Annotated in this window: 124 protein-coding genes and 1 pseudogene; 34 read left to right on the forward strand and 91 right to left on the reverse strand. The window is 53.3% G+C overall.

Going from position 1 to position 111,017, the window contains the following annotated elements:
• The first annotated feature begins 236 nt into the window (after window positions 1-236).
• The gene (locus tag AC1MDE_RS21465) at window positions 237-791 is read left to right on the forward strand and encodes a gamma carbonic anhydrase family protein (protein WP_480345069.1); all 555 of its coding nucleotides are present in this window, start codon (window positions 237-239) and stop codon (window positions 789-791) included.
• On the opposite strand, the gene AC1MDE_RS21470 is transcribed toward AC1MDE_RS21465, so the two are convergent.
• From AC1MDE_RS21470 to dprA, 6 genes are read right to left on the reverse strand one after another with little or no spacing between them, the layout of a single operon-like run.
• Window positions 767-1,015: a DUF1488 family protein gene (locus AC1MDE_RS21470; protein ID WP_480345070.1), complete on the reverse strand. Its 249-nt coding sequence runs from the start codon at window positions 1,013-1,015 to the stop codon at window positions 767-769. The two genes, AC1MDE_RS21465 and AC1MDE_RS21470, sit on opposite strands and share 25 nt — an antisense overlap.
• Window positions 1,012-1,830 (reverse strand): shikimate dehydrogenase, encoded by an 819-nt coding sequence (gene aroE / locus AC1MDE_RS21475; protein WP_097119783.1) that lies wholly within the window; start codon window positions 1,828-1,830, stop codon window positions 1,012-1,014. Before aroE ends, AC1MDE_RS21470 begins: the two co-directional genes overlap by 4 nt.
• A 3-nt stretch (window positions 1,831-1,833) precedes the next feature.
• Window positions 1,834-2,409, reverse strand: a complete 576-nt coding sequence (tsaC, locus tag AC1MDE_RS21480) for an L-threonylcarbamoyladenylate synthase type 1 TsaC (RefSeq protein WP_045833801.1) — start codon at window positions 2,407-2,409, stop codon at window positions 1,834-1,836.
• Entirely contained in the window at window positions 2,406-2,960 is a 555-nt protein-coding gene (locus AC1MDE_RS21485) for a DNA topoisomerase family protein (RefSeq protein ID WP_072226551.1), read from the reverse strand. The genes tsaC and AC1MDE_RS21485 overlap by 4 nt, the downstream gene beginning before the upstream one ends.
• Window positions 2,961-2,984: 24 nt before the next feature.
• Window positions 2,985-3,458, reverse strand: coding sequence for a DUF494 family protein Smg (gene smg, locus AC1MDE_RS21490; protein ID WP_034830723.1), 474 nt, complete (start codon window positions 3,456-3,458; stop codon window positions 2,985-2,987).
• On the reverse strand, window positions 3,430-4,554 hold the full coding sequence (dprA, locus tag AC1MDE_RS21495) for a DNA-protecting protein DprA (RefSeq protein ID WP_479399742.1): 1,125 nt from the start codon (window positions 4,552-4,554) through the stop codon (window positions 3,430-3,432). Before dprA ends, smg begins: the two co-directional genes overlap by 29 nt.
• A gap of 112 nt (window positions 4,555-4,666) precedes the next feature.
• Between dprA and def the strand changes: the two genes are divergently transcribed.
• The 5 genes from def to mscL all read left to right on the forward strand — a co-directional run bounded on the left by def (window position 4,667) and on the right by mscL (window position 9,408).
• Window positions 4,667-5,179 carry a peptide deformylase gene (gene def, locus AC1MDE_RS21500; RefSeq protein WP_034830726.1) on the forward strand — a complete coding sequence of 171 codons (513 nt, stop codon included), beginning with the start codon at window positions 4,667-4,669 and terminating at the stop codon, window positions 5,177-5,179.
• A gap of 21 nt (window positions 5,180-5,200) precedes the next feature.
• Window positions 5,201-6,145 (forward strand): methionyl-tRNA formyltransferase, encoded by a 945-nt coding sequence (gene fmt / locus AC1MDE_RS21505; protein ID WP_166936294.1) that lies wholly within the window; start codon window positions 5,201-5,203, stop codon window positions 6,143-6,145.
• Window positions 6,146-6,188: 43 nt separating this feature from the next.
• On the forward strand, window positions 6,189-7,475 hold the full coding sequence (gene rsmB, locus AC1MDE_RS21510) for a 16S rRNA (cytosine(967)-C(5))-methyltransferase RsmB (protein WP_058960613.1): 1,287 nt from the start codon (window positions 6,189-6,191) through the stop codon (window positions 7,473-7,475).
• Between the two features lie 31 nt (window positions 7,476-7,506).
• Window positions 7,507-8,883, forward strand: a complete 1,377-nt coding sequence (gene trkA / locus AC1MDE_RS21515; RefSeq protein ID WP_034830730.1) for a Trk system potassium transporter TrkA — start codon at window positions 7,507-7,509, stop codon at window positions 8,881-8,883.
• A 111-nt stretch (window positions 8,884-8,994) separates the two neighbouring features.
• On the forward strand, window positions 8,995-9,408 hold the full coding sequence (gene mscL / locus AC1MDE_RS21520; protein ID WP_034830732.1) for a large-conductance mechanosensitive channel protein MscL: 414 nt from the start codon (window positions 8,995-8,997) through the stop codon (window positions 9,406-9,408).
• Between the two features lie 38 nt (window positions 9,409-9,446).
• Here mscL and AC1MDE_RS21525 read toward each other — a convergent pair.
• The 42 genes and pseudogenes from AC1MDE_RS21525 to fkpA form a co-directional block, all read right to left on the reverse strand.
• Window positions 9,447-9,644 (reverse strand): annotated as a pseudogene (locus AC1MDE_RS21525) (alternative ribosome-rescue factor A); the annotation flags it as partial.
• 50 nt (window positions 9,645-9,694) lie between these two features.
• Window positions 9,695-10,132: a Zn(2+)-responsive transcriptional regulator gene (gene zntR, locus AC1MDE_RS21530; RefSeq protein ID WP_058960612.1), complete on the reverse strand. Its 438-nt coding sequence runs from the start codon at window positions 10,130-10,132 to the stop codon at window positions 9,695-9,697.
• A 1-nt stretch (window position 10,133) separates the two neighbouring features.
• Window positions 10,134-10,505 carry a DnaJ family domain-containing protein gene (locus AC1MDE_RS21535; protein WP_479399743.1) on the reverse strand — a complete coding sequence of 124 codons (372 nt, stop codon included), beginning with the start codon at window positions 10,503-10,505 and terminating at the stop codon, window positions 10,134-10,136.
• Window positions 10,506-10,615: 110 nt separating this feature from the next.
• Window positions 10,616-11,002, reverse strand: a complete 387-nt coding sequence (gene rplQ, locus AC1MDE_RS21540) for a 50S ribosomal protein L17 (RefSeq protein ID WP_003850180.1) — start codon at window positions 11,000-11,002, stop codon at window positions 10,616-10,618.
• A gap of 40 nt (window positions 11,003-11,042) precedes the next feature.
• A complete protein-coding gene (locus tag AC1MDE_RS21545) occupies window positions 11,043-12,032 on the reverse strand; it encodes a DNA-directed RNA polymerase subunit alpha (RefSeq protein WP_007891688.1) in 990 nt (329 codons plus the stop codon).
• Between the two features lie 25 nt (window positions 12,033-12,057).
• A complete protein-coding gene (gene rpsD / locus AC1MDE_RS21550) occupies window positions 12,058-12,678 on the reverse strand; it encodes a 30S ribosomal protein S4 (RefSeq protein WP_007891687.1) in 621 nt (206 codons plus the stop codon).
• Window positions 12,679-12,709: 31 nt separating this feature from the next.
• Complete coding sequence (gene rpsK / locus AC1MDE_RS21555; protein WP_004160563.1) at window positions 12,710-13,099, reverse strand: 30S ribosomal protein S11; 390 nt, start codon at window positions 13,097-13,099, stop codon at window positions 12,710-12,712.
• A 16-nt stretch (window positions 13,100-13,115) separates the two neighbouring features.
• Window positions 13,116-13,472 carry a 30S ribosomal protein S13 gene (gene rpsM, locus AC1MDE_RS21560; RefSeq protein ID WP_034830736.1) on the reverse strand — a complete coding sequence of 119 codons (357 nt, stop codon included), beginning with the start codon at window positions 13,470-13,472 and terminating at the stop codon, window positions 13,116-13,118.
• 146 nt (window positions 13,473-13,618) lie between these two features.
• On the reverse strand, window positions 13,619-13,735 hold the full coding sequence (gene rpmJ / locus AC1MDE_RS21565) for a 50S ribosomal protein L36 (RefSeq protein ID WP_004160566.1): 117 nt from the start codon (window positions 13,733-13,735) through the stop codon (window positions 13,619-13,621).
• Window positions 13,736-13,767: 32 nt separating this feature from the next.
• Window positions 13,768-15,099 carry a preprotein translocase subunit SecY gene (gene secY, locus AC1MDE_RS21570; protein ID WP_007891686.1) on the reverse strand — a complete coding sequence of 444 codons (1,332 nt, stop codon included), beginning with the start codon at window positions 15,097-15,099 and terminating at the stop codon, window positions 13,768-13,770.
• A 7-nt stretch (window positions 15,100-15,106) separates the two neighbouring features.
• Window positions 15,107-15,541, reverse strand: a complete 435-nt coding sequence (rplO, locus tag AC1MDE_RS21575) for a 50S ribosomal protein L15 (protein ID WP_034830738.1) — start codon at window positions 15,539-15,541, stop codon at window positions 15,107-15,109.
• Window positions 15,542-15,544: 3 nt separating this feature from the next.
• Window positions 15,545-15,724, reverse strand: a complete 180-nt coding sequence (gene rpmD / locus AC1MDE_RS21580) for a 50S ribosomal protein L30 (protein ID WP_021186404.1) — start codon at window positions 15,722-15,724, stop codon at window positions 15,545-15,547.
• 5 nt (window positions 15,725-15,729) lie between these two features.
• Entirely contained in the window at window positions 15,730-16,230 is a 501-nt protein-coding gene (gene rpsE, locus AC1MDE_RS21585; protein ID WP_007891679.1) for a 30S ribosomal protein S5, read from the reverse strand.
• 14 nt (window positions 16,231-16,244) lie between these two features.
• Complete coding sequence (gene rplR / locus AC1MDE_RS21590; RefSeq protein ID WP_008104733.1) at window positions 16,245-16,598, reverse strand: 50S ribosomal protein L18; 354 nt, start codon at window positions 16,596-16,598, stop codon at window positions 16,245-16,247.
• Between the two features lie 9 nt (window positions 16,599-16,607).
• Complete coding sequence (rplF, locus tag AC1MDE_RS21595; RefSeq protein WP_038644335.1) at window positions 16,608-17,141, reverse strand: 50S ribosomal protein L6; 534 nt, start codon at window positions 17,139-17,141, stop codon at window positions 16,608-16,610.
• Window positions 17,142-17,153: 12 nt separating this feature from the next.
• The gene (rpsH, locus tag AC1MDE_RS21600) at window positions 17,154-17,546 is read right to left on the reverse strand and encodes a 30S ribosomal protein S8 (RefSeq protein ID WP_007891668.1); all 393 of its coding nucleotides are present in this window, start codon (window positions 17,544-17,546) and stop codon (window positions 17,154-17,156) included.
• Between the two features lie 32 nt (window positions 17,547-17,578).
• On the reverse strand, window positions 17,579-17,884 hold the full coding sequence (rpsN, locus tag AC1MDE_RS21605) for a 30S ribosomal protein S14 (protein ID WP_006120592.1): 306 nt from the start codon (window positions 17,882-17,884) through the stop codon (window positions 17,579-17,581).
• 14 nt (window positions 17,885-17,898) lie between these two features.
• Window positions 17,899-18,438 carry a 50S ribosomal protein L5 gene (gene rplE, locus AC1MDE_RS21610; protein WP_013510763.1) on the reverse strand — a complete coding sequence of 180 codons (540 nt, stop codon included), beginning with the start codon at window positions 18,436-18,438 and terminating at the stop codon, window positions 17,899-17,901.
• Between the two features lie 14 nt (window positions 18,439-18,452).
• Window positions 18,453-18,767, reverse strand: a complete 315-nt coding sequence (gene rplX, locus AC1MDE_RS21615; RefSeq protein WP_034830741.1) for a 50S ribosomal protein L24 — start codon at window positions 18,765-18,767, stop codon at window positions 18,453-18,455.
• Window positions 18,768-18,777: 10 nt separating this feature from the next.
• Window positions 18,778-19,149: a 50S ribosomal protein L14 gene (gene rplN, locus AC1MDE_RS21620; RefSeq protein ID WP_006120590.1), complete on the reverse strand. Its 372-nt coding sequence runs from the start codon at window positions 19,147-19,149 to the stop codon at window positions 18,778-18,780.
• Window positions 19,150-19,318: 169 nt separating this feature from the next.
• Window positions 19,319-19,573, reverse strand: coding sequence for a 30S ribosomal protein S17 (rpsQ, locus tag AC1MDE_RS21625; protein ID WP_008104738.1), 255 nt, complete (start codon window positions 19,571-19,573; stop codon window positions 19,319-19,321).
• Window positions 19,573-19,761: a 50S ribosomal protein L29 gene (gene rpmC, locus AC1MDE_RS21630; RefSeq protein ID WP_034830743.1), complete on the reverse strand. Its 189-nt coding sequence runs from the start codon at window positions 19,759-19,761 to the stop codon at window positions 19,573-19,575. The genes rpsQ and rpmC overlap by 1 nt, the downstream gene beginning before the upstream one ends.
• Window positions 19,761-20,171: a 50S ribosomal protein L16 gene (gene rplP, locus AC1MDE_RS21635; RefSeq protein ID WP_002438716.1), complete on the reverse strand. Its 411-nt coding sequence runs from the start codon at window positions 20,169-20,171 to the stop codon at window positions 19,761-19,763. Before rplP ends, rpmC begins: the two co-directional genes overlap by 1 nt.
• Window positions 20,172-20,183: 12 nt before the next feature.
• Window positions 20,184-20,882, reverse strand: a complete 699-nt coding sequence (gene rpsC / locus AC1MDE_RS21640; RefSeq protein WP_034830744.1) for a 30S ribosomal protein S3 — start codon at window positions 20,880-20,882, stop codon at window positions 20,184-20,186.
• A gap of 17 nt (window positions 20,883-20,899) precedes the next feature.
• The gene (gene rplV / locus AC1MDE_RS21645; RefSeq protein ID WP_007891659.1) at window positions 20,900-21,232 is read right to left on the reverse strand and encodes a 50S ribosomal protein L22; all 333 of its coding nucleotides are present in this window, start codon (window positions 21,230-21,232) and stop codon (window positions 20,900-20,902) included.
• Window positions 21,233-21,245: 13 nt separating this feature from the next.
• Window positions 21,246-21,524: a 30S ribosomal protein S19 gene (gene rpsS / locus AC1MDE_RS21650; protein WP_001138115.1), complete on the reverse strand. Its 279-nt coding sequence runs from the start codon at window positions 21,522-21,524 to the stop codon at window positions 21,246-21,248.
• Between the two features lie 16 nt (window positions 21,525-21,540).
• Entirely contained in the window at window positions 21,541-22,362 is an 822-nt protein-coding gene (gene rplB, locus AC1MDE_RS21655) for a 50S ribosomal protein L2 (RefSeq protein ID WP_034830746.1), read from the reverse strand.
• Between the two features lie 17 nt (window positions 22,363-22,379).
• Window positions 22,380-22,682: a 50S ribosomal protein L23 gene (gene rplW / locus AC1MDE_RS21660; protein ID WP_034830749.1), complete on the reverse strand. Its 303-nt coding sequence runs from the start codon at window positions 22,680-22,682 to the stop codon at window positions 22,380-22,382.
• Entirely contained in the window at window positions 22,679-23,284 is a 606-nt protein-coding gene (gene rplD, locus AC1MDE_RS21665; RefSeq protein ID WP_034830751.1) for a 50S ribosomal protein L4, read from the reverse strand. Before rplD ends, rplW begins: the two co-directional genes overlap by 4 nt.
• 10 nt (window positions 23,285-23,294) lie before the next feature.
• Window positions 23,295-23,921 carry a 50S ribosomal protein L3 gene (gene rplC, locus AC1MDE_RS21670; protein ID WP_038644330.1) on the reverse strand — a complete coding sequence of 209 codons (627 nt, stop codon included), beginning with the start codon at window positions 23,919-23,921 and terminating at the stop codon, window positions 23,295-23,297.
• Between the two features lie 32 nt (window positions 23,922-23,953).
• Window positions 23,954-24,265 (reverse strand): 30S ribosomal protein S10, encoded by a 312-nt coding sequence (gene rpsJ, locus AC1MDE_RS21675; RefSeq protein WP_006120582.1) that lies wholly within the window; start codon window positions 24,263-24,265, stop codon window positions 23,954-23,956.
• Between the two features lie 323 nt (window positions 24,266-24,588).
• Window positions 24,589-25,071, reverse strand: a complete 483-nt coding sequence (bfr, locus tag AC1MDE_RS21680; protein ID WP_034830757.1) for a bacterioferritin — start codon at window positions 25,069-25,071, stop codon at window positions 24,589-24,591.
• Between the two features lie 104 nt (window positions 25,072-25,175).
• Complete coding sequence (bfd, locus tag AC1MDE_RS21685) at window positions 25,176-25,370, reverse strand: bacterioferritin-associated ferredoxin (RefSeq protein ID WP_034830760.1); 195 nt, start codon at window positions 25,368-25,370, stop codon at window positions 25,176-25,178.
• Between the two features lie 178 nt (window positions 25,371-25,548).
• Complete coding sequence (tuf, locus tag AC1MDE_RS21690; RefSeq protein ID WP_034830763.1) at window positions 25,549-26,733, reverse strand: elongation factor Tu; 1,185 nt, start codon at window positions 26,731-26,733, stop codon at window positions 25,549-25,551.
• A gap of 69 nt (window positions 26,734-26,802) precedes the next feature.
• Window positions 26,803-28,917: an elongation factor G gene (gene fusA, locus AC1MDE_RS21695; protein WP_034830766.1), complete on the reverse strand. Its 2,115-nt coding sequence runs from the start codon at window positions 28,915-28,917 to the stop codon at window positions 26,803-26,805.
• A gap of 93 nt (window positions 28,918-29,010) precedes the next feature.
• Window positions 29,011-29,481: a 30S ribosomal protein S7 gene (gene rpsG / locus AC1MDE_RS21700; protein WP_007886246.1), complete on the reverse strand. Its 471-nt coding sequence runs from the start codon at window positions 29,479-29,481 to the stop codon at window positions 29,011-29,013.
• Window positions 29,482-29,577: 96 nt separating this feature from the next.
• The gene (gene rpsL / locus AC1MDE_RS21705) at window positions 29,578-29,952 is read right to left on the reverse strand and encodes a 30S ribosomal protein S12 (RefSeq protein ID WP_006120575.1); all 375 of its coding nucleotides are present in this window, start codon (window positions 29,950-29,952) and stop codon (window positions 29,578-29,580) included.
• A gap of 126 nt (window positions 29,953-30,078) precedes the next feature.
• Window positions 30,079-30,366: a sulfurtransferase complex subunit TusB gene (gene tusB / locus AC1MDE_RS21710; protein WP_034830769.1), complete on the reverse strand. Its 288-nt coding sequence runs from the start codon at window positions 30,364-30,366 to the stop codon at window positions 30,079-30,081.
• Between the two features lie 9 nt (window positions 30,367-30,375).
• The gene (gene tusC, locus AC1MDE_RS21715) at window positions 30,376-30,735 is read right to left on the reverse strand and encodes a sulfurtransferase complex subunit TusC (protein ID WP_034830771.1); all 360 of its coding nucleotides are present in this window, start codon (window positions 30,733-30,735) and stop codon (window positions 30,376-30,378) included.
• Entirely contained in the window at window positions 30,735-31,121 is a 387-nt protein-coding gene (gene tusD / locus AC1MDE_RS21720; protein WP_058960611.1) for a sulfurtransferase complex subunit TusD, read from the reverse strand. The genes tusC and tusD overlap by 1 nt, the downstream gene beginning before the upstream one ends.
• Entirely contained in the window at window positions 31,121-31,843 is a 723-nt protein-coding gene (locus AC1MDE_RS21725; protein ID WP_034830776.1) for a helix-turn-helix transcriptional regulator, read from the reverse strand. The genes tusD and AC1MDE_RS21725 overlap by 1 nt, the downstream gene beginning before the upstream one ends.
• A 268-nt stretch (window positions 31,844-32,111) precedes the next feature.
• A complete protein-coding gene (gene fkpA / locus AC1MDE_RS21730; protein ID WP_045833796.1) occupies window positions 32,112-32,942 on the reverse strand; it encodes an FKBP-type peptidyl-prolyl cis-trans isomerase in 831 nt (276 codons plus the stop codon).
• Window positions 32,943-33,221: 279 nt separating this feature from the next.
• On the opposite strand from fkpA, the gene AC1MDE_RS21735 reads away from it, so the two are divergent.
• Complete coding sequence (locus AC1MDE_RS21735) at window positions 33,222-33,440, forward strand: SlyX family protein (RefSeq protein WP_034830802.1); 219 nt, start codon at window positions 33,222-33,224, stop codon at window positions 33,438-33,440.
• Between the two features lie 46 nt (window positions 33,441-33,486).
• Here the strand turns inward: AC1MDE_RS21735 and slyD are convergent, their stop codons facing one another.
• The 4 genes from slyD to kefG all read right to left on the reverse strand — a co-directional run bounded on the left by slyD (window position 33,487) and on the right by kefG (window position 36,829).
• Window positions 33,487-34,041 (reverse strand): peptidylprolyl isomerase, encoded by a 555-nt coding sequence (slyD, locus tag AC1MDE_RS21740; RefSeq protein ID WP_034830781.1) that lies wholly within the window; start codon window positions 34,039-34,041, stop codon window positions 33,487-33,489.
• A gap of 193 nt (window positions 34,042-34,234) precedes the next feature.
• Window positions 34,235-34,429, reverse strand: a complete 195-nt coding sequence (locus tag AC1MDE_RS21745) for a YheV family putative zinc ribbon protein (RefSeq protein ID WP_034830784.1) — start codon at window positions 34,427-34,429, stop codon at window positions 34,235-34,237.
• A gap of 46 nt (window positions 34,430-34,475) precedes the next feature.
• On the reverse strand, window positions 34,476-36,278 hold the full coding sequence (gene kefB, locus AC1MDE_RS21750; RefSeq protein WP_479399745.1) for a glutathione-regulated potassium-efflux system protein KefB: 1,803 nt from the start codon (window positions 36,276-36,278) through the stop codon (window positions 34,476-34,478).
• A complete protein-coding gene (gene kefG / locus AC1MDE_RS21755) occupies window positions 36,278-36,829 on the reverse strand; it encodes a glutathione-regulated potassium-efflux system ancillary protein KefG (RefSeq protein WP_034830789.1) in 552 nt (183 codons plus the stop codon). The genes kefB and kefG overlap by 1 nt, the downstream gene beginning before the upstream one ends.
• A 115-nt stretch (window positions 36,830-36,944) precedes the next feature.
• Between kefG and AC1MDE_RS21760 the strand changes: the two genes are divergently transcribed.
• Entirely contained in the window at window positions 36,945-38,849 is a 1,905-nt protein-coding gene (locus tag AC1MDE_RS21760) for an ABC transporter ATP-binding protein (RefSeq protein WP_097119694.1), read from the forward strand.
• Between the two features lie 226 nt (window positions 38,850-39,075).
• On the opposite strand, the gene tauD is transcribed toward AC1MDE_RS21760, so the two are convergent.
• From tauD to tauA, 4 genes are read right to left on the reverse strand one after another with little or no spacing between them, the layout of a single operon-like run.
• On the reverse strand, window positions 39,076-39,915 hold the full coding sequence (gene tauD / locus AC1MDE_RS21765) for a taurine dioxygenase (protein ID WP_480345071.1): 840 nt from the start codon (window positions 39,913-39,915) through the stop codon (window positions 39,076-39,078).
• Complete coding sequence (tauC, locus tag AC1MDE_RS21770) at window positions 39,912-40,739, reverse strand: taurine ABC transporter permease TauC (protein ID WP_058960606.1); 828 nt, start codon at window positions 40,737-40,739, stop codon at window positions 39,912-39,914. Before tauC ends, tauD begins: the two co-directional genes overlap by 4 nt.
• Window positions 40,736-41,503 (reverse strand): taurine ABC transporter ATP-binding subunit, encoded by a 768-nt coding sequence (gene tauB, locus AC1MDE_RS21775; RefSeq protein ID WP_160834615.1) that lies wholly within the window; start codon window positions 41,501-41,503, stop codon window positions 40,736-40,738. The genes tauC and tauB overlap by 4 nt, the downstream gene beginning before the upstream one ends.
• 10 nt (window positions 41,504-41,513) lie before the next feature.
• Window positions 41,514-42,494 carry a taurine ABC transporter substrate-binding protein gene (gene tauA, locus AC1MDE_RS21780; RefSeq protein WP_480345072.1) on the reverse strand — a complete coding sequence of 327 codons (981 nt, stop codon included), beginning with the start codon at window positions 42,492-42,494 and terminating at the stop codon, window positions 41,514-41,516.
• Window positions 42,495-42,727: 233 nt separating this feature from the next.
• On the opposite strand from tauA, the gene AC1MDE_RS21785 reads away from it, so the two are divergent.
• Window positions 42,728-43,708 carry a LacI family DNA-binding transcriptional regulator gene (locus tag AC1MDE_RS21785; RefSeq protein ID WP_058960604.1) on the forward strand — a complete coding sequence of 327 codons (981 nt, stop codon included), beginning with the start codon at window positions 42,728-42,730 and terminating at the stop codon, window positions 43,706-43,708.
• A 1-nt stretch (window position 43,709) separates the two neighbouring features.
• On the opposite strand, the gene AC1MDE_RS21790 is transcribed toward AC1MDE_RS21785, so the two are convergent.
• Window positions 43,710-44,312, reverse strand: coding sequence for a LysE family translocator (locus AC1MDE_RS21790; RefSeq protein ID WP_034819569.1), 603 nt, complete (start codon window positions 44,310-44,312; stop codon window positions 43,710-43,712).
• A gap of 60 nt (window positions 44,313-44,372) precedes the next feature.
• On the opposite strand from AC1MDE_RS21790, the gene AC1MDE_RS21795 reads away from it, so the two are divergent.
• The 3 genes from AC1MDE_RS21795 to AC1MDE_RS21805 all read left to right on the forward strand — a co-directional run bounded on the left by AC1MDE_RS21795 (window position 44,373) and on the right by AC1MDE_RS21805 (window position 46,541).
• Window positions 44,373-45,389: a hydrolase gene (locus AC1MDE_RS21795; RefSeq protein ID WP_058960602.1), complete on the forward strand. Its 1,017-nt coding sequence runs from the start codon at window positions 44,373-44,375 to the stop codon at window positions 45,387-45,389.
• A 2-nt stretch (window positions 45,390-45,391) separates the two neighbouring features.
• A complete protein-coding gene (locus tag AC1MDE_RS21800) occupies window positions 45,392-45,610 on the forward strand; it encodes a YheU family protein (protein ID WP_034820041.1) in 219 nt (72 codons plus the stop codon).
• Window positions 45,611-45,671: 61 nt separating this feature from the next.
• On the forward strand, window positions 45,672-46,541 hold the full coding sequence (locus tag AC1MDE_RS21805) for a phosphoribulokinase (protein WP_034819573.1): 870 nt from the start codon (window positions 45,672-45,674) through the stop codon (window positions 46,539-46,541).
• Between the two features lie 43 nt (window positions 46,542-46,584).
• On the opposite strand, the gene AC1MDE_RS21810 is transcribed toward AC1MDE_RS21805, so the two are convergent.
• Window positions 46,585-46,989: an OsmC family protein gene (locus AC1MDE_RS21810; RefSeq protein ID WP_034819576.1), complete on the reverse strand. Its 405-nt coding sequence runs from the start codon at window positions 46,987-46,989 to the stop codon at window positions 46,585-46,587.
• A 303-nt stretch (window positions 46,990-47,292) separates the two neighbouring features.
• On the opposite strand from AC1MDE_RS21810, the gene crp reads away from it, so the two are divergent.
• Together crp and AC1MDE_RS21820 are read left to right on the forward strand one after the other, a co-directional pair.
• The gene (gene crp / locus AC1MDE_RS21815; RefSeq protein ID WP_000242758.1) at window positions 47,293-47,925 is read left to right on the forward strand and encodes a cAMP-activated global transcriptional regulator CRP; all 633 of its coding nucleotides are present in this window, start codon (window positions 47,293-47,295) and stop codon (window positions 47,923-47,925) included.
• 58 nt (window positions 47,926-47,983) lie between these two features.
• Window positions 47,984-50,059 carry a YccS/YhfK family putative transporter gene (locus AC1MDE_RS21820; RefSeq protein ID WP_034819579.1) on the forward strand — a complete coding sequence of 692 codons (2,076 nt, stop codon included), beginning with the start codon at window positions 47,984-47,986 and terminating at the stop codon, window positions 50,057-50,059.
• On the opposite strand, the gene argD is transcribed toward AC1MDE_RS21820, so the two are convergent.
• The 5 genes from argD to ppiA form a co-directional block, all read right to left on the reverse strand.
• Window positions 50,060-51,280 carry a bifunctional acetylornithine/succinyldiaminopimelate transaminase gene (gene argD / locus AC1MDE_RS21825; RefSeq protein WP_479414919.1) on the reverse strand — a complete coding sequence of 407 codons (1,221 nt, stop codon included), beginning with the start codon at window positions 51,278-51,280 and terminating at the stop codon, window positions 50,060-50,062. It lies immediately after the preceding gene.
• A gap of 87 nt (window positions 51,281-51,367) precedes the next feature.
• Entirely contained in the window at window positions 51,368-51,943 is a 576-nt protein-coding gene (locus tag AC1MDE_RS21830; RefSeq protein WP_058960599.1) for an aminodeoxychorismate synthase component II, read from the reverse strand.
• Between the two features lie 41 nt (window positions 51,944-51,984).
• Window positions 51,985-52,578 carry a putative adenosine monophosphate-protein transferase Fic gene (locus AC1MDE_RS21835; RefSeq protein ID WP_058960598.1) on the reverse strand — a complete coding sequence of 198 codons (594 nt, stop codon included), beginning with the start codon at window positions 52,576-52,578 and terminating at the stop codon, window positions 51,985-51,987.
• On the reverse strand, window positions 52,568-52,732 hold the full coding sequence (locus AC1MDE_RS21840) for a YhfG family protein (protein ID WP_072016960.1): 165 nt from the start codon (window positions 52,730-52,732) through the stop codon (window positions 52,568-52,570). The genes AC1MDE_RS21835 and AC1MDE_RS21840 overlap by 11 nt, the downstream gene beginning before the upstream one ends.
• A 98-nt stretch (window positions 52,733-52,830) precedes the next feature.
• Window positions 52,831-53,403, reverse strand: coding sequence for a peptidylprolyl isomerase A (gene ppiA, locus AC1MDE_RS21845; protein ID WP_058960596.1), 573 nt, complete (start codon window positions 53,401-53,403; stop codon window positions 52,831-52,833).
• A 262-nt stretch (window positions 53,404-53,665) separates the two neighbouring features.
• Between ppiA and tsgA the strand changes: the two genes are divergently transcribed.
• Window positions 53,666-54,844 (forward strand): MFS transporter TsgA, encoded by a 1,179-nt coding sequence (tsgA, locus tag AC1MDE_RS21850; RefSeq protein ID WP_479401402.1) that lies wholly within the window; start codon window positions 53,666-53,668, stop codon window positions 54,842-54,844.
• Window positions 54,845-54,936: 92 nt separating this feature from the next.
• Here the strand turns inward: tsgA and AC1MDE_RS21855 are convergent, their stop codons facing one another.
• Window positions 54,937-56,220 carry a cytosine deaminase gene (locus AC1MDE_RS21855; protein WP_058960594.1) on the reverse strand — a complete coding sequence of 428 codons (1,284 nt, stop codon included), beginning with the start codon at window positions 56,218-56,220 and terminating at the stop codon, window positions 54,937-54,939.
• 297 nt (window positions 56,221-56,517) lie between these two features.
• On the opposite strand from AC1MDE_RS21855, the gene nirB reads away from it, so the two are divergent.
• From nirB to cysG, 4 genes are read left to right on the forward strand one after another with little or no spacing between them, the layout of a single operon-like run.
• Window positions 56,518-59,058, forward strand: coding sequence for a nitrite reductase large subunit NirB (gene nirB, locus AC1MDE_RS21860; RefSeq protein WP_479401401.1), 2,541 nt, complete (start codon window positions 56,518-56,520; stop codon window positions 59,056-59,058).
• Entirely contained in the window at window positions 59,055-59,381 is a 327-nt protein-coding gene (gene nirD / locus AC1MDE_RS21865) for a nitrite reductase small subunit NirD (RefSeq protein WP_038644290.1), read from the forward strand. The genes nirB and nirD overlap by 4 nt, the downstream gene beginning before the upstream one ends.
• A 30-nt stretch (window positions 59,382-59,411) precedes the next feature.
• A complete protein-coding gene (nirC, locus tag AC1MDE_RS21870; protein ID WP_479399750.1) occupies window positions 59,412-60,215 on the forward strand; it encodes a nitrite transporter NirC in 804 nt (267 codons plus the stop codon).
• A 43-nt stretch (window positions 60,216-60,258) separates the two neighbouring features.
• A complete protein-coding gene (gene cysG, locus AC1MDE_RS21875; protein ID WP_337023708.1) occupies window positions 60,259-61,623 on the forward strand; it encodes a siroheme synthase CysG in 1,365 nt (454 codons plus the stop codon).
• Window positions 61,624-61,681: 58 nt separating this feature from the next.
• On the opposite strand, the gene trpS is transcribed toward cysG, so the two are convergent.
• The 12 genes from trpS to pilM all read right to left on the reverse strand — a co-directional run bounded on the left by trpS (window position 61,682) and on the right by pilM (window position 71,785).
• Entirely contained in the window at window positions 61,682-62,686 is a 1,005-nt protein-coding gene (trpS, locus tag AC1MDE_RS21880; protein ID WP_034819607.1) for a tryptophan--tRNA ligase, read from the reverse strand.
• Window positions 62,687-62,701: 15 nt separating this feature from the next.
• Window positions 62,702-63,379, reverse strand: coding sequence for a phosphoglycolate phosphatase (locus AC1MDE_RS21885; protein WP_058960590.1), 678 nt, complete (start codon window positions 63,377-63,379; stop codon window positions 62,702-62,704).
• Window positions 63,363-64,046: a ribulose-phosphate 3-epimerase gene (rpe, locus tag AC1MDE_RS21890; protein ID WP_034819612.1), complete on the reverse strand. Its 684-nt coding sequence runs from the start codon at window positions 64,044-64,046 to the stop codon at window positions 63,363-63,365. Before rpe ends, AC1MDE_RS21885 begins: the two co-directional genes overlap by 17 nt.
• 65 nt (window positions 64,047-64,111) lie before the next feature.
• A complete protein-coding gene (gene dam, locus AC1MDE_RS21895; RefSeq protein ID WP_034819614.1) occupies window positions 64,112-64,924 on the reverse strand; it encodes an adenine-specific DNA-methyltransferase in 813 nt (270 codons plus the stop codon).
• A 96-nt stretch (window positions 64,925-65,020) separates the two neighbouring features.
• Window positions 65,021-66,061, reverse strand: coding sequence for an SPOR domain-containing protein (locus tag AC1MDE_RS21900; protein WP_058960589.1), 1,041 nt, complete (start codon window positions 66,059-66,061; stop codon window positions 65,021-65,023).
• A 182-nt stretch (window positions 66,062-66,243) separates the two neighbouring features.
• Window positions 66,244-67,332 carry a 3-dehydroquinate synthase gene (aroB, locus tag AC1MDE_RS21905; RefSeq protein WP_480345073.1) on the reverse strand — a complete coding sequence of 363 codons (1,089 nt, stop codon included), beginning with the start codon at window positions 67,330-67,332 and terminating at the stop codon, window positions 66,244-66,246.
• 39 nt (window positions 67,333-67,371) lie between these two features.
• Complete coding sequence (aroK, locus tag AC1MDE_RS21910; protein WP_034820046.1) at window positions 67,372-67,893, reverse strand: shikimate kinase AroK; 522 nt, start codon at window positions 67,891-67,893, stop codon at window positions 67,372-67,374.
• Between the two features lie 482 nt (window positions 67,894-68,375).
• The gene (gene hofQ, locus AC1MDE_RS21915; RefSeq protein WP_479399752.1) at window positions 68,376-69,635 is read right to left on the reverse strand and encodes a DNA uptake porin HofQ; all 1,260 of its coding nucleotides are present in this window, start codon (window positions 69,633-69,635) and stop codon (window positions 68,376-68,378) included.
• On the reverse strand, window positions 69,577-69,957 hold the full coding sequence (locus AC1MDE_RS21920) for a HofP DNA utilization family protein (protein ID WP_097119709.1): 381 nt from the start codon (window positions 69,955-69,957) through the stop codon (window positions 69,577-69,579). The genes hofQ and AC1MDE_RS21920 overlap by 59 nt, the downstream gene beginning before the upstream one ends.
• Window positions 69,947-70,441, reverse strand: coding sequence for a HofO family protein (locus AC1MDE_RS21925; protein ID WP_479399753.1), 495 nt, complete (start codon window positions 70,439-70,441; stop codon window positions 69,947-69,949). The genes AC1MDE_RS21920 and AC1MDE_RS21925 overlap by 11 nt, the downstream gene beginning before the upstream one ends.
• A complete protein-coding gene (locus tag AC1MDE_RS21930) occupies window positions 70,434-70,979 on the reverse strand; it encodes a PilN domain-containing protein (RefSeq protein ID WP_479399754.1) in 546 nt (181 codons plus the stop codon). The genes AC1MDE_RS21925 and AC1MDE_RS21930 overlap by 8 nt, the downstream gene beginning before the upstream one ends.
• The gene (gene pilM / locus AC1MDE_RS21935) at window positions 70,976-71,785 is read right to left on the reverse strand and encodes a pilus assembly protein PilM (RefSeq protein ID WP_058960585.1); all 810 of its coding nucleotides are present in this window, start codon (window positions 71,783-71,785) and stop codon (window positions 70,976-70,978) included. The genes AC1MDE_RS21930 and pilM overlap by 4 nt, the downstream gene beginning before the upstream one ends.
• 242 nt (window positions 71,786-72,027) lie before the next feature.
• Between pilM and mrcA the strand changes: the two genes are divergently transcribed.
• On the forward strand, window positions 72,028-74,577 hold the full coding sequence (mrcA, locus tag AC1MDE_RS21940) for a peptidoglycan glycosyltransferase/peptidoglycan DD-transpeptidase MrcA (protein WP_034819629.1): 2,550 nt from the start codon (window positions 72,028-72,030) through the stop codon (window positions 74,575-74,577).
• 50 nt (window positions 74,578-74,627) lie between these two features.
• Here the strand turns inward: mrcA and nudE are convergent, their stop codons facing one another.
• Entirely contained in the window at window positions 74,628-75,194 is a 567-nt protein-coding gene (gene nudE / locus AC1MDE_RS21945) for an ADP compounds hydrolase NudE (protein WP_058960584.1), read from the reverse strand.
• A 397-nt stretch (window positions 75,195-75,591) separates the two neighbouring features.
• On the opposite strand from nudE, the gene AC1MDE_RS21950 reads away from it, so the two are divergent.
• From AC1MDE_RS21950 to pckA, 5 genes are all read left to right on the forward strand, one after another.
• Window positions 75,592-77,733, forward strand: a complete 2,142-nt coding sequence (locus tag AC1MDE_RS21950) for an intracellular growth attenuator family protein (protein ID WP_058960583.1) — start codon at window positions 75,592-75,594, stop codon at window positions 77,731-77,733.
• 51 nt (window positions 77,734-77,784) lie between these two features.
• Window positions 77,785-78,453, forward strand: coding sequence for a GMP/IMP nucleotidase (gene yrfG, locus AC1MDE_RS21955; protein WP_038644273.1), 669 nt, complete (start codon window positions 77,785-77,787; stop codon window positions 78,451-78,453).
• Window positions 78,454-78,466: 13 nt separating this feature from the next.
• Window positions 78,467-78,868 (forward strand): ribosome-associated heat shock protein Hsp15, encoded by a 402-nt coding sequence (hslR, locus tag AC1MDE_RS21960; protein ID WP_058960582.1) that lies wholly within the window; start codon window positions 78,467-78,469, stop codon window positions 78,866-78,868.
• Window positions 78,869-78,893: 25 nt separating this feature from the next.
• Complete coding sequence (gene hslO, locus AC1MDE_RS21965; protein ID WP_058960581.1) at window positions 78,894-79,766, forward strand: Hsp33 family molecular chaperone HslO; 873 nt, start codon at window positions 78,894-78,896, stop codon at window positions 79,764-79,766.
• A 268-nt stretch (window positions 79,767-80,034) separates the two neighbouring features.
• Window positions 80,035-81,654, forward strand: a complete 1,620-nt coding sequence (gene pckA, locus AC1MDE_RS21970) for a phosphoenolpyruvate carboxykinase (ATP) (RefSeq protein ID WP_479401394.1) — start codon at window positions 80,035-80,037, stop codon at window positions 81,652-81,654.
• A 144-nt stretch (window positions 81,655-81,798) separates the two neighbouring features.
• Here the strand turns inward: pckA and envZ are convergent, their stop codons facing one another.
• Together envZ and ompR are read right to left on the reverse strand one after the other, a co-directional pair.
• Window positions 81,799-83,157 carry a two-component system sensor histidine kinase EnvZ gene (gene envZ / locus AC1MDE_RS21975; RefSeq protein ID WP_058960579.1) on the reverse strand — a complete coding sequence of 453 codons (1,359 nt, stop codon included), beginning with the start codon at window positions 83,155-83,157 and terminating at the stop codon, window positions 81,799-81,801.
• Entirely contained in the window at window positions 83,154-83,873 is a 720-nt protein-coding gene (gene ompR, locus AC1MDE_RS21980) for an osmolarity response regulator transcription factor OmpR (RefSeq protein ID WP_001157751.1), read from the reverse strand. Before ompR ends, envZ begins: the two co-directional genes overlap by 4 nt.
• 514 nt (window positions 83,874-84,387) lie before the next feature.
• On the opposite strand from ompR, the gene yjbE reads away from it, so the two are divergent.
• On the forward strand, window positions 84,388-84,630 hold the full coding sequence (yjbE, locus tag AC1MDE_RS21985; protein WP_480345074.1) for an exopolysaccharide production protein YjbE: 243 nt from the start codon (window positions 84,388-84,390) through the stop codon (window positions 84,628-84,630).
• Window positions 84,631-84,752: 122 nt separating this feature from the next.
• Here the strand turns inward: yjbE and greB are convergent, their stop codons facing one another.
• Window positions 84,753-85,241, reverse strand: a complete 489-nt coding sequence (greB, locus tag AC1MDE_RS21990) for a transcription elongation factor GreB (protein WP_058960578.1) — start codon at window positions 85,239-85,241, stop codon at window positions 84,753-84,755.
• 204 nt (window positions 85,242-85,445) lie between these two features.
• Here greB and AC1MDE_RS21995 point away from each other — a divergent pair, with 204 nt between their 5' ends.
• Both AC1MDE_RS21995 and AC1MDE_RS22000 read left to right on the forward strand, forming a co-directional pair.
• Entirely contained in the window at window positions 85,446-87,776 is a 2,331-nt protein-coding gene (locus AC1MDE_RS21995; RefSeq protein WP_058960620.1) for a Tex family protein, read from the forward strand.
• Window positions 87,777-88,150: 374 nt separating this feature from the next.
• Entirely contained in the window at window positions 88,151-88,492 is a 342-nt protein-coding gene (locus AC1MDE_RS22000; protein ID WP_479399755.1) for a colicin E1 family microcin immunity protein, read from the forward strand.
• A 4-nt stretch (window positions 88,493-88,496) separates the two neighbouring features.
• Here the strand turns inward: AC1MDE_RS22000 and AC1MDE_RS22005 are convergent, their stop codons facing one another.
• The gene (locus AC1MDE_RS22005) at window positions 88,497-89,567 is read right to left on the reverse strand and encodes a colicin-like pore-forming protein (protein ID WP_479402264.1); all 1,071 of its coding nucleotides are present in this window, start codon (window positions 89,565-89,567) and stop codon (window positions 88,497-88,499) included.
• Window positions 89,568-90,528: 961 nt separating this feature from the next.
• On the opposite strand from AC1MDE_RS22005, the gene AC1MDE_RS22010 reads away from it, so the two are divergent.
• Window positions 90,529-92,217, forward strand: coding sequence for an alpha-amylase family glycosyl hydrolase (locus AC1MDE_RS22010; protein WP_058960575.1), 1,689 nt, complete (start codon window positions 90,529-90,531; stop codon window positions 92,215-92,217).
• Here AC1MDE_RS22010 and AC1MDE_RS22015 read toward each other — a convergent pair whose 3' ends face one another.
• Together AC1MDE_RS22015 and bioH are read right to left on the reverse strand one after the other, a co-directional pair.
• On the reverse strand, window positions 92,218-92,487 hold the full coding sequence (locus AC1MDE_RS22015; RefSeq protein WP_160833808.1) for a YdgH/BhsA/McbA family protein: 270 nt from the start codon (window positions 92,485-92,487) through the stop codon (window positions 92,218-92,220).
• Window positions 92,488-92,637: 150 nt separating this feature from the next.
• Window positions 92,638-93,414 carry a pimeloyl-ACP methyl ester esterase BioH gene (gene bioH / locus AC1MDE_RS22020; protein WP_480345075.1) on the reverse strand — a complete coding sequence of 259 codons (777 nt, stop codon included), beginning with the start codon at window positions 93,412-93,414 and terminating at the stop codon, window positions 92,638-92,640.
• A 34-nt stretch (window positions 93,415-93,448) separates the two neighbouring features.
• Here bioH and gntX point away from each other — a divergent pair, with 34 nt between their 5' ends.
• Together gntX and nfuA are read left to right on the forward strand one after the other, a co-directional pair.
• Window positions 93,449-94,126 carry a DNA utilization protein GntX gene (gene gntX / locus AC1MDE_RS22025; protein WP_034819674.1) on the forward strand — a complete coding sequence of 226 codons (678 nt, stop codon included), beginning with the start codon at window positions 93,449-93,451 and terminating at the stop codon, window positions 94,124-94,126.
• A gap of 58 nt (window positions 94,127-94,184) precedes the next feature.
• The gene (gene nfuA / locus AC1MDE_RS22030; RefSeq protein ID WP_034819678.1) at window positions 94,185-94,760 is read left to right on the forward strand and encodes a Fe-S biogenesis protein NfuA; all 576 of its coding nucleotides are present in this window, start codon (window positions 94,185-94,187) and stop codon (window positions 94,758-94,760) included.
• Between the two features lie 37 nt (window positions 94,761-94,797).
• Here the strand turns inward: nfuA and malQ are convergent, their stop codons facing one another.
• The 5 genes from malQ to glpE form a co-directional block, all read right to left on the reverse strand.
• On the reverse strand, window positions 94,798-96,843 hold the full coding sequence (malQ, locus tag AC1MDE_RS22035) for a 4-alpha-glucanotransferase (RefSeq protein ID WP_479402262.1): 2,046 nt from the start codon (window positions 96,841-96,843) through the stop codon (window positions 94,798-94,800).
• 91 nt (window positions 96,844-96,934) lie between these two features.
• A complete protein-coding gene (gene malP / locus AC1MDE_RS22040) occupies window positions 96,935-99,340 on the reverse strand; it encodes a maltodextrin phosphorylase (RefSeq protein WP_211729227.1) in 2,406 nt (801 codons plus the stop codon).
• A gap of 186 nt (window positions 99,341-99,526) precedes the next feature.
• Window positions 99,527-100,285, reverse strand: coding sequence for a DeoR/GlpR family transcriptional regulator (locus tag AC1MDE_RS22045; RefSeq protein ID WP_034819687.1), 759 nt, complete (start codon window positions 100,283-100,285; stop codon window positions 99,527-99,529).
• 41 nt (window positions 100,286-100,326) lie between these two features.
• Window positions 100,327-101,151, reverse strand: coding sequence for a rhomboid family intramembrane serine protease GlpG (gene glpG / locus AC1MDE_RS22050; RefSeq protein ID WP_480345076.1), 825 nt, complete (start codon window positions 101,149-101,151; stop codon window positions 100,327-100,329).
• A gap of 32 nt (window positions 101,152-101,183) precedes the next feature.
• Complete coding sequence (glpE, locus tag AC1MDE_RS22055) at window positions 101,184-101,510, reverse strand: thiosulfate sulfurtransferase GlpE (RefSeq protein WP_480345077.1); 327 nt, start codon at window positions 101,508-101,510, stop codon at window positions 101,184-101,186.
• Window positions 101,511-101,738: 228 nt separating this feature from the next.
• On the opposite strand from glpE, the gene glpD reads away from it, so the two are divergent.
• On the forward strand, window positions 101,739-103,247 hold the full coding sequence (glpD, locus tag AC1MDE_RS22060) for a glycerol-3-phosphate dehydrogenase (protein ID WP_058960571.1): 1,509 nt from the start codon (window positions 101,739-101,741) through the stop codon (window positions 103,245-103,247).
• Between the two features lie 99 nt (window positions 103,248-103,346).
• On the opposite strand, the gene iolE is transcribed toward glpD, so the two are convergent.
• The 3 genes from iolE to iolD all read right to left on the reverse strand — a co-directional run bounded on the left by iolE (window position 103,347) and on the right by iolD (window position 107,387).
• A complete protein-coding gene (iolE, locus tag AC1MDE_RS22065; protein WP_034819699.1) occupies window positions 103,347-104,243 on the reverse strand; it encodes a myo-inosose-2 dehydratase in 897 nt (298 codons plus the stop codon).
• 46 nt (window positions 104,244-104,289) lie between these two features.
• A complete protein-coding gene (gene iolG, locus AC1MDE_RS22070) occupies window positions 104,290-105,303 on the reverse strand; it encodes a bifunctional inositol 2-dehydrogenase/D-chiro-inositol 1-dehydrogenase (protein ID WP_166936599.1) in 1,014 nt (337 codons plus the stop codon).
• 149 nt (window positions 105,304-105,452) lie between these two features.
• On the reverse strand, window positions 105,453-107,387 hold the full coding sequence (gene iolD, locus AC1MDE_RS22075) for a 3D-(3,5/4)-trihydroxycyclohexane-1,2-dione acylhydrolase (decyclizing) (protein WP_479399761.1): 1,935 nt from the start codon (window positions 107,385-107,387) through the stop codon (window positions 105,453-105,455).
• Between the two features lie 547 nt (window positions 107,388-107,934).
• On the opposite strand from iolD, the gene AC1MDE_RS22080 reads away from it, so the two are divergent.
• A complete protein-coding gene (locus tag AC1MDE_RS22080; protein WP_058960569.1) occupies window positions 107,935-109,848 on the forward strand; it encodes a bifunctional 5-dehydro-2-deoxygluconokinase/5-dehydro-2-deoxyphosphogluconate aldolase in 1,914 nt (637 codons plus the stop codon).
• 208 nt (window positions 109,849-110,056) lie between these two features.
• Window positions 110,057-110,902 carry a MurR/RpiR family transcriptional regulator gene (locus tag AC1MDE_RS22085; protein WP_034819711.1) on the forward strand — a complete coding sequence of 282 codons (846 nt, stop codon included), beginning with the start codon at window positions 110,057-110,059 and terminating at the stop codon, window positions 110,900-110,902.
• Window positions 110,903-111,017 lie beyond the last annotated feature (115 nt).

Below are 111,017 nucleotides of genomic sequence, written 5' to 3' on the forward strand. Positions count from 1 at the left end.
CGGGATGAATTTCTTCACTCCCTGCTGAGCCGTCTGCGTTGCCGCTTTGCCGTCTCAGTGGTGGCGCATTATAGGGATCCGATTTTTTTGCACAACCCCTTTTTTCGATCTTTTTAATCGACTGGCGAGTTTTCAATCTTTTCGCTGAGATCGCGAGCGATCCGCTCAAAATTCATCTTGTTTGCCAGCCTGATAAGCCGCAGGCTAGGGGTATAAAGTGCAAAAGGAGAAAGATCATGTCTGTAGCCCTACGACCTTATAAGAACCATTTTCCAGAAATCGGCGATCGCGTAATGATCGATCGCAGTAGCGTGGTGGTGGGTGAAGTGCTGCTCGCCGACGATGTCAGCATCTGGCCACTGGTTGCTATCCGCGGTGATGTGAACAAAGTCGTGATAGGTAAAAGAAGCAATATTCAGGACGGCAGCGTTTTGCACGTCACGCATAAATCCACCAGCAACCCGGAAGGGCACCCTTTAGTGATTGGTGAAGACGTGACTGTAGGCCATAAAGCAATGCTGCACGGCTGTCATATCAGCGATCGCGTGCTGGTTGGAATGGGATCGATTTTGCTGGATGGCGTGTTTGTTGAAGAGGATGTCATGATCGGAGCGGGTAGTCTGGTTCCGCCGGGTAAAAGACTGGAGAGCGGCTATCTCTATTTAGGCAGCCCGGTTAAACAGATCCGCCCATTAAGTGAGGCGGAAATCGCAGGTCTACTCTATTCATCTAACAATTATGTTGGCTGGAAAGATGAATACCTCGCTCAGGAGAGCCAGATCCAACCTTGATCATCGATCTCATCCTGCCGGATAAGCGCTTCCGCTTCTTCTTCCAAATCCCAGCGATGCGCGCTAAACAGCGCCATCACTGCACCCGTTCCGAATCGATCCTGTAATGCGTCGGGCTTGATGGCACAAGTTAACCCCATTCCTTGCACCAACACCGGAAAGACGATCGCTTCTCGTTCCTCGTCCCAACTTTCACGATCGGGAAAATGGATCGCCTGATTCACTCCTTCATGGCCTGCTTTAATTGAGCAATAACGGGGGTAATTTCTGGCATCACGCCATGCCATAATTGGAAAGCATGTGCCGCCTGCCCCACCAGCATGCCCAATCCATCTGCCAGCTGACCCGCACCGTGCTGCTGACACCACAACAAGAATGGCGTCAGCCCTTGCTGATAGAACATGTCGTAGCAGCGTGTTTGCGGGGTGATCAATGAGTCTGGCAACGGCGGCACTTTACCCTCAACGCCACTGGAAGTTGCATTGATGATCAGATCAAATGCCTGGCCGGAGAGCTCAGCAAAGCTGCTCGCCTGGATATCCCCACTATGCTGGAAGATATTTGCCAATTCTTCAGCGCGGGCAACCGTTCGGTTGACCACTACCACTGAACATCCAAAAGAAAGCAGGGGAAGGATCACACCACGAGCCGCACCACCGGCTCCCACCAGTAAAATGCGGTCACCAGAACGGATCAAATTCAATCGTTCCAGATCGCTTAGCAGGCCAATCCCATCGGTATTATCACCAAAGATCGAGCCATCTGCCTTTTTCTTTAATGTGTTAACCGCCCCAGATAAGGCTGCACGTTCACTGAGTTCATCGGCCAGTTCCCACGCCTGTTGTTTAAACGGCAGTGTGACATTTGCACCTTTTCCACCGACAGTAAAAAAGTCGCTAATTGACTGAGGAAACCCCTCCAGCGGTGCACAAACCCGGCCATAAGAGTGCGCGATTCCTGTCTGCTCTGCAAAGAGGCTATGAATGAAAGGTGACTTACTGTGTGCAATGGGATGACCAAAAACGGCGAAGTGTTCCATAAATTAACCCTGACGAATTAGTTCGCCGCTGATAACGTCGCGAATTTCAGAAGGATTTAGCCGCCCGCCCGTTGCAGCATGCAACACGGGGAATTGAGCACCGAATTGCTGTGCAACTTCATCAGCATTGCGGCACGGCGCCTCGCCGGAGAGATTGGCGCTGGTAGACACCAATGGTTTGCCGAAGCCACGGCAAAGAGCCTGCACATCCGGATGATCGCTAACGCGGATAGCCAGCGAATCGAAACGTCCTGTTAACCAGCGTGGCGTATGCGGTGTTGTCGGAACAACATAAGTCACCGGCCCTGGCCAGCTAGCAAACATGCGCTCACGCTGTAGCACCGTGAGTTCGCGATCGGCAATGTAGGGTTCCAGTTGCGCATAATCTGCTGCAATCAGGATAAGCCCTTTCTCAACCGGACGCTGTTTGAGCGCCAGTAAGGCCATGACGGCGCTTTCGCTATCGGGATCGCAACCTAAACCAAACACCGCTTCGGTTGGATAGGCAATAACGGCCTGCTGTTGTAGTTGCTCGATGCAAAATTCGAGACTTCCGGGGACATACGCTTTTTGCTTCATGATCGTTCTTCGTCCTGGGCGATGAGCTTGCCACAGCGTTTGCTGGCGCATAAGCGCTTCATGCCTTGTGCGGTTTTCTTCTCTATTAATAAGGGAAACTGGCAATGCGGGCAGATACCTTCAACTGGCGTTGCATTGATTGCAAATTGGCAATCGGGGTAACGGTCGCAGGAGTGAAAGGTTTTGCCATAGCGCGAACGGCGCTGAACCAGCTTTCCGTTCTGACATTGGGGACAGGCAATCGCGGTCTCGTCGGGCTTATCGATAGTTTCAGTGTAATCACATTCCGGATAGTGGCTACAACCAACAAACATCCCAAATCGCCCCTGACGCAGAACTTTATCTGCGCCGCACTGAGGACACGCGTGCCCTTCCAGCACTTTAACGATATGCCCATCGGCCTGATTTTTCAGGGGACGAACATAATCACAGGTTGGATAATTCACACAGCCAAGAAACGGGCCGTGTTTACCACTGCGTATCACTAAATCTGCCCCGCAAGCGGGGCAGGGATCGTGTTTACGCACAGAAAATAGTGCTGATTTACTCATATTTCCGGATGCATTAATCGCAAATTAATGCAGCATACCTTCATTGACGTCGAATAACAGTTCTTCCATCTGCTGATAAGCGTTTTCACATCCAGGGATGTTAAACAGCACCATCAGCACCACCCATTTGAGATCTTCAAGATCAAATTCCTGAGTATCAAGAGCCGTGACCCGTTCGATGACCATCTCGCGCGTTTCCATATTCAGCACCTGAACTTGTTCCAGGAACAAAATAAAACCGCGACAATCAGCATCAAGACGCTGGCATTCCTCGTCCGTATAAATTCGCATTGAGAGCGGATCTGCGGCCAATTGTACAGGCGCCACCAGACCATCCTGATAGTCCGCTAAACGTTCAAGCCAATTCAACGCATTGTAGATATCTTCACGATGAAAACCCGCATCGGCCAAATCATCGGTCAATTTATCCTGGTCAACACGCATTTCAGCTTCGTTGTGGATATAGGTCTCAAACAAGTACATAAGTACGTCGAACATGGCATGCCCTCCTCAATCGGACATAGCCGCCGGGTACAGCTGCGATCCATCCTGCTAACTCCAGCTCCAGCAACTGGGCTGCGATAACTGGCACAGGTTGGCCGGCACGTTCAGCGACGACGTCAACAGGTGTAACCTCATCACCTACGTTAGCCAACACGCTTGCAAATGGCAATGGAACATCGTCACTGTCTTGTGAATATATTGTTTCTGAAGTGGTGGCCGGCAGCCATTGCAATGTGGAATGCAAATCTTCAAGGATGTTATTTGGATGGGCAACCAACAGTGCCCCCTGCTGAATCAACCAATGCGTACCTTCACTGCCATCATTACCCAATGCTCCGGGTAATGCATAAACATTGCGGTTTTGTTCCAGCGCGCAGCGAGCCGTGACCAGCGAACCGCTTTTCAGTGAAGCCTCAACGACCAGCACTCCCTGACTTAACCCACTGATGATGCGGTTACGGCGCGGAAAATTCACCGCATGTGGCGCCATATCAAGAGGAAATTCAGAGACTAAAGCCCCTTCGTTATCCATGATCGCCTGCGCCAGCGACTGATGGCTTTTGGGGTAGATATGTTGCAACCCGCTGCCCAGCACTGCGATTGTTTTTCCACTTGCGTCCAAGGCTGCACGGTGTGCAACGCCATCAATACCGCGAGCCAGCCCGCTAGTGATGGTCAACCCACTGAGTGCAAGTTGCTGTGTAAACCATGTGCCCCACTCTTTGCCATAGTGGGAACAGTGCCGACTGCCCACCACAGCTAATTGCTGTGACTGTAAAACGGAGAGGTGCCCAGCCACATAGAGCAATGAGGGGCGTTGACTGATTTCAGCCAGGGGGCCCGGATAATCAGCATCTATGCAGGAGACTAAATGATGATGAGGTTGATCCAACCACTGGAACGTGCGCGCCAGTTGCCGTGGGCAATAATCGTTAAACTGTTGGCGCTGCAATTCATTCAAACCATGGCTGTGCAGTAATTCGTCATCTACAGCAGCAGCGCTTTGCAAACTCCGTGCAAGATCCACCACACGATGCCGGCGCAGGCCTTTAACATTTGCCAGCCTGAGTATCCCTTCCACTCGCTCCACGCGTCCTTCCTTAAGCCCGCTCACATGCGGTGCAATGCTGTCAATCAGGCCACAAAAAGTCTATAATATGAGGTAGTAATCTTTTCTTTAACGCATACAGATCTGGATATTTATGTCAGTTTTGCAGGTATTACATTTCCCTGATGATCGCCTTCGCAAAATCGCTGCGCCGGTGGCTACCGTAAACGCAGACGTTCAGCGCATTGTCGATGACATGTTTGAAACCATGTACGCCGAAGAAGGCATTGGCTTAGCGGCCACTCAGGTCGACATTCATCAACGCATCATTGTTATCGATGTTTCTGAAAATCGAGACGAACGTCTGGTGTTAATTAACCCGGAACTGCTGGAAAAAAGCGGTGAAACCGGTATTGAAGAGGGCTGCCTCTCAATCCCTGAACAGCGTGCCTTTGTCCCGCGTGCGGAATGGGTCAAAGTCCGTGCGCAGGATCGTGACGGTAAGAGCTTCGAGCTGGAAACGGATGGTCTGCTGGCGATTTGTATCCAGCATGAAATCGATCATCTGGATGGCAAGCTGTTTATCGATTATCTGTCGCCGCTGAAGCGTCAGCGCATCAAACAGAAACTGGAAAAGCTGGCCCGCATGAACGCACGCGAAGCCTGAGTACTAACAGAAGGTTAAACTGTGTCTGCATCGCTAAAAATTATCTTTGCCGGTACACCTGACTTTGCAGCGCGTCATCTCGACGCGCTGCTTGCTTCTGAGCATCAGGTAGTTGGCGTATTTACTCAGCCCGACCGTCCATCAGGACGCGGTAATAAACTCACTCCAGGCCCTGTCAAAGTGTTGGCACAGGCACACGATGTTCCCGTGTTCCAGCCAAAATCGCTAAAACCTGAAGATAATCAGCAACTGGTTGCTGACTTGCAAGCCGATATCATGGTAGTGGTGGCTTATGGCCTGATTCTGCCGAAGGCGGTTCTCGATATGCCGCGACTCGGTTGCATCAATGTCCATGGTTCACTGTTGCCACGCTGGCGCGGCGCTGCGCCCATTCAGCGTTCGCTCTGGGCTGGCGACAGCGAAACCGGCGTGACCATTATGCAGATGGATGTGGGTCTGGATACGGGTGACATGCTGCATAAGCTCTCCTGTCCTATCACGCCTGAAGACACCAGCGCATCACTGTATGACAAGCTGGCCGAGCTTGGGCCACAAGGTATGCTGGATACACTCGATCTGCTTGCGAGCGGCAAAGCTCAGCCTGAAGTACAGGATGAAGCGCTGGTTTCTTACGCTGAGAAGTTGAGTAAAGAAGAGGCGCGTCTTGATTGGTCACTTTCTGCTGCACAGCTTGAGCGCTGCATTCGTGCCTTCAATCCCTGGCCGGTGAGTTTCTTCCTGATCGAGGATCAACCCGTCAAAGTGTGGCAGGCTAGCGTTCTACCTCATCAGAATAAACAGCCGGGCGAAGTCATCCATGCTGATAAAAATGGCATTCAGATTGCCACCGCTGACGGCGTACTCAATCTACTTTCGCTGCAGCCTGCGGGTAAGAAAGCCATGTCCGCGCAAGATCTGCTGAATTCGCGTCGTGAATGGTTTGCCACTGGCACCCTTCTGGCCTGATCTCCAGCCCGGTTTAACCGGGCTTTTTGTTTGATGAATGAATATGAAAAAAGCAACTAACCTGCGTAGTCTCGCCGCGCAACTGATTGAACGCGTGGTAGATAAAGGTGAATCGCTCAGTGCCATTCTGCCTGGCGCGCAAAAAACATTGGCTGATAAAGATGGCGCGCTGTTGCAGGAACTCTGCTTTGGCGTAATGCGCACTCTGCCACAACTGGAAGCGCTGATTGGCAAACTGATGGAGCGCACGTTAACAGGAAAGCAGCGCGTACTGCATTACCTGATAATGGTTGGGTTGTATCAGTTGCTGTACACGCGCGTGCCAGCACATGCCGCACTGGCGGAAACGGTTGCCGGTGCAGAAGTCCTGAAGCGTACGGCGCTGAAGGGATTGATTAATGGTGTGCTGCGTCAGTTCCAGCGTCAGCAAGAGGAACTGGTTGCTGCAGTGGATCAAGGCCCACAGCGCTACTGGCATCCCGGTTGGTTGCTTAAGCGTTTGCAGACAGCCTGGCCAGATCGTTGGCAGCAGATCGTTGACGCCAATAATCAGCGTCCGCCGATGTGGTTGCGAGTCAATCGCCAGCACCATAGCCGTGATGCGTGGCTGAACCTGTTGCAGGCTGAAGATAAAGCAGCCTTCCCCGCCGATGCGCCGGATGCTCTGCGTCTTGAATCCCCTGCTCCTGTCAGTCAGTTACCGGGCTTCGATCAAGGATGGGTGACAGTACAAGATTTGTCTGCACAGCGCTGTGCTCTGCTGCTTGAGCCACAAAATAATGAAGCCATTCTCGATCTCTGCGCAGCGCCTGGCGGCAAGACCACGCATATTCTGGAAATCGCCCCTCAGGCAAAGGTGCTGGCCGTGGATATTGATCAACAACGTTTGACTCGCGTGCATGAAAATCTGCAGCGCCTGGGTATGCAAGCCGAAGTGCGTCAGGGCGATGGCCGGACACCTGCAGAGTGGTGCGGCGACCAGCAATTTGACCGTATTCTGCTGGATGCACCTTGTTCTGCAACCGGAGTGATTCGACGTCACCCTGATATCAAATGGTTGCGCCGCGATCGTGATATCCCAGAACTGGCTGCACTGCAGCGCGAAATCCTCAATGCAGTTTGGCCACGTTTAAAATCCGGCGGCACGATGATTTACGCGACTTGCTCGATCCTGCCCGAAGAAAACCATCAGCAGATCGCGGCCTTTCTAGCTGAGCACGATGATGCCGCCGCTGAGCAACTGCCCGAAGGCCAAATCAACGGATGGCAAGTCTTCCCGAGCGTTGATGGCGGTGACGGATTCTTTTACGCTAAGTTGATAAAGAAATAGTGCGGCGCATTCTGACAAGAGCGATTCAACGATGAAAATTATTATCCTCGGCGCCGGGCAGGTTGGCGGCACGCTTGCTGAAAACCTGGTGGGCGAAAATAACGACATCACTGTTGTTGATACGGATGCCACCCGTCTGCGCGCGTTGCAGGACAAATTTGACCTGCGCGTGGTGCACGGCCATGGTTCCCATCCACGTATATTGCGTGAAGCCGGTGCTGAAGATGCCGATATGCTGGTTGCTGTCACCAGTTCCGACGAAACCAACATGATTGCCTGTCAGATTGCCTATTCGCTTTTCAATACGCCGAACCGAATTGCCCGTATTCGCGCGGCGGAATATTTGCGCGATGCCGAAAAGCTGTTTGTACCGGAAGCCGTACCTATCGATCATTTGATTTCACCGGAACAGTTGGTTATCGACAACATCTATCGCCTGATTCAGTATCCTGGCGCATTGCAGGTAGTTAACTTTGCCGAAGGAAAAGTGAGCCTTGCAGTAGTTAAAGCCTATTACGGTGGGCCACTGGTCGGTAACCCGTTGTCCATTTTGCGTGAACATATGCCGCATATTGATACACGCGTAGCGGCTATTTTCCGTCAGGATCGCCCTATTCGCCCTCAGGGTTCCACGATCGTCGAAGCGGGTGATGAAGTCTTCTTTATTGCCGCGAGCCAGCATATTCGCGCGGTAATGAGCGAAATGCAGCGCCTTGAGAAACCCTACAAGCGCATTATGCTGGTCGGCGGCGGCAACATCGGTTTTGGTTTGGCCCAGCGGTTGGAAAAACAGTACAGCGTGAAGTTGATTGAACGTAATCAACAACGCGCAGCAGAACTGGCTGAGCGTCTGCACGACACCGTGGTGTTTTATGGTGATGCTTCAGATCAGGAATTGCTCGCCGAAGAACATGTGGATCAGGTGGATCTTTTCATCGCCGTCACCAATGACGACGAAGCCAACATTATGTCGGCCATGCTCGCAAAGAAGATGGGAGCGAAAAAGGTCATGGTTTTGATCCAGCGTCGTGCTTATGTCGATCTGGTTCAGGGTAGCGTGATCGATATTGCCATCTCTCCGCAGCAGGCCACCATTTCCGCCCTACTTGGTCACGTGCGCAAGGCAGATATTGTTGGCGTCTCCTCACTGCGACGTGGCATTGCCGAAGCCATTGAAGCTATTGCGCACGGTGAAGAGACCACTTCCCGCGTAGTGGGTCGTTTAATTGAAGATATCAAACTACCGCCGGGTACGATTATTGGCGCTGTCGTACGTGGCGATGAAGTGATCATTGCTAACGACAACGTACGTATTGAACAGGGCGATCATGTCATTATGTTCCTGACAGATAAGAAGTTTGTCCCAGATGTTGAACGTCTCTTCCAGCCAAGTCCTTTCTTCCTCTAAATCGCCGCGGGCGTTTGCCCGCCGTGATGATTTTGCTTAATCCGCTGTTATCATGGCAATTGCACAAAGGTTTGTTAGACTTTAGCCATTGGCCAAGGCAAGGAGATAACAATGAGTTTATTCAAAGAGTTTCGTGATTTTGCAATGCGTGGAAACGTGGTGGATTTGGCAGTTGGTGTGATTATCGGTGCCGCTTTCGGCAAGATTGTTTCATCACTGGTCGCGAATATCATCATGCCACCACTGGGATTACTGATTGGCGGAGTCGATTTTAAACAGTTTAAGTGGGTCCTAAAACCGGCCGAGGGTGATGTACCTGCTGTCGTAATGGAATACGGTAACTTTATTCAAACCATTTTTGATTTTGTCATCGTCGCCTTTGCCATCTTTATGGCCATTAAGCTGATGAATAAGCTGTATCAGAAGAAAGAAGTTGAAAAACCAGCGCCAAAACCAACCAACGAAGAAGTGTTGCTCACTGAAATTCGCGATCTGTTGAAACAGCAGAACAGCGATAAACTGTGATAAAAAAGCCGCCAAGTCCAGGCGGCTTTTTTGTCTGTAAAGCAGAAGGCCAGTGATAAACTTTTCTGCTTATCACTGGCCTCCCAGCTTCTACCCTTCGCATGTTTATCTTTACGTCGGTAGCTGCCTTTCCCTTTCTGATTCTGTTCAACTCGCTGACGAAACAGCGGATCATGTAACAGTGCCTCCAAAGCGTTATCGTTAATCTTGCCTTTGCGATGCTGATAGCGACTCATAGTGTCCTCCGGTTAATAATGGCGCAACTATAGGCTTTCCTGAGTGAAATTCAATCCTTGCTACAACAAATTTCCACCTGCGGCTCTTCACCTTTTTCCAGCGCTTCAAGAATAGAACAGCAGGCGCTGCTATGTAGATCCCCGCAACAGGTCGCGGCTAAACGTTCTAATGAGCGCTGAATGGTTTGCAACTCGGCAATCATGCCATTCACTTCATCCAGACGCCTGGCCACGATCGCTTTGGACTCCTGACAGGTATGGTGCTCGGGATCGATACGGATCGATAATAAACCGCGGATCGAATCCAGGCTGAAACCGAGCTGACGCCCATAGCGGATAAAGCGTAAGCGCTGAAGATCATCATCATTATAGAGACGGAATCCGCCTTCAGTGCGAATCTCATGATCCATCATTTGCTGCTTTTCATAAAAACGTATGGTGTCAGGCGTAACGTCAGCAAGTTTAGCCAGCTGGCCAATTTTATACATGTTACTTCTCCTGAAGCATGCGGTGCAGAATGGCACCGCCATATTCACCACGTAAAAAATCTGTGCTCATTCCGGCCTGCTGTAACTTCATCTCCAGCAGGGTTAATCTTTTTTTGAGTTCACTGGCTTGATGGTCGTCAGGATCCAAAAGCTGTAAAAGATCGTTGAGTTGCACAGCTTCGCGGCGCATTTCAAGTTCAGGGGGTAAAAAACCTGAGTTTTTCAGTAATCGATATGCCGTACGTAACTCAGGCGGCACGCCACTTTCGTCTTCGAGCTGTAAAGGTGCACCTTCACCTGGTAGATTACTCAATTCACCTTTTTCCTGCGCGGCGCGTATCTGCTGTTCTACCAGCTGGTCAATTAACCACATAATGAACCTCTACGACTTACAACAGCGTTCAGCATAGCGAAAGATGGGGGAGATGGGGAATTGGAGGCAATAAAAAACCCGCCGAAGCGGGTTTTCTACGTTACTGCAAATTACTCTGCAGCAGCTTCTGCTTGAGCTTCTGGACGATCAACCAGCTCGATGTAAGCCATCGGAGCGTTGTCACCAGCACGGAAGCCACACTTCAGAATACGAGTGTAACCACCGGCACGGCTCGCGAAACGCGGGCCCAGCTCGTTAAACAGTTTTGCCACGATCTCGTTATCACGAGTGCGGGCGAATGCCAGACGACGATTAGCTACGCTGTCGGTCTTGGCAAGAGTAATCAGCGGCTCAACTACGCGACGCAGTTCTTTGGCTTTCGGCAGAGTCGTTTTGATGATCTCGTGACGAACCAGAGAACCGGCCATGTTGCGGAACATAGCCTGACGATGGCTGCTGTTGCGGTTCAGTTGACGACCACTCTTACGATGGCGCATGACCTTATCCTTCTCAGTGAAACCTTAACCTGTGATCTGATTATTCATCAGCAATGCTTGCTGGTGGCCAGTTTTCCAGGCGCATGCCCAGAGACAAACCACGTGAAGCGAGCACATCTTTAATCTCAGTAAGAGATTTTTTACCAAGGTTAGGCGTTTTAAGCAGCTCAACCTCGGTACGCTGTACCAGATCACCGATGTAGTGGATAGCTTCTGCCTTGAGGCAGTTAGCAGAGCGGACAGTCAATTCCAGATCGTCAACAGGGCGCAGCAGGATCGGATCGAATTCTGGTTTCTCTTCTTTCACTTCCGGCTGACGTACATCACGTAAGTCAACGAAAGCTTCCAGTTGTTCTGCCAGGATGGTAGCCGCACGACGAATCGCCTCTTCAGGATCGATTGTGCCGTTGGTTTCCATTTCGATGACCAGCTTGTCCAGGTCGGTGCGCTGTTCTACACGCGCTGCTTCAACATTGTAGGCGATACGGTCTACAGGGCTGTAGCAAGCGTCAACCAACAGACGGCCGATTGGGCGCTCATCTTCTTCCGAATGAATTCGGGCAGAAGCCGGCACATAACCACGACCACGCTGAACTTTGATACGCATGCTAATAGATGCGTTTTCATCGGTCAGATGGCAGATCACATGCTGTGGCTTGACGATTTCGACATCACCGTCGTGGGTGATATCGGCTGCAGTCACAGGGCCAATGCCAGATTTATTCAAAGTAAGGATGACTTCATCTTTACCCTGAACTCTTACCGCCAGCCCTTTCAGATTGAGCAGGATTTCCAGGATATCTTCCTGTACGCCCTCTTTGGTGGAGTACTCGTGGAGCACGCCATCGATCTCAACCTCGGTCACCGCGCAACCCGGCATGGAAGAAAGCAGAATACGGCGCAGTGCGTTGCCAAGAGTATGGCCAAAGCCACGCTCTAACGGCTCAAGGGTCACCTTGGCGTGCGTCGAACTCACTTGCTCGATATCTACCAGGCGCGGTTTTAGAAACTCTGTCACAGAACCCTGCATTGTGTCCTCTCTTTGGTACTAAGCTTTACTTAGAGTAAAGCTCGACGATCAGGTGTTCGTTAATGTCCGCAGACAGATCAGTACGTTCAGGAATACGCTTGAACACACCTTCCATCTTAGTCGCATCAACTTCCAGCCAGGTTGGCTTTTCACGCTGCTCAGCCAGCTCCAGAGCGGCCTTCACGCGAGATTGCTGTTTGGCTTTCTCACGGATGCTAACGACATCATTCGGAGATACCTGATAAGAAGCGATGTTAACAACGCGACCGTTCACCAGGATAGATTTATGGCTAACCAGCTGACGTGCTTCTGCACGAGTGGCACCAAAGCCCATACGGTAAACAACGTTATCCAGACGACCTTCCAGCAGAGCCAACAGGTTTTCACCGGTGTTGCCTTTCAGACGTGCTGCTTCTTTGTAGTAGTTACGGAACTGACGCTCAAGCACGCCGTACATACGACGAACTTTCTGCTTCTCACGTAACTGACCGCCGTAGTCAGACAGACGCGGTTTACGCGCACCGTGCTGGCCAGGTGGTTGTTCAATTTTGCACTTGGTATCGATCGCGCGAACGCCAGACTTAAGGAATAAGTCGGTGCCCTCACGACGGCTCAGCTTGAGCTTAGGACCCAAATATCTTGCCATTTTCTTTCTCCAACTAACCTAAAAACGGGCGTTAAACGCGACGTTTTTTCGGCGGACGACAACCGTTGTGAGGGATTGGAGTCACATCAGTAATATTAGTGATGCGGAAACCAGCAGCGTTCAGAGCACGAATTGTTGATTCGCGACCTGGACCTGGACCCTTAACCATAACTTCCAGATTCTTAATACCGTAATCTTTCACTGCTTCTGCACAGCGCTCTGCAGCTACCTGAGCAGCAAACGGAGTAGATTTACGTGAACCGCGGAAACCGGAACCACCGGCGGTTGCCCAACCCAGTGCGTTACCCTGACGATCAGTGATGGTAACGATGGTGTTGTTAAAAGATGCATGGACATGAGCCACGCCATCTGAGACTTGCTTTCTTACACGCTTGCGTGCACGAACTGGTGCCTTTGCCATTATTTACTCACCCCGATTATTTCTTGATCGGTTTACGCGGACCCTTACGGGTACGTGCATTGGTCTTAGTACGCTGACCGCGAACTGGCAGACCACGACGATGGCGTAAACCACGATAGCAACCAAGGTCCATCAGACGCTTGATGCTCAGGGTGATTTCACGGCGCAGATCACCTTCAACAACGAATTTACCAACTGCTTCACGCAGCTGTTCAATTTGTTCTTCAGACAGCTCTCTGATCTTAACATTTTCAGCGATACCCGTTGAAGCGCAGATGGCTTTAGAACGGGTCTTGCCGATACCGAAGATCGAAGTTAATGCGATTACGGTATGTTTTTGATCAGGAATGTTAATGCCTGCTATACGGGCCACTATGCACTCCTATAATTAAATAAATGCGTCCCATGCTGAAAAGCCCGTTTTCAGGATACTCAAATGGTAACGCATCGACATACAAAAGATTGGCTGGCTAATCTAGCCAGCTCAACCCGACTTTGCAAGAAAAATATGTGACAATATCAGCCTTGGCGCTGTTTATGCTTTGGCTCGGCGCTGCAAATCACACGTACGACACCGTCGCGGCGGATGATTTTGCAGTTACGACATAATTTCTTGACGGAAGCACGAACTTTCATTTTTACTCTCCGTAACTTCTCAAGCGCCTGAATTAACGGCCGTAGCCTTTCAGGTTTGCTTTCTTCAATGCAGACTCATACTGACTCGACATCATCAGAGTTTGCACTTGAGCCATAAAGTCCATGATGACAACCACTACGATAAGCAGCGATGTGCCGCCAAAGTAGAAGGGAACCTTCATGGCATCACGCATGAACTCCGGGATCAGGCAGATAAAGGTAATGTACAGTGCGCCGATTAAGGTCAAACGTGTCATTACTTTATCGATATACTTCGCCGTTTGCTCTCCCGGACGAATTCCCGGTACGAATGCTCCAGACTTCTTCAAGTTATCAGCTGTTTCACGTGGGTTGAAAACCAACGCCGTGTAGAAGAAACAGAAGAAGATGATTGCAGTCGCATAGAGTAGCACATAAAGCGGCTGTCCTGGTTGCAAATACAGCGAAATTGTTGTCAGCCAGTTCCAACCGGTTCCGCCCCCGAACCATGACGCGATGGTTGCTGGGAACAGAATAATGCTGGAAGCAAAGATAGCCGGAATTACACCCGCCATATTCACTTTCAACGGTAAATGTGTGCTCTGTGCAGCATATACACGACGACCTTGCTGACGTTTAGCGTAGTTGACCACAATGCGGCGCTGGCCACGCTCAACGAAAATAACAAAGAACGTCACTGCAAATACAAGAACTGCAACCAACAGCAACAGGAGGAAGTGCAGGTCACCTTGCCGCGCTTGCTCGATGGTATGGCCAATGGCCGGCGGGAGACCCGCAACAATACCTGCGAAGATAATGATCGAGATACCGTTACCGATACCTCGTTCAGTAATCTGTTCGCCCAGCCACATCAGGAACATTGTCCCGGTAACCAGACTTACAACAGCGGTAAAGTAGAATGCGAAACCTGGATTCATTACCAGGCCTTGCATTCCAGGCATATTCGGCAGACCGGTAGCAATACCGATCGACTGGAATACAGCCAGAACCAGGGTGCCATAGCGAGTGTACTGGCTAATCTTACGACGACCAGCTTCACCCTCTTTCTTAATCTCGGCCAACGCGGGATGAACCACCGTCAGCAACTGGATAATAATAGAGGCCGAAATATACGGCATAATACCCAGTGCGAAGATTGAGGCACGACTGAGAGCACCACCAGAGAACATGTTGAACATTTCAATGATGGTGCCACGCTGTTGCTCAAGCAGTTTGGCAAGTACAGTGGCATCGATACCAGGGATTGGAATAAAAGAGCCAATACGGAAGACAATCAGTGCACCGATAACAAACAAAAGTCTGCGCTTCAGTTCACCAAAGCCACCTTTGGCACTTTGAAAATCTAATCCCGGTTGCTTTGCCATCTGCTACTTATTCCTCGATTTTACCGCCAGCAGCTTCGATTGCAGCACGCGCACCTTTAGTGACACGCAGACCACGAATCGTTACCGGTGCAGAAACTTCACCAGACAGAATCACTTTCGCGAACTCGATCTGAACACCGATGATGTTGGCTGCTTTCAGAGTATTCAGGTCAACAATACCGCCTTCAACTTTCGCCAGGTCAGACAGACGAACTTCTGCAGTGACCATTGCTTTGCGAGAGGTGAAACCGAATTTCGGCAGACGACGATACAGAGGCATCTGACCACCCTCGAAACCGCGACGTACGCCACCGCCAGAACGAGAGTTCTGACCTTTGTGACCACGACCACCGGTTTTACCGAGGCCAGAACCGATACCACGACCCAGACGCTTAGAAGCGTGTTTAGACCCTTCGGCCGGAGACAGAGTGTTTAAGCGCATCTCTTACTCCTCCACTTTCAGCATGTAGGAAATCGCGTTAACCATACCGCGCACTGCTGGCGTGTCTTCACGCTCAACGGTATGACCAATACGACGCAGACCCAAGCCAACCAGAGTGGCTTTGTGCTTAGGCAGGCGGCCGATTGAACTGCGGGTTTGTGTAATTTTAATAGTCTTAGCCATCGTGATTACCCCAGAATTTCTTCAACGGATTTACCACGCTTGGCAGCGACCATTTCTGGAGAATTCATATTGCCCAGGCCATCGATAGTTGCACGAACCACGTTAATCGGGTTAGTAGAACCATACGCTTTAGCCAGAACGTTATGCACTCCAGCAACTTCTAAAACAGCGCGCATTGCACCGCCGGCGATGATACCGGTACCTTCAGAAGCTGGCTGCATGAACACACGAGAACCCGTGTGAGCACCTTTAACAGGGTGCTGCAGGGTGCCGTGAGTCAGCGCGACGTTAATCATGTTGCGACGGGCTTTTTCCATCGCTTTCTGGATCGCTGCTGGAACTTCACGCGCTTTACCGTAACCAAAACCAACGCGGCCGTTACCATCACCCACTACAGTCAGTGCGGTGAAGGAGAAAATACGACCACCTTTTACAGTTTTAGATACACGGTTTACCGCGATCAGTTTTTCCTGCAGTTCGCCAGCTTGTTTCTCGATGTTTGACATCTTAGACCTCTACCTTAGAACTGAAGGCCAGCTTCACGGGCAGCATCTGCCAGTGCCTGGACACGACCATGATATTGGAACCCGGAACGGTCGAAAGAAACATTAGTAATGCCTTTCTCGACAGCGCGCTCAGCCAGAGCTTTACCTACAGCTGCAGCAGCGTCTTTGTTACCGGTGTACTTCAGTTGTTCGGCAATAGCTTTTTCTACAGTAGAAGCAGCAACCAGAACTTCGGAACCGTTCGGGGCGATCACCTGTGCGTAAATATGACGCGGGGTACGATGTACCACCAGGCGAGTAGCACCCAGCTCTTTGAGCTTGCGACGTGCACGGGTCGCACGACGGATACGAGCAGATTTCTTATCCATAGTGTTACCTTACTTCTTCTTAGCCTCTTTGGTACGCACGACTTCGTCGGCGTAACGAACACCCTTGCCTTTGTAAGGCTCAGGACGACGGTAGGCGCGCAGATCCGCTGCAACCTGACCAATCAGCTGTTTATCAGCGCCTTTCAGCACGATCTCAGTCTGAGTTGGACATTCAGCAGTGATGCCGGCCGGCAGTGCATGGTCAACAGGGTGAGAGAAGCCCAGGGCCAAGCTCACAGAGTTGCCTTTAACAGCTGCACGATAACCAACACCAACCAGTTGCAGCTTCTTGGTGAAGCCTTCGGTAACACCGATAACCATGCCGTTCAGCAGCGCACGAGCAGTACCTGCCTGTGCCCAAGCGTCCGAGAAGCCTTCGCGTGGAGCGAAAGTCAGGGCGTTGTCTGCATGCTTAACTTCTACAGCACTGTTGATAGTACGAGTCAGCTCGCCGTTTTTGCCTTTGATCGAAATTTCCTGACCGTTGAGTTTTACCTCTACGCCCGCAGGAACAACGACAGGTGCTTTTGCAACACGAGACATTTTATCCTCCGATTACGCTACGTAGCAGATAATTTCGCCACCAAGACCAGCCTGGCGCGCTGCACGATCAGTCATGACACCTTTAGAGGTAGAGATTACAGCGATGCCCAGACCAGCCATTACTTTTGGCAGCTCATCTTTTTTCTTATAGATGCGCAGACCTGGACGGCTAACACGCTGAATGCTCTCTACCACAGCCTTACCCTGGAAATACTTTAAAGTAACTTCCAGCTCAGACTTGATGTCGCCTTCGATTTTAAAATCTTCAATGTAGCCTTCTTCCTTCAGCACGTTGGCAATTGCCACTTTCAGCTTGGAGGAAGGCATAGAGACCGCAACTTTGTTCGCGGCCTGACCGTTACGGATACGGGTCAGCATATCCGCGATCGGATCTTGCATGCTCATCTGTGTTACTCCCGTGATTCAAATGGTGACAATTACCAGCTAGCCTTTTTCAGACCCGGGATTTCACCGCGCATTGCGGCTTCACGGACCTTGATACGGCTCAACCCAAACTTCCGCAGGAAACCGTGCGGACGACCTGTCTGACGGCAGCGGTTACGCTGACGGGAAGGGCTGGAATCACGCGGCAGACTCTGCAGCTTGAGAACGGCATCCCAACGATCTTCGTCGGATGCGTTCACATCAGAAATGATCGCTTTCAGTTCTGCGCGCTTAGCGAAGAACTTGTCTGCTAATTTCACACGCTTTACTTCGCGTGCTTTCATCGATTGCTTAGCCATTAAGTAACCCTACCTTACTTGCGGAACGGGAAGTCAAAGGCAGCCAGCAGAGCACGGCCTTCATCATCAGATTTCGCAGTAGTGGTAATGGTAATATCCAAACCACGAACGCGATCGACTTTGTCATAATCGATTTCTGGGAAGATGATCTGCTCACGAACGCCCATGCTGTAGTTACCGCGACCATCGAAAGACTTAGCAGACAAGCCGCGGAAGTCACGAATACGTGGTACAGCAATAGTGATCAGGCGCTCAAAGAACTCCCACATGCGCTCGCCGCGCAGAGTTACTTTACAGCCGATCGGATAGCCCTGACGGATTTTGAAGCCTGCAACTGATTTGCGTGCTTTGGTGATCAACGGTTTTTGACCGGAGATTGCTGCCAGGTCAGCTGCTGCGTTATCCAGCAGTTTCTTGTCAGCGATCGCTTCACCAACACCCATGTTCAGGGTGATCTTCTCGACCCGAGGGACTTGCATGACAGAATTGTAGCCGAACTCAGTCATGAGTTTCTGGACTACTTCGTCTTTGTAGTAATCATGCAGTTTCGCCATCGTACTACTCCAAATTACTTGATAGTTTCGCTATTAGACTTGAAGAAACGGACTTTTTTGCCTTCTTCGAATCTAAAGCCTACACGGTCAGCCTTGCCGGTTGCCGCATTGAAGATTGCAACGTTAGAAACCTGAATAGCAGCTTCTTTTTCAACGATGCCGCCTGGTTGGTTCAGAGCCGGAACCGGCTTCTGGTGTTTCTTAACCAGGTTGATACCTTCAACGATGACCTTACCAGAAGTCAGGACATTCTTTACTTTACCGCGTTTACCTTTGTCTTTACCGGTAATCACGATAACTTCGTCGTTACGACGGATTTTCGCTGCCATTGCTCGCTCCTTAGAGTACTTCTGGTGCCAGAGAGATAATTTTCATGAACTTTTCAGTACGAAGTTCACGAGTTACCGGCCCAAAAATACGCGTACCGATAGGCTGCTCGCTGTTATTGTTTAAAATAACGCATGCATTACCATCGAAGCGAATGACAGAACCGTCCGGGCGACGAACACCCTTCCTGGTGCGCACCACTACCGCCTTCAGGACATCACCTTTCTTAACTTTACCGCGAGGAATTGCTTCCTTGATGGTAACTTTAATGATGTCGCCGACGCCTGCGTAGCGACGGTGCGAGCCACCCAGAACCTTGATACACATTACGCGACGTGCACCGGAGTTGTCGGCGACGTTCAGCATAGTCTGTTCTTGGATCATTTTAGTGCTCCGCTAATGTCAACTACTACTTCGGGACCCAAACCTCAGGTCGTTAAAAAGCCCCATAATTGAGGGCGCGGCATTATAACACCGGTTCTCGCAGATGGGTAGAAAAAATGAACGGCTCAGACGAGCCGTTCATTTTATTTTTTAGAGGAAGCGGATTCTATTACAGAACCGCTTTCTCTACAACGCGAACCAGCGCCCAAGACTTAGTCTTAGACAGTGGACGAGTTTCGCGGATTTCTACCACGTCACCGATTCCACATTCGTTGTTCTCGTCATGGATGTGCAGCTTAGTCGTACGCTTGATGAACTTACCGTAGATCGGGTGTTTCACGACACGTTCGATAGCAACTACTGCAGATTTCTGCATTTTGTCACTAATTACACGACCCTGCAGAGTACGGATTTTATCGGTCATTACGCCGCCTTCTCAGTCAGTAAAGTCTTAACACGTGCAACATTACGACGCACTTGCTTCAGCAGATGGGTCTGCTGCAGCTGGCCGGATGCTGCCTGCATGCGCAGGTTGAATTGCTCACGCAGCAGGTTAAGAAGCTCAGCGTTCAGCTCTTCAACGCTTTTTTCACGCAGCTCATTTGCTTTCATTACATCACCGTCTTAGTAACAAAGGTGGTTTTGATAGGCAGTTTTGCTGCTGCCAGCTTGAATGCTTCACGGGCAAGCTCTTCCGGAACACCGTCCATTTCATACAGGACTTTACCCGGTTGGATCAGGGCAACCCAATACTCCACGTTACCCTTACCTTTACCCATACGCACTTCAAGCGGCTTCTCGGTGATCGGTTTGTCCGGGAATACACGGATCCAGATCTTACCTTGACGCTTAACTGCACGGGTCATAGCACGACGTGCTGCTTCGATCTGACGAGCAGTCAGACGACCACGGCCAACAGCTTTCAGACCGAAAGTACCGAAGCTGACATCCGTACCCTGCGCCAGACCACGGTTGCGGCCTTTGTGCACTTTACGGAATTTCGTACGCTTTGGTTGTAACATCAGCGACTCTCCTTACTTACGGCCTTTACGCTGCTGCTTTTTAGGTTGAGCAGCCGGTTCCGGTTGTTCAACAGCAGCCATACCACCCAGGATCTCACCTTTGAAGATCCATACCTTAACGCCGATTACACCATAAGTGGTGTGCGCTTCAGAGGTGTTGTAGTCAATGTCTGCACGCAGAGTGTGCAGTGGCACGCGACCTTCACGGTACCATTCGGTACGTGCGATCTCGGCTCCGCCCAAACGGCCGCTAACTTCAACTTTAATACCCTTCGCGCCCAGACGCATTGCGTTCTGAACAGCACGCTTCATCGCACGACGGAACATCACACGACGCTCCAGCTGTGAAGTGATGCTATCAGCAACCAATTTAGCGTCCAGTTCCGGTTTACGGACTTCGGCGATATTGATCTGTGCAGGAACGCCAGCGATTTTCGCTACGACCGTGCGCAGTTTTTCTACGTCTTCACCTTTCTTACCGATAACGATACCCGGGCGAGCGGTGTGAATGGTCACACGGATGCTCTTAGCCGGACGCTCGATAACGATACGAGATACAGACGCTTTAGCCAGTTCCTTAGTCAGGAACTGACGTACTTTAAAATCGCTGTCCAGGTTGTCAGCGAATTCTTTGGTGTTCGCAAACCAGGTAGAGTTCCATGGTTTTACAATACCCAGGCGAATACCATTAGGATGTACTTTCTGACCCATTGCTAGTCTCCAGAGTCTCAGCGATCGGACACAACCACAGTAATGTGGCTGGTGCGCTTCAGGATGCGATCTGCACGACCTTTCGCACGCGGCATAATGCGCTTCATGCTTGGGCCTTCGTCTACGAAGATTTTCGCGACTTTCAGATCGTCGATATCAGCGCCATCGTTGTGTTCGGCGTTCGCAATGGCAGATTCCAGGACTTTCTTAACCAACACAGCAGCTTTCTTGTTGGTGTAGGTCAGAATATCCAGAGCCTGCGACACTTTCTTACCGCGAATCAGGTCAGCAACAAGGCGGACCTTCTGAGCAGAAGAACGAGCATGGCGATGTTGAGCAATAGTTTCCATCTCTTCCTCCTACTTATTTCTTCTTGGCTTTCTTATCTGCAGCATGGCCGCGATAAGTACGTGTCGGTGCAAATTCACCCAGTTTGTGGCCGACCATTTCGTCGGATACAAAGACAGGAACGTGCTGACGACCATTATGGACAGCGATGGTCAAACCGATCATGTTAGGGAAGATCGTTGAACGACGGGACCAAGTGCGCAGGGGCTTCTTGTCACCGCTTTCCACCGCTTTCTCTACCTTCTTCAGCAAGTGCAGGTCAATAAAAGGACCTTTCTTGAGAGAACGTGGCATGGCTTATCCTCTAAAATTATTTGCTACGGCGACGTACGATAAATTTATCAGTACGCTTGTTGCTACGGGTCTTCTTACCTTTGGTCTGAACGCCCCACGGAGTTACCGGGTGCTTACCAAAGTTACGACCTTCACCACCACCGTGCGGGTGATCGACTGGGTTCATCGCAGTACCGCGAACGGTAGGACGAACACCACGCCAACGGGTTGCACCAGCTTTACCCAGAACGCGCAGCATGTGCTCAGCGTTACCGACTTCGCCCAGGGTTGCGCGGCAGTCGATTTCGACTTTACGCATTTCGCCTGAACGCAGACGCAGGGTTACGTAGGAACCATCACGCGCAACGATCTGCACGTAAGTACCAGCTGAGCGAGCAATCTGACCGCCTTTGCCTGGTTTCATTTCTACGTTGTGAACGGTAGAACCCACCGGGATGTTACGCATTGGCAGGGTGTTACCTGCTTTAATCGCAGCATCAACGCCAGATTGAACCTGATCACCAGCTTTCAGGCCTTTAGGGGCCAGGATGTAACGGCGCTCGCCATCTTTGTACAGAACCAGTGCGATGTTCGCAGAACGGTTCGGATCGTACTCAAGACGCTCAACAACTGCTGGGATACCATCTTTGTTGCGTTTGAAGTCAACAATACGGTAAGCCTGCTTGTGACCACCACCGATATGACGGGTAGTGATACGACCATTGTTGTTACGACCACCGGATTTGCTGTTTTTTTCTAACAGCGGAGCAAAAGGTTTGCCCTTGTGCAGCTCTGGGTTCACCACTTTAACTACGTGACGACGACCCGGAGATGTCGGTTTACATTTAACAACTGCCATTGTCTTTCTCCTCCGACTTACTCAGCGCCGCCGACGAAGTCCAGATTCTGGCCTTCCTTCAGGGTGACGTAAGCTTTTTTCCAGTCGCTACGACGACCGATACGCTGTCCGTGACGCTTAACTTTACCCTTAACAACCAGGGTGTTTACGTCTTTAACTTCAACTTCGAACAGCTTCTCAACAGCAGCAACGATCTCTGCTTTGGTCGCGTCTTTAGCAACTTTGAGAACGATGGTATTGCTTTTTTCCATCGCAGTAGATGCTTTTTCAGATACGTGCGGTGCACGTACGACTTTCAGCAGACGTTCTTCACGGATCATGCCAGCATCTCCTCAACTTGCTTAACTGCTTCCGCAGTCATAACGACTTTGTCGAAGGCGATCAGGCTAACTGGGTCGATACCTGCTGCATCACGCACGTCAACCTTGTACAGGTTACGCGCAGCCAGGAACAGATTCTCATCCAGTTCACCGGTGATGATTAGCACGTCTTCCAGCGCCATGTCTTTCAGTTTCTGTGCCAGCAGCTTAGTTTTAGGCGCTTCTACAGAGAACGTCTCGACAACGATCAGACGGTCCTGACGTACCAGTTCGGACAGGATGCTTTTCAGCGCGCCGCGGTACATCTTCTTGTTAACTTTTTGACTGTGGTCCTGTGGACGCGCAGCGAAGGTCACGCCACCTGAACGCCAGATCGGGCTCTTTACAGAACCTGAACGCGCACGGCCGGTACCTTTCTGGCGCCAAGGCTTTTTGCCTGAACCAGTTACTTCAGCACGAGTTTTCTGCGCACGAGTACCCTGACGAGCACCAGCGGCATAAGCAACAACAACCTGGTGAACCAGCGCTTCGTTGAAATCACGACCGAAGGTAGTTTCGGAAACAGTCAGCGCGCTCTGCGCGTCTTTCAGTACTAATTCCATTGCTATCCCCTTACGCCTTCACAGCTGGTTTAACAATCAGGTCGCTGCCGGTTGCACCCGGGACAGCACCTTTGACCAGCAGCAGGTTGCGCTCAGCGTCAACACGTACCACTTCCAGGCTCTGAACGGTTACGCGCTCGTTACCCAGTTGACCAGCCATTTTCTTGCCTTTGAACACTTTGCCCGGAGTCTGGTTCTGACCGATAGAACCCGGAACGCGGTGAGACAAGGAGTTACCGTGTGTAGCGTCCTGGGTACGGAAGTTCCAGCGCTTAACGGTACCTGCGAAACCTTTACCTTTAGAGGTACCGGTAACGTCTACTTTTTTAACGTCAGCGAAAATTTCAACACTGATGCTCTGGCCTACTGAGTACTCTTCACCTTCGGTGCGGAATTCCCACAGACCACGGCCAGCTTCAACGCCAGCTTTAGCAAAATGACCTGCTTCCGGCTTGCTCACACGGTTTGCTTTTTTAGCACCGGTGGTCACCTGGATAGCCTGGTAACCGTCGTTTTCCAGGCCTTTGACCTGAGTAACGCGGTTTGCTTCAACTTCGATTACGGTTACTGGGATTGAAACGCCATCTTCAGTGAAGATGCGAGTCATGCCCACTTTTTTACCGACTAAACCAATCATTGTATCAACCTCTCAATCGCTCGATGACCTGATTAACCCAGGCTGATCTGCACGTCAACACCGGCAGCCAGATCCAGACGCATCAGTGCATCAACGGTTTTTTCAGTTGGCTCAACGATGTCTACCAGACGCTTGTGAGTACGGATCTCGTACTGATCGCGCGCGTCTTTGTTAACGTGCGGAGAGATCAGAACGGTGAAACGCTCTTTGCGAGTTGGCAGCGGGATCGGACCACGTACCTGCGCACCAGTGCGCTTGGCAGTCTCAACGATTTCCGCGGTTGATTGATCGATCAGGCGATGATCAAACGCTTTAAGACGGATACGGATTCTTTGGTTCGACATGAGACCAAGGCTCCAAACATTTTATAAACGAAAAGAATTACTACCCACACCCATTACGATTGATGGAGGAGTGTAATCGTTCAGCATATAACTCCCCAATCGGGAGTATTGTCAGGTGATACATAGCTTGCTATCACCTGCGATTCTGCTCGAATCGCGCCATACCAATATCGGCAGGCCCGCGCATTATACGCAAATCAGTTCAGGAAGCAACCCGTGATGCGTTTTTAACCACATCAATTGCGGACTAAATACGAAAAAGCCTGTATGGGGCTCGATATTTCCCCCTACAGGCTCTGTGACATTGCTACAACGAAAGGGTTTTAGTCTGTGCTTTCTTCTTTTAATTGCGCCTGCAGGTAATTCTGCAAACCGAGTTTTTGAATCAGGTCGAGTTCTGTTTCCAGCCAGTCAATGTGATGCTCTTCCTCACCCAGAATCTCAATCATCATGTCGCGGCTGACGTAATCATGCACCTTGTCGGCATAGGCAATCGCTTCACGTAAATCCTTCGCCCCTTCTAACTCCAGCGTCAGATCGGATTGCAACATTTCCGGGACATCTTCACCAATACGCAACCGGCCGAGATCCTGCAAATTTGGAATCCCTTCAAGGAAAAGAATGCGCTCGATGTATTTGTCCGCATGCTTCATTTCATCGATGGATTCGTGATATTCGACATCGTTGAGGCGAATAAGCCCCCAGTTTTTGAACATACGTGCATGAAGAAAGTACTGATTAATCGCAACCAGTTCATTCCCCAGCAGTTTATTGAGATGAGTTATGATTTTACTGTCGCCCTTCATTTTGCTTCCTCCGCTTCCAGGTAAATAGATCGTAGATGCGGATAAAAAGAAGTCAAAAAAACAGGACTGTTTTTGTGGTTATTGCCGGAGGATGTCGAATCGACCTAAGCGATTTCTTTGTACAGCGGTACCTTCTGCAGCTCATCATCCATAATCTCGCGCGCAAAACGGATGCACTTACCACACTGTTTTCCGATAGGAACCAGTTGACGAAGATGTTGGATCGATTTGGGCTGATAGCGACGCACTACTTCACGGAGGGTTTTGTCACTCACGGCATTACACAGACAGACGTACATTTACTGCGACTCCAGTACAAATTCTGATCAAAGTGTAAATGAGAATGGTTTTTATTTCAAACGTAGCTTTTGTGTGGGATTGGCTTGAGCGGTGAATTTCAGGCAAAAAAAAAGAGCACCGAAGTGCTCTCTTTTCGTGCTGCGGTGGCTACCTAAGCAACCACCGACATTAACGCAATTAAGCGAGAACTTCAGCAACAACGCCCGCACCAACAGTACGGCCGCCTTCACGGATTGCGAAACGCAGACCCTGGTCCATCGCGATTGGGTGGATCAGCTCAACGGTCATTTTCACGTTGTCGCCTGGCATTACCATCTCAACGCCTTCTGGCAGCTCAACGTTACCAGTCACGTCAGTAGTACGGAAGTAGAACTGCGGACGGTAGCCTTTGAAGAACGGAGTATGACGGCCGCCTTCGTCTTTAGACAGTACGTATACTTCTGATACGAACTTGGTGTGTGGCTTGATGGTGCCTGGTTTAGCCAGTACCTGACCACGCTGGATGTCTTCACGCTTGATACCGCGCAGCAGAACACCACAGTTTTCACCCGCCTGACCCTGGTCCAGCAGCTTACGGAACATTTCAACGCCAGTACAGGTAGACTTAACAGTCGCCTTGATACCAACGATTTCAACTTCGTCGCCCACTTTAACGATACCGCGCTCAACACGACCGGTTACAACAGTACCACGGCCTGAGATTGAGAATACGTCTTCGATTGGCAGCAGGAACGGCAGGTCGATTGCACGTACTGGCTCTGGGATGTAGTTATCCAGGTGACCAGCCAGCTCAATGATCTTCTCTTCCCACTCAGCAACACCGTTCAGTGCCTGCAGAGCAGAACCGCGTACGATTGGAGTATCGTCGCCTGGGAAGTCGTAAGCTGACAGCAGATCGCGAACTTCCATCTCTACCAGTTCCAGCAGCTCTTCATCATCAACCATGTCGCACTTGTTCAGGAACACGATGATGTAAGGAACGCCAACCTGACGACCCAGCAGGATGTGCTCACGGGTCTGTGGCATTGGGCCATCAGTCGCAGCAACAACCAGGATCGCGCCGTCCATCTGCGCAGCACCGGTGATCATGTTTTTCACATAGTCGGCGTGGCCTGGGCAGTCAACGTGCGCGTAGTGGCGAGTCGGGGTTTCATATTCAACGTGTGAAGTGTTGATGGTGATACCACGAGCTTTCTCTTCTGGTGCGTTATCGATCTGATCGAACGCTTTAGCAGAGCCGCCGTAGGTTTTAGCCAGAACGGTGGTGATAGCTGCAGTCAGAGTGGTTTTACCATGGTCAACGTGACCGATGGTGCCAACGTTTACGTGCAGTTTGTTACGCTGAAATTGCTCTTTCGCCATGGCGATAATTCCTTACGTTGTGCCTTCATGAGTCATGAAGGCATCAGTTCACAATTTTTAAACCGTAGCTTATTTGCTACGAGCTTCAATAACGGCCTGAGCGACGTTGTTCGGCGCATCATCGTACTTCAGGAACTCCATGGAGTAAGAAGCACGGCCTTTAGTCAGAGAACGCAGCTGGGTTGCATATCCGAACATTTCAGACAGTGGAACTTCAGCATGGATCTGAACGCCAGTAGCGTTAGATTCCTGTCCTTTGAGCATACCACGACGACGGCTAAGGTCACCGATAACGTCACCGGTGTTCTCTTCCGGAGTCTCTACTTCAACCTTCATGATAGGCTCAAGCAGAACGGGCTGTGCTTTCTTAAAGCCATCTTTGAAGGCTAAAGAAGCGGCCAGTTTAAACGCCAGCTCAGAGGAGTCAACGTCATGGTAAGAACCGAAGTGCAGACGAACACCCAGATCTACTACCGGGTAACCGGCCAGTGGACCAGACTTCAGCTGCTCCTGGATACCTTTATCAACCGCAGGGATGTATTCAGTTGGAATCACACCACCCTTGATGTCGTTGACGAATTCGTAACCTTTAGGGTTAGAACCCGGCTCCAGTGGGTACATGTCGATAACAACATGACCGTACTGACCACGACCACCAGACTGCTTAGCGTGTTTACCTTCAACATCGGTGATTTTAGCGCGAATCGCTTCGCGATAAGCAACCTGTGGTTTACCGACGTTCGCTTCAACGTTGAACTCACGCTTCATACGGTCAACGATGATGTCGAGGTGCAGCTCACCCATACCCGCGATGATGGTCTGGTTAGATTCTTCATCAGTCCATACGCGGAAAGATGGATCCTCTTTTGCCAGACGACCCAGAGCCAGACCCATTTTTTCCTGGTCAGCTTTGGTTTTCGGCTCAACGGCGATAGAGATTACTGGCTCTGGGAATTCCATGCGCTCAAGAATGATGACATTTTCTGGATCACACAGGGTGTCACCAGTGGTCACATCTTTCAGGCCGATCGCAGCTGCGATGTCGCCCGCACGAACTTCTTTGATCTCTTCACGTTTGTTAGCGTGCATCTGAACGATACGGCCCAGACGCTCACGGTTTGACTTAACCGGGTTGAACACGGTGTCACCGGTGTTAACAACACCAGAGTAAACGCGGAAGAAGGTCAGGTTACCCACAAACGGGTCGGTTGCGATTTTGAACGCCAGAGCAGCAAACGGCTCGTTGTCGTCAGAATGACGCTCAGCCGGCGTGTCTTTACCGTCGTCCAGCATACCGTTGATCGCGGTAACGTCAGTCGGTGCTGGCAGGTATTCAACTACCGCATCCAGCATCGCCTGAACACCTTTGTTCTTAAATGCAGAACCACAGGTAACCAGGATGATTTCGTTTTTCAGCACGCGCTTACGCAGAGAAGTTTTGATCTCTTCTTCAGTCAGCTCTTCACCGCCGAAGAATTTCTCCATCAGCTCATCAGAACCTTCTGCAGCGGCTTCAACCAGATTCGCACGCCATTCATCAGCCAGTTCCTGCATATCAGCTGGGATATCTTCGTAAACGAAGGTAACGCCCTGATCTTCATCGTTCCAGTTGATGGCTTTCATTTTCACCAGGTCAACAACACCGGTGAATTTCTCTTCTGCGCCGATTGCCAGCTGAAGCGGAACCGGGTTTGCACCCAGGCGCGTTTTCATCTGATCAACAACTTTCAGGAAGTTAGCACCCATGCGGTCCATTTTGTTAACGAACGCGATGCGTGGAACTTTATATTTGTTAGCCTGGCGCCATACGGTTTCAGACTGTGGCTGAACACCACCAACCGCACAGTAAACCATTACTGCGCCATCAAGCACACGCATAGAACGCTCAACTTCGATGGTGAAGTCAACGTGTCCCGGGGTGTCAATGATGTTGACGTGGTGTGGCTCGAACTGCTTAGCCATACCTGACCAGTAACAGGTGGTTGCAGCGGAAGTGATGGTAATACCACGTTCCTGTTCCTGCTCCATCCAGTCCATGGTTGCGGCGCCGTCATGCACTTCACCGATCTTGTGGTTTACACCGGTGTAGAACAGAACACGTTCGGTAGTGGTAGTTTTACCGGCGTCGATGTGAGCACTGATACCGATGTTACGATAGCGCTCAATGGGTGTTTTACGAGCCATTTGATTCCTCTGATTCTGAGACGTTCTAAGTTAAAAAAGCCCAGCAGGTAAGCCACTGGGACGCCCGCTGGGTTAATAACAACTACGTGGCTGTTACCAGCGGTAGTGTGCGAACGCCTTGTTGGCTTCAGCCATACGGTGAACGTCTTCACGTTTCTTAACTGCAGTACCTTTGTTCTCTGCAGCGTCAGAAAGTTCGTTCGCCAGGCGAAGAGCCATTGATTTATCACCGCGTTTACGAGCAGCTTCAACGATCCAACGCATTGCCAGAGCATTACGACGAACCGGACGGACTTCAACTGGAACCTGGTAGGTTGAACCACCAACGCGACGTGACTTAACTTCTACAGTCGGACGTACGTTTTCGAGTGCAACTTCGAAAGCTTCCAGACCATCTTTACCTGCACGTTGAGCCAGGGTATCAAGTGCGGTATAGACGATAGATTCTGCAGTAGATTTTTTACCATCTACCATCAGGATGTTTACAAATTTAGCCAGCAATTCTGATCCGAACTTAGGATCTGGCAGGATTTTACGCTGACCAATGACGCGACGACGTGGCATGGAAATACTCCGTTGTTAATTCAGGATTGTCCAAAACTCTACGAGTTTATTTTGACATTAAAGTGAAAATGTTTGGCCTTACTTAACGGAGAACCATTAAGCCTTTGGCTTCTTCACGCCGTACTTGGAGCGTGACTGCTTACGGTCTTTAACACCTGAGCAGTCAAGCGCGCCGCGAACGGTGTGGTAACGCACACCTGGCAAGTCTTTAACACGACCGCCACGAATCAGGATCACTGAGTGTTCCTGGAGGTTATGACCTTCACCGCCGATGTAGGAGGTAACTTCAAAACCGTTAGTCAAACGCACACGGCAAACTTTACGCAGTGCTGAGTTTGGTTTTTTAGGGGTAGTGGTGTACACACGAGTACAAACACCACGTTTCTGCGGGCAAGCTTCCAGCGCAGGCACGTTGCTCTTTGCAACTTTGCGTACGCGTGGTTTGCGAACCAGCTGGTTAACTGTTGCCATTAAATAGCTCCTGGGATTTAGCTTTTTGCTTCGTAAACACGTAATAAATCGCCTCGTATTACTACGAGGAGGCAGAATTTTAGGGCTGTGTCAAAAGGGTGTCAAGAAATAACCAGGTTTTCCTTGCTACCAGGCCACTTGTTGTTGGTGCTTCACCGTCATCGCAACGAAACCAGTATAGTCCAAACGTGCTACTTTGGTCGAAATTTGCTCAACCAACCCACGCGCGACCACATCTTCCTCAAGAACCCAAAGCGCGGCCGGAGAGGCTTGCAGCTTGATGAACATCTGGCTGCCCTCAAGCGCGGCCGTGACGCCATCCTGCATTAGCAGCAAGTCGTCGCCCTCCTGCATCAGCAGTAACAGGCTATCGATATCGCATTGCCAGGGTGATTGCAGCAGCGTGTAGAGCATGTTGGATTCTCAGAAACGAAGGATTCGATGATAAGTGGCGAGTTTCTGGCGCAGTGTCGCGGCATCCAGCACTTCAGCCGTCATCACGCGTTCAGCCGTCAGGCTTTGCCCGCGCGCATCAAGTGACTCTCGGCAGGCGAAACACTGGTCGATGTCGTAGAGATCGAGCACGCCGAACGTCGCGATATAGTTGCGAGCCAAAATCTGCTCAGGCTGCTGTGCGCGTTGCAGTTGCAGCACGCCATCGCCAATAAAGAACAGTCCAATGTCTTCGCTGAGCGCGCCAGTGGCCAGCACCGCATCCAGCCCTTCCCTGCCCGCGCTGCTGCCGTGGGGTGCCTGAGTGAAAAGAAATGCCACACGATTCATCAGAATTGCACCAGACGATCACAGCTCAACGCAGCTTCTGCCAGCGCACCTAAGCCGCTCAGTTCAAAACCAGGCTGCAAATTACTGCCCACCAGTTGCAAGCGCGTCGCTTCCTGCTCATCCGTCACGCCACGGCGCAATGCGGCAGCCACGCAAATATTTAGCGCGGCACCACTCTCTTCGCGCAGTTGCTGCCATGCGCGCACCACATCGACTTCATCGCTGGCAGGTGAAGTGAGCTGATTGGCATTCAGCACGCCTTCTCTATAAAAGAAAACACTTTCCAACTGGTGCCCTGCTTTGAGCAACGCACGAGCAAACAGCAATGCACTACTGGCATTCTGCGTACCGTATGCCGGCCCCGTCACCAGTAAGGTATAACGCATTAGCGATCCTGCCCCTGGAAGTCACCGCTTTTAAACTGACGGATGTAGAGGTAAACCGTGTGCTTGGAAATATTGAGACGGTCAGCGACCTGGTTAATCGCATCCTTGATATCAAAAATTCCCTTCTCGTACAGGTTGAGCACAATCTGGCGATTCTTGGCGTTGTTCGACACATTGCGGTCGTTGCTCACTTCCTCAATGGTAAATTCCAGCGTTTGCATCACCAGGTCTTCGACTGAGCTGGCAAAGTTGACGTTGGAATCTACCTGCTGCATTTCCGGCGGCATAAAGGTCGACATAATCTGCGAGAACGGCACATCAAGGTTCATGTTAATACACAGCAGGCCAATCACGCGCTGCTGACGATTGCGAATCGCGATGGTGACCGATTTCATCAGCACGCCGCTCTTAGCGCGCGTGAAGTATGCGCGGGACACATTGCTGTCAGCGCCATGCATATCGTGCAGCATGCGCAGTGCCAAATCGGTAATCGGCGAGCCCACTTTACGGCCGGTATGTTCACCGTTGGCGATGCGCACGGCGGAGCATTTCAAATCTTCCAGCGAGTGCAGCACGATTTCGCAGTGCGAGCCGATCAGCATCGCGAGGCCATCAACGACGGCTTCGTAAGATTTGAGAATATCGTAATCGGCTTGCTCGAACGGACGTTGCTCCAGTAAATCGAAGTCAGTCAGTTCACCGGGATTGAATGGATTAGACATCGAAGACATTACCCTAAATGGCTGGAGCCTGTCTCGACAGCTTTGGGGCAGACTCATATTGTGATAGTTGTGCAGGCGCTAGTCTGGCAAATGTCGGGATGTTTAGCCAGAGCTTTACTCATTCCCCTAAACAATTTGGGTTGCTGCAAGACGGCATGTTGGTTCATGCCATGAGCATGAGTGAGGATGGCGAGCACAGCCAGCGCAGCTCAAGTCTGGCGGACAAATAAAAACGCCGCCCGGAGGCGGCGTCAGAAGCGCAAGCAGATTACTGCGCTTTCTTATCAGCAGCGGCCGGAGCCTGTGCTTTCTCATCCGCTTTTGGCGCTGGCTTGATATCCAGCAGCTCAACATCAAATACCAGCGTTGAGTTGGCCGGAATGCCCGGAACGCCATTTTTACCGTAAGCCAGGTTCGGTGGGATCACCAGCTTGATCTTGCCGCCTTTCTTCACGTGCTTAAGACCTTCGGTCCAGCCTGGGATCACGCCGTCGAGACGGAATGACAGTGGCTCGCCACGGGTGTAAGAGTTATCGAACTCGGTACCGTCGATCAGCGTACCTTTATAGTTCACGACGACGGTGTCGCTGTCTTTAGGTGCGTCACCGGTGCCTTCTTTCTCAACCTGATACAGCAAGCCAGATTCAGTTTTCTTCACGCCTTTTTCTTTGGCGAATTTATCAGCGTAAGCGGCACCCTTGTCAGAGTTCTCTTTCGCGTCCTTTTCCATCTTCGCCTGTGCAGCACCTTTCACGCGGCCTTCGAAGGCTTGCAGTGTCTGCTCGATCTCTTGATCAGACAGTTTGCTCTTGCCACCGAATGCATCCTGAACACCTGCGATCAACTGATCTTTGTCCAGTTTGATGCCCAGTTTCTCTTGTTCCTTCAGAGAGTTGTCCATGTAGCGACCCAAAGAAGCACCCAGCGCATAAGCTGACTGCTGGTCTTCGTTTTTGAAGGCAGCATTTTTCGGTGCCTGCGGTGCTGCCTGAGCAGCGTCAGCCGGAGCCGCAGCGGTTTCAGCTGCCATTGCCAGCGGTGCATTCAGCGCAATGGCCATGGTGGTAGCTAACAATGTGACTTTAAACAGTGATTTCATCCTTTCTCCAAAACCGAAGCATCTAAACCTCGGGAATCATTGCGGACAGTGGCCCACACTATAACTTTACGTGGCAGCGGCGAACACTCCCACAACGTAATTACCCGCTTAACATCCGACCTTTTTTGCATCAGGAAGTTTCACCAGAGATGAAGGCATTAGCGCTGATTTCAACCGCAAAGCCCCATAAAGGTTAAAAATCGGGTGATTCTGCCGCTAAAGACCGTAGAATCACGCCCGATACGCGCCAGGCGCAGCACCGTGACAGGAGAAGAAATGATGCAGCATGAAGAGTGGGAACAACGCCTTGAGGCGCTGGAGAGCAAACTGGCATTTCAGGAGCACACCATCGATCAGCTCAATCTGACGGTGACTCAACATGAACTGGAGATGAGTCGTATGCGCGAACAGGTACGTTTATTAGTGGATAAAGTGAAAGCCGCGACACCTTCACCGATTGCTTCGCAGTCCGAAGAGACGCCACCACCGCACTATTAAAGCAAAAGGCCACCTGAAGGTGGCCTTTTGTTGTTCAATGCAGAACTTAGTGGCTGCAACCGCAACCGCCAGTACCACAACCGCCCTGGCCGTGATCGTGACCATGGTCGTGATCGTGGTCATGATGATGACCATCTGCACCATGTACATGGCCGTGTGCGATTTCTTCTTCCGTTGCTTCACGGATCGCTACCACTTCCACGTTGAAGTTCAGGTTCTGACCCGCCAGCATGTGGTTACCATCAACCACAACGTGCTCGTCTTCCACTTCAGTGATTTCAACCGGCACTGGACCCTGATCGGTTTCTGCCAGGAAGCGCATGCCAACCTGCAGTTCATCGACGCCCATGAACACGTCTTTTGGTACACGCTGCACCAGGTTGTCATCGTACTGACCGTAAGCGTCGTTTGCCGGAATATGCACATCAAACTTATCGCCAACCGCGTGATTTTCCAGCGCTTTTTCCAGACCAGAAATCAGGGAACCATGACCGTGCAGATAGTCCAACGGCGCACTCACCGGTGACTCGTCAACCAACACACCGTCTTCGGTACGAACCTGATACGCCAGGCTCACCACCAGGTCTTTTGCTACTTTCATGATATCTCCTAACCGTTGAGAACTGAGATCCCGTCTCATTGGTCTATTTTGCGTGCAATAACCAACCAGAAAGGTTCAAGACTGAGGATGCCAACAAATGTGTTGCTGCATACTGCTCAGCGTTAATGGCGCCGATTGTAGCGGAATTCAATCCCGCTGTAAGTTTAAGCTTAAAAAAAGCTGCGCCATTCTGCTACTCAGGATGAAAAATGCCGATCACTTGCTCATTGCTGCGCACCTTATCGCGAACTTGTTTATCCGCTTCACGCATTTGATGGCCGCACTGCACGCACTCCACCACTTCGACATTGTTTTCACGCCATAACGCCAGCGTGTCTTTTTCCTGACATTGCGGACATACCGCACCAGCAATAAAACGTTTACGCATACTCTTTCCTGCCCGCTATTAAGCAACGGATATGTTAAGTGTAGTCCTACTCGTCATCCCAACCGTCGATCTGACGTTTTTCATGCTGCATTTCGCGCTGGAAGATGTCTTCTAACTCACGACGAGCTTCACGCACACGTGAGGCCTGCGCATTATCATCGTGGCTTGGCACCAGCTCACGTAGCATGCGCATATCGAGTCGGCGGAAATGCTGTTGCGCGCGTTGCGCCTGATGCGGATGCATGCCGAGTGAAATCAGCGTCTTGCGCCCCAACTCCAGCGCACTTGAGAAGGTTTCACGCGAGAACAACGTCACCCCCGCTTGCAATAATTCATGGGCTTCCACACGGCCACGCGCACGCGCCAGAATTTCCAGCTGCGGGAAGTGCTGCTGGCAAAGGTGAACGATGGACATCGAATCTTCCGGATCATTGCAGGTAATCACAATGGATTGTGCATTCTCCGCACCGGCAGCACGCAGTAACTCAAGCTCAGTGGCATCGCCGTAGTAAACCTTATAGCCATATTTGCGCATCAGGCTGACAGCCGAGATGTCACGCTCCAGCACCGTAATACGCTTATTGTTAGCCATCAGCAAGCGGCCCACCACCTGACCAAAACGACCAAAGCCAACCACAATGACCTGCGGCTGATCATCTTCGACAAACGGCTTCTCATTGTCATCATCGGGCTCATTGAACCGACGTGCGAGAATTTTATCCACCCCCTGCATCAACAGCGGTGTGGTCATCATCGACAGCGTCACCGTCACCAGCAACAGTGGTAATTGATCGCCGCTAAACAGTTTGGCCGACGAGGCCGCTGAAAACAGCACAAAAGCAAATTCACCGCCCTGGCTAAGCACCCCGGCAAACTGCAGGCGCTCGGAACTGCGTAAACCATAAATACGGCCCAGCACATAGAGCACCAGCGTCTTGACCGCCACGAGAATTACTACGCCAAGGATAATCTCCGCGATATGGGTATAGAGCACGCCCAAATTCAGCGCCATGCCGACGGAAATAAAGAACAGCCCGAGCAGCAACCCTTTGAAGGGTTCGATCGCCACTTCCAGCTCGTGCCGATATTCACTCTCGGCCAGCAGGATCCCGGCGATAAAGGTGCCGAGGGCCATCGACAGCCCTAACATATCCATAAACAGCGCCGAGCCCAGCACCAGTAATAATGAAGCCGCCGTGAACACTTCACGCACACCGGAAGCGGCGATAAAGCGGAAAATCGGACGCAGCAGATAACGGCCACCCACCAGCATGACAGCAAACGCCAGCACCTTCATGCCCACTTTCAGCCAGTCAACATGGCCACTGTCGCCACCGGCCAGCAGCGGCACGAGGGCTAATGCGGGGATGACGGCCAGATCCTGGAACAGCAGCACCGAGAAGCCGAGCTGACCCGCTTCACTGCGATTCATGCCTTTATCGCGCATCAATTGCAGTGCCATAGCCGTCGAAGACATTGCCAGGCCAATCCCGCCGATCACCGCGGCTTGCCAGCTAAAGTTGGTCAGCCACAGCAGCACACCAAGAATCGCGGCAGAAACCAATACCTGCGCAGCGCCCACGCCAAAGATTGAACGCCTTAACGCCCAAAGCTTGGCGGGATTCAACTCCAGCCCGATGATGAACATCAGGAACACCACGCCGAGTTCGGAGAAGTGCAGAATCTCATCAACGTCGCTGATAAAGCCTAGCCCCCACGGCCCGATGGCAATGCCTGCCACCAGATAACCCAGCACGGCACCAATACCAAGTCGGGCCGCAATCGGCACCACAACCACAGCGGCCACCAGATAAATCACTCCGGCAGTGAGTAACGTTTGACCTTCCATCACATCACTCCCTGCGGCAATGGTGACGAGAGCCAGTCACGGTAGGCGCGCGCATAATTGCGCATCACTTCCGGCGTCTGACGGCGAGCCCAGTAGATCACCATCGGCGTCATCCAGTGCATACGACACATCTGCGCCGTCAGCTCAAACGGACGCATGATGTCGCTCATCGGATAACGATTCAGGCCGTTATGGTGATACGCGGTTTCCGGTTCTCCGGTGGTCACCACGCTGCGCCAGTACTTGCCCTCCAGCGCATTCCCGTCCTGGCCGCTGGCAAACCCACGCGACAACACGCGATCCAGCCACTCTTTCAGCAAAGCCGGGCAGCTATAGGTATACAACGGATGCTGGAAAACGATGATTTGGTGTTCGCGCAACAGCTGCTGCTCGTAATGAATATCAATGAAAAAATCCGGATAGTGGGCGTATAAATCGTGCACCGTGACGTGGTCCAGTTCCATAGCCGACTGCAGCAAAACCCGATTAGCAATCGAATCCTGTGTTTCCGGATGGGCGTAAAGCAGCAATATTTTAGGTGGCTGCGACATCGTTCCCCTCCAAAGCGTCGTCACCGCAGCGGAATTCCGCTACCATGCTCGACGCAACTAACCATTATTGAATTATGTTGCCGATAAATTAACATATTCTGACGATACGGCGCTTATGATTGTCTTTTCCGCATTACAAATACGCCGCGGCACTAACGTGCTGCTGGACAACGCAACAGCCACCATTAATCCCGGCCAAAAAGTCGGTTTGGTGGGTAAGAACGGCTGTGGAAAATCCACGCTGCTGTCGCTCCTGAAGGGCGAAATTAGCAGTGATGCAGGCAATTTCACTTTTCCAGGTAACTGGGCGCTGGCATGGGTGAACCAGGAAACCCCGGCCCTCACTAAAGCCGCGCTGGAATATGTTATCGACGGCGACCGCGAATATCGTCAGCTTGAATCCGAATTAGCTGATGCCAACGCCAGGGATGACGGCAACGCCATCGCTCTGCTGCATGGCAAGCTGGATGCGATTCAGGCGTGGAGCATACATGCTCGCGCCTCCAGCCTGCTGCACGGATTGGGCTTTAGCCAGGAACAATTAATGCGGCCGGTGAGTGATTTCTCCGGTGGCTGGCGCATGCGCCTTAACCTTGCGCAAGCGCTGGTGTGCCGATCCGATCTGCTGCTACTGGATGAGCCGACTAACCACCTCGATCTTGATGCTGTTATCTGGCTAGAGCGCTGGTTGAAAAGCTATGAAGGCACGCTGATCCTCATCTCGCATGACCGTGACTTCCTTGATCCGGTGGTGGATAAAATCATTCATATCGAACAGCAGACGATGTTCGAATACACCGGCAACTATAGCTCGTTCGAGCGCCAGCGCGTCGCCAAACTGGCGCAGCAGCAGGCGTTGTTCCAGAGCCAGCAGGAAAAAGTACAGCACCTGCAAAAGTACATCGATCGCTTCCGCGCCCAGGCCACTAAAGCCAAACAGGCGCAGAGCCGTATCAAGATGCTGGAGCGCATGGAGTTAATTGCCCCGGCTCACGTCGATAACCCGTTTAGCTTCAGCTTCCGCGCACCAGAGAGCCTGCCCAATCCATTATTGAAAATGGAGAAAGTCACGGCGGGTTATGGCGAACGCATCATTCTTGATGCCATCAAACTGAATCTGGTACCGGGTTCACGCATCGGTCTACTCGGCCGTAACGGTGCGGGTAAATCAACGCTGATCAAACTGCTGGCCGGTGAAATTGAAGCGCTGGATGGCAAAGTTGGCCTGGCAAAAGGCATCAAGCTTGGCTACTTCGCTCAGCATCAACTTGAATACCTGCGCGCCGATGAATCGCCATTGCAGCATCTGGCCCGTATTGCGCCACAAACGCTGGAACAACAGCTGCGTGATTATCTCGGCGGCTTCGGTTTCCAGGGTGATAAAGTCAGTGAAATCACTGAACGTTTCTCAGGCGGTGAAAAAGCGCGACTGGTGCTGGCACTGATCGTCTGGCAACGTCCAAATCTGCTGCTACTCGATGAACCGACCAACCACCTTGATCTCGACATGCGTCAGGCATTGACCGAAGCGCTGATTGATTTCGAAGGCGCGCTGGTGGTGGTTTCGCATGACCGTCATTTACTACGATCCACCACCGACGATCTCTATCTGGTGCATGACCGCAAAGTCGATGTGTTTGAAGGCGATCTCGATGATTACCAGCAGTGGTTGAGCGATCTGCAAAAGCAGCAAGCCCAGCAGGATGCTGCACCGAAGCAGGATAACGCCAACAGCGCCCAGTCTCGTAAAGATCAGAAACGCCGCGATGCTGAACTGCGCGCGCAAACCCAGCCGTTGCGTAAAGAGATCGAGAAGTTAGAGAAGCAGATGGCGAAGTGGCAGAGCCAGCTCCGCGAAGCGGAAGCGATGCTGTCAGACAGTGCAATTTACGATCAGAGCCGTAAGGCCGATTTAACCTCGGCGCTGCAACGTCAGGCTGAAAGCAAATCGGCGCTGGAAGACGTTGAAATGGCCTGGCTGGATGCCCAGGAACAACTGGAGCAAATGCTGGCGAGTTAGTGTTCAGCATCCATGCTGCCCCTGCAGGGTGAGTGCCTGCTGTAAGATCAGCAGGCAGGGTTCGCATCTCTGGAAGGCCAGCATTCTTGTTCAGCTTCTGCTGTCAGGCAAGTATGTCTGGTGCGGATTTCGTGGATGCTCAGCGTCTGTTGTAAGTCCGGTATTCTTGTTCAACTTCTGCCGACAGGTCGGCATTTAGGCCGACCTGGTTAACCACCGCACTCTTTTAAAACGGAACATCCCCTAACACCGTCGCCCGATGCATTACTCGCCGCGCCGGATAGTAATCGGCATTCGCATAATGCTGCGTGACGCGGTTATCCCAAATAGCCACATCATTCTCCTGCCAGCGCCAGCGCACCTGAAACTCCGGTTTTGCCGTGTGCCAGAACAGGAAATTCAGCAGTGCTTCGCTCTCCTTCTCACTCAATCCCAGTAAACGCGTCGTGAAGCCTTCATTGACAAACAGCGCCTTGCGCCCGCTCACCGGATGGGTACGAATCACCGGATGCTGCACCGGCGGATGTTTGGCGACCGCTTGCTGCCAGCGCTGATGCTCTTCTTCCGTCTTGCGGTATTTATACTCCTGGAACGACTTCTTAAAATCATGCTCCGCCTGCAAGTCGCTCAGCAGTTGCTTAAACGGTTCGGACAACGCTTCATAGGCCGCAATGCCCGTTGACCACAACGTATCGCCACCGCTCTCCGGCAGCAGTTTAGACGCTAAAATCGCAATCGCCGGCGGCGTTTCAATAAAGGTCACATCGGTGTGCCAGTTATCGTTATCCGGTGGATTATCCTGATGGGTATCCAGCACGATAATTTCTTCCACTCCTTCCGCATGTGGATACACCGGATGGATGTGCAAATCACCAAAGCGAATCGCCAGAGCGCGCTGCTGTTCCGGCGTGATCACCTGATTGCGCAGGAACAACACCTGATGGCGCAGCAGACCATGATAAAGCTGCTCAAACTGCGCGTCGCTTAACGGGCGGCTGAGATCGAGGTCGCTGACCTGCGCACCGATATACGGGCCCAGCGCGGTAAAGGTGACACGTTCGTTCATTGCTGCTCTCCATTCCAGGGTGTCAGACGGCGCTGCAAGGCGCGCAGACCCAGTTCTAAACTAAAGGCGATTAAGGCAATCACTGCGATACCGGCCAGTACCACATCGGTGGCAAGAAACTCGCCCGCCGACTGCACCATAAAGCCGAGCCCTCGCGTGGCGGCAATCAGTTCGGCGGCCACCAGCGTGGACCAACCCACGCCAAGGCCAATGCGTAAACCGGTAAGGATTTCAGGCAATGCGCCCGGCAGGATGACAAAGCGCAGTAGCTGCCAGCGTGAAGCGCCTAGTGCCTGCGCAGCGCGAATCCGTACCTGCTGAGCATTCTTCACTCCTGCCAGCGTCGACAGCGTCACCGGCGCGAAGATCGCCAGATAGATTAGTAAGATTTTCGAGGTTTCGCCGATGCCAAACCAAATCACCATCAGCGGCAAATAGGCCAATGGCGGCACCGGACGATAGAGTTCAATCAGCGGATCGAGCAGCCCACGAATCGCCGGGCTCAGGCCCATTGCAATACCCACCGGGATGCCAATCAACGCGGCAAAAAACAGCGCCACCAGCATGCGCGTCAGGCTGGCGCCCAGGTGCTGCCATAGGGTCGCATCCATAAAGCCTTGTGGGCTGGCGATCAGCAGTAACTTTTGCAGCACCTGCTGGGGTGGCGGCAGAAACAGCGGTGCCACCAAATTGAGCGCCGTCACGCCCCACCACACCAGTAGCAGCACGGCTACACTCAGCAAGCTCAGGGAAAACTGCGGTGAAAAAGGCCAGCGCAACGTGCGTCGGCGAGTCTGGGTTTTCTCATCAATCACCGCGCTCATACAAACGCCTCCCGCTGGGAAAAGACCTGGTTCAACACGTATTCACGGCGTTCGATAAAAGCCGGATCGGATTTGATACTGCGGCACGGCTCGCCGGCGGCGAAACGCTGGCCAAAATCGAGTTTGATGCGCTCCACCACGCGACCTGGCCCCGGCGAAAGCAGCACCAGTTCACTGGCAAGAAACACCGCTTCTTCAATGTCGTGGGTAATCAGCAAAATCTGTTTGCCGGTATCCCGCCATAGCGTCAGCAGCAGGGTTTGCATCTGTTCACGGGTAAAAGCATCCAGCGCACCAAAGGGTTCATCTAACAGCAGCAACTGAGGATCAGCCGCCAGCGCACGCGCAATCCCCACGCGCTGACGTTGACCCCCAGAGAGCTGCCAGACAAAACGCTTTTCTGCCCCTTCCAGTCCGACTTTGCGGATTAAACGGCGAGCAATGGTATGACGTTCAGCCTTGTCCATTCCCGCCAGCTGCAAGCCAAACGCCACGTTATCGATCACGTTACGCCACGGCAGTAGCCCTTCGTTCTGAAACACCACGCCGCGTTCTGCGCCCGGTCCATTTACCGCTTTGCCATCCAGCGTGATACTGCCTGACTCCAGCGGCAGGAATCCGGCGATCAAGTTCAGTAAGGTGGTTTTGCCACAGCCTGACGGTCCCAGCACCACCAGCAGGTCGCGTTGATCCAGCTGCAGGTTGATATCCTGCAGCGCGGGTTGTCCGGCGTAACGTGCATTCAGATTGGTGATGCTGAGCATACGGCCTCCGTTATTTCGCCAAAGGCGCGACAAAGCGCGTGGTGACAAAGCTGCTGTAATCGTTAGCGGCATCCGGCACTTTGCCCTGCTCTTTCAGGAAGTGCGCGGTATCAACAATGGCTTTGTTCACTGGCTTGCCCAGCTGTTCCACCTGCTGCTGTGCGGTCAGGTAGGTATTGCCTTGCACCAGCACCGGCACATCGCTTTCCGGTACGCCACTCAGGCGCGCCAGTTTGCTGAGATTGTCGGGCTGCTTGAGCCACTGTTCTGGATTCGCAATGTAGGCTTGCTGTGCCTCAATCGCACTGCGCGCGAAAGCGGTAACCACTTCAGGATGCTGCTGAGCGAAATCTTTGCGCACCACCCACACATCCAGCGTTGGCGATCCCCATTTGCCCACCTGAGAAGAGTCGGTTAACACCGTGCCATCCTTTTCCAGCTCGTTTACCGCCGGTGACCAGACGTACGCGCCGTCAATATCACCGCGTTTCCACGCTGCAATAATGGCTGGCGGTTGCAGATTCACTAACTGCACCTGCGATGGCTTGATGCCCCAATGTTTGAGCGCTGACAGCAGGCTGTAATGGGTGGTGGAGATGAAGGGCACGGCGATGCGTTTGCCAATCAGATCCCTGGGACTGGTGATGGATTTTTTGACCACCAGCGCTTCGGAATTGCCAAGCTGTGATGCCAGTAAGAAAGCTTCGATGGGCAACTGCTGTGTTGCCGCCACTGCCAGCGGGCTGGACCCGATATTACCGATTTGCACATCACCGGAAGCCAATGCCCGCAGCACGCTGGCACCGCTATCAAACTTGCGCCAGTCGACCGTCGTGCCACTCTCTTTAGCAAAGGTGTTATCGGCCTGCGCCACTTTGGCCGGTTCCGCCGAGGTTTGATATGCCACGGTGACGTTGACCGCCTGTGCCTGGAATGCCATCAGGGCCAATGCTGCCGCCACTGCCGTTATCGTTTTTTTTACTGCCATCATCATTCACCCCAATGTTATGTCGTGATGGCAGTTTCTCCAGCGGCTGTAATTCCATAAAGGAATTAAAAATTATCCCTAATGAAAATCTGTTCTTAGATCAACATCGGGCAACGCTATGCGAAATGCGCAAATGCAAAGAAGGCGTAAAGACGGAAATATGTCACACGCTCACATAGCGACTGTGCTATTGATAGGCTCCTGATTTGTCACCTCTACTGGCGGTACTGAAATCCATGTCGATTGAGAAAGTTGCCCGTCTTGCTGGCGTGTCTAAAGCCACGGTTTCTCGGGTGTTGAACCAGCATCCAGGCGTGCGTTCTGATACACGAGCAAAGGTATTGGCGGCCATCGAACACTGTGACTATCAGCCCAACCTGCTGGCCCGCCAGCTGCGTACTGCCCAGAGCCATATGTTGCTGGTGTTAATTTCAGACATCACCAATCCTTTCTGTTCACGTGTGGTGCAAGGCATTGAAGCTGAAGCCGAAGCGCAGGGTTATCACATCCTGTTGTGCAATTCGGCCTCACAGCTGCCGCGTGAAGCCGCTTATCTGGCGTTATTAAGCGGTAAAGTGGTCGATGGCGTGATCACCATGGATGCCGCGGCCTGCCTGCAACAGCTGAAGGGGTTGATAGGTGACGCGCCTTGGGTGCAATGCGCCGAATACGATCCGGCTATCGCTGCTTCCAGTGTCACGATAAACAATAAAGAAGCGGCTTACGAAACCGTGCGTTATCTGGCCAACAAAGGCCGCCGCCGTATTGCATTGGTTAACTGTGATATGCGCTACCTTTACTCGCATCAGCGTGAAAGTGGCTATCGCGAAGCGCTGGAACAGCTGGAACTAAATTGGGGTGGCGTGGCTTACGCGGAAAACATTTCGTGTGAAGCGGGCAGTGCCGCACTGCGTGAACTGCTGGCACGACCGGAGCGACCAGACGCCGTGTTTGCAGTCTCAGATGTGCTGGCGGTTGGCGTGATTCACGCCGCGCTGGAGGCCGGATTGCGCATTCCGGAAGATCTCGCTGTCGTGGGGTTTGATGGTATTCCCTTCACCAGCAGCCTCAATCCACCGCTGACCACCATCGAACAACCGATGAATCGGCTGGGTGCACGCAGTGTTCAGCTGCTACTGAACCGCATCCGCCAGCCGCACAGTGACGTGGTGCGTGAAGTGTTACCCTGGAAGCGCGTTGAACGCGCCTCCAGCTAACTCAACGCCAGATCAGCAGTACACAGGCGGCAGTGAGCGCACCCATCGCCAGGTTGAAGATTTTCCACGCGCGCGGGCTGCGCAACAGACGGCCAATCAGCGAACCAAATCCCATCCAGATAACACCGGATACCACATTGACCAGCGCCATACCGATACTGATGGCGATCACCGAATGCAGATACGCATCGCCCGCCAGGCTAAAGCTGGCTACCGCGCCCAACGCCATCAGCCAGGCTTTTGGGTTGATCAACTGTAGCAGGCCACCCTGCCAGAACGGCATCTGCTTGACGTTGGCATCTTCAGTTTCCAGCTTCTCGTACTCCGCGGTGGCAATTTTCCACGCCAGCCACAGCAGGTAGAGGCTACCGGCAATCTTTAGCACCAGATGCAGAGAGGGATAAAGCAGGATCAAACCACCGATGCCAAATGCCACCATCAGCAACATGACTTGCATACCAATCATGATACCAATGAGCAGCGGGATGGTGCGCAGGAAGCCAAAATTAGCACCTGAGGCGGTAAGTAACATATTATTGGGCCCTGGCGTGATGGCAGCGACCCAAAGAAAACCCAACATTGATAAAAAAAGACTCAGTTCCATGTATATTCGGGTGCTCCTCACCCAGTAAAGCGGACAACCCATCGAAGCTATCAGCGAGTTATGCATCAGACAAGCCTTTACCCAAGCTATTTTGATCGCCTGAACGGCGAGCGATTTACACCGCTGCGCGGATTCAGTAACGCGCATCTGCAAACCCTGCTGCCGCGCATACTGCGTCGGCGCGTAACCCTGCGTCCGCACTGGCAGCGACTTGACCTGCCGGACGGTGATTTTGTCGATCTCGCGTGGAGCGAAGATCCAGCACAGGCGCGTCACAAACCGCGCATGGTGATGTTCCATGGCCTGGAAGGCAGCTTCCGTAGCCCGTATGCGCATGGCCTGATGCAGGCGTGTCAGGCGCGTGGCTGGCTGGCGGTGGTGATGCACTTTCGTGGATGCAGCGGCGAGCCGAATCGTCTGGAGCGCATCTATCATTCCGGTGAAACCGAAGATGCGACCTTTTTCCTGCACTGGTTGCAGCGCGAATGGGGCACGGTGCCGACTGCAGCAGTGGGCGTTTCACTCGGTGGCAATATGCTGGCCTATTTATTGGGCATGCACGGGAATGATGTGCCTGTGGATGCCGCCGTCGCCATCTCGGCACCCTTTGCGCTCGAACCCTGTAGTGAAAAGCTCGATGCTGGCTTTTCTCGTTTCTATCAGCACTATTTACTGACCAAGCTGAAACAGAACGCTACGCGTAAACTGCTGGCCTGGCCCGGCACACTACCGGTGGAACTGAGCCAGTTGCGCGCATTTCGCCGCATTCGTGAGTTTGATGATGCGATTACCGCACGGGCGCACGGTTTTCTGGATGCCAACGACTATTATCAACGTGCCAGCGCTATGCCGCTGCTCACGGGCGTGCGCAAGCCGCTGCTGATCATCCATGCCAAAGACGATCCCTTTATGACCGATGCAGTAATCCCGCAGCCGGCGCAACTGTCGCCTTCCATTGAATATCAGCTGACACAACAAGGCGGGCACGTTGGCTTTGTTGGCGGTACGTTAATGAAGCCGAAAATGTGGCTGGAACAGCGTGTGCCTGACTGGCTTTCAACCTATCTGGATGTGTGATCGTGATTATTCCCTGGCAAGAACTTGAAGTCGCAACACTGGAAAACCTGATTGAAACTTTCGTGCTGCGCGAGGGAACCGACTATGGTGAGCAGGAGCGCAGCCTGGAACAAAAAGTCGCCGACGTGCGCCGCCAGCTGGAGCGCGGAGACGTTGTGCTGGTGTGGTCGGAACTGCATGAATCCGTCAACATTATGCCGAAAGGCGAGTTTCGCGGTTAATGCACCGCGCAGTAATTCGTGGTAACAATGCTCATCGCCCGACTTCACAGGGAGTTCTGTTATGTCAGCCAGGCATCCAATCATTGCCGTGACCGGTTCCAGCGGTGCCGGTACCACGACCACCAGCCTCGCCTTCCGTAAGATTTTCCAGCAGCTGAATCTGCATGCTGCGGAAGTGGAAGGTGACAGTTTTCACCGTTATACCCGTCCAGAAATGGATATGGCGATCCGTAAGGCACGCGATCTGGGCCGTCATATTAGCTACTTCGGTCCGGAAGCCAATGACTTCGGGCTGCTGGAACAGACGTTTAAGCATTACGGAAAAACCGGGCTGGGTGAGTCGCGCAAATATCTGCACACCTACGACGAAGCGGTGCCGTGGAATCAGGTGCCGGGCACCTTTACGCCCTGGCAGCCGCTGCCGGAAAACACTGACGTGCTGTTCTATGAAGGATTACACGGTGGCGTGGTTACACAGCAGCACAACGTCGCCGAGCATGTCGATTTGCTGGTCGGCGTGGTGCCGATTGTCAATCTGGAGTGGATTCAAAAGCTGGTGCGCGACACCAGCGAGCGCGGCCATTCCCGTGAAGCGGTGATGGATTCAGTGGTGCGTTCAATGGAGGATTATATCAACTTCATCACGCCGCAGTTCTCGCGCACCCACATCAACTTCCAGCGTGTACCTACGGTGGATACGTCAAACCCATTTGCCGCACGTGAAATTCCCTCACTCGATGAAAGCTTTGTGGTGATTCACTTCCGTGGACTGGAAGGCATTGCTTACCCTTACCTGCTGGCGATGATCCAGGGCTCGTTCATTTCGCATATGAACACGCTGGTGGTGCCGGGCGGCAAAATGGGGCTGGCAATGGAGTTAATCATGACGCCACTGGTGCAGCGGCTGATTGAAGGTAAACGGATTGAATAATCCAGAAATTCTGTAGCGGCGGCCGTTTGGCCGCCCACTTATGTTATCGCTCAATCACTTCGTAACTGTGCGTCATTTTCACACTATTGCCGAGCATGATCGCCACCGAGCAATACTTCTCCGCCGACAGATCGACGGCCCGCGCCACCGCTTTATCGCTTAGCGCTGTGCCGCTAACGATAAAATGCAGGTTGATTTGCGTAAAAATACGTGGCGCTTCTTCCCGGCGCTCGGAGGTGAGTTTCACCTCGCAGTCAGCCACATCATTTCGGCCTTTTTGCAGGATCGATACCACGTCAATCGCGCTACAGCCGCCTGCTGCCATCAAAACCATCTCCATCGGGCTTGGCGCTTTGTCACCCGAGTTACCGTCCATTAATACCTGATGGCCTGATGAGGATTCTCCGAGAAAGGTCAGCCCTTCCACCCATTTCACTCGTGCCTGCATTATTCTTTCTCCTGAAGTGGCGGTTTTGCCGCCAGAGTACGCTTTCACTTGATAAACAGCAATCCAGACTCTTCCGCCTGTTGCTGAAGCGAGACAACAGAAGACAGCTTGCAAAAGCTGTGCTACAAACAGTGCTGAAAATATTTTCGTCATCACAGACGAAGGCGGGAAGAATCAAAAGCGTAGCTTAAGAATCACCCGGAAATAATTTTCCTTTACTGGAAACGCTCGACGATTACACCGCCTGACAGGGAAAACTGCCCCCTGTGTTTTGGGCACGATTACAACAGAGGATAATAGCGAATGGTTCTCGGCAAACCGCAAACAGACCCTACACTCGAATGGTTCCTGTCCCATTGCCATATTCACAAATATCCGTCCAAAAGCACGCTCATCCATCAGGGTGAGAAAGCGGAAACGCTGTACTACATCGTGAAAGGTTCCGTTGCGGTTCTGATCAAAGATGAAGAAGGCAAAGAGATGATCCTCTCCTACCTCAATCAGGGAGACTTCATCGGCGAACTCGGCCTGTTTGAAGAAGGCCAGGAACGTAGTGCCTGGGTACGTGCTAAGACTGCCTGCGAAGTGGCTGAAATTTCCTACAAAAAATTCCGTCAGCTGATTCAGGTAAACCCGGATATTTTAATGCGACTTTCGTCGCAAATGGCGCGTCGTCTGCAAGTCACCTCCGAGAAAGTGGGCAACCTTGCCTTCCTCGATGTGACGGGCCGTATTGCGCAAACACTGCTTAATCTGGCGAAACAACCCGATGCGATGACGCACCCCGACGGGATGCAAATCAAAATCACACGTCAGGAGATTGGTCAGATCGTGGGTTGCTCACGCGAAACCGTGGGTCGTATCCTGAAAATGCTGGAAGATCAGAACCTGATCTCCGCACACGGTAAAACCATCGTCGTCTACGGCACCCGCTAATTTCTTATCACCCACGGCGTGATGGCAACATCGCGCCGTTTTTGTTTGCGATGAGCTGATGTGGCGCCGAATCATCTATCATCCTGAGGTCAACTACGCACTGCGGCAAACGCTGGTGCTGTGCCTGCCTGTGGCACTAGGCTGGCTGTTTGGCGATCTGCAAAAAGGCCTGCTGTTCTCCTTAGTGCCTGCCTGCTGCAACATGGCGGGTCTCGATACCCCGCATAAACGCTTCTTTAAACGCCTGATTGTCGGCGGCTCCCTGTTTGCCACCGCCAGTTTTCTGATCCAATTTCTCACCAGTGACGCCATTCCGTTACCGCTGATCCTGTTTGTGCTGCCGCTGCTGATAGGCGTGACCGGCGAAATCAGCCCGCTGCACGGTCGCTTGTTGCCCGCCACACTGATTGCCGCCATCTTTAGCCTCAGCCTGGTAGGACGCATGCCCATGTGGGTGCCGCCGCTGCTGTATATCGGCGGCACGCTATGGTATGGCCTGTTTAACTGGTTCTGGTTCTGGCTGTGGAAAGAGCAGCCGATGCGCGAAACGCTCAGTCTGCTGTATCGGGAACTGGCGGATTACTGCGATGCCAAGTACACCTTGCTGACGCAGCTCACCGATCCGGAAAAAGCGCTGCCGCCGCTGCTGGCGCGTCAGCAAAAAGCCGTTGACCTGATCACCACCTGCTATCAGCAGATGCACATGCTCTCTGCCAGCCGCGATAACAGCCACAAGCGCCTGACGCGGGCTTTCCAGGTGGCGCTTGATTTGCAGGAGCACATCTCGGTGAGCCTGCACCAGCCGGAAGAAGTGCAAAAGCTGGTCGAGCAGAGTCACGCCGAAGCGGTGATCCGCTGGAATGCCAAAACCATCTCTGCGCGTCTGCGCCTGTTGGCCGATGCCATTCTCTATCATCAATTGCCCGATCGCTTCCACATGGAAAAGCAGCTCGGCGCGCTGGAAAAAATTGCGCGCCAGCATCCCGACAATCCGGTGGGCAACTTCTGCTATTACCATTTCAGCCGCATCGCCCGCGTGCTGCGCACCCAGAAACCTTTATACACCCGTGACCTGATGGCCGATCGCCAGCGCCGTTTGCCGCTGTTCCCGGCGCTGCGCAGCTATCTTTCGCTCAAGTCCGCTGCATTGCGCACCGCGGCTCGTATTTCGGTGATGCTGATGTTCGGCAGTGCGCTGGCGCTGTTCTTTAATATTCCCAAGCCTTACTGGATTCTGATGACCATCATGTTTGTCAGCCAGAATGGCTACAGCGCCACACGAGTGCGTATCCAGCACCGTGCGCTGGGGACCTTTGCCGGATTGCTGATCGCCGCAGGATCGCTACGGCTCGAAGTGCCCGAATCGATCACCCTGCTGTTTATGCTGGCCATCACCCTCGCCAGCTATCTGGTCACGCGCAAGTATTACGGCTGGTCGATGATTGGCTTCACCGTGACGGCGGTGTATTCGCTCCAGCTGTTGTCGCTGAACGGGGCGCAGTTCCTGCTGCCGCGCATGATGGATACCCTGATGGGCTGCCTGATCGCCTTTGCCGGTATGATCTGGCTGTGGCCACAGTGGCAGAGCGGATTACTGCGCAGCAACGCGCATGATGCGCTGGAGGCTTATCAGGAAGCCTTGCGGATGTTGCTGGGGCCGGAGCAATCTCCTGAAAAGCTGGCTTACCAGCGCATGAAGGTCAATCAGGCGCACAATGCACTGTTCAACTCACTGAATCAGGCATCGAGCGAACCGGGCTTCAACGCGCAGTACCTGAAAGATATGCGCATGTGGGTCACCCACAGCCAGTTCATTGTGGAGCATATTAACGCGATGACGATCCTGGCGCGTGAGCACACCATGCTGACGCCGAAGCTGGCGGAACGCTATCTGCAATCCTGTGAAATTGCGCTGCAGCGCTGTCAGCAGCGACTGGCGTATGACGGGCCAGGCAATGACAGCAATATTCTGGAAGCGCCGGAGAATATGAATGAAGGGCCGGTAACGATTGTCGAGCAGCATGTGAAGCGCATCCTGCAACACCTGAATGTGATGCACACCATCTCTTCACTGGCCTGGAGCCAGCGACCACATCACGGCCGCTGGCTGAAAGTTTTACGTCCGAAAGGATGATTACGCCGCCAGCACTTTCTCAATCGCTTGGGCGAAACGCGCCATCCCTTCTTCGATGTCAGTCGGCTCGATCACCAGTGACGGCACAAAACGAATCACATCAGTGCCTGCGGTCAGAACCATCAACCCTTCTGCTGCCGAGGCATTGAGGATATCGCGCGCTTTACTGGCGTGCTGTGGCTTCAGCGCTGCGCCAATCAGCAAACCTTTGCCGCGAATCTCACTGAAAAGATCATATTTGCTGTCAATCGCCTGCAGTGCCTCAACGAACTGCTGACGACGAGCTTCCACGCCACCCAGCACTTCTGGGGTGTTGATGATGTCCAGAGCCGTTTCAGCAATCGCACAGGCCAGCGGGTTGCCGCCGTAAGTGGTGCCGTGCACGCCGGGCGCCATCACTGAGGCGATTTCATTGGTGGTCAGCATCGCACTCACCGGGAATCCGCCGCCCAGCGCTTTGGCGGTGGTGATGATGTCTGGCTTGATGCCGTAATGTTCGTAGCTGAACAGCTTACCGCTACGACCCATGCCGCTCTGCACTTCATCCAGCACCAGCAGCGCTTTATGCTCATCGCATAGTGCACGCAGGCCCTGCATGAACTCTTGAGTTGCCGCCACCACGCCGCCTTCGCCCTGAATCGGCTCGACAACAATCGCGCAGGTATGATCATCAATCACCGCTTTTACCGCATCCAGATCGTTAAACGGTACATGGACGATATCTGCCGGCTTTGGACCAAAGCCGTCGGAGTATTTAGGCTGGCCGCCAACGGAAACGGTAAACAAGGTACGACCGTGGAACGCGTTGTGGAAGGCGATGATTTTGCTTTTGAACGGGCTGTGTTTTTTGCAGGCGTAATAACGCGCCAGCTTAAAAGCAGCTTCGTTAGCTTCCGCGCCGGAGTTGCCAAAGAAAACGCGATCGGCAAAGGTCGCTGCAATCAATTTGCTCGCCAGACGCAGCGCCGGTTCGTTGGTGAACACGTTGCTGGTGTGCCACAGGGTTTCGCCCTGCGTTTTCAGCGTTTCCACCAGCGCCGGGTGGCAATGGCCTAAAGCAGTCACCGCGATACCGCCGGAGAAGTCGATATACTCTTTGCCCAGCTGATCCCAGACTCGGCTGCCCTTGCCTTTTACCGGCACGAACTGCGCTGGTGCATAAACAGGCAAAATCACGTTATCGAACGTTTCCCGGGTTACCGCTAGTTTTTCCGCTGCCATTGCCGACCTCATTGGGTTATTTATTGAGCTGAAGTGAAATTATAATCACAAAATATGCATAAAAAATCACACGAAGGCAAACATAAGTTACGCGTTGAGGAAATTAGCCAATAGCTGATGGCCCTGCTCGCTGAGGATGCTCTCAGGATGGAACTGCACCCCTTCTAAGGGCAGCGTACGGTGGCGGAAGCCCATGATCTCATCGGGCTCGCCATCACGCAGGCTCCAGGCCGTGACTTCGAATTCTGCGGGCAGCGTATCGCGCGCCACAATCAGTGAATGATAGCGCGTGACGGTGAGCGGATTATTAAGGTTGCGAAATACGCCTTGATGGGTGTGCTGGATAACAGAGGTTTTGCCGTGCATCACCCGACGAGCCCGCACCACTTGCGCGCCATAGGCTTGCGCAATTGCCTGATGGCCGAGGCAAACACCGAGAATCGGTAAGCGACCGGCAAAATGGCGGATGGCATCCAGAGACACACCGGACTGATCCGGCGTGCAGGGACCGGGTGAAATCACCAGATGCGTCAGTGGCAACGCATCCATCTGCGCCAGCGTGATGGCATCGTTACGCACCACGCGCACTTCTGCGCCCAGCTCACAGAAGTACTGGTAGAGATTCCAGGTGAAGGAGTCGTAGTTATCAATTAACAGCAGCATAGTGCCCTCAGGCCAGTCAAACCGCCGCTATTCTACGCATTTTACCGTGCGGGACTCACCACTTTCGCAAACTGTGTCGTCAGCGGTGCCAGATCGCCCGACACACCAGCAAACAACGCGGTACGCCACGTTTCTCGTTCCAGCTTATCCCACGTCAACAGGTAACCGGCGTGCAGCGCCAGCTGTTCAAAGAAAATGCGCTGCGTGCGGCCATTGCCCGCGCGGAACGGGTGCAATACGAAGATCTCACAATAATAATGTGCCAGCCGCGCGACAAACTCATCCTGCGTCAGGTTTGTCAGTTGTTGTTCATCTTCCAGCGCGCTCATCAGCGCATTGCCCTCTTTCTCGATGTATTCGCAATGGCAATAGGGTGTCTCATCACGCCAGATATCGATGCTGCGTAACTCCCCTGCCCAACTGTAGAGATCCTGAAACAGCGTGCGATGAATATGGCATAACCAGGGCATACCGGTGCTGCGCGGGCCGAGTTCCAGTGTCGCCAGGCGTGCAGCGCTAAACGCCAGCTCCGCTTTACGCAACTGCGCTTCGTCATGAATATCGAGACGATTTTTCAACACCGTGTCGTTGTGCCAGACATAAGGGTCGCGCACGGCCAGACTGTTATCCGCCATATTGCCTCCTTAGTGACTCAAGTCGCTCTTCATGCTGCTCAGCGCTGATATCGCTGAGTACGTAGCCGGCAAGACGGCAACTGGCCTGATAACTGGCCATGCGGCGCTGTTGCCACAGGGTGGCTTTCTGTTTTTCGGTGAGTTGGCTGGTCATTGCGCCTCCGACAAGCAATTTGCCCTAAGTATAAGAGCTAATTTTAGCTTTGCCGGAGAGCAGCAGAACGCGCCGACGAGTGCCGGCGCGTTAATTCATTAAGGCATGACTTTCGCAGACAGGATAACAATCGGTTTTGACGGCACATTTTGGTACGGGCCGACATCTTTGGTTGGCACCTGAGCAATCTTATCGATCACATCCTGGCCTTTCACAACTTTACCAAATACCGCATAACCGAAGTCGCGTTGACCGTGATCGAGGAAGGCGTTATCCGCGACGTTGAGGAAGAACTGGCTAGTCGCACTATCTTTATCTGCAGTACGCGCCATAGAGATGGTGCCACGCAGGTTACGCAAACCGTTGTCGGCTTCGTTCTTGATCGGTGCCACGGTCTGCTTCTGCTGCATATCCGTGGTGAAACCGCCGCCCTGGATCATAAAACCCGGGATCACACGGTGGAAGATCGTATTGTTGTAGAAACCGTTGTTGACGTAGTCGACAAAGTTTTTCACCGAAACCGGGGCTTTCTGGTTGTTCAGTTCGAGTTCGATATTGCCCGCAGAGGTGGTGAGCAGCACATGGGTATCCCCTTTGGCTGCCAGAGCGGTAGCGGATACAGAAGAGAGCGCTAACAGGGCGACTGCCGCTGTCAAAGTACGTTTAAACATGAAAGATTCCTTACCATGGAGTGCAAGCTCAAAAACGAGATCGATTGTAAAGAGCAAGTTATACAAGAGCCAGCGTTTTACCGATATTTACGCTGATGTTGCGATTGTCATACTTTTTGAGGTGCGCAATCATTTGCGTGACGAAAATCACACTATTAATGAAATATTTCGCGCTCGTTACACTCGTTGTTTATTAAGATCACAGTTGCATTTACAATTCATGACACTTTTTGCCAATCCCGGCGCATCACAGGTTCAGAACATGACAAACCGTAATCGCATTGGCCTTACCTGGATCAGCTTTTTCTCCTACGCGCTCACCGGCGCGCTGGTGATCGTTACCGGTATGGTACTGGATAATATTGCCCAATACTTCCAGTTGCCCATCTCAGAAATGAGCAACACTTTCACCTTCCTGAATGCCGGTATCCTGGTCGCGGTATTCCTTAACGCCTGGCTGATGGTGATTGTGCCGTTGAAACGCCAGCTGATTTTTGGCTTTGTGCTGATGATCCTCGCGGTGGCAGGCCTGATGACCAGCCATAACCTGACCGTCTTCTCGCTGTGCATGTTTGTGCTCGGTGTGGTCAGCGGTATCACCATGTCGATCGGTACCTTCCTGATTACCCATCTGTACGATGGTCGCCAGCGTGGCTCGCGCCTGCTGTTCACCGACTCCTTCTTCAGCATGGCCGGTACCATTTTCCCGATCATCGCTGGCGTACTGCTGGCGCGCATGCTGCCGTGGTACTGGGTATACGCCTGCATCGGGGTGATTTACATCGCGATCTTTGTCCTGACGCTGATGGTGGAATTCCCGGAACTGAAAAGCGAAGCAGCCGTGCAAGGCGGCGAGAAAGAGAAATGGGGCATCGGCGTGTTGTTCCTGTCTATCGCGGCGCTGTGCTACATCCTCGGTCAATTGGGCTTTATCTCCTGGGTGCCAGAGTACGCCACCAAATCGATGGGCATGGATATTGCGGCGGCTGGTCAGCTCGTCGGTAACTTCTGGACCGCGTACATGGTCGGCATGTGGGTGTTCAGCTTCCTGCTGCGCTTCTTCGATCTGCAGCGCATCCTGATGGTATTGGCGGCTCTGGCGACCGGGTTAATGTACTGGTTTGTCACCACCAACGACGCCAGCATGCTGCACTGGATCATCATGATTCTCGGCTTCAGCTCCAGCGCTATCTACACCACCATCATTACGCTGGGCTCGCTGCAAACCAAAGTCTCTTCGCCGAAGCTGGTGAACTTTATCCTCACCTGCGGCACCGTCGGCACCATGCTGACCTTTGTGGTTACCGGCCCAATTGTGGCGAAAGGCGGCGCACATGCAGCACTCTCTACCGCTAATGGCTTGTATGCCGTGGTGTTTTTGATGTGCGTGCTGCTGGGCTTTGTGACTAAACATCGCCAGCACGGCCATATTACGCACTAATCGGTGACGTGCAGGGGTGAACGTTCACCTCTGTTGCCTGGTGCAGTAGCAAGAGAGTGCGCAGTGATGCGCACTCTTTTTTTATGCAGCGACTATCGTCGGAATGACACCGCTTCCGCCTCACCCAAATAGATTTCACTGCTCGCGGGCTGCGTTGCCGCCACCACGCTTCCCTGCCGTATTGAATAGCGCACAGGCACTTGTCTGCGCACCGCATCAAAGCCACTTTCAGCCGGCAGAATAATCAGACTGGCATGGTCACCTACCGCCAGACCGTAATCCTTCAATTGCATCGTCTTCGCGCTGTTAGTGGTGATCAGGCTCAGGCCATTGTCGATCTGCTCGTAGCCCATCAACTGACAGACATGTAATCCCATATGCAGCACCTGTAGCATGCTGGCGGTGCCGAGCGGATACCAGGGATCAAACACATCATCATGGCCAAAGCAGACGTTAATATCGGCTTCCAGCAACTCCTTCACCCGTGTGATACCACGGCGTTTGGGATAGCTGTCAAAACGCCCCTGCAGGTGAATGTTCACCAGTGGGTTAGCGACAAAATTAATCTTTGAAAGCTTGAGCAAGCGGAATAAGCGCGAGGTGTAGGCGTTGTTGTAGGAGTGCATCGCCGTGGTGTGGCTGGCGGTAACACGTTCGCCGTTGCCATCACGATGGGCCAGTGCCGCCACGGTTTCGACAAAGCGCGACTGCTCATCATCGATCTCATCACAGTGCACATCCACCATGCGGTCATAACGGTTGGCGAGCGCGAAGGTTTTATGCAGTGATTCAACGCCATACTCGCGTGTGAACTCGAAGTGCGGGATGGCGCCTACCACATCGGCGCCGAGACGCAATGCCTCTTCCAGCAGCGCTTCACCATTTGGATAGGAGAGAATCCCCTCCTGCGGAAACGCCACGATTTGAATATCGATCCATGGCGCCATTTCCGCCTTTACTTCCAGCATGGCTTTCAGCGCGGTGAGAGTAGGATCGGAAACATCAACATGGGTACGCACATGCTGAATACCGTTGGCAATTTGCCACTTCAGCGTCTGCTGTGCGCGCTGTTTGACATCGTCATGGCTGAGCAGCGCCTTGCGCTCCGCCCAGCGTTCAATACCTTCAAACAGCGTGCCGGACTGATTCCAGGCAGGCTGCCCGGCGGTTTGCGTGGTGTCGAGATGGATATGCGGTTCGATAAAGGGGGCACTTGCCAGCCCTCCTTCGGCATCCAGCGCATCATCCTGCTGCGTGATTTGCGGTGGCTGGGGGCGTAATGCCGTTATTTTGCCGCCGTTGATTTCCATCTGCCACAGACCCTGCTGGCCGGCCAGACGCAGGTTGTTGATCCACTTTAGTGTGCGATTCGCCATGCCTTCCTCCCGTTTTAAGCCACAGGTTAAGCTAGCATGAAAATCTTTCCGTCTGTGCCATAGGTTTTTAGTCTGCCAAAATGACCATGCAAAAAAGCCCTCAGCTCAGTTTGTAGCAGCGACACTGATGGCAACCGATGCTGCACAATATCCAATCAAATAAGCCACTTATCATTTTCGTTCAAAATCAATTACATACCTCTAAATAGGTATATAGCCGTGCGCTTGATGTGCATCAATAAGCGCCTGATATTGCGCGCTATCGTAAGCGCAGATACCGCAATTTTTGAGGCAAGCATGAGCAAGCACAGTGTCGTGATTATTGGCAACGGCATGGTCGGCCACCGCTTTATAGAAGAACTGATCGATAAAGCCGAGCCCGGCCAATTCGCCATTACCGTCTTTTGTGAAGAACCGCGCGTCGCCTATGACCGTGTCCACCTTTCCGCCTACTTCTCCCATCACACCGCTGAAGAGCTGTCACTGGTTCGCCCCGGCTATTACGAAAAACATCAGGTCAACCTGCTGATCGGTGAACGGGCGATCACGCTCAACCGCGACGAAAAACTGATTCACTCTAATACCGGTCGCTCGGTGCACTATGACACGCTGATTTTTGCCACCGGTTCTTATCCATGGATACCGCCAATCAAAGGCGCTGAAGGCAGCGACTGCTTTGTCTATCGCACCATCGAAGATCTTAACGCCATTGAAGCCTGTGCGCGCCGAACAAAACGTGGTGCGGTGATAGGTGGCGGATTGCTCGGCCTGGAAGCCGCGGGCGCGCTCAAAAATCTCGGTATCGAAACTCACGTTATTGAATTTGCACCGGGATTAATGGCCGAACAGCTGGATGTGCAAGGCGGCGAGCAGTTGCGTCGTAAGATCGAGCAGATGGGCGTGCTGGTGCATACCGGCAAAAACACCCAGCAGATTGTGCATCACGCCAAAGGCGGTAAGACGCTGGAATTCGCCGATGGCAGTTCGCTGGATGTCGATTTCATCGTGTTCTCCACTGGCATTCGTCCACAAGACAAGCTGGCAAAACAGTGTGGTCTGGAAATCGGCCAGCGTGGCGGTATCGCCATTAACGACCGCTGCCAAACCAGTGATGCCGCGATTTATGCCGTCGGTGAATGTGCGGCCTGGCAAAACCGGCTGTTCGGCTTAGTCGCGCCGGGCTACAAAATGGCACAGGTCGCCAGCGATGCGTTGCTGGGACGCGACAGTGCCTTTTCCGGTGCCGATATGAGCGCCAAACTTAAGTTGCTGGGCGTGGATGTCGGTGGTATCGGCGATGCGCATGGCCGCACGCCGGGCGCGCGCAGCTATATGTGGCTCGACGAACAAAAACACATCTACAAACGCCTGATCGTCAGTGAAGACAATCGCACGCTGCTCGGCGCGGTACTGGTCGGTGACACCAGTGATTACGGCAATCTGCTGCAGCTGGCGCTGAACAACATCGCACTGCCCGACAATCCCGAAGGTTTGATTCTGCCCGCAGGCAGCGGCGAGAAGCCGGTATTGGGAGTCGATTCCCTGCCGGATAGCGCGCAGATCTGCTCCTGTTTCGATGTCAGCAAAGGCGATATCGTCAACGCGGTGCAAGGCGGTTGCCACACCGTGGCGATGCTGAAAAGCGAAACCCGAGCTGGCACCGGCTGCGGCGGCTGCATTCCGCTGATCACTCAGGTGCTCAACGCGGAACTGAGCCGTCAGGGTATCGAAGTCAACAATCACCTGTGCGAGCACTTCCCCTATTCACGTCAGGAGCTGTATCACCTGATTCGTGTCGAAGAGATCACCTCCTTCGATGCGCTGCTGGCGAAATATGGCCAGGGTTATGGCTGTGAAGTGTGTAAACCCACCGTCGGTTCGCTGCTGGCCTCGTGCTGGAATGACTATGTGCTCAAGCCACAACTCGCACCACTTCAGGACAGTAACGATCTGTTCCTTGGCAATATTCAGAAAGATGGCACCTACTCGGTGATCCCACGCTCGCCCGGCGGTGAAATCACGCCAGAAGGGTTGATGACGATCGGTGCGGTGGCACGTGAATTTAATCTTTACACCAAGATCACCGGCTCGCAGCGTATCGGCCTGTTCGGTGCTCAGCGCGACGATCTGCCTGCCATCTGGTCGCAGCTGATTGATGCCGGATTTGAGACCGGCCAGGCGTATGCCAAAGCGTTGCGCATGGCAAAAACCTGCGTGGGCAGCACCTGGTGTCGCTATGGCGTCGGCGATAGCCTCGGCTTCGGTATCGAGCTCGAGAACCGCTACAAAGGCATTCGTACACCGCACAAAATGAAGTTTGGCGTCTCGGGCTGCACGCGCGAATGTGCGGAGGCGCAGGGCAAAGATGTCGGCATCATCGCGACGGAAAAAGGCTGGAATCTGTACGTATGCGGCAACGGCGGCATGAAGCCACGTCACGCCGATCTGCTGGCGGCGGATCTGGATCGCGACACTCTGCTCATGTACCTCGACCGCTTCATGATGTTCTATATCCGCACCGGTGACCGATTGCAGCGTACCTCGCTGTGGCTGGAAAGTATGGAGGGCGGTATCAACTATCTGCGCAGCGTGATTGTCGATGACAAACTCAGCCTCAACGCGCAGCTGGAAGCTGAACTGGCGCGCCTGCGGGCTGAAGTCGAGTGCGAATGGGCTGCAACGGTGAACGATCCCCGGCAGCACATCCACTTCAGCACCTTCATCAACAGCGATCAGCGCGATCCGCTGGTGCAGCACGTAGCCCAGCGCGATCAGCACCGTCCGGCAAGTCCTGCCGAGCGCATCGCCATCACCCAGATTGAGGAGATCGACGCATGAGCCAGTGGCATTCCGTGTGTGAACTCGAACAAATCCTGCCTGCCACCGGCGTCTGCGCGTTGGTAAAAGGCCAGCAGATTGCCATCTTCCGTCCGCATGATGATGAGCAACTCTATGCGCTGAGTAACATCGATCCTTTCTCCGCAGCCAGCGTGCTGTCACGCGGCCTGATTGCCGAACATCAGCACACGCTGTGGGTCGCCAGCCCACTGAAAAAACAGCGCTTCCGTTTAAGCGACGGCGTCTGCCTGGAAGATGCCGCCCGTTCCGTGGCGAGCTATCCGGTGCGCGTTACTGCGGGCCAGGTCGAAGTGTGCGCCTGACAGAATTCTTTTACTTTATGAGACGTCACTATGTTTACTGACACCCTGAATACCTGCGCCGCCAACGCGGCGCGCATTGTGCGTACGGCACAGCACAGTCCGCTGGCCTTCTGGATCAGTTCGGCGATGGCTGGCGCTTACGTCGGCCTCGCCATCATCCTGATTTTCACACTCGGCAATCTGGCCGATCCTGCGTGGCGGCCGCTGATCATGGGCGCGACCTTTGGTATCGCACTGACGCTAGTGATCATTGCCGGGTCGGAGCTGTTTACCGGCCATACCATGTTCCTCACCGTCGGCGTTAAAGCCGGGACCATCAGCCAGGGCCAGATGTGGTGCGTACTGCCGCAAACCTGGCTGGGCAACCTGATTGGCTCGGTGTTTGTCGCCCTGCTCTACTACTACGCAGCCGGTGCGATGCTACCCAATACAGGCGCACTGATTCACAGTGCCGCACTGGCGAAAACTACACAGCCTGCCATGGCGCTGTTCTTTAAAGGTGCGCTGTGTAACTGGCTGGTGTGTCTGGCGATCTGGATGGCGGTGCGCACCGAAGGCACGGCAAAATTCATTGCCATCTGGTGGTGCCTGCTGGCCTTTATCGCCTCCGGCTATGAACACTCGGTAGCGAATATGACGGTCTTTGCACTGTCGTGGTTTGGTCAGCATAATGCCGACCTGACCTTGAGCGGCATAGGTCATAACCTGCTGTGGGTGACGCTGGGTAACATGTTCTCTGGCATGGTATTGATGGGCCTTGGATACTGGTACGCCACGCCACAGGCTCAGCGGCCGCAAGTGGCGCCACAAGCCACTGCGCTCAAATCGGTTTAACGTTTTTAAGCCCGCACATTGCGGGCTTTTTTGAGGATGAGCGATGGACTATTTTCCGCTGTTTTGCCGTCTGCGAGGCAAGCGTTGTTTATTGGTCGGCGGCGGCGATGTAGCCGAGCGCAAAGCGCGCCTGCTGCTGGATGCCGGTGCCGATCTGCACGTTGGCGCAGTGCAATTCTCTCCTGCGTTTCAGCAGTGGGCTGAACAGGGAAAGTTGCACCTATTGCCCGGCACATTTGAAGAGCAGTGGCTGGAGGGCTGCTGGCTGGTCATTGCCGCCACCGACGATGACGCTGTGAATCAGCAAGTGGGCGATGCCGCCGAAGCACGCCGCATCTTCTGCAATCTGGTGGATGCACCGCAGGAAGCCAGCGCTATCATGCCGTCGATTGTCGATCGCTCCCCGCTGATGATTGCGGTGTCCTCCGGTGGCCGCGCTCCGGTGCTGGCGCGCCTGATGCGTGAGAAGCTGGAAGCGATGCTGCCGCAGCATCTGGGCCAACTGGCTTCACTCGCTGGCACACTCCGCAGCCGGGTGAAGAAAACCTTCGCCAGCATGGGACAGCGCCGGGCATTTTGGGAGCGCTTCTTTGCCAGCGATCGTCTGGCGCAAACGCTGGCGAATGGTGACAAGCCACGCGCCGATCATATCGTTGATACGCTGTTCGATGCGCCGCTCTCCCAACAGGGTGAAGTGGTGCTGGTGGGCGCGGGTCCAGGCGATGCCGGATTATTAACGCTGAAAGGTTTGCAGTGTATCCAGCAGGCCGATGTGGTGGTGTATGACCGTCTGGTGTCCGAACCCATTCTCAACCTGGTGCGCCGCGATGCTGAACGCATCTTCGTCGGTAAACAGGCCGGACATCACTGCGTGCCGCAGTCGCAAATCAACCAGTTACTGTTAGAGCAGGCTCAGAGCGGCAAGCGCGTGGTACGGCTGAAAGGCGGCGATCCCTTTATTTTCGGTCGCGGTGGTGAGGAACTAGAAGTACTGGCACAGCACAACATTCCGTTCAGCGTGGTGCCAGGTATTACCGCCGCCTCCGGTTGTGCCGCCTACAGCGGCATTCCGCTGACGCATCGCGACCATGCGCAGAGCGTGCGCTTTGTCACCGGTCATCTGCAACAACAGGGCGAAATTGAGTGGAGTAAGCTGGCGGCAGAGCAGCAAACGCTGGTGTTCTATATGGGGCTGAATCAGGCACCCGAGATCCAGCGCCAGCTGTTGCAGCATGGCATGGATGCGACGATGCCGGTCGCCATCGTGCAGAACGGCACCACGCCAGAACAACAGGTGGAAACCGCGACGTTAGCCGAACTCAGCACGCTGGCGCAGCAGTTTGCCAGCCCGGCGCTGATTATCGTCGGGCGCGTGGTCAGCCTGCGCCGCCAGTTGCGCTGGTTTTAAACATAAAAAAACGGCGAGTCATCACAACTCGCCGTTCATAGGTCAGGCAGCTAGCTGATTAAGGCTGAGCCACAAAACCCACCGCTTCATAAACTTTCTTCAACGTTTCCTGCGCCTGCGCACGGGCCTTGGTTGCGCCATCACGCATCACCTGATTCAGGAAAGCTTCGTCGTTACGGAAACGATGATAGCGCTCCTGCAGCTCAGTCAGCATGCCGGAAACCGCTTCCGCCACTTCGCCTTTCAGGTGGCCATACATCTTGCCTTCGAATTCCTGCTCCAGCTGCGGAATCGACTTACCGGTGACACCAGAAAGAATATCCAGCAGGTTAGAAACACCGGCTTTTTCTTTCACGTCGTAACGCACCACTGGCGGCTCGGCGGAATCGGTTACCGCGCGCTTGATCTTTTTCACTACCGCTTTGGTGTCTTCCAGCAGGCCAATCACGTTGTTACGGTTGTCATCCGACTTCGACATCTTCTTGGTCGGTTCCAGCAGCGACATCACGCGTGCGCCTGATTTCGGAATAAACGGCTCAGGGATTTTGAACACATCGCCATACAGCGCATTGAAACGACCGGCGATATCGCGGCTCAGTTCCAGATGCTGCTTCTGATCTTCGCCCACCGGTACCTGGTTGGTCTGATACAGCAGAATATCGGCCGCCATCAGAACCGGGTAATCGAACAAACCCGCGGTGATGTTTTCAGAATAACGCGCGGACTTATCCTTAAACTGCGTCATACGGCTCAGCTCGCCAAAGTAGGCATAGCAGTTCAGTACCCAGCTCAGCTGCGCGTGCTCAGGCACATGTGACTGTACAAAAATGGTGCTTTTTGCTGGATCAATACCGCAGGCAAGGTACAGCGCCAGGGTATCCAGCGTGGCTTTGCGTAGTGCAGCCGGATCCTGACGAACGGTGATGGCGTGCAGATCGACGATGCAGTAAATGCAGTGGAAATCATCCTGCATCTGCACCCACTGACGCAGCGCACCCATATAGTTGCCAATGGTCAGTTCACCGGAAGGCTGGGCGCCGCTGAAAACGATGGGTTTGCTCATGTTATATCCTGATAATTACAGCCCGAGAGCGGGCAAAAGTTCGCTAAAAGTATCGAGAGTGAGATCGGGTTGGCTGGCGGCAATCGGCTCGCCATAGTTGTAGCCAAATGTCATACCGACATTAGGTACACCCGCAGCCTGAGCTGCGTGAATATCATTACGAGAATCACCAACAAACAGTAATTCTTTTTGCAGTACGCCAAAGTGACCCAAAACAAGGAAGATCGCTGCCGGATGGGGCTTTTTCACTACCACATCATCACCGCCAATAATCAGCGTGAAGAAATCGGCAATGCCCAGCGATTGCAGCAAAGGCGCGACAAACGGCGTCGGCTTGTTGGTGACGATGGCCATCGGCAAGCCTTTGGCGTGCAGCGCCGCCAGCGTCTCTTTCACCTGCGGAAACAGCGTGCTGCCCGCTTCCACCGTTTCGGCGTAGTACTTATCGAACAACGAGCGCGCGTCGCGCTGCTCCTCGGCGTGCGGTTCACGGCCTAGTGCCCAGGTCAGCGCACGTGTCATCATCACATCTGCGCCATTGCCAATCCAGGTGGAGGCCAGCGCAAGGCCGGGCGGCGGCAACTGCAAGTCGCCTAAAGCATGATCAATGGCCTGTGACAGACCCGGTGCGCTATCGACCAGCGTGCCATCGAGATCAAACGCCAGCGCGCGGATATCAGTGAAATGAGCCATTAACTTTCTCCAGTTCGCCGCGCATTTCGTCGATCACTTTTTTGTAATCGGGGTGACCAAAGATCGCTGAACCGGCCACAAACATATCCGCACCTGCCGCCGCGATCTGACCGATGTTATCGATCTTCACACCGCCGTCCACTTCCAGACGGATATCGTAACCGCTTTGATCAATGAGACGACGCGCCTGACGCAATTTGTCCAGCGTGCCGGGAATGAAGGATTGACCGCCGAAGCCAGGGTTCACTGACATCAGCAGAATGATGTCGAGTTTATCCATCACGTAGTCGAGGTAATCGAGCGGCGTCGCCGGATTGAACACCAGACCCGCTTTACAGCCGTGCTCTTTGATCAGTTGCAGTGTGCGGTCAACGTGCTCACTGGCTTCAGGATGGAAGGTAATGTAAGTCGCGCCTGCTTTAGCGAACTCTGGAATCAGTGCATCCACCGGCTTCACCATCAGATGCACATCAATCGGTGCCGTAATGCCATAGTCGCGCAGCGCTTTCAGCACCATTGGCCCCATGGTCAGATTAGGCACATAGTGGTTATCCATCACGTCGAAATGCACCACATCCCCGCCTGCTGCCAGCGCTTTGGCGGTATCTTCGCCCAGGCGAGCAAAGTCAGCAGCAAGAATTGAAGGGGCCAGCAAAAATTGTTTCATCCGATTCTCCCAATTTTGTGCGCCAGCCAGAGCTGGCGTAATGCGTTGGTCGCGGACGAAACAGGCTAGCGGAAAAGCGCCAGCAGTTCGTCAACCTGAGTGCGACCACTTATGCTTCGGCTGATGGAACGCCGGGCTTTGACTACGTGTAAAACCGCATTCTGATACCACTCACGCGTGAGCAGCGTGTCGTGGTTGGAAATCAGCACCGGTATGCTGTTTTCATGTGCCAGCTTATTTGCCAGCTCGGCCAGATGCTGCTGCTCGCGCAGGCTAAAGCTATTGGTGTGGTACGCGGTAAAGTTCGCCGTCGCCGACAAAGGCGCATACGGCGGATCGCAATAAACCACTGAGCCAGCAGGGGCGTTGTTCAGAGTAACATCGTACGATTCACAGACAAAGGTCGCTTTTTGCGCCCGTTCGGCAAACCACAACAGCTCCGCTTCCGGGAAGTAAGGTTTGCGATAACGACCAAAAGGCACATTGAACTCACCGCGCAGATTGTAACGGCACAAACCGTTATAGCCATGCCGATTGAGATAGAGAAACAGTAATGCACGCTGATATTCATCTTTGCTGGCGTTAAAGGCCAGACGTTGCGCGTAATAGGTCTCTGCGATATTACCTTCAGGCGTGAACAGCTGCCGCGCGTCTTCAATAAACTCAACCGTGCGGTTTTTAACGATGTTATAGAGATTGATCAGGTCACCGTTGATGTCCGCCAGGTGATAGCGATCATAATCGGTGTTGAGGAACACGGAACCGGCACCCACAAAGGGTTCGACTAAACAGTCACCTTGTGGCAAATGACGACGGATATCGTCAAGCAGCGGGTATTTCCCTCCGGCCCATTTAAGGAAAGCGCGATTTTTCTTCATGCTGTCGTGGTTATTACATCTTAATTATGGGCTGTGGTGGAACCGACAGCAGCTTTGCGCTTTAAACGGGGCCGCATGATCGCAGCCCCACATCAATTACTGACTTTCTTTCTTCACCTGACTCAACGGTTTTACCCACGGATTTGCCGCACGAACTTCAGCAGGCAGTGATGCCACTGCGCGCTTGGCATCGGCTGGCGTAGCGTAAGCACCGCTGACCAACACATACCAGGGCTGACCGTTACGCGTGGTTTTATACACATGATAACCGCTCAGATTTTGTTTCTTCGCCCAGGCATTCAGGCTCTCTTCTTTCGACGCACCGCTCAACTGCAGCGTGTAGCTGCCACCGGTTGGCAGTGACTTACTGGCACCGCTGCTGGCACTCACAGGTGCATTGTGAGCGGCGGTGGTATGTGTTTTATTCTCTTTTGCTCCGGCTACCGGTTTCGACGTGGCCGGCGCTTTATGCGCGGTGTTGCTGTGCGTTTCACGTGAAACGTTGCTATTGGTACGCGCAGATGTCTCAGAGCGCATCGCCGGAGGCGTTATCGCTTTACCGTTACCGCTCACCGTAGCAGGCGCAGTGGGCAGTGAACTAATGCCTTGCGCACCCTGTGCGGCGTTATCAACCTGACCTTGCTGGTTGCTCAACGCACTATTGAGATCGCCCGGCAGCGTCACACGTTGCTGATTGGTTGGCGTATCGACAGGCGCAGCCTGCGTCGGTGTAGAAGACACCGCTGGCATAGAAATCGAGTTGGAATCGCTGCTTGCTGGCGAGGATGATGCAGCTGACGTCTGTGGTGCGTTTCCTTCCGCTGAAGGCGTGGCGTTTTGCTGGCCGCTCATGGACGTCGAGCCGGAAAGGTCGATGTTCTTTTCACCGCCGGTTGCCGTCGGCGCCGCATTGCCATTATTAGCCGTGGTCGCTGGTTTCTTTTCATCTGGACCGGTCAATGCCGAACCGATGCCCAGTACTACCAACAGCAGAACCAGGATGCCGATCCCCATCATCATATGCTGACGAGAAACAGGTACCTTCACTTTCGGCGCAGAAGACGTTTTGCGTGGCCGCGTAGGACGGCGGTCACTGGCATCAGGTTTTAACTCGTCTTCCGGTTTGAACTCATCCATCTAGCCTCCTCCGTAAAACAGCACGCTTCCCACGCACCGCATCACCACTCACTGCTTTATCCGTGATACTTCAAGCTGAAACGACGTTGGCTGCATCCCATCATCCAGACATCTCACTGATGTCAGCGCCTGGAACGCATGCGATGGCCACCTTGCTGCAGCTCAACTTATTCAGGATATCTTCAGTATTTTATACAATCGTTAATCGCAGCCAGCACCATATCATGTGCCACACCTGCGCGCACTTCAGAGCGGCCAATTGCGAGAGGCAGCACCAAACGCATTTCACCCGCCAGCACTTTTTTATCGCGCATCATGTGCGGAAGATACGCTTCTGCTTGCATGCTTGCCGGGCCGTGCACCGGTAAACCCGCTCGCAAAAATAGCGCAATAATACGATCGGTATCCGTCGACGTTAACTGACCCAGACGTTCGGCGGTACGGGCAGCCATGACCATTCCCGCCGCAATCGCTTCACCGTGTAACCAGTTGCCATAACCCATGTGCGCTTCAATCGCATGACCAAAAGTATGGCCCAGATTGAGCAGTGCGCGTTGACCGTTTTCACGCTCATCGGCGGCAACCACTTCAGCTTTGAGTTCACAGCAGCGACGGATGCAGTAGGCCAGGGCTTGCTGATCCAATGCCAGCAGCGCATCAAGATTCTGCTCGAGCCACTGGAAGAATTCCCCGTCGAGGATAATGCCGTATTTGATCACTTCTGCCAGACCAGACGCCAATTCGCGCGCCGGCAGCGTAGCCAGGCAATCGGTATCGACCACCACTGAGGCTGGCTGGTAGAAGGCACCAATCATGTTTTTGCCCAGCGGATGGTTGACGGCTGTTTTACCGCCGACCGAAGAGTCGACCTGAGACAGCAGCGTTGTCGGTACCTGAATAAAGCGCACACCGCGTTGATAGCTCGCAGCAGCAAACCCAGTGAGATCACCAATCACACCGCCGCCGAGCGCAATTAACGTGGTATCACGTCCATGCGGTTTCTGCAGCAGCGCGGTGAAGACATCGTCCATCACAGCGAGCGTCTTGTACTTTTCACCATCAGGTAAAATCACCTGATCCACCTTCACGCCCGCCTGCGAAAGCAGTGCTGACAGCTTGTCGAGGTAGATCGGAGCAAGCGTCTCATTGGTCACCAGCATGGCGTTATCGCCTGCTTTTAGCGGCCAAAAAGAAGCCGGATCGTTAAATAGTCCGGCAGCGATGGTAATGGGGTAACTACGATCCCCGAGTGAGACAGTGATCTTCTCCATGATGACCGATACCTATTACTGAGCCGTCAGGGCGCTGGATTAATTTTTTTCCAGCATATTGATGATCTGATTGGCGACAACTTTTGCACTTTGATCATCAGTGCGAATAGTGACGTCAGCGATCTCTTCATAAAGTGGATTACGTTCGCCAGCTAAAGCTTCCAGTACTTCGCGCGGTGGCTCTTCAACCTGCAACAACGGACGTTTTTTATCACGCTGTGTACGAGCAAGTTGCTTCTCGATAGTCGTTTCAAGATAAACGACCACGCCGCGGGCGGAGAGACGATTGCGGGTTTCACGGGATTTGACAGAACCACCACCGGTCGCCAGGACAATGCCTTGTTTCTCGGTGAGTTCATTAATGATCTTCTCTTCGCGATCGCGGAAACCGTCTTCGCCTTCCACATCAAATACCCAGCCTACATCCGCTCCGGTACGTCGCTCAATTTCCTGATCGGAATCGAAAAATTCCATATTGAGTTGCTGAGCTAACTGACGACCAATAGTGCTTTTGCCGGCACCCATCGGCCCAACCAGAAAGATATTGCGTTTCTCTGCCATTTTATCGGTATTACTAAGAATTCGTTGATGATACCCCGCGTTCAGCATAGTGCTGGCGGGACAGGAACTGAGACCTCATGAGCATTAACAAGAGTCAGACGGAAAATTATCTCAACACTCATGGCCGTTTGGCAACCGAATAAATTGCCCCCGGCGACCTTGTAACAGGACCGGTCTGTGGTTCGCGAGACGGTAACGCCCCTCCTGTTTTCCTTCACACTTCAAGCAGCATGCGCGTTGGCTGTGTCTTTTCATCCCTGAAACTTACAGAAATAAGCTTAGAAATGAACGCTTTCACCACCGCGCTTTAACTCAATTTATTTAAGGAAAATATATTCTGACGCCAGTATCGCTTGTGACTGACGCCCATCGGAAGGTTATCCTGCCGCGTTCCGCTACACCGTTTTAAAAATCGCTAAACCTTGTAAGCTAATTCCTGCCCTGCGTCAACGCAGATGGCAAATCAGAGTGAATTTTCCGCTTTATCCGGCTGTAAGCGCTGCTTCCCTGACCAGTCTGGGGGTAATGAAGATCACCAACTCCTTCTTTTTATGTTCTTTGGTTTGCTGACGGAACAGCGTTCCCAATAGGGGCAGTTCACCCAACCAAGGTACCCGCTGTTCGGTCTGCATGCGCTGTTGTTGAAAAATCCCGCCCAGCGCCAACGTTTCGCCATCACGCAGCGTCACCTGCGTTTCAATTTCCTGCTTATCAATACTCAGCACGTTGCTTTCGCCCACGTTCAGGCTACGCCCCGGCATGTTCTGGCTTAAGCGCAGTTTTAGCTGAATTCGCCCATTCCCCAGCACCATGGGCGTCACTTCCATCCCTAACACTGCCTCTTTAAATTCAATCGCCGTTGCACCACTGCTGCCCGACTTCACCTCGTAAGGAATTTCGGTTCCCTGCTTGATGGAAGCGGTTTGCTGATGAGAAGTAAAAAGTCGCGGGCTGGCGATGATTTCAATTTGGTTCTCCTGCTCGAGCGCGCTGAGTTCCAGATTTAGCAATCCGCCACTGACCTGCCCCAGCGTAACGCCCGCACGCAAAGCAGGATTATTCACCGCCAATGGGATCGCCAGCTGTGGATGATGCAAGGCTGCCGTCACACTTTGGGCAGGTGCGGTGTGCCAGTTCACCCCCAGCTCACGCAGATGTTCTTCATTGATAGTGATGATGTGGGCAGACAACTCGACCTGTTCGAGTGGCATATCCAGCGCGCGCAACCAGCGCGAGGCGTCACGCAACGCGGCGGCGGTGTCACGCAATAACAAGCTGTTGGTGCGGCTATCGACCGTGACACTGCCGCGTGAAGTGAGGAGTGAACGCTCCGCTTGCAGACTACGATAGACATCGCTGGCATTGGCGTAATGCAGCGTAACGGACTGCTGTTCAAGAGGAAGTTGCTGTTGCCGCTCCTCATGCTCTGTTTTCGCCTGTTGTGTCTGCATCTGTTGCCAGCTTTCGGGATAAACCAGCAGCACGCCCTCTTCCTGCACTACGGTGAGTTTTGCCAGCCGGGTCACCAGGGCCAGTGCGCGTTCCCATCCTACATTTTCCAGACGCAGTGATAAGCGCCCTTCAACGCCAGGTGCAATCAGCAGGTTGGTTTGTTGATAATCTGCCAGCGCCTGCAAAATACGTTCAACGGGGGCATCATCAAACACCAGGCTTAAGCGTTCTTCATTTGCCTGCAGGGGCAGGCTCAAACTCAGGCACAGCAGTAGTGTCATCCATTTCATAATATCCTCCTTTTATAGACCAGATGATTTGCTGCGGTGGGCAGCTTTGCGCGACATGCAAGGTCATGCTATTCGCGGTTAATGCTGCCACCTGCCAGCTTGAGCGCGGTAACCGAGCCGAAGGGCCAAGCCGATGATTTTTTCCTTCTGGTGAGCGTAGCCAGGCAACATAGCGCGTGGGAGTACCGATAATGCCCTGCAACCGCCAGCCATCAGGTTCAGCTACCTGCATCCGACATTGCACCTCGGGCAGCGGCTGAAAGGGATCGCGTGCCAGCGTAAAGCCGCTCCACAGCACTAACAGCCATGCACTATGGCGCATCTCCATCCTCCAGCCACAGCTGTGTGTTCAGCGCTCCCTGCTCTTCTTTGAGTTCAAAGCGCTGCGGTACAGGCAGGCGAGTCAATGACAGCGCTGAAAACAGTGGAACAAATTGCGTCCAGCCGAGACGCAGCTGTAACTGCTGCGGCTGATTATCCGGTAGCCAGCTTTCCAGTTGATCGCCGCGCGCGGTGATCAAAGCTTCAAGCGTAACTTGCTCAGTGACGCCACTCATGGGTTGCTGTAACCGTGCGATTTCCTGTTCGAGTACGTTGATGGCAGGTCGTGCAGCCAATAGCTGCTGACGCTGCATCACCTGTTGTGACATCACCGCCTGCTGGCGTAATTGGGCAGCATGAACCTGTTGCTGCGGGCGAAGTAAAACCCACCACGCCATAAGCATCAGCAGCAGAGACATGCCCAACAGGCAGGCGATGCGCCACATCAGGGCTAAAGCGAGCCAGCGCTGTAATGCATCATTCACCAATGTTCTCCTGCATCCGCGCGCGCACGACAAATCGATAGTGCCCAGCGGTTTGGCGCTGCACGCTGGCCGGTCTAACCGTGGCAAACAGCGGCTGCCGCATCAATTGATGACGAAAATCCTGGATCGCCATCATGCTCTGCGCCCGCCCCTCGAACAGCAAGACGCCCTGGCGTCGCTCCACCCGTTTGAGCCAAAGCGTGTCCTGCATCAACATTGGCAAGCGCAGCCAGAACTGTTGCCAGCGCTGATGCTCATCCTTTTTACGCTGCCGTATCCGCTGCGCCTCTAATAGCTCATCGCGTTGCTGCAGCAGCAGTTGCTGTCGCGTCAACTGGCGTTGCAACGATTCATGCTGTTGGCTGATATCCGCCAACGTCCTGTGCATCTGGCCCTGTGTCTGACTTCCGCGCCACCATAACGACAGCACCATCATTACAGTCGCCAGCAGGACACATCCCAGCAGAGTAAAACTTTGCTGGCGGCGACGCTGCTGCTGCTGCATACGCCAGGGTAATAAATTGACGGCCAGCATCATGCATCCTCCGGGCGCAGCGCCAGACCGAGCGCGATGGCAAACTCACCTTCCTGCGCGGGCAGTGGCGGTTGTCGATAGTGCAGTAATGAAAGCGGTCGGCAGTGCGTCACGCTGGATTCAGTCAAGCTGAAGGCCGAGGTGCAAAAGATGGACGATGCCTGAGGGAAGGTTTCACGTAGTTTCGCCAGCGTTAGAGGCTCTGTGGCCGCGCCTGATGTGCCCGGCTCACCGGCTAACGTCCATAGCCAGTGATCGCTAAGCGGATGGATTAAAAGTTGGTCACGATGCAGCGGCATGCGCATGGCGATTTGGGTCAACGCCAGGCTGCTCAGTTCAAAGACATCGGGTCGCAGGCCAGCCTCCTTTAACGGCGCCAGCCACTGCGCAATCACTTCACGCCGAGCCGCCGTAATGCACAGCTGCGTTGCATTGCGTGCCGAGCGGTAGTCAATCGACAGCGTGGCGGGTTCAACCGGAAACAAGCGTGGTGCCGAGGATGCCACATAACGGCTCATTGCCGGCTCACTGAGCGAGGTTTCTGGCAGCGGCAATGTTCGCTGCAACACCAGTTGCGGGGGCAAGCCAACTCGCAGTGAATAGCGTTTCGGCAGATGGCGCTGCCAGCGCGTCAACATCTCCTGTAACAGTGGGGTAGTTTGCAACACGCCGTTGCGTAACGTATCGTGCGGCAGCGGTTGCTGCCACCAATGGCGTAACTGCCAGCCATGACGTCGGCGTTCAATGCCCAGGGCGCAGAGTTGCCCGTTTTGGATGTCCAATCCAATTTGCCAGCGCTGAAAAGCCATATGCGCGATCTCCTTATCTTTTAAGGTAAAAAAAGAGAGACCCTCAATCTTTCGAGTGGCGGCAAGGCGAAAAACGAGCTATTACTCAGGCGCTTACCGAAGTCAGCGTCTAAGGTGAGCTCGCGCAGCCGACGTAGCTGCCGCTCGAAGTATGACGGGTATATCAAAGCGTCAGGCTTGCCTTTATACTACCGCGCGATTGTTTATAAACTGCCCAAACGACAACAGATGGGAATTCTCAGGTGAAGTTCGTAAAGTATTTATTGATTCTTACAGTGTGTTGCATTCTGCTGGGAGCAGGCACGGTTTATGGTTTGTACAAATACATAGAGCCGCAGCTGCCTGATGTGAACACGCTGAAAGACGTGCGTTTGCAAACCCCAATGCAGGTTTACAGCGCGGATGGCGAACTGATCGCCCAGTACGGTGAGAAGCGCCGCGTGCCGCTCACCTTGCAACAGATGCCGCCTGAGCTGATCAAAGCGTTCATTGCAACTGAAGACAGCCGTTTCTATGAGCACCATGGTGTCGACCCGGTGGGCATTTTCCGTGCTGCCAGCGTGGCGCTGGTGTCCGGCCATGCTTCACAGGGTGCCAGTACCATCACCCAGCAGCTGGCACGTAACTTCTTCCTTAGCCCTGAACGCACGCTGATGCGTAAGATCAAGGAAGCGTTCCTGGCGATTCGCATTGAACAACTGCTGAGCAAGGATGAAATCCTCGAGCTCTACCTCAACAAAATTTATCTGGGTTACCGCGCCTATGGTGTCGGAGCGGCTGCACAGGTCTATTTCGGTAAGCCGGTTGATCAGCTTTCGTTGAGTGAGATGGCGATGATTGCCGGTCTGCCGAAAGCACCGTCAACCTTTAACCCGCTTTACTCTCATGCGCGCGCGCTGGCGCGTCGTAATGTGGTACTGGCGCGTATGCTTGACCAGAATTACATCACGCAGCAGCAATATGATGCCGCGCGCAACACGCCGCTGGTCGCAACCTATCATGGTCCCGAAATTGCCTTCTCCGCACCTTATCTGAGCGAAATGGTGCGTCAGGAGATGGTGAAACGCTATGGTGATGCCGCTTACGATGATGGCTACAAAGTGTATACCACCGTCACGCGTCATCTGCAGGAGGCCGCACAACAAGCTGTTCGCAATAACGTGATGGCGTATGACATGCGTCATGGTTATCGCGGCCCGACCAACGTGCTGTGGAAAGTGGGCGAAGCAAGCTGGGATAAGAGCCGCATTCAAAACGCGCTGAAAGATCTGCCGACCTACGGTCCACTGAATGCCGCCGTGGTGACCACTGCCACGGCCGATGAAGCCACCGCGATGATGAAAGACGGCAGCAGCGTCTCTCTGAGTATGGCGGGCGTTCGCTGGGCGCGTCCTTACAAATCCGACACGCTACAAGGCCCGACGCCCCGCAGCGTGACGCAGGTACTGCAGGCAGGCCAGCAGATTTGGGTGCGTAAAGTCGATAACGACTGGTGGTTAGGTCAGGTGCCGCTGGTCAACTCGGCCCTCGTCTCGCTCAATCCAGAAGACGGTGCGGTACGCGCGCTGGTCGGTGGTTTCGACTTCAACCAGAGTATGTTCAACCGTGCGACACAGGCACTGCGTCAGGTCGGTTCAAACATTAAACCGTTCTTGTATACCGCCGCGATGGACCGTGGACTGACGCTGGCTTCCATTCTGAACGATGTGCCTATTTCACGTTGGGATGCGGGTGCCGGAGCCGACTGGCGCCCCAAAAACTCACCGCCGACCTATGCGGGGCCTATCCGCTTGCGTCAGGGCCTGGGTGAGTCGAAAAACGTGGTGATGGTACGTGCGATGCGTGCGATGGGTGTGGATTACGCCGCAGAGTATCTGCAGCGCTTCGGCTTCCCGGCACAGAACATCATCCATACCGAATCGCTGGCACTGGGTGCGGCTTCGTTTACCCCAATGCAGGTGGTGCGCGGTTATGCCGTGATGGCTAACGGCGGCTTCCTTGTCGATCCTTACTTCATTACCAAAATTGAGAATGAACAAGGCGGCGTGGTGTTTGAAGAGAAACCGAAGATTGCCTGCCCGCAGTGCAATCTGCCGGTGATCTACGGTGATACCAAAAAATCGCTGGCGTTGAGCGAAGAGAGCGTGGAAAACGTCGCGACCTCCGATCAATCGCAGAATCAGGCGGTGCCACAGCCGGAGCTGGAGCAAGTGCCTGCTCAGCCGCAACCCGCAGGTGACCAGCAATACGCACCGCATGTGATTAATACACCGCTGTCGTTCCTGATCAAAAGCGCACTGAACTCCAACGTGTTCGGTGAGCCAGGCTGGATGGGGACAGGCTGGCGTGCGGGTCGTGACCTGAAGCGTAACGATATCGGCGGAAAAACCGGTACCACCAACAGCTCGAAAGATGCGTGGTTCTCTGGTTACGGCCCTGGTGTCGTGACCTCAGTGTGGATTGGTTTCGATGATTCACGCGCGCTGGGCCGCTCGACCATGTCAGGCGCGATTCCTGACCAGATTTCTGGCTATGAAGGCGGCGCGAAGAGTGCTCAGCCTGCCTGGGATGAGTACATGAAATCTGCGCTGGATGGCGTGCCGGTACAGCCGCTGACACCGCCAGATGGCGTTGTCACTGTGACGATCGATCGCGGTACGGGCAAGCTGGCCAACGGTGGCGGCAATACCCGTCAGGAGTACTTCATCAATGGCACTCAGCCAACGGAGTATTCAGTGCATGATGTGGGCACCACACTCATGGACAACGGCCAAAGCCACGAACTGTTCTGATAAAAAAAGCCGGCGTATTCGCCGGCTTTTTTATTGCGCACTTGTCGTATTCAGTAGGTCAATCGACCCTGCTTCACCAGCCACTCACGCACCAGGAACAGCGCACTGACATTCCGGGCTTCGCGGAAATCTGGCTCGTCCAGCAACGCCAGCAGGTTATTGAGCGGCCAGCGGTGCACAATCAGCGGTTCAGGTTCATCCCCTTCCAGCTTCTCTTCATACAACCCCTCAGCCACCACAATGTTCATTTTGCTGGAGAAGTAGGACGGTGCCATGGTGAGTTTGCCCAGCGTTGCTAATTCCCGGGCACCAAAGCCGGCTTCTTCTTTTAACTCACGGTCTGCGGCTTCAAACACGCTTTCGCCTGGGTCAATTAACCCCTTAGGAAAACCCAACTCATAGCTTTCCAACCCTACGGCATATTCCTGAATCAGGATCACATCATCACCCAGAATCGGCACAATCATCACCGCTTCCCGGTTGGAAGGTTTCATACGCTCATAGACACGGCGTGCACCGTTACTGAAAGCGAGATCAACCGCTTCAATAGTAAACAAGCGGGAGCGGGCCACCGCTTCCACGTTGAGGATGTCAGGTTTTTTCATTGGAGTTTTCATATCAGCCTCAAACTTAGCACAGCCTTGTGAATCGCGATGACGCCAGCATACCGAAGCCCGCAGCAATGTGCGACACGCAGCGCAGGGAAAGCATCGTGACACACATTTGCTTACGCCTGCTAACAACTTATTGTTATCTATACACTTAAATTTTCACAATAAGTCAATGGGGTTTTGTTAAATTCAGAAAATACCGATATTTAATTGAGTGTCCTGTGGTTAACATCCCATTAAGGAATAATCTAATAAATTATAATTCAATGATTTTGCGCGTTATTTTATCTGAGTTTTTTCTTGTAAGAATGACTTATGCTCGCCAAAATTGACTGGTAATAATGGTTCCATCGGGAGCACATCGTAAACGTGAAGGCAGTTTTTTGGCTGGATTGAGCAAAGCATGAGCACTTTTATCATCATTCTGGCTGTCATGCTGGCCTGCTCTCTGATAGCAGGAATAGGTTATTGGTACGCTATGCGGCATCGTCCGCCGTTGGCGAAACCGCTGCCGTTTATAAGCCCCCCCTGCCGCAAACTCACTGATGAAGAACGTCATGCTATTGAAGCGTACATTGCGTCCCTGGCGAAACAGCAAAAACAGAGTACTGCCCGCTCCTCAAAGAAGTCGCGTGAAACCGAATCCCTGACGCTCACGGCGCAGAGCAGCAATGTTTATCCTGTCACACGTTCCATCACTCGCTATGGTCTCTCAACGGATGATGCGCATCAATGGCGCTACTACCTCGATGAAGTGGAAGTGCATCTGCCACCGCTGTGGGAGCAGTACATTGCGGAAGAGAATTATGTTGAGCTGATCCGCACTCAAACGCTGCCGCTGGTGATCTCACTCAACGGTCACTCGTTAGTAAACTATGCCGTAGAACAACCCGCCTTGCCGCCGCTGGTGCGCTCAATGTCGACCAACGCCTCTATTCGTAAAGAGGAGAGCGAAAATGTCGAGTTGCTGCAAGTGCGTAAAGAGTCGCCGGAAGAGTACCGTCTATCGCGGCCGGATGGCACGCGCGAGGCCATTGTTATCTGCTTTGCCTTCCTGCTGTTCTTCCTCAGCCTGGTGCTGCCCGGAAGCCTGATGCTGTGGATTGCCCTGTCAGCCTGCGCAATGATTGCGGTTAGCTTGTGGTTCCTTTACCGCTTCCCGGGTGAAAAAGGGCTGCGCGATGTGCACTGCTTGCGCGGAGCACCGAAACGCTGGGGCCTGTTTGGTGAATCCAATCAGGAGCAGAGCAATATCTCGCTGGGCATTATCGATTTAATTTATCCCGCCCACTGGCAACCCTATGTGGCGCACGATTTGGGCCAGGTGACGGATGTCGACATCTATCTGAATCGGCAAGTGGTGCGCCAGGGGCGTTTCCTCTCCCTGCACGATGAGGTTCGCAATTTCCCGGTTCAGCGCTGGCGCAAAAATCTGGTGCTGGCATGTGGTTCGCTGGTGGTGCTGGTGATGCTGTTTACCTGGATTCCGCTCAGTATGCCAATCAAGCTCAGCCTCGCATGGGTAAAAGGCACCGAAAGCATTGAAGTGAATAGCGTGGATAAACTCAACGCCCTGCCGCTGCACATCGGTGACAACCTGAAGGTGAGCGGAACCGGCATGTGTTCCGTACCGGGCAACTATCAAAGCAATCGCAGCTATGCGTATATGCCGTTCGATTGCTCAGCTATTTACTGGAATAACGCAGCACCTCTGCCGCAGCCGCAGTCGGATATCATCGATAAAGCTGCCGCTCTGCTTGATACCACCACACGTCAGCTGCATCCGGAAACCAACACCGATCCGAAACTCAATCCACAGCTCGCCTCCGCGATACAGAAATCGGGCATGATTCTGCTGGATGATTTCTCTGATTTAGTGCTGAAAACACAGGATCTGTGCAGCCAGCAGCAGGATTGCGTCCGGCTGAAAAATGCCCTGGTGAATCTGGGCAATGCTAAGGATTGGGATTCACTGATCCACCGCGCAGATTCCGGCAAGCTTAACGGCATGAACGTGCTGTTACGCCCGGTCAGTGCGGAAGCGCTGGAGAACCTGGTGAATACCGCGACCTCGACCTTCTTCTCGCGTGAAACCCGTCGTGCGGCAGAAAATCTGAATAGCCCACCACCGGGCGGCTTCCTGATAGTGAGTGATGAGGGTCGTCAGATGGTGAATCAGCCACAGCCTTCCGTGTCGCTGTTTGATCTTGATGCACCATCGCAATGGCGCGAATTACAACGCATGTCCGGCATGCTGTTGCACACGCCGTTTGCTGCCAACGGCATCATTACCAGCATCACCACTGACGCTAACGGCACACGCCACATTGCGTTGCACAATGAACCGGATGCGATGGCGCAATGGCGATACCTCGGTACCGCATTATTGATGTTGGTGCTGATCCTCTGCGGCGTCATCAATGGGCTACTGGCCCTGCGACGTGTGCATCGTAATCGCCTGCGCATGGTGGAAATTCAGCAGTATTACGACAAGTGCTTCAATCACAATCTGAGCACTATGCAGAGCGTGCGCTCACTGTTCTGAGCCCTTCCCTTCTGTGCTACCCTGTCGCCCTATTTTTTAGGGCGAGAGAGTATGACGATGACGCTAAACTGGTCCGGGATTGATACCGTGCTGCTGGATATGGATGGCACGCTGCTCGATCTCGCCTTCGACCGCCATTTCTGGTTGGAACACGTTCCTGAAACCCTGAGCCGCGAGCGTGATATCACGCTGGCCGAGGCACATCAGCTGATTCAGCAAAAGTATCAAGCCGTGGTGCATACGCTAAACTGGTATTGTCTTGATTACTGGTCGCAAGAACTGGCCTTAGATATCCGCGCCATGACATGGGAAAAACGTCACCGTGCCGCCATGCGCGAGGATACGTTGCCGCTACTCCAGGCACTACGTGCTGCGGGTAAACGCACCATTTTGCTGACCAATGCGCATCCGTACAACCTCGAGGTAAAGCTGGAGCAAACCGGTTTGGCTCCCCACCTTGATTTATTACTTTCTACCCATACCTTTGGGTATCCGAAAGAGGATCCACGTCTCTGGCAGGCCGTTCAGCAGCAAACTGCATTCGATAGCGAGCGCACGCTGTTTATTGATGACAGCGAAGCGATCCTCGATGCGGCGGCACGCTGGGGCATTCGCTGGTGTTTAGGCGTCAGCAATCCGGATTCCGGTCGGCCCGATCAATCTTTCCAGCGTCATGCTGCAGTGCGAGACTATCGCCAGTTGTGTGAAACGCTGCGTTAAAGCAGGAGCCGCAATGAAAGAAAAAACCAGCGAAGGTGTCCGCCTCGATAAATGGCTGTGGGCTGCACGTTTTTATAAAACGCGCGCGCTGGCTCGCGAAATGATCGATGGCGGTAAAGTGCATTACAACGGCCAGCGCAGCAAACCGAGTAAAATTGTGGAACTACAGGCTGAGCTAACGCTGCGCCAGGGCAACGATGAACGAACGGTGGTGATTACCGCCATTGGCGATCAACGCCGCCCAGCCACTGAAGCGCAAGGGATGTATGCGGAGACCGCCGCCAGCATTGAGAAGCGTGAAAAAACGGCACTGGCGCGCAAAATGAATGCCCTGACCATGCCGCACCCCGATCGCCGCCCGGATAAAAAAGAGCGCCGCGATCTGATGAAATTTAAATTGTCGGGCGATGAATAACCGTCGCCCCAACGAGAGAAACACTATGTCTGTTCAAGATCAACTGCACCGTTACCTGTTCGAAAATGTCGCCGTGCGCGGCGAGCTGGTTAACGTATCCGAAACCTGGCGTGAGATTGTCAAAAACCACGACTACGCCGAACCGGTGAAAAACCTGCTGGGTGAATTGCTGGTCGCGACCAGCTTGTTGACCGCAACGCTGAAATTCGATGGCGACATCACCGTTCAGTTACAGGGCGATGGTCCACTGACATTGGCGGTGATCAATGGCAACAACAAGCAGGAATTACGTGGCGTTGCACGCGTGAAGGAAGATGCCGATATTGCACCGGGTAGCAGCCTAAAAGAGATGGTGGGTAACGGTTATCTGGTCATCACCATTTCTCCGGAAAAAGGCGAGCGTTATCAGGGTGTCGTCGGTCTGGAAGCCGATACGCTGGCTGGCTGCCTGGAGGATTACTTCATGCGTTCTGAGCAGTTGCCAACTCGCCTGTTTATTCGTACCAGCGATAAAGGCGCTGCCGGTATTCTGTTGCAGGTACTTCCTGCACAAGAGCCGAGCCAGGATGATTTTAATCATCTGGCCACTCTGACCGAAACCGTGAAGAGCGAAGAGCTAATTGAGCTGCCCGCGACGGATGTGCTGTGGCGCCTGTATCATCAGGAAGAGGCCACGGTGTTTGATCCGACCCCAGTCAGTTTCAAATGCACCTGTTCACGCGAACGCTGTGGCGAAGTACTGAATACGCTGCCGGTTGAAGAAGTGGATGAAATCCTCAAAGAGGATGGAAAGATCGATATGCACTGCGACTATTGCGGTTCGCATTATGTTTACGATGCCGTAGACATTGCTGCGATTCGCAACGCACCTACAAATAACAGCGATCAATTGCACTAATTCCCCTACGGGCGGCATCGCCGCCCGCATTTCTGTCAGGAATTAACCCATCAACTTTCGCGTAATTTAACTAACTTACACTGACTTTAGTTTCTTAACTGGCAGAATTCACTGCTTGTCACGTTCCAGCTCGCATTTTTAACTCTCTTCACTTTTACGCCCTGCTCAGACGTGTACACTGCGCGCGATCTGCCCTGTCCGGCCATGCACGACAGGACGCAGACCCCTCATAAAAATGCTATGAAGCATCGATCTAAGGAGCAGCCACATGCGCGTTCACGGCCTGACATCGCAAGACCTTGCCGCTTTGGGCATTAGCGGCACCACAGAAGTGGTGTACAACCCTGACTTTGATACGCTGTTTCAGGAAGAAACTCGCCCGGAACTGGAAGGTTATGCGCGCGGCACCCAGACGCAAAGCGGCGCCATTGCCGTGGATACCGGCATCTTTACCGGACGTTCGCCAAAAGATAAGTACATCGTGCGCGATGACACCACGCGTGACACCTTGTGGTGGAATGATGTCGGCAACGGTAAAAATGACAACCAGCCGTTGTCGCAGGAAACCTGGCAGGCGCTGAAAGATCGCTGCACCGCACAACTCTCTGGCAAACGTCTGTTTGTCATCGACGCTTTCTGCGGTGCGAATCCCGACACCCGCCTGAGTGTGCGTTTTGTGATGGAAGTCGCCTGGCAGGCGCATTTCGTCAAAAACATGTTTATCCGCCCTGATGAAGCCGAGCTGGCCTCCTTTAAGCCGGATTTTGTGGTGATGAACGCCGCGCAATGCACCAACCCGGACTGGCAGGCTCAGGGTTTACACTCTGAGAACTTTGTCGCCTTTAACCTCACCGAACGCATGCAGCTGATTGGCGGCACCTGGTACGGCGGCGAGATGAAGAAAGGCCTGTTCGCCATCATGAACTACCTGCTGCCGCTGAAAGGCATCGCGTCAATGCACTGCTCGGCGAACGTGGGTAAAGCGGGTGACGTAGCGGTGTTTTTCGGCCTGTCTGGCACCGGTAAAACTACACTGTCCACCGATCCCGATCGCCAGCTGATTGGCGATGACGAACACGGTTGGGACGATGATGGTGTCTTCAACTTCGAAGGTGGCTGCTACGCCAAAACCATCAATCTGTCGGAGAAAGCCGAGCCGGAAATCTATCGCGCCATCCGCCGCGATGCGCTGCTGGAGAACGTCGTGGTGCGGGCGGATGGCAGCGTTGATTATGCCGATGCCAGCAAAACGGAGAACACGCGAGTTTCCTATCCCATTGAGCACATTGAAAACATCGTGCAGCCGGTATCCAAAGCGGGCCATGCGCAGCGCGTGATTTTCCTGACCGCTGATGCCTTTGGTGTACTGCCGCCGGTTTCGCGCTTAACGCCAGAACAGACCCAGTACCACTTCCTGTCGGGCTTTACCGCCAAGCTGGCCGGTACCGAGCGCGGTGTCACTCAGCCCACCCCGACGTTCTCAGCTTGCTTCGGCGCGGCCTTCCTGACGCTGCATCCAACGCAATATTCCGATGTGCTGGTGAAGCGCATGGAAGCAGCGGGAGCTAAAGCGTACCTGGTTAACACCGGCTGGAACGGCAGCGGTAAACGTATTTCACTGAAAGATACCCGCGCCATCATCAATGCGATTCTGGCGGGTGAGCTGGACGACGTAGCGATGGAAACACTACCGGTATTTAACCTGCAGATGCCTGCGACCCTGGAAAAAGTCGATGATGCGATTCTGGATCCACGTCGCAGCTGGCCGGATGAAGCCGCGTGGCATGAGGCCGCGCAGGGTCTGGCGCAGCGTTTTGTCACCAACTTTGAGAAGTATACCGATAACGATGCCGGAAAAGCGCTGGTTCAGGCTGGCCCGCAGTTGTGAAGTGAATGAGCCGCCTAATGGCGGCTCATTGATACTCAGTCTTAAGCGGCGTGATTTTTCAACTGTGGTGCTGAGGGCTACGCAGCCAGTCGCGGATGCCTGCAGGCGAAACAGTCATCGCTCCACATTTATCTGAGCGAAGCGTTAACTGTGATGCGTGCTGACTAACGCCGTACCGTTATTCTCCGGTATCGGCAACCACGCGCGAATGCGCAATCCGCCATGCTCGCTCTCACCTATCTCCAGCGAGCCTTCATGCGCGTCGATAATACGCTGCACAATCGCCAACCCTAAGCCGGTGCCACTGGTGCTGCGTGCGCTATCGCCACGTACAAAAGGCTGGAACAGATGCTGAAGCTGATCGGGCTTAATACCCGGACCATCATCTTCCACCTGGAACCAGGCGCGATTCAGTTCCTGGCCGCTGCTGACTTTGATCCAGCCGTTGCCATAACGCGCGGCATTCACCACCAGATTCGCCACGGCACGCTTAATCGACAGCGGATTGATATCCAGCATCAACTCTTCCGGCATCACCGCATTCTCAATCTCACGCTCATAGCCGCTTTCCGCCGCCACCACTTCACCCAACACACTGTTGAGATCGGCGCGCTCGGTCTGCATCTCCTGCCCGGTGCGCAGATAGTCGATGAACTGCTCGATGATGGCGTTGCACTCTTCGATATCTTTATTGATCGACTCGGCCAGATAGCCATCCTGTTCACTCATCATCTCGGTGGCGAGACGAATGCGTGTTAAAGGGGTGCGCAAATCATGACTGACACCCGCCATCAGCAGCGTACGGTCATCGGCAAGCTGTTTGACGCCCGCCGCCATCTGGTTAAAGGCTCGCGTTACGGAACGCACTTCCGATGCGCCATACTCACGCAGCGGAGGAGGAATGATGCCTTTACCGACCTGAAGCGCTGCATGCTCCAGGTCGACCAGGGGTCGGTTCTGAATGCGGATAAACAGCCAGGCACCGCCGATCGCCAGCAACATAATCGCCAGGGTGTAGCGGAACAGTGGCGAGAAATCGCCCTGATGGATTTCAGTCAACGGCACACGCACCCAGATGTCTGGCGACAACCAGGTTTTCAGCCAGACCACGGGGGAATTCTTGTTAACCTCGACACGGACATCGGTCGGGCCACCCAGCTGTTGCGCCATCTGCTCGCTAAGGAATTCGTAATGCTGTGCCCAGCGCAGGCCACTCTCTTCTGCCGCTGCGTTGGTGTACAACGAAATACCCAGTTCACGATAAATTTCACGCCGGAAGGCAGGTGGCACTTCCAGTTGCGTGCCATCTTCCAGCTGCAGTCGATCGGTCATCAACATACGCACTTCGTAAGCGAGGACTTTATTGAACTGCTGCAAACTTGGAAGAATGGCGAAATTCAACACCACCAGATAGGTCGTTACCAGGCTGACGAACAGCAAGGTAACGATCAATAACAGGGTGCGGGCAAACGAACTGCGAGGAGAGAAGCGCAATCGCCTCATGCTTTACTGCCGTCCGGAACGAAGACGTAGCCAAGACCCCAAACGGTCTGGATGTAGCGTGGATGCGCCGGATCTTCTTCTACCATGCGGCGCAGACGGGAAATCTGCACGTCGATAGAACGTTCCATCGCACTGTATTCACGGCCACGCGCCAGGTTCATCAGCTTATCGCGTGATAACGGTTCGCGCGGATGGCTCACCAGTGCTTTCAGCACTGCAAACTCACCGCTGGTCAGCGGCATTGGCTCATCTTCACGGAACATTTCACGCGTGCCGAGGTTCAGTTTGAACTTACCGAAGGCGATAACCGCTTCTTCCTGTGAAGGCGCACCTGGCAATTCATTGGCCTGACGGCGCAGCACGGCACGAATACGGGCCAGCAGTTCACGTGGGTTAAACGGCTTCGGAATGTAATCATCAGCGCCGATTTCCAGCCCAACGATACGATCCACTTCTTCGCCTTTTGCCGTCACCATAATGATCGGCATCGGGTTGCTCTGGCTGCGCAAACGGCGGCAAATGGACAAGCCATCTTCGCCTGGCAACATCAGATCCAGCACCATTAAATGGAATGATTCACGAGTTAGCAGACGATCCATCTGCTCGGCATTGGCGACACTGCGCACCTGAAAGCCCTGCTCGGTGAGATAACGTTCGAGCAGTGCGCGCAAACGCATATCATCATCGACGACCAGAATTTTGTAGTTCTCTTGCATTGTTCAACTCCCAAAGGCGCCATTGCCTGAGTCAATATTGTGTAAAAAAGATGCCTGCATGTGACAGTTATTAATGGTTTATATTCTAGCCGAAATTGTTACAAAGCATATTAAACAGCAGCTTATATTTAATTTAAGCCCTGAAATGCGCGTTGTCTCGCGCTTTTTATCGGGGCTTTCCATCCGCTTAGCGCTAATCCGAAAATTTACGCGGTTTTCTTTTCGAAAATGGATCACCGGGCCGAATACCGCTCGTTATCACAGCATTTGGGGCCATTTGGCTTAAGTCGGCAGGCCAGAATCGTTCGATGGGCGATCATTCGCAGCATAATATCTGGCTCTTTTCGTTTTCAGTGCTCATCTGCTCTCGGAACAATACGCATCTCGCGCCAGATAAGGCCAGTGTTAAATAAAGTCTGATTAATCAGACACTAATCAGCACTTTCTTCCCACACAACGATCTCAGAAACTGCAAGGGTTCCTGCTGATATTGCGCATCTTTGGAGAGAGAAAAATGAAAAAATCTGCGGTCTTGCTGAGTGTACTGGTGCTGGTCAGCCTTTCTCAGGCTCATGCGGCCACCAGCGCGGGTGAAGCGGCGGGAGCCGAGGCCTCCACTACCGCCAAAGGCAATTCAGACGCGATGGGTGTGGGTGCCGTGGGTGCACTGTTAGGGGTGGCACTGGCAACCATGGGCGGCGGTGACAAAGGCACCAGCAGCACATCGACCACCACCGCGACCACGCCAGGCAAATAATCCAAATCTTTCAGGCGCGGCAATGCTGCGGCGCTTCCCCTTTTACGCCAGCCCATTTCGCCACCGGAGAATAAGTTGCACCCAAGGCTTTTTTACCCAAGCCATTATTCTCCGCCTCTTTTTTACTCTGGGTTCTTCACATACTCGATGCAGTTAACAAACCAGACTTTCTGTCCTTCCGGCGTATTCACCACGACTTCGTCATCCACCTCTTTCTTGATCAGCGCACGGGCCATCGGTGAATCAATGGAGATGTAATCCTTAACCGCATCGCCATAGATTTCATCCGGCCCCACAATGCGGAATCGCTTTGCATCACCCTGTTCATTTTCCACCTCAACCCAGGCACCAAAGAACACCCTTCCTTCCTGTTGCGGCGCATAATCGACAATTTTCAGATCGGCGAGGCATTTGCGCAGATAGCGCACACGGCGGTCTATCTGCCGCAACAGGCGCTTGTTGTAGGTGTAATCGGCGTTTTCTGAACGATCACCAAGGCTAGCCGCCCAGGAGACAATTTTGGTGATTTCCGGACGCTTCTCGTTCCACAAATGGTCGTGTTCGGCACGTAATTTGTTATAGCCTTCGCGGGTAATCAGTTGGGTTTTCATGACGTCTACTCGTGATAACAAGGTATCGTTACTGCAAAGAGGCCAACAATAAGCGACTGCTTTGCTCTCAGCAAGGTGTGCACAGCGATGTTCGCGCTGCATTCAGAAAAAGACGGATTCACCTGTCCCCGGCTGGCAATTTGCCGCCCCAATCCGTATAACTGTCCCCTGTTTTCCAACCCTGTGTAAGCATTGTTAATGATGATGAAAGATTCACTGAGCCAGATTATCGCAAGTGAGCTGAAGGCTCGCGCCGACCAGGTTGACGCCGCTGTAAGCTTGCTGGATGAAGGGAACACCGTGCCGTTTATCGCACGTTATCGTAAGGAAGTGACCGGTGGGCTGGATGATACCCAGTTGCGTCAGCTGGAGAGCCGCCTTGGCTATCTGCGTGAGCTGGAAGATCGCCGCCAGTCAATTCTGAAATCCATCGACGAGCAGGGCAAACTCACCCCAGAACTCGCCACGGCCATCAATGGCACGCTGAACAAAACTGAACTGGAAGATCTGTATCTGCCTTATAAGCAGAAACGTCGCACGCGTGGGCAGATCGCCATCGAAGCGGGCCTGAAGCCACTGGCTGAAACGCTATGGAGCGATCCTTCTCAGGAACCCGAGTCATTGGCTGCAAGCTATGTGGATGCGGATAAAGGCGTCGCCGATGTGCGCGCAGCGCTGGATGGCGCACGTTATATCCTGATGGAACGTTTTGCCGAAGACGCCACGCTGCTGGCAAAAGTGCGTGATTATCTGTGGAAAAACGCGCATCTGGTAGCGCGTGTGGTGGAAGGTAAAGAGGAAGAAGGCGCGAAATTCCGCGACTACTTCGATCACCACGAACCTCTCAGTACCGTTCCTTCTCACCGTGCGCTAGCGATGTTCCGTGGTCGCAATGAAGGCGTGCTGCAACTCTCTCTGAACGCCGATCCACAATTCGAAGAAGCGCCGCGCGAAAGCCACGGTGAAACGCTGATCGCCGATCACCTGCAACTGCGTCTGAACAATGCTCCGGCAGACAGCTGGCGTAAAGCGGTGGTGAGCTGGACCTGGCGCATCAAAGTGCTGCTGCATCTCGAAACCGAACTGATGGGCACCATTCGCGAACGCGCAGAAGATGAAGCGATTAACGTATTCGCCCGCAACCTGCACGATTTGTTGATGGCGGCTCCGGCAGGCATGCGCGCCACCATGGGCCTCGATCCGGGCCTGCGTACCGGCGTGAAAGTCGCCGTGGTGGATGCCACCGGCAAACTGGTGGCACATGACACCATCTATCCGCACACCGGGCAGGTGGCGAAAGCCGCATCGGTTGTGGCAGCACTGTGCATCCAACACCAGGTGGAGTTGGTGGCGATTGGTAACGGTACCGCTTCACGTGAAACCGAGCGTTTCTTCCTCGACGTGCAGAAGCAGTTCTCGCAGATCAACGCGCAGAAAGTGATTGTCAGTGAGGCTGGTGCATCGGTCTACTCCGCATCGGAACTGGCCGCGCTGGAATTCCCGGATCTGGATGTTTCCATCCGCGGCGCCGTCTCCATTGCGCGTCGCTTGCAGGATCCGCTGGCCGAACTGGTGAAAATCGATCCGAAATCCATCGGTGTCGGCCAGTATCAGCATGATGTGAGCCAAAGCCAACTGGCGAAGAAGCTGGATGCGGTAGTGGAAGACTGTGTAAACGCCGTCGGCGTGGATCTGAATACCGCTTCAGTCGCCTTGCTGACGCGCGTGGCAGGCTTAACCCGCATGATGGCGCAGAACATTGTCACCTGGCGTGATGAGAACGGCCGCTTCCAGAATCGCCAGCAGTTGCTGAAAGTCAGCCGTCTTGGGCCAAAAGCTTACGAGCAGTGCGCCGGCTTCCTGCGCATCAATCACGGCGATAACCCGTTGGATGCCTCCACCGTGCACCCGGAAGCTTACCCGCTGGTCGAACGTATTCTGGCCGCGACTGAACAGGCGCTGAGCGAGCTGATGGGCAATCCGGGTGGGTTGCGTGATCTCAACGCGCGCGACTTCACCGACGAGCGTTTTGGTCTGCCAACCGTCACCGACATCATGAAAGAGCTGGAAAAACCGGGGCGCGATCCGCGTCCGGAGTTCAAAACCGCGCAGTTTGCCGAAGGCGTGGAAACGCTGAACGACCTGCTGCCGGGCATGATTCTGGAAGGCGCGGTCACCAACGTCACCAACTTTGGTGCTTTCGTGGATATCGGCGTGCATCAGGATGGTCTGGTGCACATCTCTTCACTGTCAGACAAGTTCGTCGAAGATCCCCATCAGGTGGTGAAAGCGGGCGATATCGTCAAAGTGAAGGTGATGGAAGTGGATATGCAGCGTAAGCGCATCGCCCTCACCATGCGACTTGACGAGCAGCCCGGCGAGAGCAATGCGCGCGGCGGCAATAATCGCAGCAGCGGCAAAGAGAATGCACGTCCCGCGGCCAATAACAAAGCACGCGGCAAGCCGGCTAATTCGCCAGCTGGCAATAGCGCGATGGGTGATGCACTGGCCGCCGCGTTCGGTAAGAAGCGCTAATTGCCTTACCAAATAGCACCTGAATTTATCACTTTGTAGCCATGTGCTCTGATGCTGTCCTATTAAGCATCAGAGCCTTTCTACTCTGGATTCTTTGCTCTAATAATAAGAAAAGCTAACGCTAATCTATTACCAGATATAGTAAAGAAACTCCTCAGCCTAAGGATCTTTTTGGCTGTTTTAGGAAAGAATCGGGAATTGTTGTGCCAGATAAATTGCAAGGCCAAATAATCACAAAAGAATTGAATGGTTAAACATGTAATTCTTGAGAGAATATAAATTAGAAAAATATGATTTACAGCACAGTAAGTTTACTTCTAATAGTGAAATATAGACCACTCAAAGGATGAATGGTAATAACAAAAGGACTTAAAATGACAAAGTCATACTATATAAAAAATGCTGCGTTAGGAATGCTATTATTTGTCATCACTACAATAATTATGCGTGATGCAGCTATAGATATCAGCCAAAACTCCAGATTAATCTTTCTTGCAGTTTGTGGGATTCTATTTCCCTCTGCAAAATTCACTATCGAAAGTTTTGCATTGAAATTCACATCTAAAACCTTTTGGACCACTGGTTTTTTTGAAAATGACACGGGAATGCAAGGAATAAAAGCTATCTATTTTTTGATTTGCTTTACATTAGCCATTCCTCTAAGCATTCTATTTTTCATTATGAAGTTAAGTAAAGCCGGGAATCCCCCGGCTTAAACCTCTATTTAAAACCCATTTTAGAATTCAAATTATTGATCAATGAATCGTTAACTAAAGAACCAACGAGTGCCATTATGATTGCGTATCCGACAATGCCTACTCCAGTGCCGAGTATAATACTGAAAGCGAATGCAGTTAATGCGGCCGCCAATTTTCCTGCTACTAACTTCTCAAGTTTGACGATAACATTTCTCCAGTTATTAGTCTGAGTAGCCAATGCAATCTCCTTAATGACATCTATAAAGTCGGAAATTGCACCATAGAACCCTAACCCTCTACTAAATCGATTCAAATCTCGAGCAAACGTTACATAATCAATTTTTCTAACAGCATCCCCCAATTTTTTACGTTCTGCGCTGTTAAACTTAGATCCGTTCAAAACTTTGTATTGTTCAAAAGATTTTATTGCATCGTTGACACTTCTTAATTTCTTACCTTTTATTTCTTCAGTGAAGTACTGCGCATGAAACGATACCCTTGCACTAATCCGCTCTGATAAATTTTTATAAAAATCTGTTACCAGTCTTATACCATCCTGCAAATCAGAATATGATGGCTGTAATTTCCTTGCCTCCATGATAATTGACAATTCTAACTTGGCTTTTAATGTCGCTTGCCTCGCAGCGGTAATGCTAGTACCAGACTGAGTGGAGTTTGCTAAACGAGCATTTTTTTGAATAATTTTCTTCAACGCAGTAACGCGAGCATCAGATATATCTAAATTATAAGGTACACTACCTCCAGGAGCTGAATTATTTTGCTGCCCGGGGGAAAGTGTCGACTCTTCTGGATAACCTAAATTTACACCGTATGCATCTCCCAAGTTGTGTTTTGTTATGCCTATTAGCTCGCCGTTAATACCTAATGTATAACCTACAAATTCAGCAGGATTGATACCTGGTTTTTTGGCCTGTTTCTCGCCTATTTTCGGATTAACAGACAATCCACCACCATAAGCCTTCCCATTAGAAGAACTCCCTGCCCCGTTACCCGCATTGCCTTGGCTGCCACTATACCCAGTACCATTGCCGCGTTCAGAGCTCCAGTTGGTACCATCACCATATCCATTCATATACATCTCCTTAATGAAAAAAGTGTTGTGCTATATGTTTTCAATATTACAAGGTCTGGATGGTTTATCCCCCCATAACAATCAAAACTCAATCATATTCAATTGAATGAGTAAAAATGGCAACCACCCTATACTTGTATCAATCATTAATAACAAAGAAATAATAACGATCCTGGAAAGATAAATTTAAATATCACAGGGGTGATGGCTCAGTCATTTAAATTAATAATTAACCAATGAAAGTAATAAAACTTAAAACCAAATCCATGATTGTTATTTTGCAAGCAGCTTATTAAAATCCACAAAAAGTAGTTGCCTATTATAACACTTCCATTATGGTTGATTAAAACCAATGCGAACACATACAAGGAAGAATGATGATCATAATCATTGATGATTACGTTAATGCACTTTACGTCAATCGAAGGAACATTAAATTAACAAAAATGGAATACACTCTTTATTCAAACTTAATGAAAAATAAAAAAACAAAAAGCACAGTTGAAACATTAATAAGACAGACGTGGCCAAGGAGGTTTGAATCCATCACTCAGAACAATCTTTCTCAGTTAGCCTTCAAACTGAAAAGAAAATTATGTGATGCGGGCATTCTAACTACCATTACGGTATCACTTAAAAGCGGTTGCAAAATATCGCACTACAAACCCTGTTTGATTATCCGTGTAAAGACTTCTTTGGCATCAAGGCTTATCCAAAAAATCATTATTCATAAACCATTCAAAAATAATTAGACTTATCAATAAAAAATAATTGATATAATTTATAGTGCTGAAATGTAACCTGAATTGATTTTATCACCTGCCCAGTATCAGATATGAGCACTACCCTTTGTGCGGAATCAGCTCTGCTTCCGCACATATCAAGTTGATAAATCCCCTCATCCGTCTACGCTGAAAAAATCCGTGTGAAAAAATGACCTTCCGCGTGGCCCAACGATCTGATGGACATAATCAACGCCCTACTTGATGAGATTTACGAAGGCCGCTTCCCCGTCGCCGCACGTGAGCGTCTGCTTTCCCACATTCGTGCAGCGCACGATACCGCTAAACTGCCGCGCAAAGCCCACTGGGACGAGAAGGATGTGGTGCTGATCAGCTACGCCGATCAGTTCCGTGAACCCGATCAGCCCACGCTCGCCAGCTTCTCGCACTTCTATCAGCAGCATCTGCAATCCACTTTCAACCTGGTGCATTTGCTGCCGTTCTTTCCCTATTCTTCCGACGATGGCTTCTCCGTGATTGATTATCACCAGGTGAATCCTCTCTGTGGCGAGTGGCAGCATATTGCGGCGCTGCACAGTGAAACCCGGTTGATGTTCGATTTTGTCTGTAATCATATGTCGGCGCACAGCCAATGGTTCCGCCACTTTTTGGCGCAGGATCCTGGCTGGGATGACTTCTTTATCAGCATGCCACCGGCCACCGATCTCAGCGCCGTGACGCGCCCTCGTACCTCGCCATTACTGACGCCGTTTGAGATGGCTGATGGTGAAACGCGCTTTATCTGGACCACCTTTAGCGCCGACCAAATCGACCTTAACTTTGCCAATCCTGACGTGCTGATTCGCATGGTGGGCGTATTGCTGGATTACCTGAACAAGGGCGCCGATTATGTTCGTCTCGATGCGGTGGGGTATATGTGGAAGACGCCGGGTACAAATTGCATTCACCTGCCGAAAACCCACCAGCTGGTGAAGCTGTTGCGCGCCATTTCCAACGAAGTGGCACCGGGCACAGTGATCGTCACCGAAACTAATGTGCCGCATAAAGACAACATCAGCTATTTTGGTAACGGGCACGATGAAGCGCAGATGGTGTATCAGTTTTCACTGCCGCCGCTGGTGCTCCATGCCATTCATTCAGGATCCGCACGCGCGCTGCGTCAATGGGCCAGCACGCTGGGCACCGGTAACGGCACCACCACGTTCTTCAACTTCCTTGCCTCGCACGATGGCATTGGCCTCAATCCTGCGCGCGGTATTTTGTCTGAAGTGGAGATCGTAGCACTGGTGCGAGATTTGGCGCTGGAAGGGGCGCTGGTGTCTTATAAAAACAATCCCGATGGCACCACCAGCCCTTACGAAATTAACGTCACCTATTTCGATGCTCTCAACCAGCAGAATGATGACGATGACACGCGTCTGCGCCGATTCCTGCTGGCACACGCCATTCTGCTCGCCTTTCCGGGCGTGCCGGCGATCTATATCCAAAGCATTCTGGGATCGCGCAACGACAATGAAGGCGTGCGCGCGGCAGGACACAACCGCGCCATCAATCGCCAGAAATACAGTTTGCGTGAAATGGAACAGTGGATCAGCGGCGATGACCCATTGCGTCAGCAGGTGTATGAACGACTCAGCGCATTGATCCAGCTGCGCACCCGCCAGAGCGCGTTCCATCCGGATAATGCGATGACGCTGCTGGAGAGTGAAAATACCCTGCTGATGTTGCGGCGACATCCGTCAGGCAGTGAAGAGGGCTTATTGTGCGTGTTTAATCTCAGCAGCCGGGAAGTGACCACGCATCTGCCGCAGGCGCGACATTATCAGGATGTGATCAGTGGCGAGAAAATCGATGGCAGCCAGCCAATGACGCTGGCTGCGTGGCAATTTATGTGGTTGCGTGGCTGATTATTTGTAAACATCCGCCGTGGCGCTGAACTTGCCATGTTCGCGGCCCGCAATCACCAGAAAGTATTTGCCGCCTTTCTCATCGGCCGCTTTGGAGAGTTCGCGCTTCGCATCCATCGGTGAGGTGGTCTCCGCCGTGGTGGTCACCGTACCGATTTTCTCCAGATTCATTTTCTGCACTTCTTCTTTAGTCACTTCCTTTGCGGCGAACGCTGAAAACGACACCGCACTCATCACCAGAGAAGCCACAGCCAATTTCATCATCTTCATAGCATTACCCTCATCCATTTTTTGCATTATTGGGATGTCAGCGGCCGCGAAGCACAACAGGCGAGATAGCAAAAGAACACACCGCGAAGCAGCTCAGCTCACGTCAAAAGTATTACCGCTGGTGAAAGAATTTCCACTGCCGCAACAGATTTAACGGGTAACCGCTTGGATGAACTCGATAATATGCTGGCAAAATGTGTCAGGATGCGAGACAAATGGCGCATGCGCCGCTTTTTCCATCACAATTGAAGGTGAACGCGGTAACGCTTCATCCAACTGCTTTGCAATTCGACGTGGTACTAATCCATCCAGCGATCCATACAAACGCATCAAGGGCATTGCCAACTGCGGCAGCTGCGCGCGCAGATCCACTTCGCGCAATATCTCCAGTCCACCTTCCAGCACTGCGACCGAAGGCATTGGCTGCGATAGCACCACGTCTTTGAGCTGACGTGCATCCTGGCGCGCATTTTCCGTACCCATGGTTTGCAAGGCCAGGAAACGTTCTACGGTGCGCTGGAAATCATTGCTCAACTGCTGCTGGAAGCTCTCCAGCGTCTCAGGCTTGATGCCCGGCCAATCCTCGTGCGCGGTAAAACAGGGCGAAGACGCCACGCTAATCAGCGCGGTGACACGTTCAGGCTGCGTCAGTGCAATCTGGCTGGCAACCAGTCCCCCCAGCGACCAACCGAGCAACACTGCACGCTCAGGAAGTTGTGGAAGCAGCTGTTGAGCCATGTCGGCTAAGGTCAGTGCACCAAATCCATGGCTGCGGCCAAAGCCAGGCAGATCCACAAGGTGCAGACGAAAATGCGGGCTGAGTCGTGGAACAATGTTCTGCCACACTTCGGCATTCAATCCCCAGCCGTGCAGCAGCACAAGATCGCGATCGCCTGTGCCTGTGGTGTGCCAGTAAAGCGAACTCATCGGTTACACTCCCGAAAAGTGAAAAGAGGCCGCTATGCTATCAATCCCTGCCCTGTGTTGGCTATGCCGCCTGCCATTACAGATTGCCAGACACGGGCTATGCAGCCGCTGTGTGCAACAAATCCCGGCGCTGCCCGCGATCTGCCCCTGCTGTGCACTGCCGGCCAGCGGCACCCGATTGTGCGGCCGCTGTCTGCGTCGTCCACCGCCGTGGCACAGCCTGACTTGCGTGAGTGATTACCTGCCGCCGCTGAGTGATTGGGTCATCCAGCTGAAATTTTCTCGGGCAACCGCACTTAGAGTGATGCTGGCACGACTCCTTTTGTTAAAATTGTTAAATAGTCGCCGCGATAACCTTACGCCGCGCATCGATTTGGTGTTGAGTGTGCCGTTACATCGGCGTCGTGCCTGGCAGCGTGGCTATAATCAGGCTGAGCTGCTGGCAAAACCGCTGGCACACTGGCTAGGTTGTGAATATCGTGCGGGGGTGCGCCGCAGACGGCGGGGCTTGGTCCAGCATGCGTTGCGCGCTTCGGCGCGGAAAAAGAATCTGCGCGGGGCCTTTTCCCTTGAAATGCCAGTGCGCGGACGCCATATCCTGCTCATCGACGATGTGGTTACCACCGGAAGCACGGTGGCAGAAATCAGCCGCATTTTGCTGGCCCAAGGCGCGGCCAGCGTGCATATTGGCTGCCTGTGCCGTACCTTGTAGAGCGTCGGCGTTGGGCGTATTATAACCAAGTAATTTAGTCAACTATTGAGCAATCGCCATGATCGTTATTACTGATGCTGCGCAAGAGCACTTCTCAAAATTGCTGTCAAAACAAGAAGATGGCACACAAATTCGCGTATTCGTCATTAATCCGGGTACGCCAACCGCGGAATGCGGTGTTTCTTACTGCCCACCCGATGCAGTAGAAGCCACTGATACTGAAATGAAGTTCGAAAAGCTGTCAGCCTATGTTGATGAGCTGAGCGCGCCTTATCTGGAAGATGCTGAGATCGATTTTGTCACCGATAACCTCGGTTCCCAGCTGACGCTGAAAGCGCCAAACGCCAAGATGCGTAAAGTGTCTGATGATGCGCCAATGGTTGAGCGCGTGGAGTATCTGCTGCAAGCGCAGATCAACCCACAGCTGGCGGGTCACGGTGGTCGTGTATCCCTGATGGAAATCACCGATGACGGTTACGCGATTCTGCAGTTTGGCGGCGGCTGTAACGGCTGTTCAATGATCGACGTCACGCTGAAAGATGGCATCGAGAAAGAGTTGCTGGCGGCCTTCCCTGAGCTGAAAGGTGTGCGTGACCTCACTGAACACCAGCGCGGCGAGCACTCTTACTATTGATTTTCTTGCGGCAGCGCACCCGCGCTGCCGCAGATTTCTACCTCGCTTTGCGTCCGTCATTCACCGCTGTCAGAACTTGCTTCACGGCTTTGTCGGCAAACATCTCTTCCAGCGTGACACATAACTTGCGCCGCCAGTTGGGATACTCATCCACTGTGCCAGGCACGTTGACCGGCATTGTCATGCCGAGCCAATCTTCCGGCTGCAATCCCAGTAATGCGCTCTCCGTGCGGGCCAGGTAACGGTGCATCGCCACATTGATCGTCGGCGTCAGCGGTTGCTTCAACGCAGGTTGACGACTGCGAGCTGGCATGGCCCCCGCCTGCTGTAAGGCGTCCAGCAAAGCCTGCTTTTGTGCCGTGCGCTGTTGTTGCAGGGAGTGCAGCACGCTATCGTGATACATGCCGAGCTTTTCACCCAATGCCAAATCTTCCGCCTGCCAGAATCCGCTCAACGTGGGCAAATCATGAGTACTGGCACTGGCAATCGACTGTCGAGGATAAGCCGCAGGCTGGCGGTAGCGGCCATCGCGCTCCTGTTCGAAGAACAGCACTTTCCACGAGAAAATGCCGTGGCTGCGCATCATGCGAACGATGATCGGCGGCACAATGCCCAAATCCTCGCCGATCACCATGCAGCGATGGCGCTGACTTTCCAGCGCCAGAATCGCCATCAAATCGTCCACCGGATATGACACATAGGCACCTTTGTCCGCTGTCTCACCATACGGAATCCACCACAGCCGCAATAACGCCATCACGTGATCGATACGCAACGCGCCGCAATCACGCATATTGGCGCGCAATAAATCGATAAAAGGCTGATAGCCGCGCGCGCGCATCTCGTGCGGATCAAGCGGCGGCAACGCCCAGTTTTGCCCCAATGGTCCCAGGCGATCCGGCGGTGCCCCCACCGAAGCCCCCAGCTTATACAACTGCGGGTCCTGCCAGGTTTCTGCGCTGTGCTGCGCCACACCGACCGCCAAATCCCGGTACAATCCCACCGTCATGCCGAGCTGCTGGCTACGCTGCCAGCAGGCGGCAAATTGCTGCTGCGCCAGCCACTGCAACCAACACCAGAATTGAATCTCGTCCTCATGTGCAGCACACCACTGCTGAACTTCTGGCTGATGGGCATTGCCCCAGGTTTCCGGCCATGACGCCCAACCCCACTCCTTCTCCTGCTGAGCGCTGCGTTCTGCCAGAATGCCGTCAAACGCCGCCTGATAGCGCAGATGATCGCCGCCCTCGGCGACAAATTGCAGGAATTCCTGCTCAGGCTGATAATGCTGCCAGGACAGGCGTAGCGCGGTGATTTTCAACTCAGCCACCGCTCGATAATCGACATAGTCAGTGGCGCGCGCGGCTTGCACAGCCTTGCGCGTTTTGGCGAGTTTCCACCAGCGCTGTGCTTCAGCGCTTTGAGCGAATGCCGCCACCTGATTAACGTCGATATACAGCATATTCAGCCAGCGACGCGAGGTGGGGCTATAAGGGCTGGCGTGTTCAGGCTGCGCAGGATAAAGCGCGTGTAGCGGGTTGAGGCCAACAAAATCGCCTCCGTGAGCGGCGATCTGCTCCAGCATTTGCGCAAGATCGCCAAAATCACCGATCCCCCAATTGCGATCAGATCGCAGCGTATAAAGCTGTACCAGCGCGCCCCAGCGTTTGTCTCCCTGTGCCAGCGGTTCAGATAAATAGCAACGACGCGGCGCGATAATGATGCGCGAGTGCCACTGCTGACGTCCTTGCCGTAAGGTCAAACGGTGATAACCCTGCGGCAGACGTGGCGGCAATGTGAAGGTCTCGCCTGCCTGAAGCAGGCCACTGTAAGTTTTGCCCCGTTCGGTCTCAAGCTGCCAGCTAAACTCGCCTTTACCCTGCGGGCAACACTGGCGCGGACGGCGCGGAGTGAAAACCTGCACCGGCGGCAAGGGTGGCGCTTTACCCTGCGGCGTATTCATCACCGCCAGCAGCGCGCGTTTGGTGTCGTCGTGAATACGCACCTGCTCACCGCTCGCGTTGGTAAAATCTACCGCAATGCCCGCGTCCTGCGCGGCCTGATCCAGTTTGCTGAGCGTCATCACGTCTCCTTGGGTGCGGTGCGCATCAATGCGTATCCGACGAAAATCTTTTCGAAACCATGTCGAGCGGCCATCAATAGCGAGCTGGAAATCAGCGCGCGGCCTGCCAGATACGTTGCTGGTAATCCCGGATTGAGCGGTCGGAACTGAAACGCCCGGTGCGTGCGGTGTTGAGTATCGCCGCTTTGGTCCAGGCTTCCGGGTTCTTCCACAAGGCTTCAACCTGTTGCTGCGCGTCGAGATACGCCTCGAAATCGGCCAGCACCAGCCAGGGATCGCCACCTTTGGTCAGGCTGGTGAGCAGCATATCGAATGCCTGCTTGTCACCTTCGCTGAACTTGCCCTTCTCCAGATCTTTCAGCAATCCATCCAGATACTTATTCTGCTTGCGCAGTTTTTTCGGGCTGTAACCGTTGGCTTTGAGCGCCTTCACCTCATCCACGGTATTGCCGAAGATAAAGATGTTCTTCTCACCCACCGCTTCGGCGATTTCGACGTTCGCGCCATCCAGCGTGCCGATGGTCAGCGCACCGTTCAGCGCCAGTTTCATATTGCCGGTGCCGGACGCTTCATAACCGGCGGTCGAGATTTGCTCCGAGAGATCGGCAGCCGGAATCATCAACTCGGCGGCGGTAATGCGATAGTCAGGGATAAACACGACTTTTAACCGATCGCCGACTTTCGGGTCGTTATTGATCACCTCGGCCACTTTGTTAATGGCGTAGATGATGTTTTTGGCAAGGTAGTAGCCCGGTGCGGCCTTGGCACCGAACAGGAATACGCGCGGCACAAAGTCGGGGTTATCAGGATTGTCCCGCAGCTGACGATAGCAGTGCAGCATATGTAGCAGGCTGAGGTGCTGGCGTTTGTATTCGTGTAGCCGCTTAATCTGCACATCAAACAGCGCATCGGGATTCACATCAATGCCGGTCACGCGTTTGATATATACGGTCAGGCGCAGCTTGTTCTGCTGCTTGATGGTGCGGAACTGCTGACGGAAAGCTTTTTTACGCGCATAGGGCGCCAGCCACTCCAGTGCATCCAGATCGTTGGCCCACTCTACCTGCAACGTTTCATCAATCAGGTTCGACAGCAATGGATTGCACTGCTTCAACCAGCGGCGCGGCGTGATGCCATTGGTCACATTATGGAATTTGTTTGGCCACAGAAGGTGGTATTCCGGAAACAGATCCTTCACCACCAGCTCAGAGTGCAGCGCAGCCACGCCATTCACGGCGAAACAGCTCACCACACACAGGTTCGCCATACGCACCTGCCCGTCGGCCACCACCGCCAGCTTTTGCCATGTCGCGCTATCGCCGGGCCACTGCTTCTTGACGATTTTTTTCAGACGCTGGTTAATTTCGCGGATGATCAGCATATGGCGCGGCAGCAGATCGCGCACCAGCGACTCATCCCAACGCTCCAGCGCTTCCGGCATCAAGGTGTGATTGGTATAGGCGAAAACGCGGCTGGTGATGTGCCAGGCTTCATCCCAACTCAACTGATGCTCATCCAGCAGGATACGCAGCATCTCCGGGATGGCGATAGTGGGATGCGTGTCGTTGAGCTGGATGACTTCAAAATCGGGCAAGGTGTGGATCGAGCGCCCGGCAAGATGGTGGCGGCGCAGAATATCGCCCACCGCACACGCGCACTGGAAATATTGCTGCATCAGGCGCAGGCGTTTACCTTCTGCGTGATTATCGTTGGGATACAGCACCTTGGTGAGTTTGTCAGCATCAATGCCGGGCTGTTCGGCCTGCAGGAACTTGCCATCATTGAACAGGGTGAGATCGAACGGATGCACGCTGCTGGCTTGCCACAAACGTAACGGCAGCGTCACACCATTACGGTAGCCGACCACCGGCAAATCCCAGGCTTCACCTTTAAGCTGAAATTTAGGTCGCCACTGTAGCGAGCCATCGCTGTTTTTCTTCACTTTGCCGCCGATGCCAACCTGCACATCCTGTGCGGCGTTATGGCGAAACCACGGATAACTGTTGCGCTGCCAGTCGTCTGGCGCCTCTTTTTGCTGGCCATCGTCAAAGGTCTGGCGGAACAAACCGTACTGATAATTAAGGCCATGTCCCATCGCGGCCTGCCCGACAGTGGCCATCGAGTCCATGTAACACGCGGCCAGGCGCCCCAATCCACCGTTGCCAAGCGCCGGATCCACCTCTTCCTCCAGCAACTCACTGAGTTCTACCTGATGCGCGGCCAGCGCTTCCTTCACCTCGTCGTACCAACCCAGATTCAGCAAGTTGTTGCCGGTCAGGCGGCCGATAAGAAACTCCATCGACAGATAGTTCACATGGCGTTGGCCTGCGCGCGGTGTGGCGGGCGGCTGCGTGGCGAGCATCTCGGTCAGCACACGGCTTAATGCCTGCCACCACTGATGCGGTGTCATTTGCTGGGCGGAGGTGAGTCCAAGGTGCTGCCATTGGCGGGTAAGTGCGGCGTCGAAACGTGTTTTATTAAATTTTTGCTGCGACATATCAATCCCTTCGAGTCCGTTAACGGTAAAGACGGGCGAGCGCATAACCAGAAAGGATAAGTAAAGCCGGGGGCGAAGAAAAAAGCGACAGGGAAATGCGGATGGAGGGAAAAAAGTGGATTTACGCGTGGCGCGCAACCTGATGCCATTCTGCGGGCGGCATAGCAACCGCCCCGACAGGATGGATTAGCAGAGTTCGAGATGGACTTCGTGTTGCTCAATCACCTTCAGCACGCTGGCAGGCGGCGTCTGATCGGTATACATGTAGTCAATCAGGCTCATATTCCCCAGGTTCACCATCGCATTACGGCCAAATTTCGAATGGTCCACCACCAACATCACGCAGCGTGAGTTTTCGATTATCGCGCGTTTGGTGCGGACTTCGTGGTAATCGAACTCCAGCAGTGAGCCATCCATATCGATGCCGCTGATGCCGAGAATGCCGTAATCGAGGCGAAACTGGGAGATGAAATCCAGCGTCGCTTCACCCATGATGCCGCCATCCCGCGTACGCACTTCGCCGCCAGCGATGATGACGCGGAAATCCGGCTTCGCCATCAGCAAAATCGCCACATTGAGGTTGTTGGTCACCACGCGCAGATTGTTGTGATTCAGCAACGCATGCGCCACCGCTTCCGGCGTAGTGCCGATATCGATAAACAACGTGGCACCATCCGGGATCTGGCTCGCCACACGCTCGGCGATGCGCGCTTTTTCCGCTGACCACATCATTTTGCGGTCCTGCCATGCGGTGTTTTCAGAGCTGGAAGGCAGCGCCGCGCCGCCGTGATGGCGCTGGATTTTATTCTGATCGGCCAGATCGTTCAGGTCACGCCGAATGGTTTGCGGGCTCACCTCAAAGTGATCCACCAGCTCTTCCGTACTGACATATCCCTGGCGTCGCACCAAATCGATAATGGCGTCATGACGTTGCGTCTGCTTCACATCTCTCTCCTCGGCTCAGAGCCGTTTTCTTTTTATACCTGCTACCGACGAGCCACATTGCGCGTATCGACAAACGCCATGGCCAGGCCGACCAGCAAGCCGGTGACATGTGCAGCGTTAGCAATCGACAGCCCAAAAGCGCCGTACCAGCCAATAATCAGCCATACAATAGCGAAGCCCATCAGACCACGCTCCAGATAAATGCCACTTTCGGGATCGCGCTCGCCACGCAGCCAGCAATAACCCATCAGCGCATACACCACGCCCGATAGTCCGCCGAACAGCACACCGCTGAATTTGGCCTGCATCCAGCCGCTCAACAGCGCGGAAATGAGCATAATCACAAACAGCTTACCGCTGCCAATACGCTTTTCCACTGCGCCACCGAGATACCACCACCACATCAGATTGAACAGGATGTGCAGCAGTGAGAAGTGCAACAACGCATGGCTAAACCAGCGCCACACCTGGAAATACTGTGAGGAGTCAGCAGGCCACGCCAGCCAATCCAGCGCCACATCATCACCGACAATCTGCATCATGATGAACACCGCCACGCAGGCGATCATGATCGTCATGGTGAGCGGGCCTGCGCGTTCACGAATATTCGCCCAGATGTTGCTGCGTTCATAGCGCAAGCCACTTTCGGTACTGCCTGTGTGCCAGCTGGCGGCCTGATAGCGCGGATGATTAGGGTCGCGTACGAACTGGGCAAGTTCGTTTTCAACCATCTCCAGCCGGCCTTCATCATCCATCATAATGACATAGTGGCTTTCGCGCTCAATTCGCAGCGTGACGCCGCGCGTTGCCATGTAATCCACAAACGCCTGCGCCATACGTGGGTTGTTGAACTGAGTGATGCGCATCGTGCGGGTTCCCCTTCCTTTGTGTGATCGTGTCAGACGCTGCCAGTATCTACCTGCGAGGGGAACACGGCGCGCCAGGCGTCAAAACCGCCATCGATGCTATACGCGGCGTTGAATCCCTGCCCTAACAGGAACTGTGCTGCACCTTTGCTGCTGTTGCCGTGATAGCACATCACCAGCACCGGCAGCTCATGATTCGCCTGCGCGATAAAGTCCGCCAGATTGTCGTTCGACAGATGTAACGAGCCTGTCGCGTGGCCCATGGCATAGCTTTGTGGGTCGCGAATGTCCACCAGCTGCGCGCCTTGTGCCATGTGCTCGTTAGCCTGCTGAACCGAAATACATTCGAAGTTTTCCATGGTGTCTCTCATAAGGTCGTCACAATTAGCGCCTAGTTTAACCTGAGAATCCGTCGCGATAACCTGACAAAAGTTATGGCTATGGATTTTTTTTCCTGCAGGAATGTTAGCTATATCACGCAAAAATGTTTTTATTGAGTTAAGCGCTGGCATCAATGTTGGTTTCCGATTATTATTACGCTCGAAAACGAACATTTTAGAACTATTCCGAACATCGGAGGAGATGACGTGGAAACCAAAGACCTGATCGTGATCGGCGGCGGCATTAACGGAGCCGGCATTGCAGTGGACGCTGCAGGACGCGGACTGTCAGTGCTGATGCTGGAGGCGCGGGATTTGGCCTGTGCAACCTCCTCCAACAGCTCTAAATTAATCCACGGTGGCCTGCGCTACCTGGAACATTACGAATTCCGTCTGGTGGGCGAAGCGCTGGCTGAACGTGAAGTGCTGCTGAAAATGGCACCGCACATTGCCTTCCCAATGCGCTTCCGCTTGCCACATCGCCCGCATCTGCGTCCGGCGTGGATGATTCGCCTTGGCCTGTTTATGTACGACCGTCTGGGTAAACGCACCACTTTACCGGGCAGTAAAGGCCTGCGTTTTGGCGCGGAATCGGCCCTTAAGCCTGAGATCACGCGCGGATTCGAATATTCTGACTGCTGGGTGGATGATGCGCGTATGGTCGTGCTCAACGCGCAGGAAGTGGTGAAACAGGGCGGCGAAGTGCGCACCCGCACCCGCGTGACCCGTGCATGGCGTGAGAGTGGCCTGTGGATGGTGGAAGCGGAAGATATTGATACCGGCAAAACCTTCACGTGGCGTGCCAAAGGCCTGGTCAATGCCGCTGGACCTTGGGTAAAAGAATTCTTTGATGATGGCCTGAAGCTGAAATCGCCGTATGGTATTCGCCTGATCAAAGGCAGCCACATCGTGGTACCGCGCGTGCATCGCGAAAAGCAGGCATACATCCTGCAAAACGAAGATAACCGTATCGTGTTTGTCATTCCGTGGATGGATGAATTCTCCATCATCGGTACCACCGACGTGGAGTACAAAGGCGATCCGAAAGACGTGAAGATCGATGACAACGAAATCAGCTATCTGCTGAAAGTGTTTAACGGACACTTCAAACAGCAGCTGAGCAAAGATGACATCGTCTGGACTTATTCTGGTGTGCGTCCGCTGTGTGATGACGAATCGGATTCACCGCAGGCCATCACCCGTGATTACACGCTGGATGTGCATGACGACAATGGCCAGGCGCCGCTGCTGTCGGTGTTTGGCGGTAAGCTGACCACCTATCGTAAGCTGGCAGAGCACGCACTGGAGAAACTGGCGAAGTACTATCCCAACGCCGGCCCAGCCTGGACTAAATCAGCAGTACTGCCAGGCGGTGATTTCTCTGGCACCCGTGAAGATTACGCCGCAGGCTTACGTCGTCGTTATCCGTTTATCAGCGAGGGCATGGCGCGCCACTTTGCCCGTACCTACGGTAGCCGCACCGAAGAACTGCTGGCAGGCGCAAGCAGTCTGGCGGATCTGGGCGAGAACTTCGGTCACGAGTTTTATGAAGCTGAATTGCGCTACCTGGTGAAAAATGAATGGGTGCGCGAACTGGATGATGCAATCTGGCGTCGTACCAAACAAGGTATGTGGCTGACAGAAGCCGAGCAGGCACGCATTCGTGAGTGGCTGGCGGTCAACGGTCAGAAACCGGCGCTGTCGCTGGCTTCATAATCCAGGCCAAATAGAAAGGCCGTTATCCTGCAAGGGATAACGGCCTTTTTTATTGTGTCTGATGTTCAAAAGAGCGCGATAAGTCGCGCATCATTGAACTTATAAGCCGGTATTCTCGCGAATATATTTACGCGCTTTCACCGCATATTCGAACGGATTGGCCAGCGCCGGATCCTGCTCCGCTTCCACCACCATCCAGCCTTTGTAACCGTAATCGTCGAGGATTTTGAACACCGGTTTGAAATCAATCACGCCGTCGCCCGGCACGGTGAAGGTGCCTTTCTTCACGCCATCGAGGAACGACAGTGATTTTTCACGCACCTCAGCCACCACGCTGTCACGCACATCTTTCAGGTGCACGTGGAAAATACGTGGCAGATATTTGGTCAGCACATCCAGCATCGCCTGCTGTGAGCCTTCGGAGTAGTAGATGTGGCCAGTGTCATACAGCAGGCCGACATTCTGATTGGTCGATTCCATAAAGCGATCGATTTCCGCTGGGGTCTGAATGCCGGTCCCCATGTGATGGTGCAGCGTTACGCGCATGCCCTTCTTCGCCGCAATCTCAGCCAACTCGTTGTAGCCTTCCGCTGTCAGACGCCACTCTTCATCGGTGAAGATCGGCTTCTGCTCCAGCACCGCCAGCGTGGTGCCCTGAATGCTTTTACTCTGCTCAGAGCAGCCAATCACGCGCGCGCCCATGGCGTGCAGGAAGTTCATGTGCTGGGTGAACTCGTCGATGGTTTTCGCCTTGTCGCCGTTGGCGAAGAAGGTGCTGAACCAGGCATTGCAGATCTGGATACCACGAATTTCCAGCATCGGTTTCAGCACTGCCGGATCTTTCGGATATTTGCTGCCGACTTCACTGCCGGTAAAGCCTGCCAGCGCCATTTCACTGACGGTCTGCTGGAAGGTGTTTTCGCTGCCCAGCTCTGGCATGTCATCGTTGGTCCAGCCGATTGGCGCAATCGCCAGTTTTACATTGTCTTTGTTCATTTCAATTCCCTGATTCTGAGAGAGAAGTGTTAGCGCACAGGCTCAGTTATTTGGCGTAAAAGTCTGGACGCGCTGGCATGGTCACCGGCTCGATAGCGCCGCTGTTCTGGGCTTTATGGCAGGCATCCGCCGCAACGGAAGCGGCAAAACCATCCCAGGCGGAAGGCCCGGTCAACTTGCCCGCCGTGGCGTCATTGATGAAAGCTTGCAGCTCAACGTCGTAAGCCTCGATAAAACGGTCTTTCCAGTCAGTGAGCAGCGCATTGCCGAGACGCGCGTTTTTACGCATCTGAATAGATGAAGGCTCAGGCAGTTTGGCAATGCCCTCTTCGCCCACCACTTCACACTGAATGTCATAGCCATAAGCACAGTTCACGAAGATCTCGACATCGATGCGAATGCCCTTCTGGGTTTCGAACAGCACGATTTGCGGATCTTTCAATTTGGCGTGGGTCTTCGAGGTCGAACGTGGGAACACCACCTGCACCGATTTGTAATCGTCCTCGGTCAGCCAGCGCAGCACATCCAGCTCGTGAATCAGGGTGTTGGTGATCGCCATATCGGTGGTGTAATTTTCCCCCACACTCTGGTTGCGGTGCGCACAGTGCAGCATCAGCGGCTCGCCGATTTCACCGTCAGTGATCACTTTCTTCAACGCGCGATAGCCTGAATCGTACGGACGCATAAAGCCCACCTGCACCAGGCGTTTACCGTGTTTGATTTCGGCATCAACGATGCGACGGCAGCCTTCGGCGCTCATCGCCAGCGGCTTCTCGCAGAACACGGGCTTGCCAGCAGCAATGGCGGCAAGGGTGAATTCTTCGTGGGTCGGATCCCATGATGTCACCAGAATGGCATCCACCTCCGGCGAGTTAATCACCTGATGACCATCCTGATACACCTCAGCTTCGATATTCAGACGCTGCAGCGCCGCGCGGGCCCCTTCCACGTTGATATCTGAAACCGCCACCACTTTCGCGCCCTGCAACACATTGTTGCAGCGACGAATGTGATCCTGACCAATTGCACCGGTACCAATTACACCGAGTTTGAGCGTCATAATTACACCTGTAGAGTCGGATAAGTATGCCCTTCATATTTCAAGATGCAGGTGCGTTGGCTGCTCTCGTTGGCCGCCTTCCTGATTCTCGAATTATTTGGGGGACATAGGGTTAAACAAGGCCGGCGAACGCCGGCCTAAAAAGGGTGTTAGTACTTACGTGCTTGTTCGATATGCACGTTAAGTTTGTCGGCCACTTCCTGCGTGCGTTCAGACGTTGAAGTCTGAGCCACACCAACGTGCCACCAGCTGAAATATTTGTGAATCATGGTTTTTGGCAGCACTTTGATGTCGAACAGCACTGAAACGGTCTGTTTCTGCGCGTCAATCAGTGCAGCTTCCAACTGTTCCAGCGTGGTAATGCGATAGGTTTTGCAACCGTAACCGCCCGCAATCGCCGCGAAATCGACCGGAATAAAGCCGCCATCCAGCTTGCCGCCTTCCGGGTTGCGGAAACGGAACTCGGTGGTGAAGCTGTCCATGCCGTGTTCCATCTGTAGGTTGTTAATACAGCCGTTGGTCATGTTATCCAGCAGCACCACGTTGATTTTCGCGCCTTCCTGAATCGAGGTGACCAGCTCGGAGTGCAACATCATGAACGAGCCATCACCCACCATCACATAGACTTCACGCTGCGGCTGGGCCAGCTTCACGCCCAACGCGGCATTGACTTCGTAGCCCATACAGGAATAGCCGTATTCAACGTGGTACGAGTTGTAATCTTTGGTGCGCCACATGCGTTGCAGGTCGCCCGGCAGACTGCCCGCTGCCGCGACAATCACTGCATCCTTTGGGAGCTGCTCGTTTAAGGTGCCCAGCACGCTGCTCTGCGTCAGCACTGACTGCGTCAGGCGCTCAAACTCAGTAAACAGCGCTTCACGGTCAATGTGATCGGCGATTTCGGGAATAAAATCGTCGGTGTTATAAGTGGCGGCATACACACGCTGCGTCTCTTTCAGTAGCTTGCTTTGTGCCTGCTCAACCTGACCGCCCCAGTGGTTCTCAAAGCCTTTCAGTCCGCTTTCCAGTGCGGTCAACCCTTCACGCGCATCCGCTAACAGCTGCACTGCATCGAGCTTGTAGCTGTCGAAATTGCTGACGTTGATGTTGAGGTAGCTCACTTCAGGATTCTGGAAAATCCATTTCGAAGCGGTGGTGAAATCGGTGTAGCGCGTGCCGATCCCAATCACCAGATCGGCTTCTTTCGCCAACAGGTTAGCAGCCAGACAGCCCGTTTCGCCGACGCCACCCACATTCAGCGGATGATCAGAAACAATGGTGCCTTTACCGGCCTGTGTTTCCGCAAACGGAACGTTAAAGCGTTCCGCGAATTTCAGCAGCGCGGCACCGGCATCGGAATATTTCAGACCGCCACCCACGATAATCAGCGGCTTGTTTTTACGCGCAATCAGCGACAGAGCATCTTCCAACTGAGCAGCTGTCGGCAGACGGCGATCCAGACGGTGCACACGTTTCTGGAAGAAATATTCCGGGAAGTCCCAGGCCTCACCCTGCACGTCTTGCGGCAGCGCGATGGTCACGGCACCGGTTTCCGCCGGATCGGTCAGCACACGCAAGGCATTAATACAGGCAGTCATCAGCTGTTCAGGACGGCTAACGCGATCCCAGTATTTGCTCACCGCGCGGAAGGCATCGTTGGTACTGATGCTGAGATCGTGGCTCTGCTCGATCTGCTGCAAAACGGGATCGGGCTGACGCGTGGCGAACACATCGCCCGGCAGCAGCAGTAAAGGAATGCGGTTCGCGGTCGCCGTGGCAGCTGCGGTGATCATGTTCGCCGCGCCCGGTCCCACTGAAGAGGTACAGGCAATAATCTGACGACGCAGCGACTGCTTGGCGAAACCAATCGCCGCATGCGCCATCCCCTGTTCATTACGACCCTGATGCACCACCAGATCGCCGCTGTCCTGCTCCAGCGCTTGCCCCAGTCCCAGCACGTTACCGTGGCCAAAAATGGCAAAAATGCCTTTCACAAATTTGGTTTCAACGCCGTCAACGTTCAGATACTGGTTATCAAGAAATTTCACCAGCGCCTGTGCCGTGGTAAGTCTGATTGTGCCCATATGCTTCTTCCTTTACATGCTGGTACCTGACGTGAGGTACAACGCGGTTCGGGTTTTCGCTGCCGTCACGGCACCCGCGGATAAGTGAAACGTGTGGCGATTATAAACAAATATTTTTTTCATTAAACGTAATTACAGAAGAAACATTTCATTTTGCGATGGAGATCAAATTCAGAGATGAAACGTTGCCAGCGGAGGCCGTTGCTGGGGTAAAAGTGAAATGACAAAATAGCATTTTAACAAGATAGCGAAATTTCATTTCACTTCAGTAGCTTCCTTTATTCACAGCCATTTTCCTGCGACCTGGCTCACAAGCCATAGCATCAGTGAAACCGATGCTAAACAGCATGCCGTGATAGCGCATCGTGCAGAGTTTTACCTCGGTCACAAAATCGCGATGGATGTTTCATTTCATATTGTATTTGGAATTTTTATTCCTCATACTGCCACCATAGCCAATCAGGCACCTTGAGAACCCGGAAGCATAGCGCTTGATGTTGGGCGTTTTCGCCCCAGTGTCTGCTTATCACAGAAGGAAACCACAGGTATGAGTACACAACAGAAGCGGCTTGATGTGATTTGTATCGGACGCATCGCCGTCGACCTCTACGGTCAGCAAATCGGATCACGTCTGGAAGATATGACCAGCTTTAATAAATATCTGGGCGGTTCTTCCGGTAACGTGGCCTATGGAACAGCCATTCAGGGCCTGAAATCAGCCATGCTGGCGCGCGTAGGGGATGAACATAACGGCCGCTTTCTGCGAGAAGAATTGCAGCGCGTGGGTTGTAACACCGATGGGCTGATCACCGATAAAAACCGCCTGACCGGCCTGGTGATCCTCGGTATTAAAGATGAGGATACCTTCCCACTGATCTTCTACCGCGACAACTGTGCCGATATGGGCCTGGTGCCGGATGACATTAAAGAGGAATTCATCACCTCTTCTCGTGCTGTCGCGGTCACCGGTACGCACCTTTCACATCCGCAAACCCGCGCGGCAGTACTGAAAGCGTTGGATATCGCCAAGCGAAATGGTCTGCGCACCGCACTGGATATCGATTATCGTCCAGTGCTGTGGGGGCTGACGTCACTGGGCGATGGCGAAACGCGTTTCGTTGAATCCGGTGAAGTCACGAAACAATTGCAGGAAGTGCTGCACTATTTCGATTTGGTGGTAGGAACGGAAGAAGAGTTCCACATTGCCGGCGGCAGTACGGATACGCTGACAGCACTGAAAAATGTGCGCCAGGCAAGTAAAGCCACGCTGGTCTGTAAACGTGGACCGCTGGGGTGCGTGGTGTTTGAAGGTGATATCCCGGACAGCTGGGAGCAGACAAAATTGCAAACCGGCGTTCGCGTTGAAGTCCTGAACGTGCTGGGTGCAGGCGATGCCTTTATGTCTGGCCTGCTGCGCGGCTGGCTGAATGATGAAAGCTGGGAACAGGCTTGCCGCTACGCCAACGCCTGTGGTGCGCTGGTGGTCTCACGCCATGGTTGCGCGCCAGCGATGCCAACCAAAGAAGAGCTGGACGATTTCCTCGGCCGCGACAAAGACGTAAAACGCCCGGATCTGGATGCGCGTCTCAACCATCTGCACCGCGTCACCACGCGTAAACAGCAGTGGCCAGAACTCAACGTGTTCGCGTTCGACCATCGCAAACAGCTGGCCGATATGGCCCGTGAAGCAGGCGTCAGTGAAGATAAGATCCCACAGTTGAAACTGCTGCTGTTACAGGCGGCGCAGGAAGCGGCCAACGAAGCAGGCTTAAATGAGAAGAGTGGGATTCTGGCGGATACCACCTACGGCCAGAAAGCGCTGAACGCGATTACCGGCAAAAACTGGTGGATTGGCCGACCTATCGAACTGCCAAGCTCGCGTCCCCTGCGTCTGGAGCACGGTAACATCGGTTCGCAACTGGTCGACTGGCCAGCAGAGCACGTGGTGAAATGCCTGGTGTTCTACCATCCGCACGACAGCGCCGAGCTGCGTAAAGAGCAGGATGAACTGGTACTTGATGTGTGGAACGGCTGTAACAAGAGCGGGCATGAGCTGCTGCTGGAACTGATTCTGCCGGAGAGCAATCCGGACCGTAATGAATCGTACTATTACGACATGCTGAGCCACTTCTATAGCCTGGGCATTCAGCCGGACTGGTGGAAACTGCCACCGCTGTCGGCAGAGAGCTGGCAGGCCATCAGCGGGTTGATCGAACAGCACGATCCCCACTGCCGCGGCATTCTGCTGCTCGGCCTCGATGCACCGGAAGAGACGCTGAAAGCCGGTTTCGCTGCGGCGGCACAAGCGCCGTGGGTTAAAGGCTTTGCCGTCGGACGCACCATCTTCGGCCAACCGTCACGCCAATGGCTCAACGGTGAACTGGATGACAAAGCGCTGATTGAAACGGTGAAAGGCAACTATCTGCGACTGATTGGCTACTGGCGCGCGGCGCGTGGCTGATTGGCGTTAAAGCAGTGCAAAAGCGGCTCGCAAGGGCCGCTTTTTTTATGGGCATCAGCACTGCCGCTAATCACTTCTTTTTGTGAGGCATTTCATAAACCGATGAAATAAGCGTCACGATAGCGTCAAACAAATGAAATTTTCCATCCATCTGGTACTATAGCGCTCATTATCCAGCCATATTTTCATTTTTTGACGGGCCGAAGTCATGACCAACAATCCAACCCAATTAACCTTGTTACAGGACGATATCCGTCGTCGCTATGAGACGCTGAGTAAACGCCTGAAGCAGGTGGCTCGTTATATTCTTGATAACAGCAACAGCATTGCATTCGATACCGTGGCTTCCATCGCGCAACAGGCCGATGTGCCGCCCTCCACGCTGATCCGCTTCGCCAACGCCTTTGGTTTCAGCGGTTTCAACGAAATGAAACAGGTTTTCCGTCAGCACCTGATGGAAGAAACCGTGAACTACACCGAGCGTGCTCGCCTGTTCCGCCAGACTGCTACTGATGACAGCGCCAGCTCGCCTGAAAGCCCGGTAGAAATCCTCAACGTCTTTACTATGGTGAACAGCCAGGCATTGCAGCAGTTAGCGATGCAGGTTAATCCGGACCAGCTGAATAAAGCGGTCAAGATGCTGGATGAAGCGGAGAATATCTACATCATTGGCCTGCGTCGCTCCTTCAGCGTTGCGTCCTATCTGGTGTATGCGCTGCGCCATCTGGAGCGTCGTGCGTTTCTGATCGACGGTCTCGGCGGCATGTTTACCGAGCAACTGAGCATGGTGAATCCCAAAGATGTGGTGATTGCCATTAGCTACTCGCCGTATGCGCGTGAAGCGGTTGAGCTGGTTGAGTTGGGTGCCAAGCGCGGCGCACATCTGATTGCCATCACCGACAGCCAGGTGAGCCCTCTGGCCGCTTTCAGCGATGTGTGCTTTGTAGTGCGCGAAGCGCAGGTGGATGGCTTCCGTTCGCAGGTGGCCTCCCTCTGCCTGGCGCAGACGCTGGCGGTTTCATTAGCGCTCAATAATACCGGCACCGGCGAATAAACCTGCCGGACGTTGCAGATAAAAAAGGGCAGCCACATGGCTAATGCCAGTCAGTTAAGCCTGACTGGCATTTTTTCTTCTGGCTGTCGGATATTTATAGGGTCTCTCTTTCACC

Source organism: Pantoea folii (assembly GCF_056678875.1).

Coding starts and splice junctions, on each gene's coding strand:
- AC1MDE_RS21930 (WP_479399754.1), bottom strand. CDS start 70,979: ATGATGCTGGCCGTCAATTTATTACCCTGGCGTATGCAGCAGCAGCAG.
- rplB (WP_034830746.1), bottom strand. CDS start 22,362: ATGGCAGTTGTTAAATGTAAACCGACATCTCCGGGTCGTCGTCACGTA.
- rpsK (WP_004160563.1), bottom strand. CDS start 13,099: ATGGCAAAGGCACCAGTTCGTGCACGCAAGCGTGTAAGAAAGCAAGTC.
- AC1MDE_RS21900 (WP_058960589.1), bottom strand. CDS start 66,061: ATGGATGAGTTCAAACCGGAAGACGAGTTAAAACCTGATGCCAGTGAC.
- hofQ (WP_479399752.1), bottom strand. CDS start 69,635: ATGAAATGGATGACACTACTGCTGTGCCTGAGTTTGAGCCTGCCCCTG.
- AC1MDE_RS21885 (WP_058960590.1), bottom strand. CDS start 63,379: ATGGCTCATTTCACTGATATCCGCGCGCTGGCGTTTGATCTCGATGGC.
- zntR (WP_058960612.1), bottom strand. CDS start 10,132: ATGTATAAAATTGGCCAGCTGGCTAAACTTGCTGACGTTACGCCTGAC.
- bfr (WP_034830757.1), bottom strand. CDS start 25,071: ATGAAGGGCGACAGTAAAATCATAACTCATCTCAATAAACTGCTGGGG.
- rpsG (WP_007886246.1), bottom strand. CDS start 29,481: ATGCCACGTCGTCGCGTCATTGGTCAGCGTAAAATCCTGCCAGATCCT.
- AC1MDE_RS21545 (WP_007891688.1), bottom strand. CDS start 12,032: ATGCAGGGTTCTGTGACAGAGTTTCTAAAACCGCGCCTGGTAGATATC.
- AC1MDE_RS22085 (WP_034819711.1), top strand. CDS start 110,057: ATGACCAACAATCCAACCCAATTAACCTTGTTACAGGACGATATCCGT.
- nirD (WP_038644290.1), top strand. CDS start 59,055: ATGAGCCAGTGGCATTCCGTGTGTGAACTCGAACAAATCCTGCCTGCC.
- AC1MDE_RS22000 (WP_479399755.1), top strand. CDS start 88,151: ATGACAAAGTCATACTATATAAAAAATGCTGCGTTAGGAATGCTATTA.
- AC1MDE_RS21820 (WP_034819579.1), top strand. CDS start 47,984: ATGTGGCGCCGAATCATCTATCATCCTGAGGTCAACTACGCACTGCGG.
- rpsS (WP_001138115.1), bottom strand. CDS start 21,524: ATGCCACGTTCTCTCAAGAAAGGTCCTTTTATTGACCTGCACTTGCTG.
- AC1MDE_RS21810 (WP_034819576.1), bottom strand. CDS start 46,989: ATGCAGGCACGAGTGAAATGGGTGGAAGGGCTGACCTTTCTCGGAGAA.
- rplN (WP_006120590.1), bottom strand. CDS start 19,149: ATGATCCAAGAACAGACTATGCTGAACGTCGCCGACAACTCCGGTGCA.
- AC1MDE_RS21920 (WP_097119709.1), bottom strand. CDS start 69,957: ATGCGCCATAGTGCATGGCTGTTAGTGCTGTGGAGCGGCTTTACGCTG.
- rpsL (WP_006120575.1), bottom strand. CDS start 29,952: ATGGCAACAGTTAACCAGCTGGTTCGCAAACCACGCGTACGCAAAGTT.
- crp (WP_000242758.1), top strand. CDS start 47,293: ATGGTTCTCGGCAAACCGCAAACAGACCCTACACTCGAATGGTTCCTG.
- rplQ (WP_003850180.1), bottom strand. CDS start 11,002: ATGCGCCATCGTAAGAGTGGTCGTCAACTGAACCGCAACAGCAGCCAT.
- hslR (WP_058960582.1), top strand. CDS start 78,467: ATGAAAGAAAAAACCAGCGAAGGTGTCCGCCTCGATAAATGGCTGTGG.
- rplF (WP_038644335.1), bottom strand. CDS start 17,141: ATGTCTCGTGTTGCAAAAGCACCTGTCGTTGTTCCTGCGGGCGTAGAG.
- argD (WP_479414919.1), bottom strand. CDS start 51,280: ATGGCAGCGGAAAAACTAGCGGTAACCCGGGAAACGTTCGATAACGTG.
- nudE (WP_058960584.1), bottom strand. CDS start 75,194: ATGAAAACTCCAATGAAAAAACCTGACATCCTCAACGTGGAAGCGGTG.
- rpsJ (WP_006120582.1), bottom strand. CDS start 24,265: ATGTCGAACCAAAGAATCCGTATCCGTCTTAAAGCGTTTGATCATCGC.
- tauC (WP_058960606.1), bottom strand. CDS start 40,739: ATGAGCGCGGTGATTGATGAGAAAACCCAGACTCGCCGACGCACGTTG.
- nfuA (WP_034819678.1), top strand. CDS start 94,185: ATGATCGTTATTACTGATGCTGCGCAAGAGCACTTCTCAAAATTGCTG.
- iolG (WP_166936599.1), bottom strand. CDS start 105,303: ATGACGCTCAAACTCGGTGTAATTGGTACCGGTGCAATTGGTCAGGAT.
- nirB (WP_479401401.1), top strand. CDS start 56,518: ATGAGCAAGCACAGTGTCGTGATTATTGGCAACGGCATGGTCGGCCAC.
- ompR (WP_001157751.1), bottom strand. CDS start 83,873: ATGCAAGAGAACTACAAAATTCTGGTCGTCGATGATGATATGCGTTTG.
- malQ (WP_479402262.1), bottom strand. CDS start 96,843: ATGACGCTCAGCAAACTGGATCAGGCCGCGCAGGACGCGGGCATTGCG.
- dam (WP_034819614.1), bottom strand. CDS start 64,924: ATGAAGAAAAATCGCGCTTTCCTTAAATGGGCCGGAGGGAAATACCCG.
- rplE (WP_013510763.1), bottom strand. CDS start 18,438: ATGGCGAAACTGCATGATTACTACAAAGACGAAGTAGTCCAGAAACTC.
- rpsN (WP_006120592.1), bottom strand. CDS start 17,884: ATGGCTAAGCAATCGATGAAAGCACGCGAAGTAAAGCGTGTGAAATTA.
- tuf (WP_034830763.1), bottom strand. CDS start 26,733: ATGGCGAAAGAGCAATTTCAGCGTAACAAACTGCACGTAAACGTTGGC.
- def (WP_034830726.1), top strand. CDS start 4,667: ATGTCAGTTTTGCAGGTATTACATTTCCCTGATGATCGCCTTCGCAAA.
- AC1MDE_RS21840 (WP_072016960.1), bottom strand. CDS start 52,732: ATGACCAGCCAACTCACCGAAAAACAGAAAGCCACCCTGTGGCAACAG.
- rpsH (WP_007891668.1), bottom strand. CDS start 17,546: ATGAGCATGCAAGATCCGATCGCGGATATGCTGACCCGTATCCGTAAC.
- rplD (WP_034830751.1), bottom strand. CDS start 23,284: ATGGAATTAGTACTGAAAGACGCGCAGAGCGCGCTGACTGTTTCCGAA.
- tauB (WP_160834615.1), bottom strand. CDS start 41,503: ATGCTCAGCATCACCAATCTGAATGCACGTTACGCCGGACAACCCGCG.
- iolE (WP_034819699.1), bottom strand. CDS start 104,243: ATGAACAAAGACAATGTAAAACTGGCGATTGCGCCAATCGGCTGGACC.
- bfd (WP_034830760.1), bottom strand. CDS start 25,370: ATGTACGTCTGTCTGTGTAATGCCGTGAGTGACAAAACCCTCCGTGAA.
- pilM (WP_058960585.1), bottom strand. CDS start 71,785: ATGGCTTTTCAGCGCTGGCAAATTGGATTGGACATCCAAAACGGGCAA.
- AC1MDE_RS22015 (WP_160833808.1), bottom strand. CDS start 92,487: ATGAAGATGATGAAATTGGCTGTGGCTTCTCTGGTGATGAGTGCGGTG.
- glpG (WP_480345076.1), bottom strand. CDS start 101,151: ATGCGCATCACTCAGTTCAACAACCCACGTATGGCGCAGGCGTTTGTG.
- envZ (WP_058960579.1), bottom strand. CDS start 83,157: ATGAGGCGATTGCGCTTCTCTCCTCGCAGTTCGTTTGCCCGCACCCTG.
- rpmC (WP_034830743.1), bottom strand. CDS start 19,761: ATGAAAGCAAATGAGCTGCGTGAAAAAAGCGTTGAAGAGCTGAACGCT.
- gntX (WP_034819674.1), top strand. CDS start 93,449: ATGCTATCAATCCCTGCCCTGTGTTGGCTATGCCGCCTGCCATTACAG.
- ppiA (WP_058960596.1), bottom strand. CDS start 53,403: ATGTTTAAACGTACTTTGACAGCGGCAGTCGCCCTGTTAGCGCTCTCT.
- tsgA (WP_479401402.1), top strand. CDS start 53,666: ATGACAAACCGTAATCGCATTGGCCTTACCTGGATCAGCTTTTTCTCC.
- rpe (WP_034819612.1), bottom strand. CDS start 64,046: ATGAAACAATTTTTGCTGGCCCCTTCAATTCTTGCTGCTGACTTTGCT.
- cysG (WP_337023708.1), top strand. CDS start 60,259: ATGGACTATTTTCCGCTGTTTTGCCGTCTGCGAGGCAAGCGTTGTTTA.
- rplC (WP_038644330.1), bottom strand. CDS start 23,921: ATGATTGGTTTAGTCGGTAAAAAAGTGGGCATGACTCGCATCTTCACT.
- rplR (WP_008104733.1), bottom strand. CDS start 16,598: ATGGATAAGAAATCTGCTCGTATCCGTCGTGCGACCCGTGCACGTCGC.
- tusB (WP_034830769.1), bottom strand. CDS start 30,366: ATGCTCTACACGCTGCTGCAATCACCCTGGCAATGCGATATCGATAGC.
- AC1MDE_RS21745 (WP_034830784.1), bottom strand. CDS start 34,429: ATGCGTAAACGTTTTATTGCTGGTGCGGTATGTCCGCAATGTCAGGAA.
- AC1MDE_RS21830 (WP_058960599.1), bottom strand. CDS start 51,943: ATGCTGCTGTTAATTGATAACTACGACTCCTTCACCTGGAATCTCTAC.
- fusA (WP_034830766.1), bottom strand. CDS start 28,917: ATGGCTCGTAAAACACCCATTGAGCGCTATCGTAACATCGGTATCAGT.
- rpmD (WP_021186404.1), bottom strand. CDS start 15,724: ATGGCTAAGACTATTAAAATTACACAAACCCGCAGTTCAATCGGCCGC.
- secY (WP_007891686.1), bottom strand. CDS start 15,099: ATGGCAAAGCAACCGGGATTAGATTTTCAAAGTGCCAAAGGTGGCTTT.
- AC1MDE_RS21795 (WP_058960602.1), top strand. CDS start 44,373: ATGCATCAGACAAGCCTTTACCCAAGCTATTTTGATCGCCTGAACGGC.
- rplP (WP_002438716.1), bottom strand. CDS start 20,171: ATGTTACAACCAAAGCGTACGAAATTCCGTAAAGTGCACAAAGGCCGC.
- yjbE (WP_480345074.1), top strand. CDS start 84,388: ATGAAAAAATCTGCGGTCTTGCTGAGTGTACTGGTGCTGGTCAGCCTT.
- aroE (WP_097119783.1), bottom strand. CDS start 1,830: ATGGAACACTTCGCCGTTTTTGGTCATCCCATTGCACACAGTAAGTCA.
- AC1MDE_RS22010 (WP_058960575.1), top strand. CDS start 90,529: ATGGACATAATCAACGCCCTACTTGATGAGATTTACGAAGGCCGCTTC.
- kefB (WP_479399745.1), bottom strand. CDS start 36,278: ATGGAAGGTCAAACGTTACTCACTGCCGGAGTGATTTATCTGGTGGCC.
- pckA (WP_479401394.1), top strand. CDS start 80,035: ATGCGCGTTCACGGCCTGACATCGCAAGACCTTGCCGCTTTGGGCATT.
- AC1MDE_RS21535 (WP_479399743.1), bottom strand. CDS start 10,505: ATGTGGTTAATTGACCAGCTGGTAGAACAGCAGATACGCGCCGCGCAG.
- AC1MDE_RS21835 (WP_058960598.1), bottom strand. CDS start 52,578: ATGGCGGATAACAGTCTGGCCGTGCGCGACCCTTATGTCTGGCACAAC.
- tauD (WP_480345071.1), bottom strand. CDS start 39,915: ATGAACGAACGTGTCACCTTTACCGCGCTGGGCCCGTATATCGGTGCG.
- AC1MDE_RS22005 (WP_479402264.1), bottom strand. CDS start 89,567: ATGAATGGATATGGTGATGGTACCAACTGGAGCTCTGAACGCGGCAAT.
- rpsQ (WP_008104738.1), bottom strand. CDS start 19,573: ATGACCGATAAAATCCGTACTCTGCAGGGTCGTGTAATTAGTGACAAA.
- glpE (WP_480345077.1), bottom strand. CDS start 101,510: ATGGAAAACTTCGAATGTATTTCGGTTCAGCAGGCTAACGAGCACATG.
- AC1MDE_RS21465 (WP_480345069.1), top strand. CDS start 237: ATGTCTGTAGCCCTACGACCTTATAAGAACCATTTTCCAGAAATCGGC.
- slyD (WP_034830781.1), bottom strand. CDS start 34,041: ATGAAAGTAGCAAAAGACCTGGTGGTGAGCCTGGCGTATCAGGTTCGT.
- iolD (WP_479399761.1), bottom strand. CDS start 107,387: ATGGGCACAATCAGACTTACCACGGCACAGGCGCTGGTGAAATTTCTT.
- tsaC (WP_045833801.1), bottom strand. CDS start 2,409: ATGAAGCAAAAAGCGTATGTCCCCGGAAGTCTCGAATTTTGCATCGAG.
- AC1MDE_RS21950 (WP_058960583.1), top strand. CDS start 75,592: ATGAGCACTTTTATCATCATTCTGGCTGTCATGCTGGCCTGCTCTCTG.
- rsmB (WP_058960613.1), top strand. CDS start 6,189: ATGAAAAAAGCAACTAACCTGCGTAGTCTCGCCGCGCAACTGATTGAA.
- AC1MDE_RS21855 (WP_058960594.1), bottom strand. CDS start 56,220: ATGGCGAATCGCACACTAAAGTGGATCAACAACCTGCGTCTGGCCGGC.
- rpsE (WP_007891679.1), bottom strand. CDS start 16,230: ATGTCAAACATCGAGAAACAAGCTGGCGAACTGCAGGAAAAACTGATC.
- yrfG (WP_038644273.1), top strand. CDS start 77,785: ATGACGATGACGCTAAACTGGTCCGGGATTGATACCGTGCTGCTGGAT.
- malP (WP_211729227.1), bottom strand. CDS start 99,340: ATGTCGCAGCAAAAATTTAATAAAACACGTTTCGACGCCGCACTTACC.
- mscL (WP_034830732.1), top strand. CDS start 8,995: ATGAGTTTATTCAAAGAGTTTCGTGATTTTGCAATGCGTGGAAACGTG.
- AC1MDE_RS21485 (WP_072226551.1), bottom strand. CDS start 2,960: ATGAGTAAATCAGCACTATTTTCTGTGCGTAAACACGATCCCTGCCCC.
- AC1MDE_RS21805 (WP_034819573.1), top strand. CDS start 45,672: ATGTCAGCCAGGCATCCAATCATTGCCGTGACCGGTTCCAGCGGTGCC.
- greB (WP_058960578.1), bottom strand. CDS start 85,241: ATGAAAACCCAACTGATTACCCGCGAAGGCTATAACAAATTACGTGCC.
- tauA (WP_480345072.1), bottom strand. CDS start 42,494: ATGATGGCAGTAAAAAAAACGATAACGGCAGTGGCGGCAGCATTGGCC.
- tusC (WP_034830771.1), bottom strand. CDS start 30,735: ATGAATCGTGTGGCATTTCTTTTCACTCAGGCACCCCACGGCAGCAGC.
- AC1MDE_RS22080 (WP_058960569.1), top strand. CDS start 107,935: ATGAGTACACAACAGAAGCGGCTTGATGTGATTTGTATCGGACGCATC.
- AC1MDE_RS21735 (WP_034830802.1), top strand. CDS start 33,222: ATGCAGCATGAAGAGTGGGAACAACGCCTTGAGGCGCTGGAGAGCAAA.
- nirC (WP_479399750.1), top strand. CDS start 59,412: ATGTTTACTGACACCCTGAATACCTGCGCCGCCAACGCGGCGCGCATT.
- smg (WP_034830723.1), bottom strand. CDS start 3,458: ATGTTCGACGTACTTATGTACTTGTTTGAGACCTATATCCACAACGAA.
- rpmJ (WP_004160566.1), bottom strand. CDS start 13,735: ATGAAAGTTCGTGCTTCCGTCAAGAAATTATGTCGTAACTGCAAAATC.
- hslO (WP_058960581.1), top strand. CDS start 78,894: ATGTCTGTTCAAGATCAACTGCACCGTTACCTGTTCGAAAATGTCGCC.
- trpS (WP_034819607.1), bottom strand. CDS start 62,686: ATGAGCAAACCCATCGTTTTCAGCGGCGCCCAGCCTTCCGGTGAACTG.
- bioH (WP_480345075.1), bottom strand. CDS start 93,414: ATGAGTTCGCTTTACTGGCACACCACAGGCACAGGCGATCGCGATCTT.
- AC1MDE_RS21785 (WP_058960604.1), top strand. CDS start 42,728: ATGTCGATTGAGAAAGTTGCCCGTCTTGCTGGCGTGTCTAAAGCCACG.
- AC1MDE_RS21790 (WP_034819569.1), bottom strand. CDS start 44,312: ATGGAACTGAGTCTTTTTTTATCAATGTTGGGTTTTCTTTGGGTCGCT.
- rplX (WP_034830741.1), bottom strand. CDS start 18,767: ATGGCAGCGAAAATCCGTCGTAACGACGAAGTTATCGTGATTACCGGT.
- fkpA (WP_045833796.1), bottom strand. CDS start 32,942: ATGAAATCACTGTTTAAAGTCACATTGTTAGCTACCACCATGGCCATT.
- rpsD (WP_007891687.1), bottom strand. CDS start 12,678: ATGGCAAGATATTTGGGTCCTAAGCTCAAGCTGAGCCGTCGTGAGGGC.
- AC1MDE_RS21725 (WP_034830776.1), bottom strand. CDS start 31,843: ATGTCTAATCCATTCAATCCCGGTGAACTGACTGACTTCGATTTACTG.
- rplV (WP_007891659.1), bottom strand. CDS start 21,232: ATGGAAACTATTGCTCAACATCGCCATGCTCGTTCTTCTGCTCAGAAG.
- rplO (WP_034830738.1), bottom strand. CDS start 15,541: ATGCGCTTAAACACTCTGTCTCCGGCCGAAGGGTCTAAACACGCTTCT.
- aroK (WP_034820046.1), bottom strand. CDS start 67,893: ATGGCAGAGAAACGCAATATCTTTCTGGTTGGGCCGATGGGTGCCGGC.
- AC1MDE_RS21995 (WP_058960620.1), top strand. CDS start 85,446: ATGAAAGATTCACTGAGCCAGATTATCGCAAGTGAGCTGAAGGCTCGC.
- AC1MDE_RS21760 (WP_097119694.1), top strand. CDS start 36,945: ATGATTGTCTTTTCCGCATTACAAATACGCCGCGGCACTAACGTGCTG.
- kefG (WP_034830789.1), bottom strand. CDS start 36,829: ATGTCGCAGCCACCTAAAATATTGCTGCTTTACGCCCATCCGGAAACA.
- aroB (WP_480345073.1), bottom strand. CDS start 67,332: ATGGAGAAGATCACTGTCTCACTCGGGGATCGTAGTTACCCCATTACC.
- trkA (WP_034830730.1), top strand. CDS start 7,507: ATGAAAATTATTATCCTCGGCGCCGGGCAGGTTGGCGGCACGCTTGCT.
- tusD (WP_058960611.1), bottom strand. CDS start 31,121: ATGCGTTATACCTTACTGGTGACGGGGCCGGCATACGGTACGCAGAAT.
- rpsC (WP_034830744.1), bottom strand. CDS start 20,882: ATGGGTCAGAAAGTACATCCTAATGGTATTCGCCTGGGTATTGTAAAA.
- rplW (WP_034830749.1), bottom strand. CDS start 22,682: ATGATCCGTGAAGAACGTCTGCTGAAAGTCGTACGTGCACCGCACGTA.